This is a genomic window from Myroides odoratimimus, from assembly GCF_038039805.1.
GTDB lineage: Bacteria > Bacteroidota > Bacteroidia > Flavobacteriales > Flavobacteriaceae > Flavobacterium > Flavobacterium odoratimimum_B.
In genome coordinates this window covers 230,687-346,029 of sequence record NZ_JBBPHK010000001.1, presented here as the reverse complement: position 1 = coordinate 346,029, position 115,343 = coordinate 230,687, and the positions used below count along the sequence as shown (strand labels likewise).

Annotated in this window: 105 protein-coding genes and 1 tRNA gene (2 of these 106 running past the window's edge); 69 read left to right on the top strand and 37 right to left on the bottom strand. The window is 34.8% G+C overall.

What is annotated here, in order from left to right; all coding sequences use genetic code 11:
- A protein-coding gene (locus AABL85_RS01560; RefSeq protein ID WP_341308898.1) for a Tex family protein crosses the window boundary here: on the bottom strand, positions 1-1,347 show its 5' portion. Its footprint begins 780 nt before the window's first position; 1,347 of the gene's 2,127 nt are visible here — the first part of the coding sequence; its start codon is at positions 1,345-1,347; its stop codon lies beyond the left edge, outside the window.
- A 56-nt stretch (positions 1,348-1,403) separates the two neighbouring features.
- On the opposite strand from AABL85_RS01560, the gene AABL85_RS01555 reads away from it, so the two are divergent.
- On the top strand, positions 1,404-1,667 hold the full coding sequence (locus AABL85_RS01555) for a DUF1294 domain-containing protein (protein WP_006257968.1): 264 nt from the start codon (positions 1,404-1,406) through the stop codon (positions 1,665-1,667).
- Between the two features lie 59 nt (positions 1,668-1,726).
- Here AABL85_RS01555 and AABL85_RS01550 read toward each other — a convergent pair whose 3' ends face one another.
- The 3 genes from AABL85_RS01550 to AABL85_RS01540 all read right to left on the bottom strand — a co-directional run bounded on the left by AABL85_RS01550 (position 1,727) and on the right by AABL85_RS01540 (position 4,592).
- Positions 1,727-2,749: a hypothetical protein gene (locus tag AABL85_RS01550; protein WP_341308897.1), complete on the bottom strand. Its 1,023-nt coding sequence runs from the start codon at positions 2,747-2,749 to the stop codon at positions 1,727-1,729.
- Between the two features lie 339 nt (positions 2,750-3,088).
- The gene (locus tag AABL85_RS01545) at positions 3,089-3,718 is read right to left on the bottom strand and encodes a hypothetical protein (protein ID WP_341308896.1); all 630 of its coding nucleotides are present in this window, start codon (positions 3,716-3,718) and stop codon (positions 3,089-3,091) included.
- Positions 3,719-3,791: 73 nt separating this feature from the next.
- Positions 3,792-4,592, bottom strand: coding sequence for an AraC family transcriptional regulator (locus AABL85_RS01540; protein WP_341308895.1), 801 nt, complete (start codon positions 4,590-4,592; stop codon positions 3,792-3,794).
- 66 nt (positions 4,593-4,658) lie between these two features.
- Between AABL85_RS01540 and AABL85_RS01535 the strand changes: the two genes are divergently transcribed.
- The 4 genes from AABL85_RS01535 to AABL85_RS01520 all read left to right on the top strand — a co-directional run bounded on the left by AABL85_RS01535 (position 4,659) and on the right by AABL85_RS01520 (position 6,955).
- Complete coding sequence (locus AABL85_RS01535; protein WP_341308894.1) at positions 4,659-5,804, top strand: Atu1372/SO_1960 family protein; 1,146 nt, start codon at positions 4,659-4,661, stop codon at positions 5,802-5,804.
- A gap of 82 nt (positions 5,805-5,886) precedes the next feature.
- Positions 5,887-6,357 carry a DUF6934 family protein gene (locus AABL85_RS01530; protein WP_131540362.1) on the top strand — a complete coding sequence of 157 codons (471 nt, stop codon included), beginning with the start codon at positions 5,887-5,889 and terminating at the stop codon, positions 6,355-6,357.
- A gap of 6 nt (positions 6,358-6,363) precedes the next feature.
- Positions 6,364-6,579 carry a hypothetical protein gene (locus AABL85_RS01525; RefSeq protein WP_341308893.1) on the top strand — a complete coding sequence of 72 codons (216 nt, stop codon included), beginning with the start codon at positions 6,364-6,366 and terminating at the stop codon, positions 6,577-6,579.
- Positions 6,580-6,781: 202 nt separating this feature from the next.
- Complete coding sequence (locus tag AABL85_RS01520) at positions 6,782-6,955, top strand: hypothetical protein (protein WP_341308892.1); 174 nt, start codon at positions 6,782-6,784, stop codon at positions 6,953-6,955.
- A 112-nt stretch (positions 6,956-7,067) separates the two neighbouring features.
- Here the strand turns inward: AABL85_RS01520 and rpiB are convergent, their stop codons facing one another.
- Entirely contained in the window at positions 7,068-7,499 is a 432-nt protein-coding gene (rpiB, locus tag AABL85_RS01515) for a ribose 5-phosphate isomerase B (RefSeq protein WP_006257955.1), read from the bottom strand.
- 48 nt (positions 7,500-7,547) lie between these two features.
- Positions 7,548-9,161, bottom strand: coding sequence for an AMP-binding protein (locus tag AABL85_RS01510; protein ID WP_341308891.1), 1,614 nt, complete (start codon positions 9,159-9,161; stop codon positions 7,548-7,550).
- 760 nt (positions 9,162-9,921) lie between these two features.
- Between AABL85_RS01510 and rnr the strand changes: the two genes are divergently transcribed.
- The 3 genes from rnr to AABL85_RS01495 all read left to right on the top strand — a co-directional run bounded on the left by rnr (position 9,922) and on the right by AABL85_RS01495 (position 13,543).
- Complete coding sequence (gene rnr / locus AABL85_RS01505) at positions 9,922-12,099, top strand: ribonuclease R (protein ID WP_341308890.1); 2,178 nt, start codon at positions 9,922-9,924, stop codon at positions 12,097-12,099.
- Position 12,100: 1 nt separating this feature from the next.
- Entirely contained in the window at positions 12,101-12,769 is a 669-nt protein-coding gene (locus AABL85_RS01500; RefSeq protein ID WP_131540366.1) for a head GIN domain-containing protein, read from the top strand.
- A 90-nt stretch (positions 12,770-12,859) separates the two neighbouring features.
- The gene (locus AABL85_RS01495; protein ID WP_006265999.1) at positions 12,860-13,543 is read left to right on the top strand and encodes a LysE family translocator; all 684 of its coding nucleotides are present in this window, start codon (positions 12,860-12,862) and stop codon (positions 13,541-13,543) included.
- Positions 13,544-13,647: 104 nt separating this feature from the next.
- Here the strand turns inward: AABL85_RS01495 and AABL85_RS01490 are convergent.
- Both AABL85_RS01490 and folB read right to left on the bottom strand, forming a co-directional pair.
- Positions 13,648-13,718, bottom strand: a tRNA-Cys gene (locus AABL85_RS01490).
- Positions 13,719-13,806: 88 nt separating this feature from the next.
- The gene (gene folB / locus AABL85_RS01485; protein ID WP_006257948.1) at positions 13,807-14,163 is read right to left on the bottom strand and encodes a dihydroneopterin aldolase; all 357 of its coding nucleotides are present in this window, start codon (positions 14,161-14,163) and stop codon (positions 13,807-13,809) included.
- A 128-nt stretch (positions 14,164-14,291) separates the two neighbouring features.
- Here folB and AABL85_RS01480 point away from each other — a divergent pair, with 128 nt between their 5' ends.
- From AABL85_RS01480 to AABL85_RS01465, 4 genes are all read left to right on the top strand, one after another.
- Positions 14,292-15,974, top strand: a complete 1,683-nt coding sequence (locus AABL85_RS01480) for a glutamine--tRNA ligase/YqeY domain fusion protein (RefSeq protein ID WP_341308889.1) — start codon at positions 14,292-14,294, stop codon at positions 15,972-15,974.
- A 107-nt stretch (positions 15,975-16,081) separates the two neighbouring features.
- Positions 16,082-16,423 (top strand): YtxH domain-containing protein, encoded by a 342-nt coding sequence (locus AABL85_RS01475; protein WP_341308888.1) that lies wholly within the window; start codon positions 16,082-16,084, stop codon positions 16,421-16,423.
- Positions 16,424-16,441: 18 nt separating this feature from the next.
- Positions 16,442-16,792 carry a phage holin family protein gene (locus AABL85_RS01470; RefSeq protein WP_025125990.1) on the top strand — a complete coding sequence of 117 codons (351 nt, stop codon included), beginning with the start codon at positions 16,442-16,444 and terminating at the stop codon, positions 16,790-16,792.
- Positions 16,793-16,802: 10 nt separating this feature from the next.
- A complete protein-coding gene (locus AABL85_RS01465) occupies positions 16,803-17,054 on the top strand; it encodes a DUF6327 family protein (RefSeq protein ID WP_131540370.1) in 252 nt (83 codons plus the stop codon).
- Between the two features lie 46 nt (positions 17,055-17,100).
- On the opposite strand, the gene AABL85_RS01460 is transcribed toward AABL85_RS01465, so the two are convergent.
- From AABL85_RS01460 to gltX, 3 genes are all read right to left on the bottom strand, one after another.
- Positions 17,101-18,087 (bottom strand): SPFH domain-containing protein, encoded by a 987-nt coding sequence (locus tag AABL85_RS01460; protein ID WP_341308887.1) that lies wholly within the window; start codon positions 18,085-18,087, stop codon positions 17,101-17,103.
- A gap of 73 nt (positions 18,088-18,160) precedes the next feature.
- Positions 18,161-18,676, bottom strand: coding sequence for a hypothetical protein (locus AABL85_RS01455; protein WP_341308886.1), 516 nt, complete (start codon positions 18,674-18,676; stop codon positions 18,161-18,163).
- Between the two features lie 109 nt (positions 18,677-18,785).
- Positions 18,786-20,300, bottom strand: coding sequence for a glutamate--tRNA ligase (gene gltX, locus AABL85_RS01450; protein ID WP_131540373.1), 1,515 nt, complete (start codon positions 20,298-20,300; stop codon positions 18,786-18,788).
- Between the two features lie 2,835 nt (positions 20,301-23,135).
- On the opposite strand from gltX, the gene ybeY reads away from it, so the two are divergent.
- The 5 genes from ybeY (at position 23,136) to AABL85_RS01425 (ending at position 30,445) form a co-directional block, all read left to right on the top strand.
- Positions 23,136-23,555 carry an rRNA maturation RNase YbeY gene (ybeY, locus tag AABL85_RS01445; protein ID WP_341308885.1) on the top strand — a complete coding sequence of 140 codons (420 nt, stop codon included), beginning with the start codon at positions 23,136-23,138 and terminating at the stop codon, positions 23,553-23,555.
- 42 nt (positions 23,556-23,597) lie between these two features.
- Positions 23,598-25,475, top strand: a complete 1,878-nt coding sequence (mnmG, locus tag AABL85_RS01440) for a tRNA uridine-5-carboxymethylaminomethyl(34) synthesis enzyme MnmG (protein WP_286436633.1) — start codon at positions 23,598-23,600, stop codon at positions 25,473-25,475.
- A gap of 889 nt (positions 25,476-26,364) precedes the next feature.
- Positions 26,365-27,213 (top strand): class I SAM-dependent methyltransferase, encoded by an 849-nt coding sequence (locus AABL85_RS01435; RefSeq protein ID WP_341308884.1) that lies wholly within the window; start codon positions 26,365-26,367, stop codon positions 27,211-27,213.
- Positions 27,214-27,481: 268 nt separating this feature from the next.
- Positions 27,482-28,072 carry an OmpH family outer membrane protein gene (locus tag AABL85_RS01430; RefSeq protein ID WP_006262473.1) on the top strand — a complete coding sequence of 197 codons (591 nt, stop codon included), beginning with the start codon at positions 27,482-27,484 and terminating at the stop codon, positions 28,070-28,072.
- Positions 28,073-28,165: 93 nt separating this feature from the next.
- Positions 28,166-30,445 carry a helix-turn-helix domain-containing protein gene (locus AABL85_RS01425; RefSeq protein ID WP_341308883.1) on the top strand — a complete coding sequence of 760 codons (2,280 nt, stop codon included), beginning with the start codon at positions 28,166-28,168 and terminating at the stop codon, positions 30,443-30,445.
- A 243-nt stretch (positions 30,446-30,688) separates the two neighbouring features.
- Here the strand turns inward: AABL85_RS01425 and AABL85_RS01420 are convergent, their stop codons facing one another.
- Positions 30,689-31,837, bottom strand: a complete 1,149-nt coding sequence (locus AABL85_RS01420; protein WP_131540377.1) for an ATP-binding protein — start codon at positions 31,835-31,837, stop codon at positions 30,689-30,691.
- Positions 31,838-32,359: 522 nt separating this feature from the next.
- Between AABL85_RS01420 and AABL85_RS01415 the strand changes: the two genes are divergently transcribed.
- The 3 genes from AABL85_RS01415 to AABL85_RS01405 are packed head-to-tail and all read left to right on the top strand — an operon-like array spanning position 32,360 to position 36,133.
- Complete coding sequence (locus AABL85_RS01415) at positions 32,360-33,550, top strand: phosphoglycerate kinase (RefSeq protein WP_341308882.1); 1,191 nt, start codon at positions 32,360-32,362, stop codon at positions 33,548-33,550.
- Between the two features lie 55 nt (positions 33,551-33,605).
- Entirely contained in the window at positions 33,606-35,114 is a 1,509-nt protein-coding gene (locus AABL85_RS01410; protein WP_286436628.1) for a lytic transglycosylase domain-containing protein, read from the top strand.
- A gap of 23 nt (positions 35,115-35,137) precedes the next feature.
- Positions 35,138-36,133, top strand: a complete 996-nt coding sequence (locus AABL85_RS01405) for a DUF4837 family protein (RefSeq protein ID WP_341308881.1) — start codon at positions 35,138-35,140, stop codon at positions 36,131-36,133.
- Between the two features lie 42 nt (positions 36,134-36,175).
- On the opposite strand, the gene AABL85_RS01400 is transcribed toward AABL85_RS01405, so the two are convergent.
- The 6 genes from AABL85_RS01400 to AABL85_RS01375 all read right to left on the bottom strand — a co-directional run bounded on the left by AABL85_RS01400 (position 36,176) and on the right by AABL85_RS01375 (position 44,377).
- The gene (locus tag AABL85_RS01400) at positions 36,176-38,158 is read right to left on the bottom strand and encodes a KUP/HAK/KT family potassium transporter (protein ID WP_286436627.1); all 1,983 of its coding nucleotides are present in this window, start codon (positions 38,156-38,158) and stop codon (positions 36,176-36,178) included.
- A gap of 98 nt (positions 38,159-38,256) precedes the next feature.
- Positions 38,257-39,126 (bottom strand): tyrosine-protein phosphatase, encoded by an 870-nt coding sequence (locus tag AABL85_RS01395; protein WP_341308880.1) that lies wholly within the window; start codon positions 39,124-39,126, stop codon positions 38,257-38,259.
- A gap of 251 nt (positions 39,127-39,377) precedes the next feature.
- Positions 39,378-39,779: a ribonuclease P protein component gene (gene rnpA / locus AABL85_RS01390; RefSeq protein WP_131540382.1), complete on the bottom strand. Its 402-nt coding sequence runs from the start codon at positions 39,777-39,779 to the stop codon at positions 39,378-39,380.
- A 70-nt stretch (positions 39,780-39,849) separates the two neighbouring features.
- Entirely contained in the window at positions 39,850-41,772 is a 1,923-nt protein-coding gene (locus AABL85_RS01385) for a M1 family metallopeptidase (RefSeq protein WP_341308879.1), read from the bottom strand.
- A 54-nt stretch (positions 41,773-41,826) separates the two neighbouring features.
- Positions 41,827-43,440 (bottom strand): S8 family peptidase, encoded by a 1,614-nt coding sequence (locus AABL85_RS01380; protein WP_286415121.1) that lies wholly within the window; start codon positions 43,438-43,440, stop codon positions 41,827-41,829.
- Positions 43,441-43,516: 76 nt separating this feature from the next.
- The gene (locus tag AABL85_RS01375) at positions 43,517-44,377 is read right to left on the bottom strand and encodes an MBL fold metallo-hydrolase (RefSeq protein WP_286415119.1); all 861 of its coding nucleotides are present in this window, start codon (positions 44,375-44,377) and stop codon (positions 43,517-43,519) included.
- Between the two features lie 912 nt (positions 44,378-45,289).
- Between AABL85_RS01375 and AABL85_RS01370 the strand changes: the two genes are divergently transcribed.
- From AABL85_RS01370 to sufD, 5 genes are all read left to right on the top strand, one after another.
- Positions 45,290-45,814: a hypothetical protein gene (locus AABL85_RS01370; protein ID WP_341308878.1), complete on the top strand. Its 525-nt coding sequence runs from the start codon at positions 45,290-45,292 to the stop codon at positions 45,812-45,814.
- 612 nt (positions 45,815-46,426) lie between these two features.
- Positions 46,427-46,756 (top strand): HesB/IscA family protein, encoded by a 330-nt coding sequence (locus AABL85_RS01365; RefSeq protein ID WP_131540386.1) that lies wholly within the window; start codon positions 46,427-46,429, stop codon positions 46,754-46,756.
- A 105-nt stretch (positions 46,757-46,861) separates the two neighbouring features.
- Complete coding sequence (sufB, locus tag AABL85_RS01360; RefSeq protein WP_286436623.1) at positions 46,862-48,310, top strand: Fe-S cluster assembly protein SufB; 1,449 nt, start codon at positions 46,862-46,864, stop codon at positions 48,308-48,310.
- A gap of 64 nt (positions 48,311-48,374) precedes the next feature.
- Positions 48,375-49,127, top strand: coding sequence for a Fe-S cluster assembly ATPase SufC (sufC, locus tag AABL85_RS01355; protein ID WP_041888229.1), 753 nt, complete (start codon positions 48,375-48,377; stop codon positions 49,125-49,127).
- Positions 49,128-49,180: 53 nt separating this feature from the next.
- Complete coding sequence (sufD, locus tag AABL85_RS01350) at positions 49,181-50,500, top strand: Fe-S cluster assembly protein SufD (RefSeq protein ID WP_131540387.1); 1,320 nt, start codon at positions 49,181-49,183, stop codon at positions 50,498-50,500.
- A 725-nt stretch (positions 50,501-51,225) separates the two neighbouring features.
- Here the strand turns inward: sufD and AABL85_RS01345 are convergent.
- From AABL85_RS01345 to AABL85_RS01320, 6 genes are all read right to left on the bottom strand, one after another.
- Positions 51,226-52,920, bottom strand: a complete 1,695-nt coding sequence (locus AABL85_RS01345; protein WP_006257886.1) for a ribonucleoside-diphosphate reductase subunit alpha — start codon at positions 52,918-52,920, stop codon at positions 51,226-51,228.
- Positions 52,921-52,959: 39 nt separating this feature from the next.
- Complete coding sequence (locus AABL85_RS01340; protein ID WP_006257885.1) at positions 52,960-53,937, bottom strand: ribonucleotide-diphosphate reductase subunit beta; 978 nt, start codon at positions 53,935-53,937, stop codon at positions 52,960-52,962.
- Between the two features lie 436 nt (positions 53,938-54,373).
- Positions 54,374-55,414, bottom strand: a complete 1,041-nt coding sequence (locus tag AABL85_RS01335; protein WP_131540388.1) for a hemin-degrading factor — start codon at positions 55,412-55,414, stop codon at positions 54,374-54,376.
- 11 nt (positions 55,415-55,425) lie between these two features.
- Positions 55,426-56,202 (bottom strand): heme ABC transporter ATP-binding protein, encoded by a 777-nt coding sequence (locus tag AABL85_RS01330; RefSeq protein WP_131540389.1) that lies wholly within the window; start codon positions 56,200-56,202, stop codon positions 55,426-55,428.
- Between the two features lie 2 nt (positions 56,203-56,204).
- Positions 56,205-57,236, bottom strand: coding sequence for a FecCD family ABC transporter permease (locus AABL85_RS01325; RefSeq protein ID WP_131540390.1), 1,032 nt, complete (start codon positions 57,234-57,236; stop codon positions 56,205-56,207).
- A 6-nt stretch (positions 57,237-57,242) separates the two neighbouring features.
- Positions 57,243-58,100: a heme/hemin ABC transporter substrate-binding protein gene (locus AABL85_RS01320; RefSeq protein ID WP_341308877.1), complete on the bottom strand. Its 858-nt coding sequence runs from the start codon at positions 58,098-58,100 to the stop codon at positions 57,243-57,245.
- Between the two features lie 188 nt (positions 58,101-58,288).
- Between AABL85_RS01320 and AABL85_RS01315 the strand changes: the two genes are divergently transcribed.
- From AABL85_RS01315 to AABL85_RS01295, 5 genes are read left to right on the top strand one after another with little or no spacing between them, the layout of a single operon-like run.
- Positions 58,289-59,503 (top strand): aminotransferase class V-fold PLP-dependent enzyme, encoded by a 1,215-nt coding sequence (locus AABL85_RS01315; protein ID WP_131540392.1) that lies wholly within the window; start codon positions 58,289-58,291, stop codon positions 59,501-59,503.
- Between the two features lie 26 nt (positions 59,504-59,529).
- Positions 59,530-59,949: a SufE family protein gene (locus tag AABL85_RS01310; protein ID WP_286415103.1), complete on the top strand. Its 420-nt coding sequence runs from the start codon at positions 59,530-59,532 to the stop codon at positions 59,947-59,949.
- A gap of 11 nt (positions 59,950-59,960) precedes the next feature.
- Positions 59,961-60,281: an iron-sulfur cluster assembly protein gene (locus tag AABL85_RS01305; RefSeq protein ID WP_006257878.1), complete on the top strand. Its 321-nt coding sequence runs from the start codon at positions 59,961-59,963 to the stop codon at positions 60,279-60,281.
- Between the two features lie 2 nt (positions 60,282-60,283).
- On the top strand, positions 60,284-60,799 hold the full coding sequence (locus AABL85_RS01300) for a DUF2480 family protein (RefSeq protein ID WP_131540394.1): 516 nt from the start codon (positions 60,284-60,286) through the stop codon (positions 60,797-60,799).
- Positions 60,800-60,855: 56 nt separating this feature from the next.
- Positions 60,856-61,710, top strand: coding sequence for a DUF3078 domain-containing protein (locus tag AABL85_RS01295; RefSeq protein ID WP_286436620.1), 855 nt, complete (start codon positions 60,856-60,858; stop codon positions 61,708-61,710).
- Positions 61,711-61,760: 50 nt separating this feature from the next.
- Here AABL85_RS01295 and asnA read toward each other — a convergent pair whose 3' ends face one another.
- A complete protein-coding gene (gene asnA, locus AABL85_RS01290) occupies positions 61,761-62,765 on the bottom strand; it encodes an aspartate--ammonia ligase (RefSeq protein WP_131540396.1) in 1,005 nt (334 codons plus the stop codon).
- A 262-nt stretch (positions 62,766-63,027) separates the two neighbouring features.
- Complete coding sequence (gene hflX / locus AABL85_RS01285) at positions 63,028-64,260, bottom strand: GTPase HflX (protein WP_006257874.1); 1,233 nt, start codon at positions 64,258-64,260, stop codon at positions 63,028-63,030.
- Positions 64,261-64,498: 238 nt separating this feature from the next.
- On the opposite strand from hflX, the gene AABL85_RS01280 reads away from it, so the two are divergent.
- Positions 64,499-65,836, top strand: coding sequence for a hypothetical protein (locus tag AABL85_RS01280; RefSeq protein WP_341308876.1), 1,338 nt, complete (start codon positions 64,499-64,501; stop codon positions 65,834-65,836).
- Between the two features lie 87 nt (positions 65,837-65,923).
- On the opposite strand, the gene AABL85_RS01275 is transcribed toward AABL85_RS01280, so the two are convergent.
- The 3 genes from AABL85_RS01275 to AABL85_RS01265 all read right to left on the bottom strand — a co-directional run bounded on the left by AABL85_RS01275 (position 65,924) and on the right by AABL85_RS01265 (position 68,251).
- Entirely contained in the window at positions 65,924-66,712 is a 789-nt protein-coding gene (locus AABL85_RS01275) for a S1/P1 nuclease (protein ID WP_006257872.1), read from the bottom strand.
- A gap of 4 nt (positions 66,713-66,716) precedes the next feature.
- Positions 66,717-67,229 carry an acyl-CoA thioesterase gene (locus AABL85_RS01270; RefSeq protein ID WP_006257871.1) on the bottom strand — a complete coding sequence of 171 codons (513 nt, stop codon included), beginning with the start codon at positions 67,227-67,229 and terminating at the stop codon, positions 66,717-66,719.
- 80 nt (positions 67,230-67,309) lie between these two features.
- Positions 67,310-68,251: an SPOR domain-containing protein gene (locus tag AABL85_RS01265; protein WP_341308875.1), complete on the bottom strand. Its 942-nt coding sequence runs from the start codon at positions 68,249-68,251 to the stop codon at positions 67,310-67,312.
- A 221-nt stretch (positions 68,252-68,472) separates the two neighbouring features.
- Here AABL85_RS01265 and dprA point away from each other — a divergent pair, with 221 nt between their 5' ends.
- Complete coding sequence (gene dprA / locus AABL85_RS01260; RefSeq protein ID WP_341308940.1) at positions 68,473-69,558, top strand: DNA-processing protein DprA; 1,086 nt, start codon at positions 68,473-68,475, stop codon at positions 69,556-69,558.
- A 69-nt stretch (positions 69,559-69,627) separates the two neighbouring features.
- Here the strand turns inward: dprA and trpS are convergent, their stop codons facing one another.
- Positions 69,628-70,608 (bottom strand): tryptophan--tRNA ligase, encoded by a 981-nt coding sequence (gene trpS / locus AABL85_RS01255; RefSeq protein WP_286415094.1) that lies wholly within the window; start codon positions 70,606-70,608, stop codon positions 69,628-69,630.
- Positions 70,609-70,745: 137 nt separating this feature from the next.
- Between trpS and AABL85_RS01250 the strand changes: the two genes are divergently transcribed.
- Positions 70,746-71,507 carry a lysophospholipid acyltransferase family protein gene (locus AABL85_RS01250; protein ID WP_131540400.1) on the top strand — a complete coding sequence of 254 codons (762 nt, stop codon included), beginning with the start codon at positions 70,746-70,748 and terminating at the stop codon, positions 71,505-71,507.
- Between the two features lie 63 nt (positions 71,508-71,570).
- Here the strand turns inward: AABL85_RS01250 and AABL85_RS01245 are convergent, their stop codons facing one another.
- Positions 71,571-72,452 carry a hypothetical protein gene (locus tag AABL85_RS01245; RefSeq protein ID WP_131540401.1) on the bottom strand — a complete coding sequence of 294 codons (882 nt, stop codon included), beginning with the start codon at positions 72,450-72,452 and terminating at the stop codon, positions 71,571-71,573.
- Positions 72,453-72,600: 148 nt separating this feature from the next.
- On the opposite strand from AABL85_RS01245, the gene AABL85_RS01240 reads away from it, so the two are divergent.
- On the top strand, positions 72,601-72,741 hold the full coding sequence (locus AABL85_RS01240; protein WP_341308874.1) for a hypothetical protein: 141 nt from the start codon (positions 72,601-72,603) through the stop codon (positions 72,739-72,741).
- 124 nt (positions 72,742-72,865) lie between these two features.
- Here AABL85_RS01240 and recA read toward each other — a convergent pair whose 3' ends face one another.
- A complete protein-coding gene (gene recA, locus AABL85_RS01235) occupies positions 72,866-73,870 on the bottom strand; it encodes a recombinase RecA (protein WP_006257865.1) in 1,005 nt (334 codons plus the stop codon).
- A 593-nt stretch (positions 73,871-74,463) separates the two neighbouring features.
- On the opposite strand from recA, the gene def reads away from it, so the two are divergent.
- The 4 genes from def (at position 74,464) to AABL85_RS01215 (ending at position 76,661) form a co-directional block, all read left to right on the top strand.
- Entirely contained in the window at positions 74,464-75,042 is a 579-nt protein-coding gene (gene def, locus AABL85_RS01230; protein WP_286415090.1) for a peptide deformylase, read from the top strand.
- Between the two features lie 291 nt (positions 75,043-75,333).
- Positions 75,334-75,759, top strand: a complete 426-nt coding sequence (locus AABL85_RS01225; RefSeq protein ID WP_041888261.1) for a lipocalin family protein — start codon at positions 75,334-75,336, stop codon at positions 75,757-75,759.
- A gap of 25 nt (positions 75,760-75,784) precedes the next feature.
- Positions 75,785-76,201 carry a lipocalin family protein gene (locus AABL85_RS01220; protein ID WP_286415088.1) on the top strand — a complete coding sequence of 139 codons (417 nt, stop codon included), beginning with the start codon at positions 75,785-75,787 and terminating at the stop codon, positions 76,199-76,201.
- 82 nt (positions 76,202-76,283) lie between these two features.
- Positions 76,284-76,661, top strand: a complete 378-nt coding sequence (locus AABL85_RS01215) for a VOC family protein (RefSeq protein WP_341308873.1) — start codon at positions 76,284-76,286, stop codon at positions 76,659-76,661.
- A gap of 70 nt (positions 76,662-76,731) precedes the next feature.
- Here AABL85_RS01215 and AABL85_RS01210 read toward each other — a convergent pair whose 3' ends face one another.
- On the bottom strand, positions 76,732-77,061 hold the full coding sequence (locus AABL85_RS01210; RefSeq protein WP_131540405.1) for a DUF4870 domain-containing protein: 330 nt from the start codon (positions 77,059-77,061) through the stop codon (positions 76,732-76,734).
- A gap of 347 nt (positions 77,062-77,408) precedes the next feature.
- Here AABL85_RS01210 and AABL85_RS01205 point away from each other — a divergent pair, with 347 nt between their 5' ends.
- From AABL85_RS01205 to AABL85_RS01155, 11 genes are all read left to right on the top strand, one after another.
- Positions 77,409-78,767 carry a rhodanese-related sulfurtransferase gene (locus tag AABL85_RS01205; protein ID WP_286415084.1) on the top strand — a complete coding sequence of 453 codons (1,359 nt, stop codon included), beginning with the start codon at positions 77,409-77,411 and terminating at the stop codon, positions 78,765-78,767.
- Between the two features lie 11 nt (positions 78,768-78,778).
- Positions 78,779-80,020: a peptidase U32 family protein gene (locus tag AABL85_RS01200; protein WP_155091947.1), complete on the top strand. Its 1,242-nt coding sequence runs from the start codon at positions 78,779-78,781 to the stop codon at positions 80,018-80,020.
- Complete coding sequence (locus AABL85_RS01195) at positions 80,020-80,250, top strand: ferredoxin (protein ID WP_006257855.1); 231 nt, start codon at positions 80,020-80,022, stop codon at positions 80,248-80,250. The genes AABL85_RS01200 and AABL85_RS01195 overlap by 1 nt, the downstream gene beginning before the upstream one ends.
- 1 nt (position 80,251) lies before the next feature.
- Positions 80,252-80,608: an arsenate reductase family protein gene (locus AABL85_RS01190; RefSeq protein ID WP_006262499.1), complete on the top strand. Its 357-nt coding sequence runs from the start codon at positions 80,252-80,254 to the stop codon at positions 80,606-80,608.
- 155 nt (positions 80,609-80,763) lie between these two features.
- Complete coding sequence (locus tag AABL85_RS01185; RefSeq protein WP_341308872.1) at positions 80,764-81,291, top strand: dihydrofolate reductase family protein; 528 nt, start codon at positions 80,764-80,766, stop codon at positions 81,289-81,291.
- A gap of 695 nt (positions 81,292-81,986) precedes the next feature.
- Positions 81,987-82,835, top strand: a complete 849-nt coding sequence (locus tag AABL85_RS01180) for a YicC/YloC family endoribonuclease (RefSeq protein ID WP_341308939.1) — start codon at positions 81,987-81,989, stop codon at positions 82,833-82,835.
- A gap of 30 nt (positions 82,836-82,865) precedes the next feature.
- Positions 82,866-83,435: a guanylate kinase gene (gmk, locus tag AABL85_RS01175; protein ID WP_006257851.1), complete on the top strand. Its 570-nt coding sequence runs from the start codon at positions 82,866-82,868 to the stop codon at positions 83,433-83,435.
- Between the two features lie 10 nt (positions 83,436-83,445).
- Positions 83,446-84,033, top strand: a complete 588-nt coding sequence (gene nadD, locus AABL85_RS01170; RefSeq protein ID WP_025124282.1) for a nicotinate (nicotinamide) nucleotide adenylyltransferase — start codon at positions 83,446-83,448, stop codon at positions 84,031-84,033.
- 78 nt (positions 84,034-84,111) lie between these two features.
- Positions 84,112-85,269 (top strand): iron-containing alcohol dehydrogenase, encoded by a 1,158-nt coding sequence (locus AABL85_RS01165; protein WP_341308871.1) that lies wholly within the window; start codon positions 84,112-84,114, stop codon positions 85,267-85,269.
- Positions 85,270-85,597: 328 nt separating this feature from the next.
- Positions 85,598-86,593 (top strand): NAD(P)H-dependent glycerol-3-phosphate dehydrogenase, encoded by a 996-nt coding sequence (locus AABL85_RS01160; RefSeq protein ID WP_006257848.1) that lies wholly within the window; start codon positions 85,598-85,600, stop codon positions 86,591-86,593.
- Between the two features lie 198 nt (positions 86,594-86,791).
- Positions 86,792-87,781, top strand: a complete 990-nt coding sequence (locus tag AABL85_RS01155; protein WP_131540410.1) for a TerC family protein — start codon at positions 86,792-86,794, stop codon at positions 87,779-87,781.
- A 73-nt stretch (positions 87,782-87,854) separates the two neighbouring features.
- Here the strand turns inward: AABL85_RS01155 and AABL85_RS01150 are convergent, their stop codons facing one another.
- Together AABL85_RS01150 and AABL85_RS01145 are read right to left on the bottom strand one after the other, a co-directional pair.
- Positions 87,855-88,280 carry a c-type cytochrome gene (locus AABL85_RS01150; protein ID WP_286436608.1) on the bottom strand — a complete coding sequence of 142 codons (426 nt, stop codon included), beginning with the start codon at positions 88,278-88,280 and terminating at the stop codon, positions 87,855-87,857.
- Positions 88,281-88,370: 90 nt separating this feature from the next.
- Positions 88,371-88,778, bottom strand: a complete 408-nt coding sequence (locus AABL85_RS01145; RefSeq protein WP_131540412.1) for a hypothetical protein — start codon at positions 88,776-88,778, stop codon at positions 88,371-88,373.
- 252 nt (positions 88,779-89,030) lie between these two features.
- On the opposite strand from AABL85_RS01145, the gene AABL85_RS01140 reads away from it, so the two are divergent.
- The 12 genes from AABL85_RS01140 to atpG all read left to right on the top strand — a co-directional run bounded on the left by AABL85_RS01140 (position 89,031) and on the right by atpG (position 100,889).
- Complete coding sequence (locus AABL85_RS01140) at positions 89,031-90,506, top strand: DUF5687 family protein (RefSeq protein WP_341308870.1); 1,476 nt, start codon at positions 89,031-89,033, stop codon at positions 90,504-90,506.
- Position 90,507: 1 nt separating this feature from the next.
- The gene (locus AABL85_RS01135) at positions 90,508-91,203 is read left to right on the top strand and encodes an ABC transporter ATP-binding protein (RefSeq protein ID WP_131540414.1); all 696 of its coding nucleotides are present in this window, start codon (positions 90,508-90,510) and stop codon (positions 91,201-91,203) included.
- Positions 91,204-91,978: 775 nt separating this feature from the next.
- A complete protein-coding gene (locus AABL85_RS01130; RefSeq protein WP_341308869.1) occupies positions 91,979-94,630 on the top strand; it encodes a tetratricopeptide repeat protein in 2,652 nt (883 codons plus the stop codon).
- 24 nt (positions 94,631-94,654) lie between these two features.
- A complete protein-coding gene (locus AABL85_RS01125) occupies positions 94,655-95,050 on the top strand; it encodes a bactofilin family protein (RefSeq protein WP_131540416.1) in 396 nt (131 codons plus the stop codon).
- A gap of 6 nt (positions 95,051-95,056) precedes the next feature.
- Positions 95,057-95,272 carry an AtpZ/AtpI family protein gene (locus tag AABL85_RS01120; RefSeq protein ID WP_006257840.1) on the top strand — a complete coding sequence of 72 codons (216 nt, stop codon included), beginning with the start codon at positions 95,057-95,059 and terminating at the stop codon, positions 95,270-95,272.
- Complete coding sequence (locus AABL85_RS01115; protein WP_341308868.1) at positions 95,272-95,670, top strand: hypothetical protein; 399 nt, start codon at positions 95,272-95,274, stop codon at positions 95,668-95,670. Before AABL85_RS01120 ends, AABL85_RS01115 begins: the two co-directional genes overlap by 1 nt.
- Positions 95,671-95,775: 105 nt before the next feature.
- The gene (gene atpB, locus AABL85_RS01110; protein WP_006262511.1) at positions 95,776-96,954 is read left to right on the top strand and encodes a F0F1 ATP synthase subunit A; all 1,179 of its coding nucleotides are present in this window, start codon (positions 95,776-95,778) and stop codon (positions 96,952-96,954) included.
- A gap of 55 nt (positions 96,955-97,009) precedes the next feature.
- Complete coding sequence (atpE, locus tag AABL85_RS01105; protein WP_006257837.1) at positions 97,010-97,204, top strand: ATP synthase F0 subunit C; 195 nt, start codon at positions 97,010-97,012, stop codon at positions 97,202-97,204.
- A 94-nt stretch (positions 97,205-97,298) separates the two neighbouring features.
- Positions 97,299-97,799: a F0F1 ATP synthase subunit B gene (locus tag AABL85_RS01100; RefSeq protein WP_131540418.1), complete on the top strand. Its 501-nt coding sequence runs from the start codon at positions 97,299-97,301 to the stop codon at positions 97,797-97,799.
- 13 nt (positions 97,800-97,812) lie between these two features.
- Positions 97,813-98,349, top strand: coding sequence for an ATP synthase F1 subunit delta (gene atpH / locus AABL85_RS01095; protein ID WP_131540419.1), 537 nt, complete (start codon positions 97,813-97,815; stop codon positions 98,347-98,349).
- Between the two features lie 41 nt (positions 98,350-98,390).
- Positions 98,391-99,965 (top strand): F0F1 ATP synthase subunit alpha, encoded by a 1,575-nt coding sequence (atpA, locus tag AABL85_RS01090; RefSeq protein WP_131540420.1) that lies wholly within the window; start codon positions 98,391-98,393, stop codon positions 99,963-99,965.
- 63 nt (positions 99,966-100,028) lie between these two features.
- The gene (gene atpG, locus AABL85_RS01085) at positions 100,029-100,889 is read left to right on the top strand and encodes an ATP synthase F1 subunit gamma (RefSeq protein ID WP_131540421.1); all 861 of its coding nucleotides are present in this window, start codon (positions 100,029-100,031) and stop codon (positions 100,887-100,889) included.
- Between the two features lie 219 nt (positions 100,890-101,108).
- On the opposite strand, the gene AABL85_RS01080 is transcribed toward atpG, so the two are convergent.
- Complete coding sequence (locus AABL85_RS01080) at positions 101,109-102,173, bottom strand: endonuclease/exonuclease/phosphatase family protein (protein WP_131540422.1); 1,065 nt, start codon at positions 102,171-102,173, stop codon at positions 101,109-101,111.
- Between the two features lie 134 nt (positions 102,174-102,307).
- Between AABL85_RS01080 and AABL85_RS01075 the strand changes: the two genes are divergently transcribed.
- The gene (locus AABL85_RS01075) at positions 102,308-105,142 is read left to right on the top strand and encodes a TonB-dependent receptor (RefSeq protein WP_341308867.1); all 2,835 of its coding nucleotides are present in this window, start codon (positions 102,308-102,310) and stop codon (positions 105,140-105,142) included.
- Positions 105,143-105,155: 13 nt separating this feature from the next.
- Positions 105,156-107,309, top strand: coding sequence for a DUF5689 domain-containing protein (locus AABL85_RS01070; protein ID WP_341308866.1), 2,154 nt, complete (start codon positions 105,156-105,158; stop codon positions 107,307-107,309).
- 98 nt (positions 107,310-107,407) lie between these two features.
- Here the strand turns inward: AABL85_RS01070 and AABL85_RS01065 are convergent, their stop codons facing one another.
- Complete coding sequence (locus AABL85_RS01065; protein ID WP_341308865.1) at positions 107,408-108,166, bottom strand: 5'-methylthioadenosine/adenosylhomocysteine nucleosidase; 759 nt, start codon at positions 108,164-108,166, stop codon at positions 107,408-107,410.
- A gap of 503 nt (positions 108,167-108,669) precedes the next feature.
- Here AABL85_RS01065 and ricT point away from each other — a divergent pair.
- From ricT to AABL85_RS01035, 6 genes are all read left to right on the top strand, one after another.
- Complete coding sequence (ricT, locus tag AABL85_RS01060) at positions 108,670-110,271, top strand: regulatory iron-sulfur-containing complex subunit RicT (RefSeq protein WP_341308864.1); 1,602 nt, start codon at positions 108,670-108,672, stop codon at positions 110,269-110,271.
- Positions 110,258-110,752: a gliding motility lipoprotein GldH gene (locus tag AABL85_RS01055; RefSeq protein WP_341308863.1), complete on the top strand. Its 495-nt coding sequence runs from the start codon at positions 110,258-110,260 to the stop codon at positions 110,750-110,752. Before ricT ends, AABL85_RS01055 begins: the two co-directional genes overlap by 14 nt.
- A gap of 33 nt (positions 110,753-110,785) precedes the next feature.
- A complete protein-coding gene (locus AABL85_RS01050) occupies positions 110,786-113,101 on the top strand; it encodes a transglycosylase domain-containing protein (RefSeq protein WP_131540428.1) in 2,316 nt (771 codons plus the stop codon).
- A 69-nt stretch (positions 113,102-113,170) separates the two neighbouring features.
- Complete coding sequence (locus tag AABL85_RS01045; protein WP_006257824.1) at positions 113,171-113,872, top strand: CoA transferase subunit A; 702 nt, start codon at positions 113,171-113,173, stop codon at positions 113,870-113,872.
- 20 nt (positions 113,873-113,892) lie between these two features.
- Positions 113,893-114,546 (top strand): CoA transferase subunit B, encoded by a 654-nt coding sequence (locus AABL85_RS01040; RefSeq protein WP_131540429.1) that lies wholly within the window; start codon positions 113,893-113,895, stop codon positions 114,544-114,546.
- A 111-nt stretch (positions 114,547-114,657) separates the two neighbouring features.
- Positions 114,658-115,343 carry the 5' portion of an AI-2E family transporter gene (locus tag AABL85_RS01035; protein ID WP_341308862.1) on the top strand. It continues 406 nt past the right edge of the window, so only the first 686 of its 1,092 coding nucleotides appear in the window; its start codon is at positions 114,658-114,660; the stop codon falls past the right edge of the window.

Here is a 115,343-nt window from a genome sequence, read left to right as displayed (position 1 = left end):
CTTAGGATCTATCTTCACTAGCTCTGCTAATGGATCAGACAGACGACGCCCGATAGACACAGCACCTCTCACTGTCACATCATAAGTAGGAAACTCTTCTCTCGCTATCTTAGACGCAGAGTACACAGATGCTCCCGCCTCATTCACTACGAATACTTGTACTGTTTTATCAAAAGCTATTTTCTTAATAAAGAACTCCGTCTCTCTAGAGGCTGTCCCATTACCAATAGCGATAGCTTCTACATTGTATGCATTGACCATAGAGCGAATCTTCTTCATCGCCATAGTAGTATCCTTCTGAGGAGCATGAGGAAATATAGTCTCATTGTATAATAAATCTCCCTGCTCGTCTAAACAAACTACCTTACACCCCGTCTTAAACCCAGGGTCGATAGCTAGTATGCGTTTCTCTCCTAATGGCGAACCTAATAATAACTGAGTAAGGTTATCAGCAAATACCTGTATAGAGTTTAAATCTGCCTTCTCCTTCGCTTCTACCAAGGCTTCATTAGACAATGCTGGTTCTAACAGACGCTTATAGCTATCCGCTACCGCCTTCTCTACTATCTTACCACACTCATTCTTACCTTTCACTACATTATCTTCTATGAAGCTAATAGCCTCTTCTTTATCAATACCTACATTAAACTTGATAAAACCTTCTTTCTCTGCTCTTAGAATAGCTAATAATCGATGTGCAGGTATCTTATACACAGGCTCTGCCCAATCAAAATATTGCTCAAACTTCTGCGCATTCTCTTCTTCCTTTTTTGCTTTTACCACCTTAGTACTGATCACTCCACTGCGTTGGAACTTTCTTCTCAGTGATTTTCGCACATACATATTTTCATTAATCCATTCTGCAATGATATCAGATGCCCCTTGTATAGCCTCTTCTTCACTTCCTACCTTATCATTAAGATATTTCGCAGCGATAGACTCTATATCATGAGCATTCTGAGCCATAATCACTTTAGCCAATGGCTCTAGACCGTTCTCTCTAGCTGTATCAGCCTTCGTCTTACGCGTCTTCTTATATGGCAAGTATAAATCTTCTATCTCTGTTAGATCAAAGCTATTTGTAATCTTATTGCGCAATTCATCTGTTAGCTTGCCCTGTTCTTCTATTGAGCCTAATATAGACTCCTTTCTCTTCACTATCCCTTCATACAGCTCGCTATACTTTGCTATCTTTTCGATAATCACCTCATCTAGATTACCAGTTCTATCTTTTCTATATCTAGCGATAAACGGTATAGTACATCCCTCTCCTAACAGAGACAGCGTATTCTCTATACTTTTTGCACTAGCACTCACAGCCTGTTGAATAAACTCTATCAACGTCATATTTTATTATTTTAAGAATAGCTAAAATACTACCTTTGTCACAATAAATAAATCTCATGAAGTTTTTATTCCTATATCTACTTATAATAAACTATTTAGCTTTCTCCATGTTTGCCTTTGACAAAGAACAAGCGATTAAAAACAAAAGACGTGTTTCTGAGAAGAACCTCTTGTCTCTTTGCTTTTTTGGTGGAACACTAGGTGCATGGATTGCGATGAAGAAACTTAGACATAAGATTTCTAAAGACTCTTTTAAACTAAAGTTTTATGCCATCCTAGCCATACAGGTAGCCTTATTCTTTATCGTCTTTAAACGATAATATCCATAAAAAAAGACTTAGTAACCGCAGTCATAAGTCTTCTTTAAATATTTTATTGTTTAGTATCTTTTATCTGTATCTACAGATCTAATCTCTAAGTAAATAGGTTGTCCTATATAATTCGCAGATAAATTATTCTTAAGTACTGAGAACATATCGTCTTTAGAAGTACTCCACTTACCTAAGCTGTTTATCTTATCTTCAGTGCTTAGTATTGTAAAACTTGCATTACTCAAGATTTTACCATTCTTATCATTTAAATTTAAATTACCTTCTTTTCGATAATGTACTAATGCTGATCTTACAGCATCTTTTAAGTCTGCATAATCGGCCTTACTCTCTATTGCCACATAAGTAACGGGAGTTCCTCTCATAATTCTCTTCACATAATACAAATCCTTTTCATTCATAGGCTCTTTAAAGAAATTTTCATAATCTCCCTCAAACCACTCTCCATAGAATACCTTACCTACTCTCATGAGTAAAATAGACTTATATCTACTATCACCTGCATTCATTTTCATATTTTTCGCAAAAACTTCTCCTAACTTCAGATTACCACTAAAAGCTTGAACAACATCTTTATAAGTATAACACTCTGTAATATATAAATCCTCAATACCATAAGCTCTGGTTTTTACCTCTGATCGAAAAGCTTCACTGCCTAGAGCTTGATTAACAGCATTTAAATATGTTACCTTCTCTTTCTTTGTACTAATATCACTTAAAACAAAAGATTTATAGAACATAAACATTAAATCATAAGGATTCTTTTCTGCTTTTACCATAGCATCAAATGTCAATCTATCTATGCTATTCTTCGGAAACACAGCTCCAGGATATAAATCATTACTAGTAGAATAATGTTCTCCTGATGTATTTATAGAATAATTAGTGTCATCTATAAACAATAGATCATTCACTTCAGCACTTCCCTTCACATCCCAACTAAAAGGGCTTCTGTCAAAACGTCCCTTTCTCTCTTCTACAGGTTTACTATCATTTATATTATCATCATTGCTACATGAAGTTATAAATACTCCAAACATAGCTATTGCGATGCTACATATATACTTTTTCATATTTTTTTTTCAAAAATACATATATTAAAAGTAATTATGGTGTCCAAAAAAGTCACTTTTGATCTCATTTGGTAATAATGATCTAATTATCCCTTTTTGATCAATTATAATCATTCAAAAAACAAACAAAACACTAATAATCAATATATAACAAATAATCGCTTTTATTTTGTTTTGATAGTGTTCGGTAATTCCCAGTGTTTACTTGAGATGAGAGCCTGTTTTCAAAACAATACCAAACTCGTACCCAAACAATCTACTAACTAAATAAATAAAAAACAGCTCAAATAGGGCTTAAGTACCCAATAAAAATAGTTAGACCTTCAACTAATCTTATAATTATCCTACCACATACCAAAAACCTAAATGCATACTACTCTCGTCGATTAGCTCCAGAAGAGAAAGGCAAGCTTCATTCCCAAAATAACCGTAGCAAATCTCCTTCGTATTGCCAAAGGTATGACCTAATACGATTTCGGCATATTGGTTATCGCCACGAGTGGAGATAAAGTGTCCTTTTGTGTTCTCGAAAGCATTGAGATAAGCTTGTTCTACAGCATACGAAGCAGATAATAGAGTAGAGGCTTGGGTAGTATCTTTAAGAGAAAACTTACCATTCTCTATACAACCAAAGTAGGAAGGCACTGTGAAGTTAGACTTGTTTATCTGGTGATACTCTACCTGCACTGTACTCATGTCTACCATACTGAAGAAGTCTTGGGTTTCTTTGGTGTTTCCTATCACTGTTTCTAAGGCCTTAATCACCTCCATAGAAGTAGCGAACAGCACATTAGCATACTCGTTATCATAGTTGCGAACCAAGGTATGATAGACAATACCTTCTACCTGTGCCAATTGACGCTCAAATCGGGCTACTACAACTAATAATTCGTCATCATTTACTGTTGATTTCTTTCTAAAACTGATGAACTCCATCGCACACACTGGTGCATTACTTACTCGTATCATTCTGTATATTGTTAAGATTATGGAGCAAAGGTAGAGTAGGGTAGTGACAACCTTTTGTCAGGGGTGTATACCCTTATTTTTTAATTTTAGGATATACTTTCACTATGTCAAAATAGGAGTTTCTAAAAGCCACTAAGCTCTTATAACCTACTTTAAAAGCGACTTCACTCAAGGTAAATTCTCTTGTATCTATTAGCTCTATACTCTTCAAGATGCGAATGATCTGAAGGTATTTCTGTAGAGTGATACCCGTCTCCAGTTTGAACAGGCGCTGTAGATTGCGCACAGACATGGTAGAGATACTGGCTAGTTCATCTAAGTCTAGCGTTGAGGTAAGATGCTCATTGATATACGTGCATACAGGTATTAACCTATGATCGGTAGGAATAGGTAATTGGAGCGATTGATTCTCTTCACAGAACGACTTTAAACTCATAAGAATAGCCTGTAAGAACTGTTCTTTCTCTAATTCTGTCTCGATTACTCTATTCCATTTCGTCGCATACTGTAGCATCTCCCTCAGCACAGTAGGAGCAGGGAAGATGTGTACTTGATCATAGAATGAGTCAGCTGGCACCTCTTTATACAACAGTACTTTTAGGTTGATATCCTTTGCTGTAGAGGTAGTAGCGTGCTGCTGTCCTGAAGGTATCCATGCTATGTGATACTGAGGGACTAGATAGATACAGTTATCTACATGAAGGTACTGATAGCCCTGTTCTACGTAGGTGAGCTGATATCGCTGATGAGCGTGCTGATACTCATCGTGAACGAAGTTGTCTTCATACCATACATACGCCTGTACCTCATTAGTATCATCATATACTCCTAAGAGCTTCTCGGTCAATCCACATTTGATATTGGCGTTTTGCATATATTTTTTGACAAATATAATATAAACTGCAGGCATACCTTTGTGATTATACTTTAAATAATTAATATGAAAGCATTATATACTGCACTAATCACTTGTACACTACTCTTCACAACGACACAGATCATGGCAAAAGATACCCTAACCAAAATATTAGTACTTATCCACTCTGATACAGGTGGTACGTATAGAATGGCACAAGAAATCGCTAAGGGAATAGAAAGCAACCCTCACGCAGAGGCGACTATAAAACTAGTACAACCTTCAGCAAATGCACTATTAAGTGATCTACAGATAGCTACTCCTGAGGAGCTACCTACTTATGATGGCATCGTATGGGGATCTCCTGTATATTTTGGCAATATCAGTACTCCGATGAGTGCCTTTCTTGCGAAGACAGTAGATCTATGGACAGCTCATGCTCTAGAGGGAATGCCTACAGCTGTATTTATGTCTGCTGGTAGCGGAGCAGGGAAGGACCTAGCCTTACAGTCGTTCTGGAATAGCCTAGCAGTACATGGGATGATACTCGTACCGAATGGCATCAGAGCTACGGAGAAGCTAGATAATAGCATCCCTCAAGGTAATAGTGTACTAGGAGCAAGTAGCCTTGCTTCAAACAAAACGGTGCAACGTCCCAGCGAAAGCGAACTGCTAATCGCTTATACGCAAGGTCTAAACTTCGCCAAAGTTGCCAAAGCCTTAAAAGGAACTTTTCAGAAGAAAGAGGAAATGACGCCTAAACAAATAGTCACTGATGTAGAAACCACGCTTAAACAAAAAAACATCATACTACCTGTAGCGCCTAATCCTGTGGGAAACTACACGCCTTACTCACGCAGTGGAAATCTAATATTCATCAATCAGGTAGCCTTAAAGGACGGCCAAATATTATATCCTGGTAAGGTAGGTGTAGATGTCACAGAAGAACAAGCAAAGCAAGCGACTGAACAGACGATGCTAAATGTAATCGCGGTGCTTAAATTAGCTGTAGATGGTGACCTCAACAGAGTAAAGAAAACCGTACAGCTAACAGGTATATTCAACACCACTCCTGACTACGCTCAGCACGCTAATCTAATGAATGTGGCATCAGACTTATCCGTAGCTATATTCGGAGAGAAGGGCAAACATGCTAGAGGTACTCTAGGTGCTACTTCTGTACCTGTCAACTCTGCGGTAGAGATACAAGCTATCTTCGAAATAGAGTAATCAAAAAAGGTGTTTGAATACTGTTATTTCGTCTTATAGATAATCCCTAACTTGCCAATTCTAACACGCTAATAGGTTAGATATGCAGTATCCATCTTATTCATTTACAACAGATAGAGAAAACTCAATCTATGAATTTACAAGCATAGGTAAAAACCAAGCAATCAAAAAATTAATTATCTTTGCTATAATTAAAAGTGAAGCTAATTTGTATAATCTTAGCTTTGGTGATAAACCAAAAAAGACACTTAATAACAGTATTATTGATGATAGAATTGTCAGTAATAATGGTGATATGAATAGAGTTTTGGCTACTGTATTTAGGGCTGTACTTGATTTCACAAAAGACAAAGGATTTTATAAGATAGTCTTTAGAGGAAGTACTCCTTCACGCACGCGGTTATACAGAATGGTTTTGTCCACTAACTATGAGGAACTGTCTAAATTTTTTAATATCTATGGAGTACACTCTAATGGTACAGTAGTGTTCTTTGAAAAGAATACAAACTATCAAGGTTTCTTAATCACACCGAATACGAACAGTATAAAATAAGGCATTATGAAAAAAAAGATTGATTCAAACGAAGTAAAGACTGATACTAATCCTAAAATCATCACTATTAATAATAACCTAAGAGTCATTGACGAATCAGGTAAAATAGAATATGCATTTAAGTTGTTTGAACAGCTTGAAGCTTCAGGGGAGTTATATATTTTCGAAGAGAGAGAAATAAAAAGAAAAGAAGAATACGAAAAGGCACAAAAGGAATCTTAGTATTCCTTCAACTATAATCAATAACTTTTAATTCTTACTATTTCGCCTAAAAACACTTCTGATCACTAACGAATCTACTATCCATCTTCTCTGGATATACACAGTCTTTGAATACTGTTATTTCGTCTTTCTAATTACTCCAATTCATAAAAACTTAAACTTTTAAATCATAAAAAAAGATACTGTTGTACAAAGTTTAAATATGGACAATACTCCTAAAATCACTTATACAAATAAACAGATTAAAGTTGATCTTACTAAAGGGAAAGTAGCAAAAGATATTCCTTTTGTAAAAGAGTTAATAGCATTAGGAACTTTTAAACGTTTAGATAAACTTATAGAACAGACAAGAGCAGAAAAAAAAGCTCAAGTGTAGTTATTCGATAACTTACTACTGATAATAAAAAACAAGACTGTTATAAAATAAAAAAGCACGTAGTCTCTAGATTACGTGCTTTTGTTCTTTATACATTATAGTATTTACTTGTTTAGGCACAAGTAATCTTGTTTACTCTATTCTGGTGTCTTCCACCTTCGAAAGCTGTGTTTAAGAAAGTCTCTACCATCGCTACAGCTTGCTCTATAGAAGTATAACGAGCAGGGATACTGATCACATTAGCATCATTGTGCAATCTTGCTAACTCAGCAATCTCTTTTGTCCAACAAAGGGCACAGCGCACACCTTGATGTTTATTAGCAGTCATCGCTATACCGTTTCCGCTTCCACAGATTACGATACCGAAATCAACTTTACCTTCTTCTACATCTGTAGCTACTTTATGTCCAAAATCTGGATAGTCCACAGACGAAAAATCATCTGTCCCATAATTAGTTACTGTAAATCCTTTTTCTTCTAGATACTTAACGATAGCCTTTTTGTATTCAGGTCCCGCGTGATCATTTCCGATTGCTATTTTCATTGTGTGTTGTGTTGAATAATTTTGTACAAAGTTAAGAATAAATCTTTTCTACAGCCCTAATTCTTCCACTGCTATTTGTCTCATCTCTACTTTTCTTACCTTACCTGATATGGTCATTGGAAATTCTGATACGAACTTCCAATACTTCGGTATTCTGAAGTGGGCTATCTTCTCCGTACAGAAGCCTTTTAATTCTTCACCTGTCAAGGTTATGCCTGGTTTTAAGATTACCCACGCCATAATCTCTTCTCCATATTTCTCATCTGGAACCCCGATAACCTGCACATCTGCAATAGAGGGATGAGTGTATAAGAAGTCTTCTATCCACTTCGGAGATATATTCTCCCCTCCGCGAATAATAAGGTCTTTAATACGCCCTGTAATCGAAATATACCCTTGATCATCCATAGTAGCCAAGTCTCCTGTATGCATCCATCTATTCTCATCTAATACTTCAGAAGTGAGTGTACGATTATTCCAATATTTCAGCATCACTGAATACCCACGTGTACACAGTTCGCCTGCTTCTCCTCTAGGAACTATTCTACCTGTTTCTGGGTCTATAATTTTGATTTCTAGATGGTCTTGTACAGTTCCTACCGTAGTTGTCTGTTTGACAATATCAATACCGATATGCGTTTGGGTAGATACAGGTGAAGTCTCAGTCATACCGTAGCAGATACTTACTTCCTCCATATTCATCTCTGTCTTCACGCGACGCATTACTTGCTCAGGACACAGTGAGCCAGCCATCACTCCCGTTCTCAAAGAGGTAAGGTCATACTCTTTAAAGTCTGGCAACTGTAGCTCAGCGATAAACATAGTAGGCACTCCATATAATGAAGTACACTTCTCGTCTTGTACTACCTGAAGAGTCTTAGCTGGGTCAAATCCGTCATTTGGAATCACGATCGTAGCTCCATGAGAGGTACAACACAGATTGCCTATAACCATCCCAAAACAGTGATAAAAAGGCACAGGAATACAGACTCTATCTACTGTAGTGTACTTTAAACGCTTGCCGATAAAATAACCGTTGTTTAGGATATTATGATGTGTAAGGGTTACTCCTTTAGGGAAACCTGTAGTCCCTGAAGTATATTGTATATTAACAGCTTCTCCGAACTGTACAGAGTCTTCTATAATAGCTAGTTCTCCATCTGTTATCTGATCGCTATCTGATAAGAAAGTATCCCATTCTTCTCCTAAGAAAACAACTTCTTTTAACGAAGGACAATCTTCAAAAATCAAGGAAATAATCTTTCGGTAATCACTACTTTTAAAACTTGGAGCAGATACGATAAGGGATATTTCAGATTGATTAACCGCAAACTCGATCTCATGTGCTCGATAAGCAGGGTTAATATTAACTAATATCACACCTATACGAGCAGTAGCATACTGCATAAGCACCCATTCATAACAGTTGGGTGCCCATATCCCTACGCGATCTCCTTTCTGTATATTGTGCGCTAATAATGCTTTTGCAACTTGAGTAGTAAGGTTATAGAACTCTTGATACGTTGCTCTGAATCCCTGATGAACGCTGACTAATGCCTCATTATTGGGGTATCGATCTGTTATCTTTTTTAGATTCTGTCCTATGGTTTCTCCTAACAATGGTGTATCAGAGGCACCATGCACATAAGAAATAGTATTCATAAATATAGTTTTTTGTTGGTTTTTCTAAAGTACGAAATTTTATATACAATTCACTTTATATAATTAATTGCTATAAAGAATCTTAGCAGTAGTACATAAAAGGCATCATTATTCTCAAAAAATTATTCTATTCTCTAACTGCCTTCTCTTAGTAAAACAAATAAGTAATTAATACCATAAATACGGAGAAGACAATAATATATAACATATTATAAATCAGCAACTTTACAGTACCTCTCCATGTATAATTAAAAAAGATGAAGATGAAGCAACTATAATCAATGGTAGAAAAAAACGATATTAATAAAAGCTAGTACTATAATGGTAATTTCCTGCATCGATTAGACCTTACCTACCTCACTGTCAAACTACGTTAAAGAAATGTATTGTAAAGCAAGAATAGGATATCGAAGTACCTTATTCTTGGTTTTTATATTATTCTATTTCTCTTTTTAGGGAGTTTTTGGAAAATAAACTAGAACATTATAAATTTGCAGAATCAAACGTACTTAAAGCAATGAGAGTACAGTGTACTGATCAACGATAAAATATAAGTATTAAATAACTCTACCTTCCTTTCTCTAAAAGAGTTATTTCTCGACCTATTTCTTCAAAAACTTAGCTACAAAAGAGGAAATATTATCGCTGATTAAAACAATCAAATTAAAATATTACTAAAAAATAGGATAAAACAGTTAGTAATTCGTACATTTAAGGATAATTACCAACCCTATTTTAGGTAAACATAATGAATTAGAAAATGACAAAAAAAATTAAACATAAAAAGAGTAAAGCATTTGACTTTGCTCCAAAAATATTAAAATTCTTATCTAAGAATACGACTAAAACGTATAACTATAAACAGATCGCTGCTCAATTAGAAATAAACGATACTCAAGGTAGAAATGAGATTATCAAAGAGCTTAAACACCTTATAGCTAAAGGTAAAATAGAAGAGATCGAAACTGGTAAATACAGATTCATCCCTAAAGCAAATTATGTAGAAGGTTATATCGATATGACTTCTCGTAAGACTGCTTATCTAGTAGTAGAAGGAGTAGAGGATGATGTATTTATCCCAACAAATAACCTAAACAAGGCTTTAGATGGTGACTTCGTTAAAGCCTATATCTACAACAAACGAAAAGGTAAAAAACCTGAAGGAGAAGTAGTAGAAATCTTAGAAAGACACAAAAAACAATTTGTGGGAGTTATCGAGATTCAGAAGAACTTTGCTTTCGTATCTACTGCAGATGCTAAGATGTACACAGATATATTCGTTCCTAAAGAAAAAGTAGGAGAGGCACGAGATGGAGATGTAGTCGTAGTAGAAATAGAAGATTGGCCAGAGAAAGCAGATAGTCCATTCGGTAAAGTGATGAAAGTACTTGGTAAACAAGGAGAGCACAATACTGAAATACACGCTATTTTAGCTGAATATGGATTAACAGCTGAATTCCCTAAAGAAGTAGATGACTATGCTAATCACTTAGATACTTCTATCACTGAAGAGGAAATAGCGAAGCGTAGAGATATGCGTGATATTCTTACGTTCACGATTGACCCTAAAGATGCAAAAGACTTCGATGACGCTTTATCATTCAGACAATTAGAAAATGGATTCTACGAAATAGGTATTCACATCGCTGACGTATCTCACTATGTAAAAGAAGGTACTATCCTAGATGAAGAGGCTTATAACAGAGCTACTTCTGTGTATCTAGTAGATAGAACTGTACCTATGTTACCTGAGGTGTTATCTAACTTTGCTTGTTCGTTAAGACCAAATGAAGATAAATATACCTTCTCTGCTGTATTTGAATTAGACGATAAAGCAGAAATCAGAAACAAATGGTTTGGTCGTACTGTAACGCATTCTGATCAACGTATGGCTTACGAAGAAGCTCAGTATATCATTGATTCTAAAGACAGAGTTATTCCTGCTGATATCTCTCTTACAGGAGAAGATCAAGAAATAAGTGAAGAAGTAGCTGATGCAGTATTAAAGCTAAATGAATTAGCGATGATCATGCGTAAGAACCGTATGTCAGATGGTGCTATTTCTTTTGATAAAGTAGAGGTTAAGTTTAACCTAAACGAAGCTGCTGAGCCAGTAGGTGTATTCTTTAAGCAATCAAAAGAAGCTAATCATTTGATTGAGGAATTCATGTTGTTAGCAAATAGAAAAGTATCTGAGTTTATTGGTAAACAAAAGAAAACATTCGTATATCGTATTCACGACGAGCCTGATCAAGAGAAGTTATTTGGTCTTCAGACTGTGATTGCACGCTTTGGACATAATATTAACTTTAAGTCTAAGTCTAGCATCTCTAAGTCTATAAACAAACTTCTAAAAGATGTAGAAGGTAAAAAAGAACAAAACTTAGTAGATACTCTAGCGATTAGATGTATGAGTAAAGCGAGTTATTCTACTAATAATATTGGGCACTATGGATTAGCGTTTGATTACTACTCACACTTTACATCACCTATTCGTCGTTATCCTGACGTAATGGCTCATAGATTATTACAACATTATTTAGACCATGGTGACAACGTAAATCCAGAGTTATATGAAGTAAAATGTTCACATTGTTCTTCTAGAGAGAACCTAGCTGCTAATGCAGAAAGAGATAGTATCAAATACATGCAAGTGAAGTATATGCAAGATCAACAAGGTACAGAATTCTTGGGTGTTATATCAGGTGTTACAGAATGGGGTATCTATGTAGAGATAGTAGATAACAAATGTGAAGGTATGGTACGTATTAGAGAAATAAAAGAAGACTATTACGTATTCGAAGAGAAACAATATGCATTAGTAGGACAAGCAACGAAAAAGATGCTTCAACTAGGTGATGAGGTTATCGTTACTGTTAAGAATGCAGATCTTGTAAAAAAACAATTAGATTTCAACTATATTAAAAAGGTAAACTAAGATGAAAAAAATCGTTTTATTCATTGCTGTAATGGCAAGTACAATTTCTTTTGCACAAAAAACGAAATCAATAGGAGACTTTTCAAAAGTTAATGTTTTTGATCAAATTTCAGTAACTTTAGTTCCTGGAGAAGAGGGCAAAATAGAAATTGAAGGAGATAAAGAAGACTATGTAAACGTAGTAAACAAGAACGGAGCATTAAAAATAAAGATGAACTTCGTAAATAGTTTTCAAGGAGATGACATCAAAGTAAAACTATATTACAACAAGCTATCTGAAGTAGTAGCAGGTGAAGGAGCTACTATAAAAGGAGAAACTCCTATCAAAGCAACTACGCTAACTATAAATGCGAAGACTGGCGGAATGATTAATCTAAATATAGATGTAGACAAAGCAATTGTTAAATCAAGTGCGGGTTCAGTTATTACACTAGAAGGAAAAGCAAATGTACAAGATGTACTGAATAGTTCTGGTGCTAAAGTAAAGAGTCAAAACCTAGAAACAAATCAAACTATTGTTACCGTGAATGCTGGTGGTGTTGCAGAAGTAAGAGCTACTGAATTAGTAGAGGCAAAGGTTAGAGCAGGTGGAGAAATCAGAGTTCATGGAAACCCTAAAACCATTAATGAAAAGAATGTTCTAGGTGGAGTAATTAAAAAAGTAGATTAGTAATAATACGTTTTTATACAAAAAAATGTATCTTGCAAAAGATTATGAATAAATGCCAATTCTAGAATTGGCATTTTTTAATTATATAAGATGTTTGATGATTTATTAACAGGTGTCACTCTTGGATTCTTTCTGAGTTTTATGATAGGACCTGTTTTTTTTATTCTTATTGAGACAAGTATTACAAGAGGGTTTAAGGCAGCTATAGCCTTCGATATAGGTGTTATATTAGCTGATGCGGTATTCTTCGCTATAGCGTTCTTTAGTAGCTTTAAATTAATCAATGCGATAAAGGATGACCCTGCACTATTCCTTTTTGGAGGAATGATTATGCTTACTTATGGTATTATCTCTTTTATCAAACTAAAAAAGGTACAAGTACAAACCTTACAAATAGCCCCTCCTAATCTAAGACGTGAATACTTAAACTTATTTGCAAAAGGGTTCTTACTCAATTTTATCAATGTAGGAGTACTCGGTTTTTGGTTGGGGATTATTATAACATTAGGCCCGCAGATGGATATGAATCCTAATAAGATGTTTACCTTCTTTGGGTTCACTATTCTAGCGTACTTCGTTACAGATCTTTTCAAGATATTCTTAGCAAAGAAACTACGCGAGAAGCTTACAGCAACCAATATCTTAAAGATAAAAAAAATAAGCAGTATCGTTATTATGGTATTCGGACTAGTCATTATGATTAAAGGAATACTTCCAAAATCTGCAGATAATCATATCAATCTCCCTCTACCTAATCTAGAGAGTAAAAAATAAAAAGAAAGGACTTAGTAAATTACTAAGTCCTTTCTTTTTATAATACGAATAACGTTAACTATAATGCATAAAAAAAGGATAGTGAAATCACTATCCTTTAGTTGAGGCTTCGAGCGGATTCGAACCGCTGTAGACGGTTTTGCAGACCGCTTCCTAGCCACTCGGACACGAAGCCTTGTCCTTGAATTGGATTGCAAACTTACTAAATATTTTGATATTTCAAAACCAATTAATGTACTTTTTTACAACAATTCAAGACGATATTATCTAACTCCTTGCATTTCAACAGTTACATATTCTACATCACCACCTACAGGAGGGTTTATTTTAGAGACTAATACTGTTATTTCTTCTACCATTCTTATTTCTAGGATTACTCTATCGATGATTCGTTGTGCTACATGCTCTAATAACTTAGATCGAATAGCCATCTCTTCCTTCACGATTGTATTTAAGTGAACGTAATCTATAGAATGTTTCAAATCATCTGTAGAAGCAGCCATCGTAAAATCTCCTTTCGCAATTAAATCTACTCGGTAATCCGAACCTATTTTTGCCTCTTCATCCATACATCCATGAAAAGAAAACGTTCTAATATTGTTTAATCTAATTATTCCCATAACACATTTGTTTGTTTAATAATGGCTAAAAGTACAAATTATTTGCCTCCTATAATTCATAATATGCTAAAAGACTATCAGCTTTTGATTAGTTTTTTGATACCTTTGTAGTTATAATAATTATTTCCATGTCAACAAAAGAGAAATCATTAAACTTTATTGAGCAAATCATTGAAGAAGATATCAAGAATGGTTTGCCAACAGAAAAACTTCATTTCCGTTTTCCGCCTGAGCCTAATGGTTATTTGCATTTAGGTCACGCGAGTTCTATTTGTTTAAACTTTGGATTAGGTCTTAAATACAATGCGCCTGTGAACTTGCGCTTTGATGATACCAATCCTTCTAAAGAAGAACAGGAGTTTGTTGACGCAATCAAGCAAGACGTAGAGTGGCTAGGGTACAAATGGGCAAATGAAGTTTATGCATCTGACTATTTCCAACAGCTATACGACTGGGCTGTCCAAATGATTAAGGACGGTAAAGCTTATGTTGATAGCCAAACTTCAGAAGAAATGGCTCAGCAAAAAGGTACTCCATCTACAGTAGGTGTAGATAGTCCATATAGAAATAGATCTGTAGAAGAGAACCTTGATTTATTCGAGAGAATGAAGAATGGCGAATTTGAAGAAGGAACTCATATTTTACGTGCTAAGATAGACATGGCACATACAAATATGCTTATGCGTGATCCTATCATGTATAGAATCATGAAAAAAGCACACCACAGAACGAATAATGACTGGTGTATATACCCTATGTATGACTGGGCTCACGGAGAGAGTGACTACCTAGAGAGCATCTCACATTCATTCTGTACATTAGAGTTCTTACCTCACAGAGAATTATATGATTGGTTTTTAGATCAAGTGGTAGAGGAGAATAAGATAAGACCTAAACAACGCGAATTCGCTAGAAGAAACTTATCACATACAGTAGTAAGTAAGCGTAAGCTAGCTCGTCTAGTAAGCGAAGGACACGTGACAGGATGGGATGACCCACGTATGTCTACGATATCAGGACTGAGAAGAAGAGGATACACAGCAGCTTCTATTAGAAACTATGCTGATACGATAGGTATCGCTAAGCGTGATAATCTTATCGATGTATCTCTATTAGAATTCTGCATTAGAGAAGACCTTAATAAGATAGCTCCTCGTGTGATGGCAGTATTAGATCCTGTAAAACTAGTAATCACTAACTATCCAGAAGGACAAGAAGAGTGGCTAGATGCAGAGAATAACCCTGAAGAAGAAGTAATGACTTTCCGTAAAGTGCCTTTCTCTAAAGAACTTTATATCGAAAGAGAAGACTTCAAAGAAGAAGCGAATAGCAAATTCTTTAGATTGACTTTAGGAAAAGAAGTACGTCTTAAAAATGCTTATATCATCAAAGGTGAAAGCGTAGTAAAAGATGAGAATGGCAACATCACTGAGATACATGCTACTTATGATGCTGACAGTAGAAGTGGTAGTGGATCTGAAGCGAGCAAACGAAAAGTAAAAGGAACTATACACTGGGTATCTGTACCTCATGCAGTAGAAGCAGAAGTGCGTATCTATGACCGTCTATTCGTAGATGAGAACCCTGATGGTAATAAAGAGGTAGACTTCTTAGATTTTATCAATCCTAACTCATTAGAGGTAGTGAAAGGATATCTAGAACCAAGTCTAAGTACGGCAGTAGAAGGAGATAAATTCCAATTCCAACGTTTAGGCTATTTCTGTGTAGATAAAAACAGTACTCCAGAAGCACTAGTATTCAATAAAACCGTAGGTTTAAGAGATACTTGGGCAAAAGTAGAACAAAAGTAATACTTCGATAAAAATTACACAAAAGCAGTGTTTTAACTAAAAATTAACGGTTAAAACACTGCTTTTTTTATATCTTAGAGTATTAATCATTTTAAAAATTAAAAGCTATGTCAAATCAATTAGGAAATACAGCTATCGCAGTATTAGCTGGAGTAGTAGTAGGAGCAGGTTTAGGAATATTATTTGCACCTGACGAAGGAAAAAAAACACGTAAAAAAATCAAAAAAACATTTAATGAGTCAAAAGATGATTTAAGTGATAAAATTGATGAATTAAAAAAACAAGTACGTCAAACTGTAGCAAAAAAGAAACAAGATTTCGAAGCTGGATTTGATGAATTTTTAGCTCATACAGAAGACAAAAAAGACGACGTAATCGCTGCTTTAGAAAAAAAATTAGCAGAGTTAAAGTCTAAAGGAAACAGTATAGCTGAAAGCGCTAAGAAGTAATCAAGTAGTATATAAGAAATGGCATTTAAAGATATAAAAGAGAATCTAGACGACATTAAGACTAACTCTGAAGAGTTTATTAATACTAGTTTAGATTACTATCGCTTATGGGGGTTTAAGATTACAGCCAAAGCTGGAAGCAAGTTTATGACTTTACTTCTAGTATGTCTGTTTGTTATGATGTCTCTACTTTTCTTATCTTTATTTGCAGCTTATGCTTTAGCAGCTTGTCTTGAGAGTACAGCTCTAGGTTTTTTACTAGTAGCAGCATTCTATATGCTCATCGCTGTATTAGCTTATCTATTTAGAAAACCTCTAGTAGAGAAACCATTTCTTAGAAAGTTATCTGAGATAATATTTAACGATTAAAACTGGTACGATGAGAAAGTCTTATTCTTCTTTTGAAGAAATCAAATATGATCTAGAAGTTCTAAAACTGAAAAAAGATATACACTATCACAAAGTCTTTAGAGCAGTAGATAATATAAAAACAGAATTATCACCTGATAGAGTCGTTAGAAATACATTAGGCTCAGTTACATCTTATGTAAAAGGTTCGAGTAATATCCAAGCGTTTTTAATAACAACTGCTTTAAAATACTTCTTTAAGAATAGATCTAAAAACAAATAGTTTTTTAATAAGAAAGGGCTCCATGTACATGGAGCCCTTTTTGTATTTATTCATCTTCTAAGCCATCTTCATAGCTTGATGAGTAATCATTATATTCTTTAGAAGATAAGTCCTCAGAACGCTTAGAAACACCTTCCACTGTACTCATTTCTTTTATCTTGCTACTAGCTGCAAATGAAGCTACCATATTCGTAAGCATATCGCTCGCTGCTGATGGTGCATTTGGTAATAGGATTAAGTTAGAACGGCTATCAGCTCCTACAGACTGTAACGTATCATAGTGTTGTGTCACCACGATTAGCGCAGAAGCTTCTTGTGAGTTAATACCTACTTTATTTAATACATCCACACTCTCTACCAGTCCTTGTGCAATCTCTCTACGTTGATCAGCGATACCCTGTCCTTGTAAGCGCTTAGATTCAGCCTCAGCCTTTGCTTTCGCTACGATACGGATTCTACTTGCCTCTGCTTCATACTCTGCAGCTACTTTCTCTCTATCCGCTGCATTAATACGGTTCATCGCATTTTTTACCTGGATATCAGGGTCGATATCCGTGATAAGTGTATTGATGATATCATATCCATATGTTGTCATCGCCTCATTTAATTCTCGTTTCACCGCGATAGCAATATTATCTTTTCGCTCGAACACATCATCTAAGATCAGCTTAGGTACTTCTGCACGCACTACGTCGAATACATACGAAGTAATCTGGTCATGAGGATATTCTAGCTTGTAGAACGCATCTTCTACTCTATCTTGGATAACCTTAAACTGAATAGAAACTTTCAGTTTAACGAATACGTTATCTTTCGTTTTAGTCTCGATTAATACATCTAATTGTTGGATACGAAGATTTACCACTCCTGCCTTTCTATCCACAAAAGGTATTTTGATTTGTAATCCAGAATGTCTAATACTATTAAATCTTCCGAATCGTTCAATGATCACAGCTGACTGCTGCTTCACTGTAAAAAAGCCAAGAAGTAACAATATAATTACCGCTCCGACTATAAAGTACATTGGTGTCATAGTGCAATTTTTATGAATTATTCTGTTAAAATAAATATTTATATCCTTATTTAAAAGAATAATTCATTTTTTATTACTTTGTCAGTATAATATTAGCAAAAAGCAGGTTCAATTGACTATCTTCTATATACTCTATTTCTGGAAATAAAGGAATCAGATATTCTTTTACAGCCTTAGCAGGTATCGCTAGTACAAGTACCTTCTCTGACTTTTTTAATAAGATCATAGGTATCTCAGTACCATTCTCTAGCGTAAAACTAAGTTCACCTAGTCTATGATTCCATTTGAAGTTAGTTTTGCCCATTTGACAGCCTTGTACATAGTGATTGAAGTGACCTGTAAAGTCTTTTTGGAGTACTAATATATCTTTATTACAGCTAGGAGTATGAGGATAAGGAGAGCTAAATACTGCCTGTCCTATAAGAGGTTTTACGTCTATCTGCTGAGGTGTCCATTCTCCAATCAAGTGCTTTTGAACAAATTTTATCCACTCACTCTCAGCGTTAGATCCTCCATTGTCATCACTAGAACAACTATTAAATACTAAACCCGCGAATAAAAATAAAATAATATAACTGACCTTTTTCATAGCATTACGTTTTAATACACACCTAAATTTAGGCATTTATATCCAAAATATCACAGAATATTTAATAATAAAAAAGAGGTCTAAACGATGTTCAGACCTCTTCTATATCTTATTTATTCGCTTCTACAGCGATAGCTAATCTTTCTAAAGTTTCCTCTTTACCGATCATCTCAATGATGTCAAATAAGTCTGGCCCCTTCACAGCACCTACTAGACTAAGGCGAAGTGGTTGCATCACTTTGCCCATTCCGATACCTTGCTCATTGATCCAATCCTTCACGATAGACTCTATATTCTTCGCTTCGAATGCCTCAATACCTTTTATTACATCAGACACTTGCGTCATAATATCAGAGGTATCTTCTTTCCAATTCTTTAATGCCTTAGCATCGTATTCTGTTGGCTTTATGAAGAAGAAATCACTCAACTCATAGAAATCAGCTACGAATGTTGCTCTCTCTTTGATTAATCCTACTACTTTCTCTACATAAGCATCTGTCGCCTCGATACCATTCTCTTTTAAGATTACTTGGTATGCCTTAGCTAAGTCAGCATCGCTTTGTAGTTTCAGATAGTGCTGATTAAACCATTTGTTCTTCTCTGGATCAAACTTAGCACCTGCCTTGTGTACACGTGTTAAATCGAACTTCTCTACTAGCTCTTCTAATGAGAAAATCTCTTGATCTGTACCGTCATTCCATCCTAGTAAAGCTAGGAAGTTCACCACAGTCTCAGGGTAGAATCCTCTCTCTCTATATCCAGAAGATTTCTCACCAGATGTAGGATCTTGCCAATCTAATGGGAACACAGGGAATCCTAGTTTATCTCCATCGCGCTTAGATAACTTACCGTTACCTACTGGCTTAAGGATTAGAGGAAGGTGAGCGAACTCAGGAGCTTCCCATCCGAACGCCTTGTATAACAACTCGTGTAGTGGAAGAGAAGGTAACCACTCTTCACCTCTAATCACGTGTGATGTCTCCATTAGATGGTCATCCACGATATTAGCTAAGTGATATGTCGGCATTCCGTCACTTTTATACAACACTTTATCATCTAATAAGCTCGTTTCGAACTTGATATCGCCTCTGATAATATCTTTTAGATGTAAAGTCTCTCCTACAGGAGTCTTAAAGCGGATAACATAAGCCTCACCATTAGCTATCTTAGCATCCACTTCTTCTTTACTTAATTTAAGAGAAGTGCTCAGCTGCTCTCTATTCGTATGATTATATATAAATGTCTTTCCTTCAGCTTCAGCTACTTTTCTTAATTCGTCTAATTCTTCAGCAGTATCAAAAGCGTAGTATGCCCATCCACTTTCGATCAGTTGATCAGCATATTGTTTGTACAATTCCTTGCGTTCACTCTGTCTATAAGGTCCGAACTTTTCATTCTTACCGATAGTCTCATCAGGTGAAATCCCTAACCATTCTAAAGCTTCTAATATATAAGCCTCAGCTCCTGGTACAAAACGATTTTGGTCAGTATCCTCTATTCTGATATAGAATACCCCGTTGTGCTTTTTAGCGAATAAATAATTGAATAATGCGGTTCTTACGCCACCAATGTGTAATGGTCCTGTTGGACTTGGTGCAAAACGCACGCGAACTTGCTTAGCCATTTTGTTTTAAATTTTTTACAAAGATAAATACTAAGGTCATTTATCTACTGATATTTAGTATAATATTTTATACAAAGCCGAAATCTATCACATCTCACACCTTATATATAGGAGTACATTATCATCAAGATACACCTATATTATATATATACAAACCAAACTGACCAAGAATGACCTTCTTTGATCATAATGACCTACTATGATTATTTTGATCTTAATTGCTTATATTTAAAACTCCTAACTAACACTAAATAAACCTGTTATCTGAATTCAAAATAAATCTGTTCGGATAGTGTTCGGTAATACCCAGTATTTACTTGGGATAGAAGGTTTTTTACCGAACCGTACCAAATTTCTACCCGAACAATCTACTAACTAAATACACTACATTTTCATCTAGTAGAAACTAACAATTCAGGAATATTGTTAATCCAAAATAGACAAAATAACATCCTTTTTAAAAGTGAAAAAAACGCGTTTTTAACCCTCAAAAAACACATCAAAAACTAGGTCAAAATACATTATCAAAATCTCTAAAATAAGGGCAAAAATAACAGTAAAAAAAGCTTATCTAAAAGTGAAAATAGAGAGAACATTTTCCTAAAAAATTTATCTATTCGGTAAAAAAATAAGAAGTAAAAACAATGTAAAAATATTAAAAAAGTACTTCATTATATCGTCCATCATGGATAAAAAAACTCCTCTCCATACCTCAAAAATGAGTATGTAATCTACCCAATCTTACCCCAAATTTCACTAAGTGACTAACCCCAATAATTGCCTCGGGACACTTAATTTTGAACTCAAAAATACAATCGAAACTCTGTTTATAACCTCTATTAGGAGTACAAAAGGTGCTAAAACAGAGATAGTAACTAAGTTTACTATATTTTATAATGTATTATAATACAGCTATTTATCTCCATACACTCCATTGTTAATAAGAAACAGTATAACACTGATATTAAACAAACTAAGAACTAACAATTTGTGTTGATAACTGTAAAAAGTTTAAAAAAAGTATTTTTTGTTTATTTCAAAAAAATTACAATACAGCTCAAGCACACATATTTGCAAATTTATTTTCTAAAACATATTGTGTGGATATTAAGATCAAAAGTATAGGTTGTGAACAGTTTTACACACCCTCATTTATCTAAAAATAACTGTTGATAACGAAAAAGTCTCTTGTTAATAACCAGTCTAAACTATTTATTTTAAATGATTTGTGAATTAACAACCTGTTGATAAGTATTAATAATTGATTTTATAGAATTTATAGAGAAAAGTTATTGTACATATTAACAGACAATACTATACTATTAGTTTATTTTAAAATTTTAAAAAATCTATTTATATATATTATAGTTGTTAATAACGTTGATAAGTGTTTTTGTTTTTCATATTTGGTATTATGTATTGTTGAGTGTGAAATATTGAAATTATAAGGCGTTGTTTTTTAGAGAAGGAATAAGTAAGATGACGGTCAATATTTTTTAAGCCTCTGAGGTTTGCTTATATTTTTTTGATAGAGTAGTTGGTTGTTATATGAAAAATATAGGAAGTTGTTTTTTTAAAAGAGAGGGATTGTTCCTCGTGGAACATTCCGAAATATCGCCTTGTATTTTGCGTATATTTTCGGACAGCGGAAGTAGGGTAAAATATCTAAATTATAAGAGGTTGTTTTTAGTAAAATTTGACTCTGTTTTTGTAACCTTTTTTGTGTAGTTTTTTGGACGTATTATCGCGCGTTTTTTCAATGTGTTTTTTAGGTTAGATTAGAGGAGTTATTTTAGAACTTTTATTCTCTTGTTTTTATTTCGGTGATCATTTTTTTAGACTGAGAAATTTATGAGGTAAGTTGTTTTCTTGTTAATCAAAATCTCTGAAGGTATAATGTGATTTAGTGATCCAGGTGATATTTATGTTTTTCTTCAAAAGTATAAATCTTTGTGTTTTTCGATTTTGTGTTTTTGTTTCTTGAATCTTTATTGATGAGGAGCTAATTGTTCCTCGTGGAACATTTTTAGAGGTTTTTATATTTTTCTTTTTTCAGTGGATTGATTTTAGACAGTACTTATTTTTTCGGTTTAGTGGAGAAAATTTTATTAAGTTGCTTTTTTCTGTTTTTTACTGGATGGGATATATGTTACCAGATTTGAATATTTGAGTTTCGGATTTATTTTCTTGAAAATATAAGTTTGTAGGAAGGATAAATTTTAAGAGAATTAAATTTCTTTGTTTTTAGTCTATTTTTTCAACGCGCTGAGAATCGCGTATATTTTTTTTTCTGACCATTGGTACGTTTTATTGAAAATATGAGAAGAGCAGATTTTCAACTTTTTTTGTTATTTTTATTTTCCGATGGCTCATATTTTTATTTTAATGCTGAATCATAAAAAGTGACGCGTTGAGATTGTCATATTTTCTTTTTTGTTTCACGTGAAAAAAAATAGAGTAGTGGTAGTGCGTTGTTTTTGTATCACTAGATTTTTTTCTAATTGTTATCGATCTAAGTAGGAGTTTGGTTTTCTATTTGCGTAACTTTGGAACTTGCTTAGACAGTATATTATTTATTTGCTTTTGTTTTATATAAAACATCGCTTTATAATTTCAATATATTATTCTCATCAAGTGTTGGTATTAAATATCAAAAGCTAAGCGCGTTGTTTTCGATTAGCTGAGGCTTTTTGAGTCCGGTTTTAGCTATAAGAGGCTAACGAATTAACTATCTGTGTATTTAGTTTGTAAATTTGATATTTTAAGGGCTTTTTAAGTCTATTTTTTATTTTTCCGTGTACCTTTGCAACAATTATTTTTTAATAGAGAAAAAGAATGATATTTTTTAACTATGAAACTGATTTTCAATTAGTTGATGAGACTAAATATGAAGATTGGATAGAGGATATAGTGACTTCAGAAGGATTGATCCCTGGAGATATCAGTTATATATTTTGTGATGATGCTTACTTACATGAGATTAATGTTAAGTATTTAGATCATGATACATTGACAGATATTATCAGTTTTGATTATTGTGAAGGAAAGATTGTCTCTGGTGACATCTTTTTGTCTATAGAAAGAGTACGCGATAATGCTAAGGACTTTAATGTTGATTTTGACGTTGAGTTACTGAGAGTTATGTCTCATGGTGTCTTACATTATTGTGGTTATAAGGATAAATCTCCAGAGGATGAACGCTTAATGCGTAGTAAAGAAGAAGAGAAAATGGCTATGTTCCACGTGGAACAATAGTATTTTTTCGAGTATTTTAATTTTAATGTTTCACGTGGAACAATGAGTATATTCGCTGATAAATATGATGTAATAGTAGTAGGTGGTGGGCACGCTGGTTCTGAAGCTGCTGCTGCTGCTGCAAATATGGGTTCTAAAACTTTATTGATTACAATGAGTTTGCAGAACATCGCTCAAATGTCTTGTAATCCTGCAATGGGAGGTATCGCAAAAGGGCAAATCGTAAGAGAGATAGATGCATTAGGAGGGTATTCTGGTATCGTGTCAGATAAGACTGCGATCCAGTTTAAGATGCTTAATAAATCCAAAGGACCAGCTATGTGGTCTCCTAGAGTACAGTCTGACCGTATGCGTTTTTCTGAGACTTGGAGGCTTATGTTAGAGGGTACGCCTAACCTTGATTTTTATCAGGATATGGTAAAATCTTTGATTATTAAGAATCATAAGATCGAAGGTGTAGTAACTAATCTTGGGTTAGAAATAAAAGCTAAGACGGTTATTTTAACGAATGGTACATTCTTAAATGGGCTTATCCACATCGGAGAAAAACAGTTCGGTGGTGGTAGAGCAGGTGAGGGTGCTGCTTACGGTATAACAGAAGATCTTGTGAAAGCTGGTTTTACTTCTGGAAGAATGAAGACAGGTACACCTCCTAGGGTAGATGGTCGATCATTAGATTATAGTAAGATGGAAGTGCAAGGGGGAGATATTAACCCTTCTAAGTTCTCGTACTTAGATGTGACACAACCATTAGTTCAACAAAGAGACTGTTACATGACGTATACTTCTCCTGAAGTACACGATTTATTAAGAGAAGGATTTGATCGTTCTCCGATGTTCACAGGTAGAATTAAGAGTATAGGACCACGTTATTGTCCGTCGATAGAAGATAAGATTAACCGCTTTGCAGATAAAGATAGACACCAAATATTCGTAGAGCCTGAGGGGTGGAATACTTGTGAGATCTATGTAAATGGATTCTCTACTTCACTACCAGAGGAGGTACAGTTTAAGGCTCTTCGTTCGGTAGCTGGGTTTGAGAATGCTAAGATATTTAGACCTGGATATGCTATCGAATACGATTATTTTCCACCTACACAGTTAAAGCATACGCTTGAAACTAAGCTTGTAGAAGGACTATATTTCGCTGGGCAAATCAACGGTACTACAGGTTATGAAGAGGCAGCTGCGCAAGGGCTAATGGCTGGTATGAATGCTGCTTTAAAAGTAAGAGAAGAAGGGGAGTTAATCCTTAGAAGAGACGAAGCATATATAGGTGTATTAATAGATGATCTAATCACGAAGGGGACAGAAGAGCCTTATAGAATGTTTACATCTCGTGCTGAATACCGTACCTTATTACGTCAAGATAATGCTGACTTTAGATTAACACCGAAGTCTTATGAGCTAGGTTTAGCGTCTGAAGAACGTATGAGAAGAATGGAGCATAAGCAGACTGAAGCAGAAAACTTCGTTCAATTCTTTAAAGAAACAAGTGTAAAAACAGAGGAGGCTAATCCTATTTTAGAAGAGAAAGGATCTTCTCTAATGAGTCAACCTGATAAGATGTTTAAGGTATTCTCTCGTCCACAAATCGAGCTAGAAGATATCCTTAAATTCGAAAAGGTAAAGACGTATATAGAGGAGCATGATCTTGATCAGGAGATCATAGAGCAAGCAGAAATCCAAGTAAAATACTCTGGGTATATAGAGAAAGAAAAGAATAATGCTGACAAACTTAATAGGCTAGAGGATGTGAGAATCCCTGCTAATTTTGATTATGATAAGATAGTATCTCTATCATTTGAGTCACGTGAGAAGCTTAAAAATATTAAGCCTATTACGATATCTCAAGCTTCTCGTATCAGTGGTGTAACACCTACAGATATCTCTATCTTGTTAATCCATATGGGAAGATAAGTAGCTTTAAAAGCTTTGAATAAATATAAAAGGTTGGTATGTTCCACGTGGAACATACCAACCTTTTTTTATGGATGTAGCTGTATAGAATAATATAGAAGTAGTGTAGCAGGTACATACATTAAGGCATAGAGTAGGTAGAGATATAGTGTATGATCTGTAAAGTTCAGAGTACTTATTTTTGGGTTATTATTAGCAGTTATAGATGTAGTATGCGCTCTATAATTATTTGTGTTTTGTATTGTAAGGGATCGTCTAATACTCTTGTGATTTAACTTTAATAGTGGTGTTGAGTAGATGGTATTTGATGCTTTAGTTTTTTCTTTCTTTTAAATAAGAGGATTAGTTTAGACCTTAATACTATATTAGAAAGTAGTCTTATGTAAATGCTTTTTTCACTTTAGTGAGGACTTATAATTTTACTACACAGAACTAATTGGAGTAGATAAAATAAAGTAGATTATTCGTAAGAGTTTATATTTATGTATAATCATCTTGGTTGTCTTATATCATTTTTTATATTGAGAGTAGGGGATAATATTATGCAATAATTTTATGTGTTATTAGTCTATCTAACTTGACTATTTTTAAGAATCAAAATGAAGTTTAACGAAACTTAGGAAAGAAGCTATCTAGTTCTTTATTTTATATTTTTAGTTAGAGTAATTGTTTAGGATGATTGATTTAGTTTATTGCTTTTTGTTTTTTAAGTGAATTGCTTAGGGTAGTTATTTGAAGTTAAATAATAACTTGAAGTATTCTTTTTGGGCTTTGGTTCTATCTTTTTTTATTTTAAGATTCCATTTAATTAGGTCATTATTTTTTTGTGGTTTTAGAATCAAAGCTGATGTATGTTGTTTATATTTGTGTGGCTTTTAAAACTTCATTGATGGAAATTAATGCAACTATTAAATATTTAGAGGTAGAAGATCATTCTGTTTCTAAAGAGAAATTTGAACTTTATTTAGATGACAAGTTTCAGTTATTAAAAACTGAACCAGTTCCTGATTTGGATAAATTAGATAGTTATTACGAAAGCCCTGAATACATTTCTCATACAGATAGTAAAAAGACTTTCTTCGATAAAGTATATCAAACTATCAAATCAAAAGCAATCCAGAATAAGTACAAAATACTTGAGGATATTAAAAGTGATCAAGGTCTACTTTTAGACATAGGATGTGGGACAGGGGAGTTTCTATTAGAAGGTAAAAATAGAGGTTGGTCTGTTTTAGGTTTTGAACCAAATAGTGGAGCGAGACAATTAAGCTTAAGTAAAGGAATCAACCTAGTGGATTCTCTAGATGATATAGATGATCATTCTGTAGATGTTATTACGATGTGGCATGTGTTAGAACATGTACCTGATCTAGACACACAGATAAAAACTCTTCAACGTATATTAAAAAAAGAAGGCACACTGATCATAGCTGTACCTAATTATAATTCTTACGATGCTAAGTATTATGGTCAATATTGGGCAGCTTATGATGTACCTCGTCACCTTTGGCATTTTTCTCAGAAGTCAATACCATTACTTTTTAAGCCTTACCAATTCGAATTAGTAGAAACGTACCCAATGTTGTTTGATAGTTTTTATGTTTCACTTTTATCAGAACAATATAAAACTGGAAAGAAGAATTGGTTTAAAGCTTTTCGTGTCGGATTAAAATCAAATATTGAAGCAAGAACAAATTTAGAGTACTCTTCCCTAATTTATTATTTAAAAAAGAACTAAGCTACTTTTTAATAGGTTAAGAGGTGTTTTTAGCTCTTTTGAACTGCTATTTCTTATTTTAAAGCGTTTTAAGCGACTTTCTATATAGTGTCTATGTCTTTGTATTCATTTTTTGAGATAATAGTTATTTTTATTGTTTAAATAAGATGTTATATATTAGTATTATCTATATTATAATGTGTGTGTGATAGATTTTTATTATATATTAATTATTTTTATTTAACTGTAAAAAGTTTATTACATTTACAACAGGTTTAAAAAAGCGAAAATGAAAAAAACTATTTTAATGCTAGGTATAGCTGGATTATTATTTTCATGTAATAATAATGCAACTCCTGCTACTGAATTCAAAACTGCTTATGTAGATTCTGCTAAGTTGATGAAGGAGTATGAAGAGATGAAGGATATGGAATCAAAATATAAGATCCAATCTGAAGAAAAAGGAAAAAGCTTAGAAGCTGAAGTTGCTAAGTTCCAACAAGAGGTTCAAAACTTCCAAGCTAATGCTCGTCAAAAAGGTCAAGCATGGGCTGAGCAAACTGCTGCTAACCTTCAAAGAAAAGAGCAAGAATTACAGTTTAAACAACAAACTTTAATGCAAGCTTTACAAAAAGAAAGCGGTGAAGAGATGGAAGCTGTAGTGAAAAAAGTAAAAGAACATATCGCTGAATATGCTAAAAAGAATAACTTAGACTATGTATTCAATACTGAGGATGCGTCTACTGTTATCTATAGCAAAGACGGTAATGATGTTACTGATATCATGATCAAAGAATTAAATGCTAAATATAAAGGTAGTGCTACTCCTGCTAAATTAGAGGAGACAAAACCTGCAGAAAGCAAAGAAGATAAAAAGTAATATCTTTGAATTACTTTAGAGAAAGCTCCTGTTTTAACAGGGGCTTTTTTCGTTTAGTACAGTTTTATTATCGTATTTTGTAAAAAAAAAGGAATGACTAATTTTTCAGAAGAAGCAGAATACGTTTTAAAGTTTATCAATGAGACGAATAGATCTCTTTTTTTGACAGGAAAGGCTGGTACTGGTAAAACTACCTTGTTAAAAGAAATTATTAATACTACCCACAAGAATGCGGTAATAGTGGCTCCTACTGGGATAGCGGCTTTAAATGCTGGTGGAGTGACCATACATTCCTTTTTTCATTTGCCTTTTGCTGCTTTCGTTCCTGATACTAAGAATCCTCCTATTTTTACTGATACAATCAAGTTTGAAAATCGCGTATCGCTAAGACGTCATATGCTGATGAGTAATTCTCGCAGAGCGTTGTTCTTGAACATGGATTTATTGATTATAGACGAGGTCAGTATGTTGCGTGCAGATGTATTAGATGCAATGAACTTTATGCTGCAAACTGTGCGTAAGAGTCAACAGCCTTTTGGTGGTGTACAGGTTCTTTTCATAGGAGATTTACTACAGTTACCTCCTGTTGTGAAGAACCAAGAGTGGGATGTGCTAAAGCGCTATTATGACGGGGTATATTTTTTCCATTCAGAAGTCGTTAGACAGTATCCACCTTTGTACATAGAGTTAGAGAAAGTCTATAGACAGTCAGACCAAGTGTTTATTAACTTGCTTAATAATCTTCGCAATAATCGCGTATCTAGAGAAGATGTGGCACTCTTAAATCAATATACTAAACCTAACTTTAATATAAAAGATAACCCTGGTTATATCACTCTAAGTACGCATAATGCTAAGGCGGATAAGATAAATGAGGACGCACTTAGAGGATTGTTTACCAAGGAGTTTAGCTTTATGCCTGAGGTAGTCGGGGATTTCCCAGAAAAGATATATCCTATCGAGGCTAAAATGACGCTTAAAGAAGGTGCTCAGGTTATTTTTATTAAGAATGATATCTCTCCTGAGAAGCGATTCTACAACGGTAAGATGGGTATAGTGAAGACCTTGACGAAGCATGAGATATTCGTAGAGTTTGAAAATAAAGAAGTCATTGAAGTAGAACGATACGAGTGGCAGAATATAAAATATACGGTAGACCCTAATACTAAGGAGATCGTAGAGGAGGTCTTAGGTACCTTTAGTCATTATCCGCTTAAGCTAGCATGGGCTATTACGGTACATAAGAGTCAAGGGCTTACCTTCGATAAAGCTGTTTTAGACGTATCTAAGGTGTTTTTGCCTGGACAGGCTTATGTAGCCTTATCTAGACTTCGTTCGTTAGATGGATTAGTGTTATTATCACCTATACAGATGAATGGGTTAGTCAATGACGAGGATGTAATGAGCTATGCTGAGAATAAGGCTGGTGCAGAAGAATTAAATCTGCAATTAAAGATAGAAACAAAGAATTTTCTACGAAACTATTTGATACAGACCTATTCTTGGTTTAATCTTAGTACACAGTGGCATACACATCTTTATAGTTATAATGCCGAGGCGGAGAGAAGTAAAAAAAGTGCCTTTATGGGCTGGGCTCAGCGTATGACTAATCACTTAGATGAAATGGTTGTTCACTCAGAGAAATTTGTCAATCAGTTGAGAGCGTTGTTTGAGGAAGAGCCCTTCAGATTTGAGTTTACTAAAGAGCGTGTACTTAAGGCGTATGATTACTTTTTTCCTCGTTTAGACCACATGGTGTTTGAACTATTGTTCACTATAGCACAGGTAAAAACTGCGAAGAAATCAAAGGCGTTCTACGAAGAATTAGTACCGTTAGAAGAGTCATTGCTGAAGACCGTTATTCAGATGAAGAAGGCTTCTATTATGTTACAGTTAATAGAAGAGAATAAGAAGATATGCAAGGAGAATCTGCGCTCACTAGAGATCAGTGAATATAAGATTAACCATTTAGTCAATATCGCTAATCTGATTAGAAGTACTAAACTAGGAGTAGAAGAGGAGGAAGATATAGAAGTATATTCTTCTAGCCCAAAAACGAAGACAAAAGAGAAGAAGAAATCTACCTTCGTTATTACCTTAGAGATGTGGAAAGAGAAGATGAGCATAGAAGATATTGCACTAACTAGAAAGTTGACTACGACTACGATTTATTCTCATATCGGTAAGTTGATTATGGATGGGCATATCACCTTAGAGGAAGTATTGCCAAAAGAACGAATAGAGGAATTAACTGCTTTATTTGAGAAGAGTAAGGGAATGACGTTATCTGAGATTAAAGCGAATGCGGAAGAGGAGTTCTCATGGGAAGAATTAAAACTGTATCAACGCGCAATGGCTCAGAACGAGGAGTAAGGCCTATACTGAGGTGAGTATACTATCATTAGAGAATGAATCTAGTGTGGGGCTTATTTGCTTTTGCTTTGCTAGAGGATTGCTCGCAGTATTTTAGCACATTCCTTCGACAAAACACCTGTTTTGACTAGGATTCTCCTAGAAAAGCCCTAGAAATCTGCAAGAAAGTGCAAGCCAAAGCAATGCCTTTGTAAATAGAAATAATATAAAAACGGTCGTATTCATAGAATGCGACCGTTTTTATTACTTCTTATGGATTAACCTTGTTAGCTTTATAGATAGATCTGTAAAGATCATTTTAGCATTACCATTACGTTCTATATGGTAGATAGCATCTCCTAGCTCTTGGTATATTTCATTTATATTTTCTCCGTTGACGAAGGGAGCAAAGTTTTCTAGTTTAAACTTATCTACTGTCGTTTTATAATACACTAGCTCTGGAGTCTGATAGTTTAACAACAGTGCCTGTCTGAATAGTTCTATGCAGAACTCTATAAACTGTTTTTGCTGTTCACGTCCTAGCGCAGCTAGTTCTTCACTCCATTCTATTAACTCTTGAATTACAGCAGCGTTTCCCTTCGCTCTAAAGGCCGCTCGTACCCATTGTACAAACCATTTCTCATAAGGTAAGGCATTGGCTTTATTATGCAGTAAGCTCAGAGCTTTATTATAACTTCCTTGAGATTGATTAGCGATCATGATAGCTTCTTGTGGATCGCATTGTTCGCGTTGTACTAAGGCTTCTTGTATTTCGATGGCGTTAAGCGGAGGAAACTTTAGTACTTGACATCTCGAGAGGATAGTCTGTAGGATATTCTTCTCGTTCTCTGCGATTAGGATAAACACCGTTTTAGCAGGTGGTTCTTCTAATAGCTTTAGCAGTTTATTAGATGCCTCAGTATTTAGTTTATCTGCCATCCAGATAATCATAATCTTATAACCACCTTCGAAGGATTTTAAGGCAAGTTTTTTCAATACTTCACTTGCTTCATCTACACCTATCTGTCCCTGTTTATTCTGAATATCAATGTGGGTGTACCAATCGAAAAGGTTTCCGTAACTATTTGTTTTTAAAAAACCGCGCCATTGTTCTGCAAATAGATCGCTAGTAGCATTCTTTTTTACTGCTTCTGTCGTAGCTACAGGATAGACAAAGTGCAAATCTGGGTGAGCAAGATTGTTAAATTTGATATTACAGGCATCATTTCCTCCTGTGTTTTCATTACCCGTATTTTTGCATAGTAAATACTGTGCATAGGCGATAGCCATCGGTAAAGTACCTGTACCTTCTCCACCAATAAATAACTGTGCATGAGGTACACGACCTGATGCAGCTGACTGTATCAAATGATTTTTTAAAAAGGATTGTCCTATAATATCTGAAAATTGCATAAGGCAAAGATAAATTAATTATCAAGTGTTTAAAATAATCAGATTCATAATTGTACAACTATTTTATTTCTGTTTAGAAATTATTTACCTTCACAAAATAAGGTTAGTAGTAGAACAATATGATGTGATAATATGGCTTATTATCAGGCACTAAATCTGTGAAGTGATAATCTAGCGAATGTGTTTTGCGTTTAGTTTTGTGTTAGTAATGTCTATTTTGTTTGATATTTAGAGTTTTTTAGACAAGTTCTAATTCATAACTGTTCTAAAATTAAAAATAGTTTAAATATTTATTTCGGCTTATTATTTTGTATTTCTGTTGATAAATACTATAATATTGAATAATAAATATATGTAAAGTGAAATATATTTATTAATAACTCTGTTTATTAGTGTATTTATAAAAGAGTAATGAGTGTAATATGTTAAAATTTTAGTTTAACAATATAATAATCAGGTAGTCTGATATCGAAAAAGATTTATATTTGTGTAACTTATCGTAAAATATATAAAAAAGTAAAGATGAAATCTATTGATAGTTTTGATTTTAAAGGTCAAAAGGTGTTAGTTAGAGTTGACTTTAATGTTCCCCTAGATGAGAATTTTAATGTTACAGATACAAATAGAATAGAGGCTGCAAAACCTACTATTGAAAAAATAATAAAAGACGGTGGTGTAGCTATCTTAATGTCTCACTTAGGAAGACCTAAAGGGGAGCGTAATGAGAAGTATTCACTACGTCATATCGTTGCAAAAACAGAAGAGATTTTAGGACATAAAGTTACTTTTGTGAGTGACTGTATAGGCAGTACAGTTAAAGAAGCTATCGCAGCTAGTAAGGCTGGAGATATCATCTTATTAGAGAATCTACGTTTCTACGCTGAGGAAGAAAAAGGGGATGAAGGGTTCTCAAAGCAGTTAGCGGAGTTAGCTGATTTTTATGTGAATGATGCTTTTGGTACTGCACATAGAGCGCATGCTTCTACTACTATCGTAGCGAAGTACTTTGCTGATAAAAAATGCTTTGGTTATTTATTAGCTAAAGAGATAGAGAGTTTAAACAAGGTATTGAATAGTACTGATAAGCCTGTTACAGCTGTATTAGGAGGTTCTAAAGTATCTTCTAAAATTACGATTATCGAGAATATCTTAGATAAGATAGATCACATGATTATCGGTGGAGGGATGACCTTTACGTTTATTAAAGCTCTAGGAGGTAAGATCGGTAATTCTATCTGTGAAGATGATAAGCTAGAATTAGCTTTAGATATCTTGAAAAAAGCAAAAGAGAAGAATGTACAAGTACATTTACCTGTTGATATTTTAGCTGCTGATGCATTCGCTGCTGATGCAAATGTACAAGTGGTGGCTGCTAATGAAATTCCTGATGGATGGCAAGGTTTAGACGTAGGTCCTAAGACATTAGAAAGCTTAAAGCCTGTGGTAGCTGAGTCAAAAATCATCTTGTGGAATGGTCCTTTAGGAGTATTCGAGATGGAGAAATTTGCGAATGGTACGATCGAATTAGGTAACTTCATTGCTGAAGCGACTAAGAATGGTACTTTTTCATTAGTAGGAGGTGGAGACTCTGTAGCTGCTGTAAAACAGTTCGGTCTAGCGCCTAAGATGAGTTATGTTTCTACTGGAGGTGGAGCAATGTTAGAAATGTTAGAAGGACAAGTATTACCTGGAATAAAAGCAATACAAGAATAATAGTAGATCCCTGTGCTTATGTACTAAGCATAGGGATTTTATAATAGATAGCGCGATGAATTACAAAGTATTAACTTTATTAGCATGCGGTCTTTTTTCGTACTCAGTCATGGGACAGAATGAGCCTAGTACGCTTACAGAAGTAACAAAGAAAGAAATGAGCCCAGAGGTGTATCTGGACTCTATTAAAAAGACATTCGTTAATCATGCTAGTAGTGCCTCGATCGAGAAGCGCTGGCTGAGTGAGTTAATGAACCAAGATTTATTTAATGAGCTAGAGAATGAGTTAGCAGATGCAAACTTTGACGAAGGAGATATTCGTTTTGATGAATTACCTACTGAGCTTTTAAAAGAACGTTTAAAACGATTAAATGAGAAAACACCTTTTAATGTGGAATACAATGAAACATTAGAACGCGTGATCAAGTCATTTTTAAAGAATAGAAAACGTTCTTTTGAGAGGTTATTAGGCTTGTCAGAATACTATTTCCCTATGTTTGAGGAGCAATTAGCAAAACAAAATGTTCCTTTAGAGGTTAAGTATTTATCTATAGTAGAATCTGCACTTAACCCTGTGGCTCGCTCTAGAGTGGGAGCAACTGGTTTATGGCAATTCATGTATCCTACAGGGAAACAATATAATCTAGAGGTAACTTCTTATATAGATGATCGTATCGATCCATTGAAGTCATCTGAGGCAGCTGCTAAGTTTCTTTCAGACTTGTATGGGATGTTCGGTGATTGGGACTTAGTGTTAGCATCTTATAATGCTGGTCCAGGTAACGTGAGTAAGGCTATTCGTCGCTCTAATGGATATACGAATTACTGGAATATTAGACCTAATCTTCCACGTGAAACACAAAACTATTTGCCAGCGTTCTATGCTACTATGTATATTTTTGAATATGCAAAAGAGCATGGTATTACGTCTAAAAAAGCACCTATAAAGGTAGTAGAGACTGATACAATAGCGATAAAGAAGACAATGTCTTTTGATCAAATAGCTAGTCTATTAGATGTGTCTAAAGAAGAAATAGAGTTCTTAAATCCTACTTACAAGTTACAAGTAATTCCTTATGATAGTGGTAAGTTGAATTTCTTAAGACTACCAGTTAAGAAAATTGGTTTAATGGCATCTAATGAGGAGAAGATGTATGCTTATGTAGACTTCTTAGATTCTAAAAAAGAACAACCTAATTATGCTGTGGTTGCAGAATCTATAGTTGAAAGTTCATCTATTAATCCGCGTTATCACACTATACGCAAAGGGGAGAGTGTGGGTACTATCGCTAGTAAATACGGTATTTCGGTTGCACAATTAAAGAAATTGAATAATCTAAAAGGAAATCTAATCTACCCAGGCAAGAAATTAGTAGTAGGTAAAAAAGCTGTAGCTCAAGCTTCAGGTGGTACTAAAAATAATTTTTATACTGTACAGAGAGGAGATTCTTTATCATCAATAAGTAAGAAATTTGCTGGAGTGACTGTGTCTAAGTTAAAGTCTTTAAATAATATGAAGGACTCAGATGACATTCGTCCAGGTATGAAGTTAAGACTTAATTAGAGTAGAAAATAGGAGAGTATAGTGTGAGGTATGTAGGTTGTTTATTGTTAGTATTATTTGCCCTAGTTGGGTGTAGAGATAGGTCTGCTAAGAATAGATCAGATGATCCTATGGATGTACCTCATCAAATACTTATTGTCATTAACGATAGATTGTGGTACGGTAGTGTAGGAGATAGTATAAGAGAACAGTTAGCTGTACCTATAGAAGGTATTACACCGCCAGAGTCTACTTTTTCTTTGGAGCAGATTTCACCTAATCTATTTTCTTCACGTACAAAGAACAGACGAAATATTATAGTTTTTTCGGATAATTATAATAGCAATAGCTTTTTATTCGAGAAGGATAAACATATTGCAGGGCAGATGTACTTTACGGTGAGTGGAGATTCTAGGAAGGGGTTAATAAGTGAGTTTAAGAAGAATGCGGACTCTATCGTAAATTCTATCTTGCGTTCTGAGTTTGATGTCGTTGCAAAGCGAATTCTTGAAGGAAAAATTGTTGATATCGACTACTTTCAAGATAAGTTTCAAGTAAGTTTAAATTTGCCAACTACCTATAAGCTGGTTGGAAGTAATTATCACTTTGTATGGTTTAAAAAGAATATTGCTTCAGGTAATAGTAATATTCTGATTTATGATGTACCGATAGATAGAATTGAGAATACAGAGGGAACTATTCTAAGTAACTTATTATCTGTAAAAGATTCGGTAAATGGGAAGTATATACACTCTATAGAAGATAATTCTTATCTAAGACTCAACGAAGGATTTACTCCTAATAATAGAGAGTTTATAAGACAAGGACGAAAGGTCTATGAGTTCACTGGAGAGTGGGATATGCATAATAGCTTTATGAGTGGTCCTTATATGAGTTATGTATTTAGAGATGTATCAGCTAATAGATACTTGTTTATAGAAGGGTTAGTATATAATCCTGCAATGGGAAAGAGAGGTATCTTAATGGAAGTAGAATCAATTGTTAACTCTTTAAAATTTAATGAGAGTGAAACAAATTAAATAAATTAAAAAGGCGTTCAGTAATGAACGCCTTTTTATGTATTAATACCTTCTATGTAAAGGTAATTCGTCTATTGGATTAATCACCATTGGAAATCGCTCAACGGTTACAGCACTACTGTCTAGACCAAAGGCCTTTTCTTCTGACAGGGCTAGTTTTTTAAGCCATTCGTATAATGTCAAAATAATTGTTTCATGAGCTGGTAACTCATTGTCATAAGACAATTCTTTTTCTATCAATACATACTCAAAGTCTGTATAGATATTATTTTTCTGTAGAGAGGTGTATTTACTAATAACATCTACTTCACCTGTTTCAGTCAGTTCTTTGAGTACTTGTTTCATTAATACACTGATTTTTTGATCATTTCTAAAACCTAGATAAAAGTCAACACGGATAATATTATCAGCACCCATCTTCTGAATTTTATATTCTAAGTTATAAGGTTGATCACTCACATTTACATGTATAAACCAATAGTTATCTGCTCTTTTAGGTCTTCGTTGTGTGATAGAGTAGAGCACTTTATACTCTATTTTAGAACATGTATTGGAGTTGGTTAAATAGATTAAATTAGAAGCAAATTTAGGAATGCTTGTATCTCCACTGATATCTAGTAGGATGTCTTTGTATTGTTCTATATTGACAAACTCTGTGTAGTTCTTTCTTATCTTTTTAGCTAGGTAATTTATAATCATCGTACCAGCTAGTAAAGATGCTATGATAACCGTAACATAACCACCGTGAGTAAACTTCTGAACGTTAGCAATAAAGAATGAAACTTCTAAGCTCAGGTATATTAGTTCAACTAAGACAATCACAATGATATGTACACGTTTTAGGTACATATAATAACCTAGTAAGATCGTAGTCATGATCATACACAACGTAATCGCTAGTCCATACGCAGCCTCCATATTTCCTGACTCTTCAAAGTGCAAGACTACGAATACACAGCCTAAGAATAGTAACCAGTTGATAGAAGGTATATATAGTTGACCTTTCACATTGGTCGGGAACTTTACTTTTACTTTTGGCCATAAGTTAAGTCTTATCGCTTCATTGATGAGTGTAAATGATCCACTTATTAAGGCTTGTGATGCAATTACTGCCGCTAATGTAGCAATAGCGATACCAAAAGGTAGGAACCATTCTGGCATAACTAAAAAGAAGGGATTAGCAGGGTTTTGATTGTCTGTTGATAGTTCTAGTAGTGTCTGGTTAGAAAAGTTGATTAAATAAGCTCCTTGTCCAAAATAACACAATACTAGCATCGCTTTTACAAATGCCCAAGTGATGCGTATATTCTTTATCCCACAATGTCCTAGATCACTATACAGTGCTTCTGCTCCTGTAGTACATAGAAAGACAAACCCCAGTACAAAATACCCTTCTGAGTGTATAGAAAGTAAATGAACTGCATAGTAAGGATTTAAAGCCTTAAGTACTGTAAGGTTATCCACTAAGTGAAATAGACCAATCATTCCTATCATTAAAAACCACAAGGTCATCATAGGGCCAAAGAATTTACCAATAGCTTTGGTACCAAATTGTTGGATGACAAAGAGAATAAAGATAATTCCTATGACTATCGGAATAGTCTGTAGTTTAGGTTCATATATTCTAAGTCCTTCTATAGCAGAGGATATAGAAATAGGAGGGGTGATGATACCATCGGCTAATAACGCGCTACCTCCAATAATAGCAGGAATGATTAACCAACGTTTCTTCAACCTCTTAACTAAAGTATAGAGTGAGAATATACCTCCTTCACCATTATTATCTGCTTTTAGAGTTAGAAAAACATATTTAATGGTCGTCTGTAAGGTTAAAGTCCAAAAAACGCATGAAATAGCTCCTAAGACAATATCCTCTCGGATAACCTCTTTTCCTATGATGGCTTTCATTACATAAAGTGGGGATGTACCAATGTCTCCATAGATAATACCTAAGGTCACTAGTAGTGTCCCTAAGGTTATTTTATTCAATTGAGAACTGTGGCCATGTGATGACTGTGCTTGCATAAAAGTGTCGGATTTAAACTTGTAATTTGTAACGATATGGTTACTAATAAGCTAATAGTCAGAATAGGAATATATACCACTCCATGGCTAGTCTTAGTTTAGTAAAGATATTTTGCTTTTAACAAAGCGATATCCACTTCTAATATTTCTGTCAAGTACTGTTCTACAGAAGTATAATATTTTTCTATAGTATTCAATGCCTTATCTAAGAATTGTTCTTGTACTGTGAATAGGGTTAGAAGTGTTTCTGCTTGTTGTATTTCTAGATTAAATTGTTGTTGTATTTTTTGTATATTGAGATTGACATATTGATTAGTCAATAGATAATCTTCTATCACTGTATGCTGATTCACGCCTAGAGCAGATAGGAGTAGAGCAGCAGCTAAGCCTGTTCTATCTTTACCCGCTGTACAGTTAAACATTAATGGAGCCTCTGAACACTCTACCTCTCTAAAGAAAGCTTTGTATTGACTTTGATTGTCGAGTACTAGTTGTTCATTGATATCCACTAAAAACTTAGTCGCTAGGTTTACATCACCTTCTTGCACGATCTGCATTACCTGATTCTTACTAAGATTACCAGGTGTGATGGGCAGAAGTACTTCATTAACTACTGTTTTAGGCAAGAGTGTTTTTTGCTCTTCACTTTCTTCTTTACTTCTAAAGTCTACTATTGTAGTCAATGGAAGTGAGCTAAGGTAGTCTAGGTCTAAGTTAGTTAAGTTACTCAATTGTCCTGAGCGGAATAAGCATCCCCATCTAACCATTTTATTGTCCTGTGTTTGATATCCGCCTAGATCTCTGAAGTTAGACTGACCTTGTAAAGGAATGTGGCGCAATCTGTTATTAGCTACTTCAAGACCTTTGTGTGTAGTATTAAGGTCTAGAGTGCTTTTGTTTGGAGTAGAATTGCGTTCTACATCACTATCTGTTTTAATTAAACAATTTCCTTTTTCTAAATTTTGCATAGAGCTATCACTATTTTAAATCCTGAATAATCTCAGGAATATTTATAACAATGCTTTTCTGAACTCTTACACGTAAGTAGCATTAGATGCTATGTATTGTAAAAATGATCAACTCAATCAAGAATAAATAATACTTTTCGACAATAAAAAGATACTTATTTATTAGTATTTAATGATTAATAATCAGAAAACTATTAAGTTAAATGTATTTTTAATATAGTGCAAATATAAGGGGTAAAAAAGATAAATTATTAAGGAGTATCTTCTTTTTTTTCTGTTGTAGCGTCTATGAATTTTTCGAAAAGCTTAATCATCTTCTCGTTTACATCTTTGAATGTTAATCTATCTTTAGATTGATAGAATAGCATCATAGCATAAGGCTTATCTATATTTTCTAGAAGTAAGTGTTTATTTAGCCTATATGCTTCACGTAATAATCTTTTAAAATAGTTTCTATCTACCGCCTTTTTAAAATGGCGTTTAGATACAGACACCCCTACTTTTAGAGGGAGGTCTTCTTGATTAGCTATCTGCACATATACCATTCTCAAAGGGTATTTACTCACAGTTTTACCTGTTGTAAATAACTCTTCGATTACAGTTTTGCTTTTTAGCTTTTCCTTTTTAGGATAATTGTATTTTTTTTGTTCCATATAGATTGCAAAGGTAGCAAAGGAATATGAAATATTTATAAATAAAATAGGCCGCTACTGCGGCCTATTTCTATTTTGTATAGATACTATTTTCTTGATTTACATCAGCCATAAACTGGCTTGGGTCGATCACTATTTTCTTAATAGTACCTTTTGGCTTGTTGATTGTGAACTTATACTCTGGTTGAGCCCATCCCCATCCATCTAATACTGTTCTTTCGTATTGTACAAATTGGTTAGGTTTTATCCAGTGCATTGAAGTATAAGGGATATAGAACGTCTCTATAGAACCATCTTCGTATTCTACTAAGATATCTAGTGGCATCCCCATTCTTCCCATTCTACCTAAAGTAACTAAAGTTTGGTTTTTCTGTACCTCTTCTACGAATAGGATAGAGTAGTCTATCGTGTTGTTCGTCTGTGTCCAGTCGATTAAATATTGGTCTAATACAGCACCAGATACTTTCTCTGCTACACGCTTGAAGTCATTAGGAGTAGGGTGAGTGAACTTGTATTCATTATAGTACGTTCTCAGTGTAGTCATCATATTATCCCACCCGATTAAGTAAGCTAATTGAGTTAAGAAGATAGACCCTCTGCTGTATGCAGATGTAGAATATGCTCTATTCGTAAGATAATGATCTGCATGTGTACTTAATGGCTCTTGCATCCCCTTAGACACTAAGCTGTAGTAGCTCTTATAAGTAGATCCGAACGGATTCACATCTTCTTGTTGGTCTTTAGGTAAGATCTTTAGCATCGCTAGGTCAGAGATAAATGAAGTAAACCCTTCATCCATCCATTCGTGTTTTGTCTCATTAGTAGCTAATGCATGTTGGAACCAACTGTGTGCTAACTCATGAGCAGTCACACCTGCTAAGCTAGGGAATGATCTCTCTCCTGTGATTAAGGTACACATAGAGTATTCCATACCTCCATCACCACCTTGTATTACAGAGTATTGGTTATAAGGGTAAGGACCTACATTCTCATTGAAGAATTTCATTAAGTCTGCTGTTACAGGCTGTAGTTTTTTCCAGTTATCTATAATAGCAGGATTGTTTTTATATAAGAAGTGAAGTTTCACTCCATCAGGACCATCATACGTATCGTGTATGAAGTTAGGGTCTGCTCCCCATGTAAAGTCTAGTACATTCTCAGCCTTAAAGTGCCATGTAAGCTCTTTACCTTTCTTGATAGAGTTATCATCGATACCAGCATCTTGGTATCCATATCCCACCTCATTATTATTTACGATATTACCTGTACCACCTAAGATATAGTTTTTATCTAATGTAATTTTTACGTCGAAGTCACCCCATACACTGTGGAACTCTCTACCTAGATACTGCTCAGCATGCCATCCTTCGAAGTCATATTCAGCGATCTTAGGGAACCATTGAGACATAGACAGTGCTACACCCTCTTTAGAGTTTCTACCAGCTCTACGGATCATCACAGGAGCTTGTCCATCGAAATTCATTGTGAATACAGTAGATGACTTAGGAGCGATAGGTTTTTTTAGAGTCACCTCTAGTACAGTACCTACTTCTTTCGTCTCTAAAGCCTCGCCATCTTGCATCATTTTAGATACCTTTAGGTATCCTATTTCATTGTCTTTTAGCTTTGTGATTCTACTTTCATATACTTTTCTACCTCTCACTGTTTTAGTATCTACCATACGAGCGTCAGGATCAGCGATATTCGATAGTAGCGCATCCATATCACTATTCGGTTGGAATGCGTTGTAGTAAAGGTGGAAGTATACTGCCTTTAAAGTATCAGGTGAATTGTTCGTATAAGTTAACTTTTGAGTACCTGTATATTGGTACTTTTTCACGTCCATCTTCACGTCCATTTTATAGTCAACATGTTGTTGCCAATAACCTGGATTAGGGTTGTTTTGAGCGATTACATCTATTAAGGCAATAGAGCAAATAGCTAGAGTTAGTAATATTTTTTTCATAATGTGTTTGAAATCAAAACTCCACATATATTATGCATAAATGTGGAGCTTTTTATATTAAGGGTTACTTAGTTAAAAGTTTTATTTTTTAGCTTTTGACAATTTCTCAGCTAATAGTAATGCATTGTAAGCATTTACAAACTTACCAGAAGTAGAGATAGATTGGAAATTTCTGATTTCTTTTTTCTCACCTACTACTACGTCGAAGTTTACTGCTACACCTGAGTCCATGATGATTTTCTTCACTTCTCCAGCTGTAAACTCTGGGTAATAAGCTCTCACTAATGCTGCAACACCTGCTACGTTAGGAGAAGCCATAGAAGTACCTTGTAAGTACTCATAAGTATTTGTTGGTACAGTAGCATAGATCTTCACTCCAGGAGCGAATACGTCTACGTCATAATCTCCATAGTTAGAGAAACGAGCCACCATATTTTTACCAAACTCTGGGTTAAGAGCTCCTACTACTAAGAAGTTGTTAGAGATCTCTGGTCCCATCTTTACATTATCATTAGGATAGCGCTCTACACCTCCAGGGATGTTTAAGTCCATAGCATCATTACCAGCTGCTACTACGATAAGTACATCTTTCTCTTCTGCATATTTAATAGCGTCACGTACCCACTGACTGTTTTCTTCATAGTATTTACCGAAGCTTCCGTTGATTACTTTAGCACCGTTATCTACAGCATATCTGATCCCTAATGCGATATCCTTATCATACTCATCTCCATCAGGTACAGCTCTTACAGCCATGATCTCTGCTACCTCAGATGCTACACCGTCTCCACCTAAGTTATTACCACGAGTCTGAGCGATAATACCAGCTACGTGAGTACCGTGTTTAGCCTCTTCTCTTACAGGTCCGATCACGTTGTTATCACCATAGATTCTATCATTGATATCTGTATGATCATCACCTACTATCTTTCTACCATCGAACTCTAAGTTTAAGTGGTGTTTAGCTTTACTTTCTACACTGTTTTTGTAAGCTTCTAACCAAGATAACTCTCTTCCACCTGCTAAGATATTATACATAACATTCTTAGAGTGAAGAATCTCTTCATTTGCGTCTAATGGAATACTGTTTAAGTCATCCATTGTGTAGTCCTTCTTATCTAAGTATTTTGCGATACGCTCATTCGCGCGCAATAACATGTCTACGCGTAGTTTGCTCTCTTGGTTGCTTTTTATCTCTTCGTCGTATTCCTTCACAGCTCTTTTATACTGCTCAGAACCATCATCTCCTCTACGGATCACACGTACTAATTCCATGTTTTCGTGTACAGACTGTCCTAAGAAGTTCCATCCGTGGATATCATCGATATATCCATTATTATCATCATCGATACCATTACCCGCTATTTCATTCGGGTTTGTCCAAACTTGAGTCTTTAAATCATCATGATCAATCTCAATACCTGAATCTACAACTCCTACAATTACTTTCTTAGGTAATTTCTTTCCTTTAAGAATTTCTTCATACGCTCTGTCCACAGACATTCCAGGAACAGTGTCATTGATGATGTCTAAATGACTCCATCTGCGTAATTGTTCTTCTGTAAGTTTTGTTGTTCTCTTCGGTAGATTATCTACACCCGAGATCGGTGTATTGGTAATCGTACTTGTTGTACCACAGCTAGTTAGAGCTAATGCTAAAGCAGCTGATAGGTATAAAGGTTTAATCAATCGCATTATAGTTAAATTTAAATTATCAATGTTATTCGTGCTAAAAATATAAATAAGTTACATCTTGAAAGTGTACTTAACACTAAATTAAGATTTCATTAGCTTTTAAATTCTCATTTAGTCTTACTCCTTTTTCGGTATGTTGTACAGTGATGATTTCATTATGAGCATCGTGTTCTAAGAACAAATACCAGTTATCATCAGCTGCCATCTTTAAGAATTTCTCTTTTTCGTCTAGTGTTAGCAGAGGCCTTGTATCGTATCCCATTACATAAGGAAGAGGGATGTGTCCTACTGTAGGCAGTAGATCGGCTACATAAGCTATCTTTTTTCCTTTATAGTTCAGTATAGGGATCATTTGTTTCTCAGTATGTCCATCTGCGAAGAAGATATCAAAGCCTAATTCGGAGTTGTGCAGTATGTTTCCTTCAGCCTTTGGGATAAAGTGAAGTGCACCGCTCTCCTGTATAGGAAGTATATTTTCTGATAAGAAAGAAGCCTTCTCTCTAGCATTCGGTTTAGTTGCCCATTGCCAGTGATTCTCATTCGTCCAGTATTTCGCGTTTTTAAACGCGTTTACATATCCTGTTCTATCGCTATTCCAGTTTACAGCACCTCCTACGTGGTCGAAGTGTAAGTGTGTCAAAAATACATCTGTAATATCATCTCTGTGAAAGCCATGCTTAGCTAGAGACTTGTCTATGCTATGGTCACCCCATAGATTATAATATCCAAAGAATTTATCAGATTGTTTATTTCCCATACCTGTATCGATAAGGATCAGTCTGTTGCCCTCTTCGATAAGGAGTAGTCTAGCCCCTAAGTCGATGAGGTTATTGGCATCCGCAGGGTTGGTTTTGTTCCAAATCACTTTAGGAACAACGCCAAACATAGCACCACCATCTAGTTTAAAGTTGCCACTTTCTATAGCGTATAGTTTCATAATTGTTTTAGTTTATTTGAGTTAGGTGCAAATTACTAAAATTATTTCTCCTAGTCTCTCTTTTTTGCAAAAGTCTGTCACTGGCCTTGGTATAGCAGAGATTCTAATCGGTTATCTAAGGAAGTGATACTAGTAAGTAGATGGTTCGGGTAGAGATTTAGTACGGTTCGGTAAAAGTGTGCTTATCCCAAGTAAACACTGGGTATTACCGAACAGCTTCCGAACACTTTTTGATTAAAAAGTGATAAGGTGTTGATTAATAATTTTTTATGGTGAAATGAAGTAACCAAAGGAAGGCAATCTCTCCAATAATAATCAAAAAGGGCAAAAGAGGGCGATAGTTAATGAAGAATTAGAAATTGTATTGTGATTATAGTAGAGACGGATTATTATCCGTGTCAAATAAAATAATCCAATCAATGTAGAGACAGATTATCTGTATCCAGAAAGTAGGTTAGTTAATTGTATCGTCAATAAAGTAGAGACAGATTATCATCCCCGTGTCAAACAAAATAACCCAATCAATGTACACACAGATTATCTGTGTCCAGAAAGTAGGTCAGTTAATTGTAATGTGATTATAGTAGAGACGGATTATCATCCGTGTTAAATAAAATAATCCAATCAATGTAGAGACAGATTATCTGTATCCAGAAAGTTGGTCAGTTAATTGTATGGTCAATAAAGTAGAGACGGATTATCATCCGTGTCATATAAAATGATCCAATCAATGTAGAGACAGATTATCCGTGTCCAGGAAGTAGGTCAGTTAATTATATTGTGATTATAGTAGAGACGGATTATCATCCGTGTCAAATAAAATAACCCAATCAATATTATTAAATTGTAAATATTTAATATACACATAAGTAAGGATTACTTTTTGCTGTGTTTATTCATAAAAAAAGAATTATGAATAAGAAGTTTAAAGGTGTGTATAATCGATCTTCTAATAGAGCTAAATGGTGGGATTATACAAATGATGGAACGTATTTTATTACTATTTGTACAAGAGATATGAAACATAATTTTGGGTATATATTTCAAGATAAGATGTACTTAAATGATTTAGGGAGATGTGTTTTAAATTGTTGGTTTAGTATCCCTCATTATTATCCATTTGTTGTATTAGATGCATTTATTGTAATGCCAAATCATGTGCATGGTATCTTACATATTAATAGAGGGAATGATAAAACTAAGAATGTTGATAATAACAAGGAGTTTAAAAACGTATCCGGAAGTTTAGGAAGTATAATAAAGGGGTTTAAAGTGGGAGTAAAGAAAGATGCTAATAGTCTTGGTATAGCGTTCTTTTGGCAAGATGGGTATCATGATCATATCATCAGAACAGTTTCTGCGTATCAGAATATTGCTAATTATATTTATACTAATCCTTCACGTTGGAATAAGGATAGGTTTTATAATGAGTTTTGAATGGGGTGTTTTGTTCGTGCTTTGAATGTGTAACTTTGTTTGTCTGACACGTATAATAATCCGTCTCTACATTGATATTGATTGGGTATGTTTGATATGGATGATGATTTGTTTGTGTATTTAATGGGTTATTTTGTTTGTTTGACACGGATAATAATCCGTCTCTACTTTGATGTTGATTGGGTTTGTTTGATGTGGGAAAGGGGACTTCTTTTAAGGTAGAATTAGTATCTGTTTTAGTGTTCAAAATATTATCGATTCTTGCTTTTATATTTTATTGATAAAGGATAACTTTGTCTTTTTAAAAAAATATTCCCTTGATTTGTTCAATACATTCTTTTAAATGTCCTTGAATAGTATAATTAAAGGTACAATATTTGCAATAAAGTATTTTAGTAGAGCTAAATAATCGAATTAAGTGATTAGTTTTCAGTAGTTTTTTTACTAAAGTAGTTAGGAAAGAATATCAAAAAAGGAGTTCTAACGATAGTTTTTATTGATATTAGTATTAAAACTTCTAATCGTTATAAATATGTTAGTTAGTACAAGAAACCATTTTTTTATAATACCTTTGTAAATCAAATTTTAGAACTAATCTATTTTAAAAAAGGTATGATAAAAGTTTCAGATATAGCGAGTAAACGCGTAGCCCTTTTGATGGATGATGAAGGGTTTAACCATACTACAGATTATGTACGTGTAGGAGTGACTAGTGGAGGATGTTCCGGACTTTCGTATCAATTAAAATTTGATCACGAGATAGGAGAAGACGATAAGGTTTTCGAAGACAATGGGGTGAGAATCGCAGTGGATAAGAAAAGCTTTTTGTACCTAGTAGGAACGACTTTAGAGTATTCTGGAGGATTGAACGGTAAAGGTTTTTATTTCAACAATCCAAATGCAAGTAGAACTTGCGGATGTGGAGAAAGCTTTTCATTATAAGACCTCAAGGTAGAAAGACGGATGTACGTCTGTCTTTCTTTCCTTTTGATAATTAGTTTAATAAAAGAAGCGTACGAGAAAGTAGTGGCTTTTAAGTATAAATATATGAGTAAGTATACAGAAGAAGATTTAAAGAAAGAATTAGAAACCAAGGAGTATGAGTATGGATTCTATACAGATATAGAGTCAGAGACATTTCCTGTTGGGTTAAATGAAGATATTGTTAGAGCGATCTCTGCTAAGAAAGGTGAGCCTGAGTGGATGACTGAGTGGAGGTTAGAAGCATTCCGTATCTGGGAATCTATGATAGAGCCAGAATGGGCTAATGTGAACTATACTAAACCTGATTTTCAAGCTATATCTTACTACTCTGCACCTAAGAAGAAGGATGAGTATAAGAGCTTAGATGAGGTGGATCCAGAACTGATAGAGACTTTTAATAAACTAGGTATTTCGCTTAATGAACAGAAGCGTCTTACTGGTGTAGCGATGGATATCGTGATGGACTCTGTGTCTGTAGCGACTACATTTAAAGAGACTCTAGCTGAGAAAGGTATTATATTCTGCTCTATCTCTGAGGCGATCAAGACGCACCCAGAGCTAGTGAAGAAATATTTAGGTACTGTGGTACCACAGACAGATAACTTCTATGCAGCGCTGAACTCTGCGGTATTCTCAGACGGTTCATTCTGTTATATTCCTAAGGGTGTTCGTTGTCCTATGGAGTTGTCTACATACTTCCGTATTAACCAGGCTGGTACAGGTCAGTTTGAGCGTACATTAGTGATCGCTGATGAGGGTAGTTATGTTTCTTACTTAGAGGGATGTACTGCACCATCACGTGATGAGAACCAATTACACGCTGCCGTAGTAGAGCTTATCGCTATGGATGATGCTGAGATTAAATATTCTACTGTTCAGAACTGGTTCCCTGGAGACAGTGAAGGAAAAGGAGGAGTATTTAACTTCGTGACTAAACGTGGTCTATGTGAGAAGAATGCTAAGATCTCTTGGACACAAGTAGAGACTGGATCTGCTGTGACATGGAAGTACCCATCATGTATATTAAAAGGGGATAACTCTATCGGTGAGTTTTACTCTATCGCTGTGACGAATAACTTCCAACAGGCGGATACTGGTACTAAGATGGTACACTTAGGTAAGAATACGAAGTCTACTATTATTTCGAAAGGTATATCTGCTGGTAAATCTCAAAATAGTTATAGAGGATTGGTTCAGATGGGACCTAGAGCTGAGAATGCTCGTAACTTCTCTCAATGTGACTCTTTATTAATGGGTAATGAGTGTGGAGCTCATACATTCCCTTATATCGAGGCTAAGAATACTACTGCTCAGATCGAGCATGAGGCGACAACTAGTAAGATCGGTGAAGACCAAATCTTCTATTGTAACCAACGTGGTATTCCTACAGAAAAAGCGATTGCACTTATCGTTAACGGATTCTCTAAGGATGTGTTGAATAAGTTGCCAATGGAGTTCGCTGTAGAAGCACAAAAATTATTAGAGATTTCTTTAGAAGGAAGTGTAGGTTAATCTACGCCTAAACTAAAGAGTTCAAAAAATCAGATTACCTCAACAAAATTAAATAAGACAATTTATGTTACAGATAAAAAATTTACACGCAAGTGTTGAAGATAAAGAAATATTAAAAGGAATTAACTTAGAAGTAAAAGCTGGTGAAGTACACGCTATCATGGGACCTAACGGTGCTGGTAAGAGTACACTATCATCTGTGATCACTGGTAATGAAGCATTCGAAGTTACTGAAGGAGAGATTCTTTTAGATGGAGAAGAGTTAGGAGAATTAGGACCAGAAGAAAGAGCTCATAAAGGAGTGTTCTTATCGTTCCAATATCCTGTGGAGATTCCTGGTGTTTCTGTAACTAACTTTATGAAAACAGCAATCAACGAATCACGTAAAGCACAAGGATTAGAAGAAATGCCTGCGAACGAGATGTTGAAAAAAATCAAAGAGAAAGCAGAGTTATTAGAGATCGATAGAAAGTTCTTATCTCGTTCTCTTAACGAAGGATTCTCTGGTGGTGAGAAAAAACGTAATGAGATCTTCCAGATGGCTATGTTAGAGCCTAAGTTAGCTATCCTAGATGAGACTGACTCAGGATTAGATATCGATGCTCTACGTATCGTAGCTAATGGAGTGAACAAACTAAAAAGTGAAGATAACGCAGTAGTGTTAATTACGCACTACCAACGTTTATTAGACTATATCGTGCCAGATTTCGTACACGTATTATACGATGGAAAAATCGTTAAGACAGGAGGTAAAGAATTGGCATTGGAATTAGAAGAAAAAGGATACGATTGGATCAAAGCTTCTTTAGAGAAGTAAGAATACTAGATCTCAAGAATCAATCATTTTAATCTAATTGCAAAGAAAGAATTATGGAGCTTAAAGATAAATTAATTACGTCTTTTGTGGCTTTTGAACAAGGTTTAAAAGGTGAACATGAAGGTTTACACGATATCCGTTTAGAAGCATTAAAGACATTCGAAGATAAAGGATTTCCTACTAAGAAAGTAGAAGCGTGGAAGTATACTTCATTAAACTCAATTTTAAAGAATGAATTCCGCGTATTACAGAAAGAGGAGACAGCGATAGAGTATAAAGATGTAAAGAAATACTTCTTAAGTGATTCTGATACTTATAAATTGGTGTTTATCAATGGGGTGTTCAGTTCTCACTTATCATCTACTACTCATGATGGGTTAGACGTATGCTTAATGTCATCAGCAATGACTAAGCCTAAATATAAAATGGTGATCGATGCCTTTTATAACAATACGGCTGATAAGACCGATAGTATGACAGCGCTAAACACAGCTTTCGCTACTGAGGGAGCTTTTATTAATATCCCTAAAAGTAAAGTAGTAGCTAAGCCGATAGAGATTATATACTTCTCTACGGTAGCAGATAAAGCCCTGTTAGTACAACCTCGTAACTTAGTAGTAGTAGGAGAGAATGCTCATGTACAGATCGTAGAAAGACATCAAAACTTGACTAACTCTACTGTACTTACTAATGCTGTAACTGAGATCGTAGCGCATAAACGTGCTATCGTAGATTTCTATAAGTTACAGAATGATAACGAAGAAGCTACACTAGTAGACAATACATATATTACTCAGAAGCAAGAGAGTAGAGTTTCTGTTCATACTTTCTCATTCGGAGGTAAGTTGACTAGAAATAACTTAAACTTCTATCAAGACGGAGAACGCATTGATAGTACGTTAAAAGGAGTGACACTAATCAGTGAAAAACAACACGTGGATCACTACACATTAGTATCTCATAACCAGCCTAACTGTGAGAGCCACCAGAACTATAAAGGTATCTATGATGGTAACTCTACTGGGGTATTCAATGGTAAGATCTATGTGGATAAAATAGCACAAAAAACAGATGGTTTCCAACAGAGTAATAATATATTATTAAGTGAGAAAGCTACTATCTACGCTAAACCACAGTTAGAAATCTTCGCTGATGATGTGAAGTGTTCGCATGGATGTACTATAGGACAGTTAGACGATGAGGCTATGTTCTATATGCGTCAAAGAGGAATTCCTAAGAAAGAAGCAAAAGCATTACTAATGTATGCTTTTACAGATGAAGTAATGGAGTCTGTAAAAATACCTGAGTTAAAATCTAAGGTAGCGAAAGTAATTGCTGGAAAATTAGGAGTATCTATGGGATTTGAAATTTAATTTCACGTTTTTTATACTTGGTCAAATATAAAAGAGACTGCCTCAGGCAGTCTCTTTTTGCATTTAATAAATGCTATGGTCATATTGGTTAGGTATGCTAATTATAATAATAAAAACGACCTAGCTATTGGGGGAGCTAGGTCGCTTAAGAAAAAGAAAGTTTGTTGTTTTTGTTGTACAATGAATATTTCATATATCGTGCCAAAAAATGTAATGCGTTGTGTCTTAGAATGTGAGGGTATAAAATAACTTGTTTTTAACATTGTTTTAAGAGATTGATGTTTTATTGATGATGATTTCTTTTTTGTGTTATTATTAAATGTTGGTGTGTTCTGATTATTATAAGGTTTTTGGTATTGATGGCTAGTAAGTAGCTTGTATTGCACTGTAGTTGTTTTTAGGCGTTTTTACGCTATTTTAAGATAACTATCACATAGAGTTGCTTTAGTCAATAATATGTGCTTAAAAAGGCTATATACATAATATTATACCTGTCCCACTTTATGCGACCATAATAAACTAGAAGTGTGCATATACAGTCATAAAAGGCAATGTAGAGGATAAAGAAAGTATGAAGTAATAGTTTTGTCCATAGAATTATAGTTCATACGTTCTTTGACATACTGTATAATACGATGAGGTAGAAGAGGAGGGATAAAAAAAGAGAGAACCCTCTGTATGAAGATTCTCTCTGTATAGATTATAAGATAATATAGATTGAGTTCTTAAGATTCACAACTGCTACATGTCACTAGGTTCGTTACCATCTCTTTAGATACACTCTGACTACGCTGGTAGTATAGTGTTTTAACTCCTAGTTTCCATGCTTCGATCATTAGGTTGTTTACTTCCTTGATCGGTAGGGCAGAAGGGATGTTTAGGTTTAAGCTTTGTGCTTGGTCTACGTACTTCTGTCTCACAGCAGCTTGTTGTATGATTTCAAGTTGACTGATTTCTTTGAATGTCTTGAATACTGCTTTTTCTTCTTCAGTAAGACCTTCTATCTGCTGTACACTACCACCGTTAAGCATGATAGTTCTCCATGTCTCTTCGTTGTCTAGGCCTTTTTCTTCAAGTAACTTCGTTAGGTATTTATTCTTACGCATGAAGTTTCCTTTAGATAATCCAGCTTTGTAATAGTTACTACTAAAAGGTTCTATCCCTGGAGAAGTCTGTCCTAAGATAGCAGATGATGAGGTAGTAGGCGCGATAGCCATAGTAGTCGTGTTACGTCTACCATATCCTTTCATGATCTCTGGTTCACCATAGATACGCGCTAATTCTTGAGACGCTTTGTCTGCTTTAGCACTAATGTTATCAAATATTTGATTTGTTAGCATTTTAGCTTGTAGTCCTTCGAATGGGATCATATTCTTCTGTAAGTATGAGTGCCATCCTAGTACTCCTAATCCTAGCGCTCTATGACGTTTAGCAAAACGATTAGCAGCAGCTAAATAGTAGTTTCCTTCTGTTTTTTCTATAAACTCTTGAAGTACTGCGTCTAGGAAGTAGATCGCTAGTTTAACAGCTTCTGTGTCTTTCCACTCGTCATATAACTCTAGGTTCATAGAAGATAAACAACAGATGAACGATTCGTCATCAGAAGAAGGAAGCATAATCTCAGAACAAAGGTTACTTGCGTTCACACGCATATTAAGATCTTTGTATACTTGTGGTTTATGCCCATTCACATTATCAGAGAAGAATAAGTATGGCATACCTTTTTGTTGGCGACTCTCTAGTACTTTAGCCCATAATTGTCTCTTCTCTCTATCCCCATCTATCATCTCTTGCATCCAGTAGTCTGGTATACATACTCCATAGAATAGGTTCTGGATAGGGTTACCGATATTTTTTATATTTAAGAATTCTTCACAGTCAGGATGGTCTATGTCTAGGTATGCTGCAAAAGCACCTCTACGCACACCTCCTTGTGATATGGTGTCCATAGCTGTATCGAACAACTTCATAAAGCTTACAGCGCCACTACTCTTACCATTATCTGTTACTGCACTACCTCTCTCGCGAAGTGCTCCAAAGTAACCTGACGTACCACCACCAATTTTGGTTTGCATAATCACTTCACCAAGTTTGTGTGTGATTCCTTCTATACCATCTGGAATATGTACGTTAAAACAAGAAATAGGTAGACCTCTCTCTGTACCCATATTAGCCCAGATAGGTGAGCTTAGACTCATCCATCCACGTTCTATCATCTCTTGGAATGATTCTTTTAATTCAGGTTTATACAGTCTTCTGGCAGCAGCTGATGCGATACGGTCGATAGCACCTTCTACCGTCTCTCCTTTAAGCAAGTATCCTCTATTAAGAATTTGTTCACTTTCGGAGTTTTTCCACCAAAGTTTTTCTGTTAGGTTATCGTTGTCTTCTGTCAATAATGGTAATGAGAAATTGTTCATAGAATTCTTTTAGGTTTTTTTGATAGTGAATTTTTTGGTTTAGAATAGGTCGTCTGCAGAGAAACTCTTATCGTGCTTCGTATAGTCAACAGGTCTCTTAGCGAAGAAATCATCTAAACTGTTTGCGAACACTTCTTCTTCGAACCAAGCCATTGGTTTGTATTGTTCGTGGGTGATATTAAATACTTTTTTAAGGCCAATCTTTTGCATACTTTCGTCTACTCTGAACTTCATGAAGTTTAATAGATCAGCTTTGTTTACCGTTTCTATTTCTCCTGTGCTGAAGATCCAGTCTAAGATTCTACTTTCGATCTCGATAGATTTATGGATTACTTCATTGACATGATTGATTAACTCGTCATCAAAGAAGTCTGGAAACTCGTCTCTAATCACATTAACGATATAAATACCTGCATTAGCATGTACTTGCTCGTCTACTGATGTCCATGCGATGATGTTGCTCACATTCTTCATCAGTCCTTTAAAACGAGTAAAAGATAAGATGATGGCAAACTGGCTGAACAGAGATACATTCTCTATCAATAAAGAGAATAGGATAAGAGATACTACATATTTTTTGCGGTCAGTATAGTTACCAGAGTTCTCTAATACTTCTGATAAGTATTCTACTCTTTCTTTAATAACAGGTACTGTCAGTAAGTTCTCGAACTCGTCATTATATCCTAATACATCTAATAATCTAGAATATGCTTCTGAGTGTCTAAACTCACATTCTGCAAATGTACTTCCTAGCCCATTAAATTCTGGTTTAGGGAAGTGTAAGTATAAGTTTCCCCAAAAGGTCTTAACTGCAACTTCTATCTGTGCAATAGCTAATAAACTATGCTTAATAGCTAGTTGTTCTTCTTTCGTTAAGTGCGAATGGAAATCTTGTGTATCTGCTGTGAAGTCAACTTCACTATGTACCCAAAATGATTTATTAATTGCATCTGTGAATTGGTAAATTCCAGGATACTCAAACGGTTTGTAGTTTACTCTTTTATCAAAAATCGACATAGCTTAATTTTATTAGATTACATAATTAGGACAATCTTATTCTAGTCAAAACGTCAAGTGAGTGTACTTTTTAAAAGTGATAAACACTTGTAAACACTGCGATAGCCTTGTGTGTAAGTAGATAAGATTGACGAAGTTATCTTAGCTAATTTACTCTTTACTAAGGACTAAATCAATAGAAAATGTTTGAAAATCATAATTAGTTATTAAACATCTGTTGATAACTATTATTTGTTGAAATGTTGTGATTGTCGATTTAATGGTGATATCATTTGAGAGTAGGTGTATTAAGACGATATTGTCTTAAGGCAATTTTGTTATTCCTAATTTTTGTTGTGTTGTCTTAAAAAATATGTAATTTTTTATTTTTGATGAATAGAAGGGGACCTACTGAAAATAAAAAAAGTGGAAGGTATGCCTTCCACTTTTTAGTATATTAAGCTAGTTTAGCAACTAGTTCTCTCCATTGTTCTAATTCTGGTATTCCTGGTTTTCTCTTACCAAAGAATTGGACGATGATTTCGCCAATCTCGTTGAATACTTCTACAGAAGTTACAATACCATCTTCTGTAGGTTTGCGCACTATCCATGTCTGTGCTATTTTATCCATATCTAGGTGCATATTGAAGTCTGGGTCTAGTACATTGTACCAGTTCTGATGCCACATCGTTCTTTTTACTTCGCCTGTGTGAATCTGGATATTACCTCTATTCCCGACAAAGACCATAATAGGTGTCTGTGCCTCTGAAGCACCTTCTAACAAGGTTACGATAGCATCTTTAGTAATCTGCTTAGCGTAGTACTCATCTGGAGCTAATCTTAATGCTTGCGTACGCGTTAGGTTGTATTTCTTTAATAATGAAAAGAAGTTATGTGTATCTTTTAGTTCTTTCCACTCTGTTCTGAATCCTTCTACATCTATCTCTTCATCTAATCTTTCGTCTAGATTATGTATATAAGGCTCTGTTGTTTCTTCAGTTGACTGATTCTCTGAAGTATATTTTTTTACTAATGCGTGGAATGCTTCTTCGTTGCTCTGAGGTACTAAATAGATCTTGTGAATAGCTTCACCATCTTTACCAAAGAACTGTAAACTCATTCTGTCTTTATCTCCTGCTTTTTCTACTACTGCAAAAGCTTTTTTCCAATGACTTAAGAAGATTCTTAAATCAATGTCTGGATTAACAAATAGACCAGCGTGAGGGCTACTAAAATCTGGGTTAGCATACACCCCTTTTCTCTCGTGTACACATTCATCATTACGCGTAAGCGCCATTACTTTTCCTAAAGTTTCTACTTCAGATAGTATTGCTTCAAATTCAGGTTTTAATCGCGTAACAGATTCTCCTATTTGTGTAGCAAGCAATTCCATTTCACTAGCGTTAAGTTCTTTGGCTGCGTTGCGTATTCTAATATGTGGATTGGTCACCTTTAGAGCGTCCCAACGTTCTTTTAATGTTTGTGTGCTTGTACTCATAATTATTGTTTTTAGATACCAAATATTATTAAAGGGTTATTGCTAACAGGGTTTTTAGTCACCACACATGGAAAGTTATATACCTCAGAGATGATCTCTTGAGTTAATACTGCTGCAGGTGTATCATAGATTACTTTTTTTCCCTTCTGTAGCAAGAGTATTTTATCAGCATACTGTGCTGCTAAATTTAGATCATGTATTACTACGATAGCTGTATTTCCTTTTGCTGTAAATTCTTTAATGATGTCCATGATACGGTGCTGATGTAGTACATCTAGATTGTTCAAAGGTTCGTCTAAAAATAACAGCTTATTTTCAACATTATTGTTTAACTGTGATAATACTCTAGCTAAGTGGACGCGTTGTTTCTCTCCTCCTGATAGATGATTGTACTCTCTGTGCTGTAGTGGACAGATGTCTATACAGTCCATACTCTGCTGTACTGCAGTTTTGTCGTCTTCTGTAGGGATGTGGTCAAAATAAGGATATCTACCCATCATTACTACATCTTCTACGTTTAGCGGTATATCTCCATTGTGATGTTGTGAAAACTTAGCTTTGTGCTTAGGTAGTTCTTTACTACACCATTTAGGGTATTCACATGATTTCAATAGAACTTTGTTTCCCTTTTCGTGTAATTCGTCAGCAAGTATACTTAAGAACGTAGACTTACCCGCTCCATTAGGACCTAATATTGCAATAAACTCACCTTCTTTACATTCGAAGTCTATATCGTTAATGATATAATTTCCTTTTGCTAAATAGTTTATTTTAAAAGCTTCAATCATAACTAGAGTGATTTTTTAAACTTGATTAATATAGCAATAAATACTGGTGCTCCCATAATCGAAGTAAGAATACCTATCGGAATCTCTGAAGGAGGCACTAGTGTTCTGCTTATCGTATCTGCAACTAATAATAGTATACTACCACATAGTGTAGATAGGGGTAGAATGAAGTAATAGTTAGATTTAAAAACAAGTCTAAGTATATATGGAACTATTAATCCTACGAATCCTATAGTTCCAGTGAATGCTACTATGGTACCTACCATAAGGGCGGATAATAATACTATTTTTTTCTTTGTTTTTTCTACTGGTATTCCTAAGTGTGTAGCATCTCGTTCTCCTAGCATCATCGCATTTAAGGCCTTTCCCTTGTTGATTAGCAAGATTATAGAAACTAATACAACTACTGCAAGGATACTAACTTTAGTCCAAGTCGCTCCTGCTAAGCTACCTAAGGTCCAAAAGGTCAAATTTCTCAATTCTTCATCACTTGATAAGTAAGTCAGCAAGCCTGTCGCAGCACCCGTCAGTGAAGTAATAGCTACTCCTGATAGTAGTAATACACTGATATTAGTCTTACCCGCTGTAGTAGACATTTTATATACAAAGGACATCGTGATGATAGCTCCTACAAAGCTCATTATACTCAATAATGAGTAGTGTACAGCTTCTGGGATCAAGGATTTAATATGAGATCCTAAAACAATAGTCACTGCTGCAAATAATACAGATCCAGCTGTAATGCCTATAAGATCTGGCGAAGCAAGGGGATTCTTAAACATCCCTTGAAGTGTTGTTCCGGCAAGAGATAGTCCAGCGCCAGTTAAGATTGCCATTAGAACTCTGGGAAGTCGGACATCAAAAAATACATAATAGTCGCTTGGATTTACCTCTTGCTTAGTGAACAATATTTGATATAAAGTCTGGAATGATCCAGACTCAAATTGATAAACTCCTATGAATATAGACGCAATGGCTATCACAATTAAGATAACAGATAATACTATTGCGTAAAAAGAGAGTTTGGTTTTCATTATAATTTATTCAGATAGTAGTTGATTTAATTCTTTTGCTGCTTGGCCTACTCTTGGACCGAATCCACTTAATAATAAGCCATCCATCGCAATTACTTTTTTGTTTTTACCAGCATTAGTTTTGTTGATACCATCGATTTTTAATACTCCATCGATACCTCCCATACTTTGTAATCCTGTTGTGAACATTAGGATATAGTCTGGGTTACTGTTTAGTAATGATTCTGGTGTAAGAGGTTTGAAATCCTCAAATTCTGTTACTGCGTTTTGTCCTCCTGCTAGATCTACAATATTGTTTACAGGTGTTTTATCTCCTGCAACTAGAAGGGTAGCAGCACCACGAGCATAGATAAACAATACTTTAGGTTTGTTTTCAAAAGAAGGAAGACCTTGTAAGTCTTGATCTATTTTGTCTAGAAGCGATTGGTAGTTTTCATTGTTTAATGACTGAGCTACAGTTTTTATTAATGTCTTAGTTCCTTCTAAAGTGAACTCTTGTTTAATAACTTCTAAGCGGATTTTTGTCTTTTCTAATTGACTTTTGAAATCGTCGTTAAGGTCTTTTTCTGTTGCATATATAACCGTTGGTTTTAACGCCATAATGCTTTCAATTGATATTTTAGAAGTATGTCCTAGATCTTGAGCTGTTGTTTTAATGTCTTCAGGATAAGTGCTAGTTACGTCTACTGCTATTATATTTTCTTTTTCTCCAAGTGCAACAAGCGTTTCTGTAATTGCTCCATTTAGAGAAATAATTCTTTCTTTTACTTGAGTCGTTTCAACTGGTGTAGACTCTTGTTTTTTTTTAGAGTTACAGCTCATCATTGCTGTAACGATTAGGAATAAAGCTGTTAGTTTTTTCATTTGAGTTGTTTATTTGAAATAGTTCTAAATTATGGCAAAAATAGAATCTTTTTTACGCGTTACAAAACATATTTAGATTAATTTTAAATTAATATTTAGTAGGCTAAAGTATAGTTATCCTTATCTTTGCTTTTACATTTGCATACTAAAGAAGTATGACGAGTATTTTTAATTAAATGAAAAGTAATATGTTAGATATAAAGGAGGTACGTAAGAATTTTCCAATTCTTACTCAATCAGTAAATGGCAAGCCTTTAGTTTATTTTGACAACGCAGCTACTGCACAAAAGCCAAAAGTGGTAGAGGATGCAATTGTTAAATATTACGAAACTATCAATGCAAATATTCATAGAGGTGTGCATACACTTAGTCAATTGGCTACGGATGCGTATGAAGAAGCTCGTAAAAAAGTACAAGCTCATGTGAATGCTAAGCATGATTATGAAGTACTGTTTACAGCAGGGACTACGTTTGGAATAAACTTGGTAGCAAGTGGTTTTGGTAGTCTGCTTAAGGAAGGTGATGAGGTACTTATCTCCGCTATGGAGCACCATTCTAATATTGTGCCATGGCAGTTCGCTTGTGAACGTTCAGGTGCTACATTGAAAGTTATTCCAATGAATCAGGATGGTGATTTAATTATGGAAGAATTCGACAAGCTATTAAGTTCTAATACAAAAATAGTAGCTGTAACCCATATTTCTAATGCGCTTGGAACTATTAACCCAATTAAGGAAATTATAGCTAAAGCGCATCAAGTAGGAGCTGCTGTTTTAATCGATGGTGCTCAAGCAACACCGCATATTAAACCTGATGTACAAGACCTAGATTGTGATTTCTATGTGTTCTCAGGTCATAAGGTGTGTGGACCAACAGGAACTGGTGTTCTTTATGGAAAAGAAGCATGGTTAAATAAATTACCACCTTATCAAGGAGGAGGAGAGATGATCAAGACTGTGACTTTTGAGAAAACAACGTATGCATGTTTACCACACAAATTTGAGGCAGGTACGCCGAATATTGCTGGAGGAATTGTATTAGGAGTTGCTTTAGATTATCTAAACGGAATAGGGTTTGATAAAATAGCTGCTTATGAACATGAGCTTTTAGAGTATGGAACGAAGCGTTTATCTGAAATAGAAGGACTTAAAATATATGGGACTGCTAAAGAGAAGACTTCAGTGATTTCTTTTAATCTAGAAGGTATTCATCCTTATGATGTTGGAGTTATTGTAGATAAACTTGGTGTAGCGGTACGTACAGGACATCATTGTACGCAACCTATTATGGACTTTTTTGGCATTCCAGGTACAATTAGAGCTTCATTTGCTTTCTATAATACGAAAGAGGAAATCGATGTGTTAGTAGAAGCAGTGAAGAAAGCACAAATGATGTTATCATAATAAGTAAATAAAGAAAATATAACGATATGACAATTAAAGAAATTCAAGAAGAGATAATTGACGATTTTTCAATGTTCGACGATTGGATGCAACGTTATGAATATATTATTGAATTAGGAAAAAGTCTTCCGTTAATCGATCCTCAATATCAAGTAGAAGAGAACTTGATTAAGGGATGTCAATCACAAGTGTGGTTACATGCTGAGTTACAAGACGACAAGGTCGTTTTTACAGCAAATAGTGATGCTATTCTAACGAAAGGAATTATTGCTATTCTGATTCGAGTTTTTTCAGGACAGAGAACAGAAGATATCCTAAATGCGGATATGTCTTTTATTGACGAGATAGGTCTAAAAGAACATTTGTCTCCAACTAGAGCAAATGGATTAGTTTCAATGATAAAACAAATTAAAATGTATGCTTTAGCTTATCAAGCTAAACAATAAATTTATAGAGTATGGAAGAAGTAGATGTACAACAATTAGGGGAGAATATAGTTAAGGTTCTTAAAACTATTTATGACCCAGAGATTCCTGTAGATATATATGAGCTAGGATTAATTTATGATGTTTTTGTTAATGAGAATTATGATGTTAAGATTCTTATGACATTAACTTCACCTAACTGTCCTGTAGCAGAGACTCTACCAATGGAAGTAGAGGAAAAGGTACGATCAATAGACAATGTAAAAAGTGTTGAGATTGAATTAACTTTTGAGCCTTCTTGGACAAAAGATTTAATGAGTGAAGAGGCTAAGCTAGAATTGGGAATGCTTTAATTATGGAAGGGGAAATTGTAAATAAAGTTGCTAATAGCGCTCTAAGAGTTTTTGACCTAGAAGAGCTATATCCTACGAATCCTCGTATGGATATCGATATAGCACAGTGGTTATATGAGGGTTTTGTACTTAGAGAGAAAGAATTCAGAGCTGCATTAAAAGAAGTAGATTGGTCTCTTTATGAGAATGCTTACGTAGGATTGTTCTGTTCTACAGATGCTATTCTTCCAGGATGGGCATATATGCTTTTGACAAGTCATCTTCAACCTGTTGCCAAACGTATATTTTTAGGTGATAGAGCACATTTAGAAAAGTCTATTTATCAAGAATTGTTATTTTCTTTAGATTATTCTCAATATGCGGATTTACCAGTGATAATTAAAGGTTGTTCAAAGAAGGAAATTCCTGAGGAGGCGTATGTTTTAGCAACCCAATTAATGATGAATCACGCACGTTCAGTGATGTTTGGAGAAGCATGTTCTGCTGTACCTGTGTATAAACGTACAATTAAAAAGTAGTCCATTCTTTGCTATTTTAACTTATTGTTATTATTTTTGATTAAAATTTTAACAATATGAAGAGACTTTTATTAGGAGTGTGCGCTTTCTTAGCAGTGTATTCGGCTCAGGCTCAGGAAACTGAGGCTAATGCGGCAACAGAAGCTGTTAGCCCATGGACAAGAACAGGTAATTTTACTTTTTTACTTAACCAATCTAGCTTCTCAAATTGGCAAGCTGGTGGAGATAATAACGTATCTGGAAGTTTAAAAGTAAATTATGATTTCAATTACAAACAAGGTGATTGGAACTGGGATAATAAAATAATTGCTAGTTACGGTCTTACTAAGTTAAAAGGGCAAGATCAGAAGAAAACTGATGATAAACTAGAGTTTAACTCATTGCTAGGTAAAAAGGCTGAAGGTAACTGGTTCTATTCTGCATTCTTGAATTTCAAGACTCAGATGGATAGAGGGATAGATAAAGATGGAGTATACAACTCACACTTTATGTCTCCAGCTTATTTACAAGTAGGACCTGGTATGTTGTGGAAAAAGAGTGATAATTTGAAAGTGAATATTGCACCTGCTACTTCACGTTTCATTTTAGTTCATGACCACTTTACAGAGTTTGGTGATGCTTTTGGTGTCGAAAAAGGTAAATCAATGAAATACCAACTGGGGATGTCAGTTAATGGATACTACAAATTCGACATTATGGAGAATGTATCTGTTGAGAATATCTTAAACTTATATTCTAACTATTTGAAAAAACCAGAGAATGTGGTAATTGATTATCAGTTGAATGTAGTGATGAAGATTAATAAATATCTTTCTACAAACTTTACATTCCAAACAATCTACGATGACTTAGCTTATAAAGGCTTCCAAGTTAGAGAGATGGTAGGTGTAGGAGTAAACTACAACTTCTAATAGAATAAATACAAAGTAAAAAGGTTGGCATTCGCCAACCTTTTCTTTTTTTATAATAGGTTTATTCCTTTTTGTTCTGCATCTTTTCTTACTTCTTCTGGCCAAATACTTGCTTGTACTTCTCCAATATGTTTTTTACGTAATAAAAACATACAAATTCTTGATTGACCTAGACCTCCACCTATACAAAGAGGTAACTTGTCCTCAAGAAGTAAACTGTGATATAGCAACGATTTTTTATCTAAAGCTCCTGCTAACTCTAATTGATGCTCTAAAGCTTCTTTATCTACTCTAATTCCCATAGAAGATAGTTCTAGTGATTTACCATGAACGGGGTTCCATACTAGTAAATCTCCATTCAACCCTTTATAACCATCTTCTGTAGGAGTAGTCCAATCGTCATAGTCGGCTGATCGACTATCATGTGGGTGTCCATTAGATAGCTTTCCTCCAATTCCTATAATAAAAACAGCTCCATATTCTTTCGCTATTGCATGTTCTCTTTCTTTTGAAGTAAGAGTAGGGTATAGTTGTAAAAGTTGCTCAGAATGGATAAAAGATAGTTTTTTAGGCAGGATAGGTTCTATTCCTAGTTCTTCATATATTCTGTGTTCTGTGTCTAGCAATGTTTGATAGATTGAACGTACTATATTTTTCAAATAACTTAGAGTTCTATCAGATTTTTCAATGCGTAATTCCCAGTCCCATTGATCGACATAGATAGAGTGTATAGGACTGCTATCCTCATCTGGACGAAGGGCTTTCATATCTGTTAGAATTCCTTCATGAGCATCTAATTCTAGTTCTTGTAGTCTAATTCTTTTCCATTTTGCTAATGAATGTACTACTACGCCGCGATTGTTGTTTAGAAATTTTACAGGGAATGATACTGGACGTTCTATACCATTTAGATCATCATTAATTCCTGTGCCTTCATTTACAATCATAGGTGATGATATAGGATATAGATTAAGTGCATCACATAGTCCTTTAGAGAATTGTTCTTTGACTAATGCAATGGATTTTTCTGTTTGTAAAATTTCTTTTTTGCTCATGATTTTTTGTTTTTGAATTTGTTTTAAAATAAAAAAGGCTCCTCAGAGAGGAGCCTTTAAACGGATAATGAAATAATATATAATTAACTTAAATCAATGCCAATAGGATTCCTCTTTGAGTCGTAGAAACGATTCAAATTATTATTAGAGAAATTATTGTTCATTGATAAATACATATAATCAGCTTTTTAGCAATAGTGTAAAAATAGAAAAAATATTATTATCTAATCTTCTTTTACTAATTAATTTATAAACAAATATTTTATTCTTCTTCTGAAGATTCAATTAAATGGTCATAATCCGGGAATAAAAAGTTGTTATAAGGGAAACGTGTAATGTGGATTTCACGTACTGCTTCATACACTTTCTTTCTAAACTCTTCAAAGTTTTCTTTGTTTGTTGCAGAGATAAAAATAGCATTGTTTTCACCTACTTTATTCATCCAAGTCTTCTTCCACTCTTCTATCGAATAGTGTTTTGAAGTGCGTTCTGTCATTAGATCATCCTCTTCTATTCTCTCTGGTTGATAAGCATCTATTTTGTTAAATATCATAATAGTAGGCTTGTCATTACTCTTGATATCCTTAAGAATCTCATTTACAGATTCGATGTGATCTACGAAGTCATGGTGAGAAATATCTACTACGTGTAATAATAGATCTGCTTCTCTTACTTCATCTAAGGTACTTTTGAATGACTCAACCAACTGAGTAGGTAGTTTACGAATAAAACCTACAGTATCTGACAATAAGAATGGCAAGTTGCCAATTACGATTTTACGTACAGTTGTATCTAATGTTGCAAACAACTTATTCTCTACGAATACTTCACTTTTACCTACAGCATTCATCAGTGTAGACTTCCCTACGTTAGTATATCCTACCAATGCTACACGTACCATCGCTCCACGGTTTCCTCTTTGAGAAGCCATTTGCTTATCGATTACCTTTAGTTTATCTCTTAAAAGGGTAATACGGTCACGTACGATACGTCTATCTGTTTCTATCTCTGTCTCTCCAGGACCTCTCATCCCAATACCTCCACGTTGTCTCTCTAAGTGAGTCCACATACCAGATAGCCTTGGTAATAAATACTGGAATTGTGCTAGTTCTACTTGAGTTCTTGCATAAGAAGTTTGTGCTCTTTGAGCAAAGATATCTAGGATTAAGTTAGTACGATCTAGTACTTTACAGTCTAATTCCCTAGAAATATTCTTTTGTTGAGCAGGCGATAGTTCATCATCGAATATCACGGTATGAATATCGTTCTCTACAATATAATTATGAATTTCTTGCATCTTCCCAGTACCAACAAAGGTCTTAGGATTCGGCTTGTCCATTTTCTGTGTAAAACGCTTATATACTTGTCCTCCTGCTGTAAATGTCAAAAACTCTAATTCGTCTAAATACTCATTTAGCTTTGATTCATCTTGATCTTGTGTAATGATTCCAACGATTACAGAACGTTCAAAATTTATTTCTTCTCTATCAATCATATAAACTATATTATAGTGCAAAATTACTAAAATTGTAAGACTAAATAAGAAGATACTTTAAAATACTGTCTTTTAATTTGTTATCACTACCCTTGAAATGTGGAATATTATGAAAACATTTACTCTTTTTATGAAATCAAATAAGTTTTACTCTTTGTTTTTCAGTATCTTGCTATAGATTGTTATGGTACATTTTTTGCCATTATAGAAGAAGTGATAACATTTTATACTTTTTGAAATGAAAATAATACAATATATATTTCTAGTTATTTTTTCTCTTACTGGAGCTTTAAGTTTTGGACAGAGAGCTGTCGTAACAGCTAATAACTATGACATTAGTGATAATTTAGACCTTCAAGCTGTAGCTTCTATATTTGGAGAGTCTAAAGATTTATCTGATTTTGAATTTAGACTGAATGACCCTAATTTGAGAATTAATAACCTTGACTTAAATAGAGATGGTTATGTAGATTATCTACGAGTTGTGGAATTAGTGGAAGGAAGAACACACCTTATTGTGATTCAAGCTGTATTAGGTAAGGATCTTTTTCAAGATGTAGCAACTATTGAAGTAGAAAAAGATACAAGAGAAAATGTTGTATTAATGCAGGTAGTTGGAAACTCTTATCTCTATGGACCTAATTATATTTATGAGCCTGTTTATTTAAGTAGACCACCTATGTTTACTTTATTCTGGACTAGTAATTACAGAGCATATCACTCATCTTGGGGGTGGGGGTATTACCCTGATTATTATTATCATTATTCGCCATACAGCACTGATCGATACATGAGCCATGTTAATATTCAGATTAATCATTATAATAATTACTATTATTCAAGTAACCGATACAGCACACAGGCTCAGAATATGTATCAAGGGGTGGCTCAATCTTCTTATGAAAGGCAAAATCCTAATCAATCTTTTAGAACCAGATATAGTGAGGATAGTTTTTATAATAGAAAAGATTTAACCAATACTAGAGGTAGCTCTAACTCACGAAGTGAATATTCAGTAGACAGTAACCAGAACCCAAATTACAGAAGATCTGCTTATACGGATAATAGTAGTACATCTAGTAATGGAAACAGTAACTCTCGTTCTAGTTACAGTAGAGGTAGTAGTTCTACAGATAATACTGGTTCTAGTTCTTATAATAGAGGAGAGGCGATATCGAATACAGGAAGCAACAATTCTCGTTCTAGCTACAGTAGAGGTAACTCTTCTAGTAATGCGAGCTCATCGTCTAATAATTCCTCTTATTCTAGATCTAGTTATAGTAGAGGAAGTTCATCTTATCCTAGTAGCTCTAGCAATAGTAGTTATAGTCGTTCGTCTAGTAGTTCATCTTATCCTAGTAACTCATCATCTAGATCTAGTTATAGTAGAGGTAGCTCATCTTATCCGAGTAGTTCTAGCAATAGTAGCTACAGTCGTTCGTCTAGTAGTTCTTACCCTAGTAGCTCATCAAGTAGTAACTATAGCCGCTCATCTTCTGGAAGTAGCTCATCAGGCTACAGTAGAGGAGGAAGCAGTAGTTCATCTTCATCGTCTAGATCTAGTTATAGTCGATAATTTAAATGTAAATAAGCTAGTTTTAGCACTAAATAAGAAAAGGCGAAGTATCATTACTTCGCCTTTTCTGTATGCTTTAGATATGTGTTATTTAAAGATGTCATTTAAGATTTTAGCTAATCTTAATCCTCCTTTTAGTAATTGACTTTCTACGTTGTCTTTGTGATCAAAGTGGTATCTGTAGCTTAGAGACTCTTCAGGCTCTACACTAGCATATAGTTTATTCGCCATCGTGTACGAATCATAGATCCAATCTTCTAATGTACCAGAAGTGATTTTTTGATTGTAGTTAGCACCGTGTACATCTAGTACAGTAGCATATTCTGTATAGCTGTATTTATCGAAATCAACTAGAGCAGAGTCCCATAGACTGTGTAAGTTAGTTGCTTTTCTAAACCATTCTATCTTTACTCTATTTCCACCAAGATCTTCTGGTCTACCGATGTGTAGTGGTTGATGAGCATCACCGATGATATGGATTAAGAAGTACAGATTCTCTTGTTTTTTTGCTAACGGAAGATTCTTGTCTTTTAACTCTTCGATAAGGATAAGAGCTCTTTTATATAAGTTTTCATCTGTAGAGTTCGCTAGTTCTTTATCGAATGCTTGTCTATCTAGATCACCAGGCATATTGATATAGTGCCAGCTATCTGCGAACTTCCAAGAAGGATCTGACTTTAAAAAGTCTGGCCAGTTAGCCCAATACGCTAATTGTTGGTTGCCAATGATTTCTTTTAATTGTTTTTTAGCTTTTTTGCTTAGGTTTCTTTCTGCTAATTCAGCTACTACTCTGTGACCAGTAGTACCCCAAGCAAATACATTAGCTGTCTGTAATGCAAAGAATGCAACTACAAATAGGGATAATAATTTCTTCATAATATTATTCGTTAAATAGAGCTATAAGTTCTGTAGCATCACTTGGTTTCATCTTTCCTGCGATAACTAAACTCAACTGTTTACGTCTTAAGGCTCCGATGTATCTTTCTTTCTCTAAATCTGTTTCAGGTATTAGCTCAGGGATAGCTACAGGATGACCTGTATCATCTACAGCTACGAATGTATAGATAGCTTCATTTGCTTTTTTCTTTATTCCTGATTCTCTGTCTTCGATCCATACATCTAAGTACACTTCCATAGATGAGTTAAATGAGCGAGATATTTTAGCCTCCACAGTTACTACACTTCCTAGAGGAATGGGTCTGTTAAAAGCGACGTGGTTCACTGATGCCGTAACACATACTCTGCGCGAGTGTCTTCTAGCAGCGATACCAGCAGCTCTATCCATACGAGCTAATAATTCTCCACCGAACATATTATTAAGTGGGTTAGTCTCTCCTGGTAGAACTAAGTCTGTCATTAAAGTAGCTGATTCAGATACTAATTTTGCTTCCATTGTTATTATTTTCGACAAATATAGGCACATTAAATAAAAATCCCGAACCTTTTCAGATTCGGGATATATGTTTTAACTATTTATTGTACTAAAATCCAAGCATCAATATTGACAGTATTATGTATTTTTCTCATTTCTCGCTGAGCCTCTTGTTGAGTCGTATAGCTACCATAAGAGACAGGGTAGACTCCATATTTTGTACGAGATAGTGCTTTTGCACCTTCATACCCTTTTTTCTGTAGTTTCTTAGCCTCAGATAGAGATGTTTGTTCTGATCTAAAAGCACATGCGATAACGTGGTAAGGGGTACTTACTGTCTCTTCTATAAGCTCCTCTTCTTCTTTTACTGGAATAGAGATAGTAGTGGCTGTAGGTTCTATGATAAAGGTCGCTTGTTGTATTTTATTTTCTACTTTACTCTGAACATTTTTACTTACAGTATATGCCTCATCATTTAAGTAGGCTTCATATCCTTTGTTTACAAATACTCCAGCTGTACTGATAAATAAAGCTACTACAGCAGCATATTTAAAGAAAGTATACTTTTTATTTGTTTTAACAGTAGGTACAGTAACAGTTTCAGCAAGTGGTATGATAGGAGATCGCTCTATCGTCTTTGCCATTACTGTAGACAGACCAAAAGAGGTCATTAAGTAATTGCTATTAGAAGCAGGTTCGAATACTAGATTACCTTCAGAGTTTGTTTGGAATACACCTACATTCAGTAATTCTAGACTACCGATATTGCTCAACTCTACTTCCCATCCTTTAATATTCTGATTGATTAATAAAACAGCTTCATCATAAGAGATATTCTCTTCTACAGCGATATGATTAGCTAATAACCCATCGTTATGCTTAATATTCGCATTAAAAGAAAGACTCTTCTGTGGAGGGAAGAAACATTGTTTCTCCTCACTGTAATATGATGACTTGATTTCTGTCAATAGAGCTCCAAAACCAGGAATGATTACACACTGGTATCTATAAAGCAAAGCTGATATGTATTTTTCGATCTTCATAAAGACAAAATTACATTAAACAATAACTAATCAAAAAAATATTCACTATTATTTTTAACAACCTATAACTTTTTTATCTATAGTAAGTTATATTTCTAAAACAAATGAAAGAATATCGTGGCTTGACGTGATATTGGATAGGTTTTTGAGGCTGTGAAGTGAAGATACAAATACTATAATTGATTACCAATTTACCTATGGAAGAAGAAACGTTATTTTATATGTTGGCATTACAATCGACTGTGGGAGTTGGTCCAATAACAGCTAAGCGATTATTAGAGTACTTCGGTTCTCCTAAAGCAGTCTTTTTAGCCAAAGAAAAGGATGTCATTGCTGTACATCGGATTGGTAGTATGTTATGGAGAAGTCTTCAAGATAACAATGTCTTAAAAAGAGCCGAACAAGAATTAAAAAACATTGAGAAGTATCACTTGTCTTGTTTTGATTATACAGATAGTTGTTACCCCACTTTATTGAAAGAGTGTGAGGATAGCCCTTTATTGTTATTTAGCACAGTACCTAGTATCAGTTTAGACAATAGAAAGGTTATTAGCTTTATAGGGACACGTAATCCAAGCAAAAGAGGTGTGGAAATCTGTATGGAATTAATAAGTGATCTAAAGTCGTATAACCCCATTATTGTGAGCGGTCTAGCCTACGGAGTAGATATTACCGCACATATAGCAGCTTTAGATAATGGTTTAGATACTTATGCTGTTCTTGGACATGGGTTGAATAGAATTTATCCTGATGTTCACACGGCGGTAGCTAGGCGTATTGAAGAACAGGGTGGGGCTTGTCTATCCGAGTTTTGGGTGAGCAGTAAGGTAGATAGAGAGAACTTTATTCAACGCAATCGCATTGTCGCAGGGATGTCTCAGGCTACTATTGTTATTGAAAGTGCTATTAAGGGAGGCTCTATGTCTACAGTGACCTTTGCTAATGATTATAACAGAGACGTTTTTGCTGTTCCTGGGAGAGTGGGTGATATTATGAGTGCAGGTTGCAATCATCTTATTCAAAAGAATAAAGCTCAATTATTAACTTCTGCTAAAGAGATTGTTGAAACCCTAAACTGGGATGCTCAAGCTAAAGCGCCTAAAGTTATTCAACCCCAACTGTTTCTAGATCTCAATCCTGATGAACAGTTGATAGTTAATTATTTGAGTAAGCATGATCGTGAGTTATTAGATATTATAGCACTCAGCTGTTCTCTACCGATTTATAAGGTAAGTAGTATCCTGCTTAATTTAGAAATGCTGGGTGTAGTAAGGCCATTGCCAGGTAAGTATTTTGAGCTTGTATAATAGCGATAAATACATAAGCCTTACACAGAGGTAAGGCTTATAAGATATCTTAAGAAAGGGTATAGAAGACTATTTAGCACTTCCGTAACCTAATTTCTCTCTTACTTTATTTAGAGTTCCTGTAGCGATCACAGACGCTTTCTCTGCACCGATCCCTAATAGACGATCTACTTCTTCTAAGTTGTTGATATAGTACTCGTATTTCTCACGAATATCTTTAAACTTCTCAACGATAAGTTCGAAAAGTTCTTGTTTTGCATGTCCATAACCATAGTTACCTCCTAAGTATTTAGCTCTCATCGCTTCTATTTGTTCTGGAGTAGCTAATAGTTTATAGATCGTGAATACATTACAAGTATCAGGGTTCTTTGGATCCTCTAGAGGAGTACTATCTGTCTCGATGCTCATAACCTCTTTTCTCAATACTTTATCAGTTTGGAAGATATTGATGGTATTGTGCCTAGACTTAGACATTTTGTTTCCATCTGTACCGGGTACTACCATTACTTCCTCTTGGATTTTTACCTCTGGTAATACAAAAGTTTCTCCCATTTGGTGATTAAAACGAGATGCTACATCACGTGTAATCTCTAAATGTTGCATTTGGTCTTTTCCTACTGGTACGAATTCTGCATCGTATAGTAAGATATCCGCTGCCATCAACATTGGGTAAGTAAATAACCCTGCATTAACATCAGATAAAACATCTGCCTTATCTTTAAACGAATGAGCTAATGTTAGACGTTGGTATGGAAAGAAGCAACTTAAGTACCAAGTAAGCTCAGTTGTTTGCGGTACATCTGACTGGCGGTAAAAAGTTACATGATTAACGTCTACACCACAAGCAAGCCAAGTAGCCGCAACACTATAGGTATTTTCTTGTAAAGTTTTAGCGTCCTTAATTTGCGTTGCAGAGTGCAAGTTCGCAATAAAAATAAAAGACTCATTCTCTTTTTTGTTTGCCATTTCTACTGCTGGTAGAATAGCTCCTAAAAGATTCCCTAAGTGTGGAGTTCCTGTACTTTGAACTCCTGTTAGAATTTTAGCCATTGCGTGATATTAATTATTTAAAAAGCAAAGATAAGCGAATTGAAGTTTATTTGCCTTGTTTTTACTAGTCAATGTAGTTATATGGTGTTAGAATTGTTTATTTTTGAAGTTAGTAAAAGATAGAATTTGTAATACAAATGGTGAAAAGTATAAGTGTGTTTTTCAGTTCACTTTGGCGACTGTGGTTTTATATCTGGATGGTAATCGTTATTTTAATATTATCTCCTTTTTTATTGATAACGATTGGATCAGAGAAGACATATCCTCAGTTTTTTAAAGTAGCTCGTATCTGGGCTATTCTCGTATTTTACGGCATAGGGATGAGGTATAAGATAGAAGAAGAAACTCCGCTAGAGAGAGGGAAGAGTTATATGTTTATTGCTAATCATACTTCGATGTTAGACATTATGATGATGCTTATTCTTGTAAAGGACAATCCTTTTGTCTTTGTAGGGAAGAAAGAATTATCGAGTATTCCAGTGTTTGGGTTCTTTTATAAACGTGCCTGTATTCTAGTAGATAGAAAGGATGCAAGAAGTAAGAAGCAAGTATTCGACAGTGCACAAGAGCGTCTAAGTAGAGGGCTGAGCATCTGCATTTTTCCTGAAGGCGGAGTGACAGATGATAGAACGATCATACTAGACAGTTTTAAGGATGGTGCTTTTCGGCTAGCTATAGATCATCAGATACCGATAGCTCCTTTAGCATTTGGTAGATTGAGACATTATTTTCCTTTTGTATGGGGGATAGGCCACCCAGGAGTGGTACCAGTTAAGATATTTCCTTGTATAGAAACGAAAGGGCTGACCCTAGAGAACAAAAAAGAAGTAAGAGATACAGCTTTTAATCTATTATATGATCCTGTGCTAGAATGGGAGAAGGAGTATAAAGCGAAATAATGCAAAAAGCGGTGAGACAACGAAGATCTCACCGCTTTTTTAGTTATAGTGTGGTTTATGGATTCACAGTTGTATGATACCTGCTCCTGAAATTCTACCACTAGCATGAACGAAGTCATTCATAGATTGGTTTTGTTCAGGTGATAATTTACTGTAATTAATATCAAGTTTAGAACGGCTCATAGATAAATCAAACAGTGCTTTTTGAATTTCTTTTTGACGACCTGCATCTGTTGAAGCTTTAAATTCTTCTACTAATGCTATCTCTTGCTGATAAGAAGCAATTACATCTTGTTGTGGTACGTCAGGTAATGTTAGTTCTAATGCGTTTGGTTCTGTAATGGTACATTCGCCTCCAGCAACCATGTTCTGTTGGTGAAAACCTTTGCTCTCTGCAGGTAAATCTTCATCGTAGAAAGCGATAAACTCAGCTTTAGTAAAGAATTTATTGTAGAAGTTACCTACTGCATTCTTATTATGTGTAATCTGTTCTGCAGGATATTCTTCACCTAAGAAATAGGTACATCTGTATAGGTTATTATCTATAAAAAGCGCATTAGTCGATTTAATATTATCTTCATAGAGTACATTATCAATAAGTACTTCTCTTGTAATAGAACCAAATTTGTCAAAGTTGCCTTCTGTAGCATATACCATCGAGAAGATATAGTGCGGTTCTAAAGTTGGGTTGATGATACCACCAGAGTTTTGTTTGAATACGTTGAACTTGTTTTTTTGTCCATTGTAGTCTAATTCGTGTATACCATTATCTAGCTTTAGTACCTCAAAGGTATTTGGTGCTAAGGTATATTTCTTTTCATCTAGTGATACTGTAATCTCTTTATCAGTCGGATTAGACAGGTAAAAATCATGTCTTTTAAACGGATCGTCACAGCTAATAAAGGTTGTAATTGTTAGCAAGAGTGCTAATAATCGTAATTTCATACTATTTTTTATGTTTTATTGAACAACAAAATTAAGTGATTCTTCTTTTAGTGCCTAGTGTTAATGGATTATTATTTAAAAGGCGTTGGTGTTGTTGAAATACTTTTTTTGTACTATTTAACGTTATTATGTATTGATTAATAGATATATGGCTTTAGATAGACATGATAAGAAAATTGTATTGAGAGGAATATTTAGTAGCTTACCTATTCTAATAGGGCTATTTGTGTTGTTTATCATTGCAGAAGGTAAAGGAGTTTTTCTAATTCCTTGTAATACTCTATGTTAGTGGTTTTATGTATATAGCAGTATTGACGTTACGATATACTGCACTAGCAGGATTTATAGGTTGATATATAAAAAAATCCCTCACAATAACATTGTAAGGGATTCGTATTTAAGGATAGAAACAATTAAGCTTCTTTATTTTTGATTTCGTCCTTGATTAATTGTTCAAGTTCTTCCATTAGTTCAGGGTTGTCTTTAATCACTGATTTTACAGCATCACGACCTTGTCCTAATTTAGTATCACCGTAGCTAAACCAAGATCCGCTTTTCTTCACGATTTCATAGTCAACAGCCATATCCAGTACTTCACCTACTTTAGAGATACCTTCACCATACATGATGTCAAACTCAGCAGTACGGAAAGGAGGTGCTACTTTATTCTTAACGATTTTTACCTTCGTTCTGTTACCGATCACATTCTCACCATCTTTGATCTGAGTAGATTTACGGATATCTAGACGTACAGAAGCGTAGAATTTCAATGCGTTACCTCCTGTAGTAGTCTCAGGGTTACCGAACATTACACCGATTTTATCACGTAACTGGTTAATGAAGAATACAGTACAGTTAGTCTTGCTAATAGTAGAAGTTAACTTTCTCAAAGCTTGAGACATTAAACGAGCGTGTAATCCCATTTTAGAATCTCCCATCTCTCCTTCGATTTCACTCTTAGGAGTTAAGGCAGCAACAGAGTCAATTACTACTAAGTCAATAGCTCCAGAACGGATTAGGTTTTCCGCAATCTCTAATGCTTGTTCCCCATTGTCTGGTTGAGATATAATTAAGTTGTCGATGTCTACACCTAGTTTTTGTGCATAGAAACGGTCAAAAGCGTGCTCCGCATCAATGAATGCTGCTATACCACCTGCTTTTTGTGCTTCTGCGATAGCGTGTAAAGTTAAAGTCGTCTTACCTGATGATTCTGGACCGTATATCTCTATAATTCTTCCTCTAGGAAATCCTCCTACACCTAATGCAAGGTCAATACCTAGTGATCCAGAAGAAATAACTTCTACCTCTTCTACAGCAGTATCTCCCAACTTCATTACTGTTCCTTTACCATAAGTTTTGTCTAACTTATCAAGTGTAAGTTGTAACGCTTTTAATTTTGCTTCTTTATCTGCACTCATTTTTTATAAAAATTAGATTCTTACTGATGTAAAAGTAATATAAATTAATTACAGTCCAAGAGAGTTATATCATTATGCTATGAATTATAGCAGGGAGGTGTGTTCTCTTTGCTATGATATAATTTATAGCAATGCGTTGTTTTTTATCTCTTTATCATTAACGCCAATTCGACTCGAGCTAGCTGTCTCTTGGTTCTGCGTATTTATGGGTCACATACCTATAGCTTTATACCGAGATGCTAGGGGATTTCTTGAGGTTTGCTTGCACCTTTCTTCGAGAAAAGCGCTCTTTAGGCTAGTAAACTCCTAGAAAAGTGCAGGCAATCTCCACGAAAGTGCAAGCTAAGGACCTTATTAGAAGAGAACTATTTGCTTTTTAAAACTCGTCAACTTTATCTTTAATCTCTATGATTTCGCTAATATATAGGATAGAAATTTTTTTTGAGGTGAGGGTAAGTTTGTTTGAATTAATGTCTTAATGGGAAGATTGGTCTTTCGTTTTTAAGTTTCTTATACCATACTCATGTTATTTAAGGTTAGTTTTTTTGTGTAGGAAGTTACTTATCCCGACTTTTGTAACAAATAGAAACACAATGAAATTACCAATATTAGCATACGGAAATAAAATATTAAAAGTAGACTGTGATATGATAGATAGCAGTTCTGAAGATCTAAATAAGCTTATCGATAATATGTGGGAGACTATGGAGCATGCTTATGGATGTGGGCTAGCAGCTCCTCAGATAGGTGAGACTAAACAGCTATTCGTAGTAGATAGTGTAGTGATGTATGAGAATGCAGAAGACGATGAGCGCAAAGCTAATTTCGCTGAGGGAGATACAGGGATGCGCGAGACGTTTATCAACGCACGTATTATCGGTAAGTCTGATGAGACATGGGATGAGATAGAGGGATGTCTAAGTATTCCCGATATTTTTAAGCGTGTTACACGTCCATGGTCTATCACGATAGAGTATCTAGATAGAGATTTTAAACCTCATACTAAGACGTTCCACGGTACTACAGCGCGTATTATACAACATGAGTATGACCATACTAGAGGGGTCTTATTTACTGATCGATTAAGCTCATTGACTAAAAAGTTGATAGGTACAAAGCTTAATAAGATTATGAATGGTAAGGTATTTACTGATTATAAAATGAAATTGTAAGGAATACAGAAGTCGCCTTTATAGCGACTTTTTTGTTTTCTGCATACAAGGTATTATTAGGTGAGAATAAAGTGATTTAGAAAGTGTATATATGATTATGTACTCCTCTGAGAATATGAATAGAAGAGGTCTGTTCTTTTTTTAACTAAAAAACGATTTTTATAAGAAAAGTTTATTTGTAATTTACTGTTTTACTTATCATTACGAGGTTGGTTAAATTATTCTTAATTTTATTTTTTCACACTTCTCTATCCTACATTTGATCCAACAAAAACAAAGATTTATATCGCTATGAAATTAACAAAAATGACTTTAGCTATTGCATTAGTAGCTATCACTTTCGCTTCTTGTAAACAACAAACTGAAGCTCCTGTATCTGAAGAAACAACAACTACTGAAGTAGTAGAAGAGACTACAGCGCCTGAGGCTGTGGACACTACAGTATTAGTTGCGTCTTGGACACAACCAAACCCTATTAATGATAAAGAAGTACAAGGATTCGAACTAAAAGAGGACGGAACAGCTACTTCTATTAATATGGCTACGCTTAAAACAAATAAGTGGTGGGTAGAAGGAGATAAATTGTTCTTAGAACAAGAGAGTATCGGTAATGGTACATCTAGTGTAGATACTGTGTCATACCAATTTGAGGTGGTTGATGGTAAAACATTAAACCTAGTGAATGGTGAATCAAAAGATTCATTCACTAAAAAGTAATCTAATTTAGATTTTTTAAGTACAAATGAAACAAACAGTTCTTGCTTTAGCTTTTGTAGCTATCGCTTTCGCTTCTTGTAAACAACAGACAGAAGCACCAGTAGTGGAAGAAACTACACCAACAGAAACAGTAGCTGAGTCTACTCCTGTAATTCTTGATATGAAACACTTGGTAGGTGCATGGACGCAGCCAAATGGAGCAGATGCAAGCTTGCTACAAGGTTTCGAACTAAAAGAGGACGGGACAATGTCTGCTATCAAGGACAAGGCTAACGAATTTACTAAATGGAAGATGATAGACAATACTGTTATCTTCGAAACAGCGATGGTAGGTACTGATTCTACTTCTGTGAAGTCTGCTACGTTTACGTATGAGGTGACAGATCAGAATACATTAAAGCTTACTGCTAATGGTGTGACGGAAGTGTTCACTAAACAATAAGAACTACTATTATTTATATAAACGAAAGCTACCTCAAAAGGGTAGCTTTCGTTATTTTTGTAAGTATAATATAGATGTGATTATGGAACATAAAGAGCTTAATTTGTCAGTAGTAGAGCTAAAGTCGTTTATCCCATGTAAAGACTTTGAGGTGTCTAAAGCGTTCTATACAGCTATTGGGTTTAAGATAGTATGGCAGAGTGAAGAACTGTGTCTGCTGGACTGTGGAACCGAGAAGTTCTTTTTACAGAATTTTTATAATCAAGAGGCAGCGGAGAATCTAATGTTTCACTTGCAGGTAGAGAGTGCAGATGATTGGTACACGTATTTGCAAAACCTAGATCTTCAGTCAAAATATGCTATCCGACTGACAGCTGTGGAAGACAGAGTGTGGAAGATGAGAGACTTCGTATTAATAGATCCTTCTGGAGTACTGTGGCGTATAGCACATAATATCTGATCATAAGGTTATATAAGAAAGAGGATTGATTCATCAAATCAATCCTCTTTCTTATTGTAGAGTAATGTATCTACTTAATAAAACTAAGTGTCTTATCAGACCATTCACCGATAAGGGGTAATGGTTTTTTCTTTTCTCCTGCTGCATTAAGTATTCCCATAATCATATACAGAAGGATGATTAAGTATATTACTATTGCTATCATACCTGCAATGACCGGGAATATACCTGCTATTACTCGTATGACAAGTGATAAAACGAAGCTTAAGATTAATACACCAAATGATTGTCTTAAGTGGTATTTTAGTAAGTCATTTGCTTTTTCTTTTCCTACAAAGAATGCTACTAACCATCCAATTAATGTGATGTATGATACGATTGATAAAGTTTTATTATCCATTTCTATTAAGTTTATATGAAACAAATATCTGTATAATTGTCTCATATATTATTGATTAGGCTCGTCTATTTAAGAAAAATGGCTGTTTATAGGGATATTTAAGAAGTGCATTATCGTGTTTTATTTATATGATAGATCAATTCATAAATGTGGTGACTATTTGTAAAGGTTATGTTTGTATTAGAAGCTGGGGTTCTGAAAAAAGGATTGAATAATTTGATAGTTAACTATTTATGTAAATTTTATAAGGTTCAATTCTCATTTTTAAATCTAAATAGTATCTTTGCACCGAAATTCTTCCATTTAGGATTTCAAACATATATAATCTACACTTAAAAGTATATAGCATGCAACTGTATAACACATTAAGCGCAGAGGAAAGAGCAGAACTTATCGAGCAGGCGGGAGAGAACCGTTTGACTTTATCTTTCTATGCGTACGCCAAAATAGAAAACCCACAACAATTTAGAGACGATTTATTCCTAGCTTGGGATGCATTAGACGCTTTAGGACGTACTTATGTAGCTCACGAGGGGATCAATGCTCAGATGTCTGTGCCTGCATCTAAGTTTGATGCATTCAGAGAGACGTTAGAGCAATATGACTTCATGAAAGGTATTCGCCTAAATGTAGCTGTAGAGCAAGATGACTTATCATTCTTAAAGCTAACAGTAAAGGTTAGACACAAGATCGTAGCAGACGGATTGAACGATGATACATTCGATGTGACGAATAAGGGAATTCACTTAAAGGCAAAAGAATTCAACGAATTATTAGAAGACCCAAATACGGTAGTAGTGGACTTTAGAAACCACTATGAGAGTGAAGTAGGGCACTTCGTAGGAGCGATCACTCCAGACGTGGACACATTCCGTGAATCACTGCCAATCATCAAAGACCAGTTAGAAGACATCAAAGAGGAGAAAAACCTACTGATGTACTGTACAGGAGGTATCCGCTGTGAGAAAGCATCCGCTTACTTTAAACACAACGGGTTTAAGAATGTTTACCAATTAGAAGGTGGTATTATAGAATACACTCGTCAGGTAAAGGCAGAAGGATTAGAGAGTAAGTTCATCGGAAAGAACTTCGTGTTTGACCACCGTCTTGGAGAGCGTATCACAGACGATATTATCTCTAACTGCCACCAGTGTGGTAAACCATGTGATACTCACGTAAACTGTGCAAATGAAGGATGTCATTTGTTATTCATTCAGTGTGACGAATGTGCTGAGCAGATGCACGGATGTTGTTCTGATGAGTGTTTGGACATTATCCAAATGCCTATAGAAGAGCAAAAGCGCCTGCGCCAAGGAGTACAAAAAGGAAACTTAGTATTCAAGAAAGGGCGTTCAGAGGCATTAAAGTTCCAGAAAGAACGCAAAGCTACGGATGAAGTGAAGGCAGTGAAAGTAAGTGCAGTAACACAAATCCGCAAGAAACAAGCAGAGCGAAAAGTACTTATTGGTACAGCTCAACACTACTTTACTAAAGCAAGTGTAGGGCAGTTTATTGTTGACAAGGAGTTAAATGTTGGAGATAAAGTAGCTATCGTAGGGCCTACTACAGGTGATGAGAGACTAACTATAGAGAAGATGATGGTAAATGGAGCGGAAGTTAGTACAGCTAATAATGGAGATAAGATGACTATGGAATTAGGTTTCCGTATTCGTAAAAACGACCAATTGTATAAAATAATAGATTAAGCATAAAGAATATGACAGTTTCAGGAAGAGTAGAGCTTATGGCTCCTGCAGGTAACTTCGAGTCTTTACAGGCCGCATTAGATAACGGTGCAGACTCAGTATATTTCGGAGTAGACCAGTTAAATATGCGTGCACGTTCTACGGTGAACTTTTCTATTGATGATTTAGAAGAGATTGCGAGAAGATGTAAAGAGAAGAATGTACGTACTTATTTGACATTAAACACTATTGTTTATGACCACGACTTATCAGTGGTTAAGACCTTATTGAATAAAGCAAAAGAGGCAGGGCTTACAGCTGTTATTGCATCTGACCAGGCAGTTATCGCATCTGCGAGAGCGATCGGGTTAGAAGTACATATCTCTACTCAACTAAATGTGACCAACATTGAGACTGTTAAGTTCTATAGCTTATTCGCTGATACGATCGTATTATCTCGTGAGCTGAGTTTGCGACAAGTAAAGAAGATCACTGAAGCTATCGAAAGAGAACAGGTGAAAGGGCCTTCTGGTAATTTGGTAGAGATAGAGATCTTCGGTCATGGAGCTTTGTGTATGGCTGTATCAGGGAAGTGCTATTTAAGCCTTCACTCACATAACTCTTCTGCAAACAGAGGAGCGTGTAAACAAAACTGTCGTAAGAAATACACGGTAATAGACCAAGAGAGTGGTTTTGAGATCGAGATAGACAATGAGTATATGATGTCACCTAAGGACTTATGTACCTTAGATTTCTTAGATCAAGTAATCGATGCAGGTACTAAGGTGCTAAAGATAGAGGGTAGAGGTAGAGCTCCTGAGTATGTAGCAACTGTGATTCGTACCTATCGAGAGGCTATCGATGCTATCGCTGATGGTACTTACTCTCAAGAGAAAGTAGCAGAGTGGATGAAAGCTTTAGAAACGGTATATAACCGTGGATTCTGGAGTGGATATTACTTAGGACAGAAATTAGGAGAGTGGAGTGACAACCCTGGTAGTAATGCCACTCAGAAAAAAGTGTATGTAGGTAAAGCGGCTCACTATTTCCAAAAAGCGTCTATCGGAGAGTTTAAAATAGAAGCTTATGATATCAAGATTGGTGATAAGATTTTGATTACTGGACCGAGTACAGGAGCACAAGAGTTGATCGTAGAAGAACTATTCGTCAATGAGCAGAAGGTAGAGAAAGCGACTAAAGGAGATGACTGTACTATCAAGATTCCGTTTAGAATTCGCTTATCTGATAAGCTGTATAAAATAGTAGAGGCATAATGGTCATAGTTACGCTACAACGCGATAAGTGTATCGGATGTAATTATTGTGTTGAGGTTGCTCCTCAGCAGTTTCAGATGTCTAAGAAAGACGGAAAGACTGTCTTATTGAAATCTGTGAATAATAAGGGATTTCATACACTTAAGTCGCCAGATTATACTATTTTAGAGGCATGTGAGCAAGCAGAGAAAGTTTGTCCAGTACATATCATTACCGTAAAAGATGTATAAGATGAGAAAGATATATTATTTAAGTACTTGTACGACATGTAAGCGTATCATGGCTGAGATGCCTGAATTAGATACGTTTGAACTACAAGAGATCAAGAAGAATCCTGTGACAGAGCCACAGTTAGAAGAGATGTATAAGCAAGTGGGTAGTTATGAAAAACTATTCAATAAGCGTGCTCAACTGTACAAAAGCGAAGGATTAAAAGACAAGAATCTTCAGGAAGATGATTTTAAAAAACTTATTCTGGAGCAATACACTTTTCTAAATCGCCCAGTAATGTTTATCGATGGTAACATTTATGTCGGGAATAGTAAGAAAGTAGTAGAGGCTGCTATCGAACAAGTAAAGAATAAATAGTAAGGAAAAGAGTCAGCAAGTGCTGGCTCTTTTTTTTGTAACTGAAGTTTAATAAATTATATAAACGTTTCAGGTAAGTTTTTTACCTGCTGAGGTAATTTTTTGTTTAGGAAAGGATAAAAGTTTGCAATTTTTTGTTTTAAGATCAAAGATATATGAGACAGGTAGTATTATACATTTCGAGTAGTTTGGATGGTTATATCGCAAAAACAGGGGATGATTTGAGTTTCTTGGATGCTGTACAGCGAGAAGGAGAAGATTATGGTTATACCGCTTTTGTAGAAACTATAGATACAGTCTTGATCGGTAAGCGTACGTATGACTGGGTAGTAAGTCAAGGACATGGGTTTCATCATGCGGATAAAGAGACGTATGTAATGACTAGACAAAATTTACCTACAGAAGGTAATGTGACTTTCTATAATGGTGATCTGAAGGAATTAGTATCTAAACTGAAATCACAAGAGGGCAAGGATATATTCTGCGATGGAGGAGCAGTGTTAGTTAACAGATTACTGAAGGATGGACTCATAGATAAGATCGTAATCTCTGTGATCCCAGTATTGTTAGGTGGAGGTACTAGATTATTTGATATTGGTATACCAGAGTCTAAGTTACAGTTAGAGGATACAAGGTCTTTTGAATCAGGATTAGTACAATTATGTTATAGCTTAATCAAGTAGTTTAAGAACTGTTTTATTCCTGATTGACTTCTATATAAATAGGTTTTTTAGTGTTTTATGTATATTTTTAACACATGTAACTACCTGTTTATGTGTTGTTTGTGTTCTTTTTTAAAAAAATATTCTTTTTTTGATGTGACCAAATGTGATGCCTGTTGTCTTAATATCGAAGACGAAAGGGAAGAATTGCTATTAATTCCTTTATAAAAAAGAAAAGAAAAAGTTTTAAGTGTTTGGGGGTTAAATTAAAACAGAAGAGTTAAGGTTAGGTTGTTTTAGTAAAAAATTTAATTCACATAGTTTCATCGCGACTTTTACTATTGCTGACTTTGTAGATTGTGGTGGTCTAAATAAGGACTTAGAAGGCATAGTTCATAGTTATGGTTGTTTTGGTTATCTCCTATTCTAGGTGATGGAACGAACAAATAATAGGAGTATAAAACACAAAAGAGAGCTATATGGCTCTCTTTTTTTATGTATATATAACTTGTTTTTATTGTTTTGGGTATGAATGTGTTTACTACTATAATACCTTTTATTTGAAGTTATAGATGATAAACAGGTGTATTATCACCAATATATTGACTTAGCGATAATCTGTAATCTTATAGACAGTATTTTGTGCTATTTATAAGTCAGTTAGTAATGATTTTGTTACCTTTGTAGCTATTATTTTTTAATATATGATACAATCGATGACAGGATTTGGTAAGGCATGTTTGCAATTACCAACAAAGAAAATCACAGTAGAAGTAAAATCGCTTAATAGCAAAAGCTTAGATCTAAATGTTAGATTGCCTTTGATGTATAGAGAGAAAGAACTACCTCTTCGTAACCTTATAGCACAAGAATTAGAGCGTGGTAAAGTAGACTTCTCATTATATAGTGAGATTACAGCAGAGGAAACTTCTAATAAGATTAATGGCCCTATCGTGATGGCATATATTGATCAAATGAAGGATATTATCCCTGATGCAGATGCTACAGAGCTTATGAAAATGGCTGTGCGTATGCCTGATGCATTAAAAGTAGAGCGTGCTGAGTTAGACGAGAATGAGTGGAAAGAGATAGAAAAGGTTATCACTGAGGCTATCGCTAATATGAAGGAGTTCCGCGCTAGTGAAGGAGCTTCATTAGAGCAAGACTTCAGACTGCGTATCAGTAACATCCGCAAGTATATGGATGAGGTAGCTGTATTAGACAAAGAGCGTATCGTGACTGTAAAAGAAAGGTTGCGTACGAACTTAGTAGAACTTCAGTTAAACATCGATGAGAACAGATATGAGCAAGAGGTGATTTACTATCTAGAGAAGATGGATATCACTGAAGAAAAAGTACGTCTGAGCAAACACTTAGATTACTTCATCGAAACACTAGAAGGAGCTGAGGCTAATGGTCGTAAACTTGGGTTTATCGGTCAGGAGATGGGACGTGAGATTAATACTATGGGATCTAAATCTAACCACGCTGAGATGCAGAAAATAGTGGTAAAGATGAAAGATGAATTAGAGAAGATAAAAGAGCAAGTACTAAACGTACTTTAGGTTATATATACAACACGACAGAATATTATTATGCAAAGAGGTAAATTAATCGTTTTCTCTGCTCCATCTGGTTCAGGTAAAACTACAATAGTAAGACATTTATTAGAACAAGAAGATTTGAACCTAGCGTTCTCTATCTCTTGTACATCTCGTGAACCAAGAGGTGAAGAGGTGAATGGTAAAGATTACTATTTTATTTCTCTTGAAGAGTTTAAACAAAACATAAAAGGGGAGAAGTTCTTAGAATGGGAAGAGGTATATAGAGATAACTTCTATGGTACACTTAGTAGTGAAGTAGAGCGTCTGTGGGCAGAAGGTAAGAATGTAATATTCGATATCGATGTAGCAGGAGGTCTTCGTATTAAGCGTAAGTTCCCTGATGAGACTTTAGCAGTATTTGTGAAGCCACCTAGTATCGATGAATTAAAGATTCGTCTTAAGAAACGTTCTACAGAGAGTGAAGATAAGATCAATATGCGTATTGCAAAAGCTTCAGTAGAATTAGCTACAGCTCCTCAGTTTGATATGATTATTAAGAATTACGACTTAGATACAGCTAAGAATGAGGCTGTAGAGTTAGTAAAGAACTTTATAAAGTAAGAAGATAAGTATGAAGGTAGGATTGTATTTTGGAACATTTAATCCTATTCATATAGGTCATTTAGTTATTGCTAACCATATGGTGCAGTACACTGACCTAGATGAAGTATGGATGGTGGTAACTCCTCATAGTCCTTTAAAGAAAAAGAAAGGTCTATTAGAAGATTTTCACAGGATACATATGGTTAACTTGGCTACGGCTGATTATGATTATATCAAGCCTTCTGACGTAGAGTTTAATTTGCCACAACCTAATTATACTGTGAATACGATGGCGCATCTACATGAGCGTTATCCTAAACATGAGTTTAGTTTATTAATGGGACAAGACAATCTAGACAGCCTGCCTAAGTGGAAGAACTATGAGGTACTATTAGAGCGTTATCCTATCTATGTATATCCTCGTATATTCAGTGGTAAAGAGGAGGCTAATCCTCTTCTAGATCACCCTAATATACACCTAGTAGAGAATGCTCCAATCATGGAAATATCTGCTACGTTTATTAGAGATTCCATTAAAGAGGGTAAGAATATTATGCCTCTGCTCGATAAAGAAGTGTGGAAGTATATAGACCACAACTTGTTTTATAAGAAATAATTAAATAGAATTTAATACTATAAAAGGAATGCAATTGCATTCCTTTTTTTAATTTTATAAGATAAAAAGAAAGTAGTTATGTTGAATTTTGAATTATATAACCCTACTCGTTTATTGTACGGGAAAGGACAGATAGAAGAGATTGCTAATCTAATCGATAAAAAAAATAAAGTACTGGTAGTATACGGTGGAGGAAGTATTAAGAAGAATGGTGTTTATGACCAAGTGATAAAAGCTTTAGTAGGGTATGAAATAGTTGAGTTTTCGGGAGTAGAACCTAATCCTCGATATGAGACATTAGTGAAAGCTGTTGATTTGATTAAGAAAGAAAAGGTTGACTTTATCTTAGGTGTAGGAGGAGGAAGTGTGATAGATGGAGTTAAGTTTATCTCTGCAGCTGTGCATTTTGAAGGAGAGGCTATAGATATTATTCAGAAAAAACTAAATGTAAACTGGAAGGCTATGCCTTATGGTGCAATACTGACATTGCCTGCTACAGGTAGTGAGATGAACTGTGGCGCGGTGGTAACGATAGAGGCTACACAAGAGAAGTTATCATTCTCAGGAGAGGTATTATACCCTGTGTTCTCTGTATGTGATCCTACTGTGATTGCTTCTTTGCCTGAGAAGCAGATTGCTAATGGTATAACAGATGCTTTCGTCCATGTATTAGAGCAGTACCTTACGTTCCCTCAAGGAGCACCTTTACAAGATAGGTTTGCGGAGAGTATCCTACAGACCTTAATAGAAGTAGCACCTAAGATATTAAAGGATCCTACTGATTATGATGCAGCGATGAACTATATGTGGTGCTGTACGATGGCTCTAAATGGGTTAATATCGAAAGGAGTAAAAGAAGATTGGGTGACACATGCCATTGGTCATGAGTTGACTGTATTATATGGTATAGATCACGGTCGTACATTAGCTATTATAGGCCCTAATCTATATAGTGTGATGTTCGAAACGAAGAAAGAGAAATTAGCTCAATTAGGTAAGCGAGTATTTACTCTAGAGGGTAGTGATGATGAGGTAGCTAGACTGGCTATAGAGCGTATGGTAATGTTCTTTCATTCTCTAGGAGTTGCTACTAAATTGAGTGATTATACTGAAGATGGAGAGAAGGCGGTAGAGTGGATTGCTGAACGATTTAATGAAAGGGGATGGTTAGCTATGGGAGAAAAGAAAAATATAACAATTGACAAAGTAAGAGAAATAGTCAAACTGAGTTTATAATTCTATAGAGAAGCATATTTACTGCAATGGTGAATGTGCTTTTCTTTTTTATGTTTAATGGGAAGCATATTTAGCAGTATATCTTATATATTGTTAATTTAATCTAAAATTGGTCACGGAATGAGAAGGTATATGCTTTGTTTTTAATTAAACTAAAATGAGAATATGCAAATAAAAGTGTTTTTTATCAGCTTGTTTCTGAGTTAAAGTTAGATTTATTTCAATATTTATTGAATAAATGATGTGTTTTTTCAGCTTAAGCTATTGTTGTTCTAATTGTTTGCAATGTGTTTTTTACTTACTTTTGACCAACTAATAAATTTAGTGTATGAATGAATATCCGAAAATTGCAGTTATAGGTGGTGGGAGCTGGGCTACTGCTATAGTAAAAATGTTGAGCGAAAACCTAACTGAGATTGCTTGGTATATGCGTAACGAATCTGCATTAGAAGAGATAAAAGTTAATTATCACAATCCTAATTATCTTAGTTCTGTAGAATTTGATGTAGAGCAATTAAGATTGACGAATGATATAAACAAGGCAATATCTTATGCGGATTATGTAATCTTTGCTATTCCGTCTGCGTTCTTGTCACAGGAGATGAGTAGACTACATGTTAGTTTAGAAGGGAAAGTTATCGTCTCTGCGATTAAAGGGATTATCCCTGAGACGAGTCTTATCGTAGGAGAGCACTTCCATCAAACTTATAATGTACCATACGAGAACATTGCAGTAATCACTGGACCATGTCATGCTGAAGAGGTGGCATTAGAACGACTATCTTATTTAACGATTGCTTGTCAGACTGAAGAGTACGCTAAGACAATATCTAACTGTGTAAGCAGTCATTATATTAAAGCGAAAACAACAGATGATATTATCGGTACAGAATATGCAGCAGTATTAAAGAATATTTATGCTGTAGCATGTGGTATCGCTCACGGTCTTGGCTATGGAGATAACTTTCAAGCTCTACTGATGAGTAATGCTATCCGTGAGATGAAAAAATTCATTAAGAAAGTGCATAGGATGAAACGTAATATTAATAACTCTGCCTATTTAGGAGATTTATTAGTAACAGGGTATTCTCTGTTTTCTCGTAACCGTATGTTTGGTAATATGATAGGTAAGGGATATACTGTAAAGTCAGCTCAAATGGAGATGAATATGATCGCAGAAGGGTACTATGCCTCTAAAAGTGCTTATGAACTAAATAAGCAATATGGTGCTAAGACTCCGATAATCAATGCGGTATATGATATCTTATACAATGGAAAAGATCCTAAAAAGGTATTCAGAAAACTTACTGAGAAATTAGATTAAAAAAAATATAGATTTAGCCGTGTTTAGGTTTTATTCTAAAAAATTAAAATAACTTATTGAAAAACAATAAGTTATTTTTTTTAGTTGTATTTTTGATATTCGAAAGTTTATTTGTAATTTGTTGATTTACTATTAGTTATGGTGTATTCTCTTGGGGGAGATTATTCCATTTAGTTTTGTCGAGTAAAAAATTAAAAGATGGATCATTTAATCAATCACCCTGTATTATTAGGGGTATTTGGAGTAGTCGTTATTATTATGCTACTTTTAGACTTAGGAGTATTCAATAAACACAGTCACACTGTATCAACAAAAGAAGCGCTTATTTGGACGGCCGTTTGGGTAGGTCTGGCGATGTGCTTTAGTGGAGTAATTTATTATTACCTAGACTTTGAAAACTTTGCAAGGTTTCAATCAGCTTATTGGATAGAGAAAGCATTATCAGTAGATAATTTATTTGTATTTATATTGGTATTTACCTTCTTTAAGGTTCCAAAAGAATTACACCACAGAGTGTTATTCTGGGGTATTTTAGGAGCATTAGTCTTTAGAGCTATCTTTATTTTTGCTGGTGTAGAGATTATTAATCATACTTATCTACCTGCAATGGAATTATTCGGTAGAACTGTGGAGATTAATGTAGTATTGACCATATTTGGTGTTTTCTTATTGATTTCGGGTATTAAGTCTTGGTTTGCAAAAGAGGAACACGATGAGAATGAAGACTTGTCTAAGAATTTCGCTGTACGTATGGTGCATAAGTTCTTTAAGGTAAGTGATGAGTATGATGGAGAGAAGTTCTTTACGGTAAAAAATGGAGTACGTATGGTAACACCATTATTCGTAGCATTAATGGTGATAGAGTTCACAGACGTGATTTTTGCAGTAGATAGTATACCAGCTATTTTTGCTATCGCACCAGATGATCCATTTATCTTATATACCTCTAATATCTTTGCAATTTTAGGATTGAGATCACTGTACTTCTTGTTAGCTAACTTCATGGATAGATTCTCTAAGTTAAAGTATGGTTTAGCAATTATCTTATCTTTTATTGGAATCAAGATGATAGTATCACCATTCTACCACGTAGAATCATTAGTGTCATTAAGCATTATTGGAGGGGTATTAGTCCTGTCAGTTGTAGCTTCATTTATGTTTCCTCCTAAAAAAGAATCAATAAATTAATAATAATATATTATGAAAAAGCCCTTCTAGTACACTAGAAGGGCTTTTTCTATATTGTAATCTATTGAATAGTCTATAGCTTAAGAGATTCTGAAGGTTTAGCAGTACCTCTATGACACATAGCACATGATACTACATCTATTGTTTCAGGCTTCGGGTGATTTTGCCAATTAAAGTTCTCTGCATTGATCTTTTGAGTCATTGTGATCATGTGTCTTGCGAACTCTTTTTCTTTTTTTGAATCTGCAGCGAAGTCTAGTTTATCTGTTCCTTCTACTGTAGTGTGACAGTATCCACATTTCACTCCTAAAGCATCATTATAACCTCTCATTAGTCCTTTCAGGCTGTCATTAGAAATATCTTTAGGCAATACCTTTAAGTTTTTCCATTCTGTATCTCCTGCTTTACTTTCTGTTATAAGAGTCGATGAGCTAAATGCAAATAATGTTACTAATACACCTAAACAGCTTAATATGCTCAATACATTTTTTATTTTCATAATTATCTATTTTAAGTTCTGCTTACCAAATTAAGCAAACTAACATTTGGATTGATTATAAATTAAGGTATTGAGAGATAAGGGATTAAATTATTTTACTAATATTCCCTTTTTAGTAGTAAATGGCAATGTCTGTAGGTGTGCGTCTCCTAGAGAGTCCTGAATGAAGGTATATGTCTTATCATATAATTTACCTCCTTGGAAGAAAGTAAGCATAAATGAATTACTTAGTTTAAAAACCGACTCATCTAACAATTCTATTTTTACATTTTCTTTTGGAGCAAGTGATTTGAAGGCATGTCTAAATACTCCAGTACCTCTTACTTCACCATCTATCTCACCTATCGCTTGTGATACTACAAGTATAGCTTCCATTTCTTGATCTGAATTGTTGAATAGATATGCATACCATGAGTCTGCTAAGAACTCTTCATTGTATTCTTTTATAATCGCAATCTCGATATCTTTTACTACTGGAATCTCTATGTCTTTTTTCATTGTATTAATATTTTGGGCAAAGATAAATGATTTTGTCCTAAATATCGTAGGGATTGAAGTGAGGTAGAGTTGGTTTAATATTGTAGTATAAATAAGAGGCTGATTGTTAATTTTTAGGTTAATTATATGTTTTGTGTAGGTGTTTGTCTGTTTTGATTTTAGTGATAAAGTAATTAATTTAAAATAATGCTGTTTTAGTTGTAACAAATAACTTAAATAAAGTACTAATTGTTATAATAAATATTTATAGCAATGCGTAAGTTGTTTGTTTTTCTAGAAAAGAAAAGATTGTCTCGAAGCAATGATAAGACCATGAATACAATATTGGTTGTCTTTAAATGGATAGCGATAGTGTATTTTGGTTTACTGTTTTTGGTAATGGGGATGAGTGGATTCTTTATTATTGAAGATATGAATCTAGGTATGGGATCACCTATACAGGTAGTTAGTAGATTTTGGATGTATTATATGGTGATGGAGATGTTTATGAGGTTTACACTTCAGAAGTTGCCGACAGCCAGTATAAAGCCGTTGTTAGTACTGCCCTTCCCAAAGATTAAGATCGTGAACTTCTATATAGGGAGCTCATTCATCAGTGCGTTTAACTTTATTCAGTTATTATTTATTCTTCCATTTGCGATAGTTAGTATTGTACAGGGATATTCTGTTCTAGGAGTAATCGCTTGGATGATAGCAGTCTATTTATGTGTGTGTACGATGCATTTTGTCAATATACTGATAGAATCTTATAAATCTGTTTTTATAGCTGTTATAGTAGTATTCGGTTTATTAGCCGCGATTCAGTATTACCAATTATTTGACAGTACTTTATACACGCAGCACTTGCTGTATAGTGTGTATGAATATCCTGCATTAGTATTAGTTTACGGTGGAGTATTATGGATCGCTGTTAAGATGACTATGTGTTACTACGTTAAGAATATGTATATGGATGATCTGTTAAAGGTCAAAGTAGAAGTAGCTACTACACGTGAGATGAAATGGTTAGATGGATTTGGGACATATGCTTCTTTTCTTAAGAATGATTTACGACTAATCACCAGAAATAAACGAGCACGTACTACAGTGTTAATGAGTGTATTATTTATGTTCTACGGATTCCTTATACTTCGCCCAACAGAAATGGGAGGGTATCCGACCTTTATGCTAATCTTCGTTGCCTTCTTTGTTTCAGGTGGATTCTTGATGATGTTTGGACAGTATGTGCCTAGTTGGGATTCTTCATATTACTCTTTTATGATGACTCAGAATATCACGTATAAGAATTATTTAAAGTCAAAATGGTTAATTATTGCATTGGGAACTGGCGTGTCTATGTTGGCGGCGGTATTGTATATCTGGACGAGTATGGATCTAGTGTATTTGATCATTGCGAATGGAGTGTTTAATATTGGTATCAATGGTTATATCGTATTATGGGGAGGTGCTTATCTAAAAAGCCCTGTAGATCTAACTGCGAATAAGAATGTGTTTGCAGATAAGAATGCATTTAATCTAAGGGTGATGCTGATCTCACTACCGAAGCTCTTTTTGCCTATTCTAATTTATTATATCGGGTTTTGGGTATATGGTTTTTGGGGAGGATTTACCTTGCTAACCTCAGTAGGAATCATAGGAATGTTCTTCCAAAATTTGGCGTTTAAGTACATAGAGAAAATTTATAAACAAGAAAAATATAGCACAATAGAGGCTTTTAAATCTAAGTAATATGATAGTAGTAAATAATTTAGTAAAGTCTTATGGTCAACAGACTGTTTTAAATATACCTAGTTTAGAAATAGCGAAAGGACAAAGTGTTGGATTGGTGGGGAATAATGGAGCTGGTAAAACAACTTTTTTTAGCCTTCTGTTAGATTTAATCAAACCAACTCAAGGGAGCATTTCTAATAAAGGAAATGTAGTTAGTGAAAATGAGGAATGGAAAAAGTATACAGGATCATTCTTTGATGATTCTTTCTTAATCGGGTATTTGACACCTGAAGAATATTTTTATTTCGTTGGAGAATTGAGAGGGATGTCTCGTACAGATATAGAGAGTTATTTAAATGAATATGTAAGTTTCTTCAATGGAGAAGTGTTGAATCAACGTAAATATTTGCGTGATTTCTCTAAGGGAAATCAGAAAAAGGTGGGTATTATAGCGGCTTTTATGGGAAAACCAGAGTTAGTTATCTTAGACGAACCTTTTGCTAACTTAGATCCGACTACACAGTTGAGATTAAAAGAATTGGTAAAACAGAAAATGAAAGATAGAGAGATCACGATTATTATATCTAGTCATGACCTTCAACATACTTATGAGGTATCTGACAGAGTAATCGCCTTAGAAAAAGGACAAATCATGAAAGATGTCCTGACACAGGATATCACATTTGATGCATTAGAAGAGTTTTTTCAGGTATAATAGAGTGGACTTCTTCTTTGTTTCAGTATAAGTAAATAGACTTAATACATTATGGTATAATTACCTTGCTTTAGATTGTGATTATTAGGTTAAAATAAAAATAGGAGAGTCAGTAGACAAGCTTTGATTTCGGTATTGATAAATGAGAAGAAAGCGTTTTGCTTGCACTTCTTAGGGGATTGCTAGGAGTTTTCTCGGGGTTTTCTTGCCTAGAAGGTGCTTTTCTCGAAGAACTGTGCCAGAAACCCTCAAGCAATCTCCTAGTAGGTCAAAACAAAACTGTCTTTAGTCTAGTAACAAGAGCGGATAAGAAATAGAATTCAGGTGTATTTATTTCTAAAGATGCTGTCTAGATATTTTTTTGTTCAGTTGTTTATAGTTGTGTTTGTTGTACTTCTGATGTTATTGTAGCAAGCCCACTATTAATCGAACATAAAGAGAGAATATTGCTTAGTTGGTTAGTTAGCAGAACTCTAGTGAATATATTTTGCTAGAGTTTTTTGTTTGTAGTTATTGCTTAATATTTCATAGAAGTAGGACAATAGAAAAAATTCTATCTTGTGAATGTTTTAGTGATATGAGGATAGATTTCTATAGGATGTTATAAATTGACTGAGATATTGCGATAAGTAGTGTAAATTACTTTTATAGGTTTTGTTTCTGTAGAACTTTAAAAACTTTTAAAATACTGTAGAAGTATTACTAAAAGTAATGTATTTTTACGTTTTGTTATATACTAAAATAGTGAATTTGTAGTTTTTAAGTAAAGCTCATTGTGTTGAATACTCGTTTTAAATATCTGATTTTTTTAGTTTTACTTCTTTTAGGAGCGGCTTGTTCTGTAAAGAAAGATAAGTTATTGAATAGGGGGTATCACGCGATGACTACTCGGTATAATATTCTGTATAACGGAGAATTAGCGTATGATGAGGCTTTAGTCTCTTTAAAAAAGGATTACTATGATGACTTTTGGGAGATACTACCTGTAGAGCGTATAGACATTAAGATAGATTCTACACGTGAGTTTGATAGAGGTAGATCTCTAGAATCTAAGAAAGGGTCTATTCTGGAAAACGTGCAATTAGATGGAGCTAATGTTACAGGTGAAGAAGAGCAAGGAGAGGTAGGATTTAGACGAGCAGAGGACAAGGCTGCTAAGGCTATACAGAAGCACTCTATGTACATAAAAGGGCGTGAGCGCAACTTCCAGATCGATGATGCTTATCTGATGTTAGGACAGGCTAGATACTATGATGGCCGTTTTGTACCTGCATTAGAAGCGTTTAATTATATCTTGTATAAGTATCCGGACGGGAGCTTAATAAATGATGCTATCATCTGGCGTGAGAAATCTAATGTGCGTCTTACTTATGATGATATTGCGATTAAAAATTTAAATGAATTTATTCGAGATAAAAAAGATAAACTAAAGAAGCAGCAAGTAGCAGATGCGAATGCTACGCTTACTCAGGCTTATATTAATATAGAGGAATATGCCTCTGCAATACCCCCTTTAAAGATAGCTATAGAACACACTAAGGATAAGGAAGAGTATGCAAGATATACTTTTATCTTAGGACAGCTATATGCTAGGTTAGGTAAAGAGATGGAAGCGAATGAGGCTTTCGGTATTGTAATCGATATGAATCGAAAGAGTCCTCGATCTTATGTGATACAGTCTCATGCGCAGCAGTTTGGGCTGAAGCCTACTCAGGCTAAAGATTCGGTAGCATTCTTAAAGAAGTATAAAAAACTAATTAGAGATAGAGAGAACAGAGAGTATCTAGATGTATTACATCGTCAGGTAGGGCTGTTCTATGAAGGAAGTGGTAACACTAAAGAAGCATTAAAATCGCTAAAAAGAGCTGTTAAGCTAAGTAAAGGTGATAAGCAATTAAAGTCTAAAAACTACTTGAGTATAGCTGAGATTTACTTTAATGAGGCTGGGTATGCGTTGGCAGGTCAGTACTATGACAGTGTCTTATCTATCATGCCTGCTAAGGCTAAGGAGCGCTTTAGAATCACTAAGAGACGTGATGCATTAAGAGATGTTGTAAAATACGAGAGAGTCGCTCATGTGAATGATAGTGTACTTCGATTAGTAGCGATGAGTGAAGATCAGCGTATTGCTTATTTTCAGAAATATGTTGATGATCTTAGAAAAGAAGATTTTAGAAAGCTACAGGCAACACTTAAAAAGCAAAAAGGTGGCAATCAGAATTATTTTAATATGGCGACTTTTGGAGAGGCTATCGATGCTGCTTTAGGTACAAATAATCAGCAGACAGGAGGTAGTTCTACTTTTTATTTCTATTCAACACAAGCAGCTGCTTTTGGGAAGACTGAGTTTAGAAGAAAATGGGGGAATAGGCCTTCTGTAGATAATTGGAGATGGGCTAGTGATATACAAGAGGCACAGAATAATGCTGTGGCAGAAGAACAAGCGGCTCAGAATGCAGGTCAAAATAATAGTGCTGAAAAGTTTAACGATGCTAGGTATGATATTAATAGCTATATTTCTAAGATTCCAACTGATGAAAAAGAAATAGCTACTATCAAGAAGGATAGAGACTTTGCTTATTTCCAACTGGGATCTATGTATGCAGATAGATTTAAGAAATATGATTTGGCTAGTCAGAGATTAGAATCGTTATTGACCTTTGAGCCTACAGAGAGATTGATTCTACCGAGTATGTATAAGCTCTATAAGATATACTTAGAGATAGATATGGCAAGGGCATTAGCCATGAAGGATAGGATCATCGGTCAGTATCCTAATTCTAGATACGCTAAGCTATTACAGAATATGTCTAGGGATAAAATAGATGACTTATCACCAGAGCAGATTTATGCTCAGGCGTATAAGGTATATGCGGAAGGGACGGATTATAACAATGCGTTGCGAACTATAGATCGCGCTTTAGAGCGATTCGATGATGATGGATATGTAAGTAAGTTAGAATTGCTAAAAGCGCATGTAATAGGTCGATTGAAGGGAATAGAGGCTTATAAAGAGGCCTTGAACTTTGTAGCATTAACATATAGTTCTTCACGTGAAGGGCGAGAAGCAGAGGAATTGTTGAAAACCACTATCCCAATGTTAGAAAGTAGAGAGTTCTCAGTAGGAGACTCTAATAATTGGAAAGTAGTATTATTGATTCAAGATAAGGAATCAAGTAGTAACCAGTTGATTAGTCGTAGATTTATACAGTTTGCAACTGCTAATAGCAGTAAGGGAATAAAGTATTCTGAAGATCCGTATATTGGTGTAGGAGAGTTCTTTGTGTTACATGGATTTAAGACTAGAGAGGATGCTGAGTATGCAGCAAGAAGTGTGGATAGTAACGCTGTCACTATTAGTACTGATAACTACGTTATCGTCCAGATAAAGAAAAATTGGGAGAAATATATAACTCCATCAGAATAAGGTTGAAAAAAAAAGTAAAAAATTATGTTCCAAAAAACAAAGAATGGTGGGCCTATAGATCACTTAGGTAAAACGAATAGAATTATTGAGGCTACAATAATTAAAGGAGATATTGAAGCAGTGACAGATTTGCGTTTAGATGGTGTCTTACATGGTAATCTAAAAGTAAAAGGTAGAGTAGTAGTAGGACCTCAAGCTCAGGTTATAGGAAATGTAGAGTGTGAGAATGCGGATATAGAAGGCTTAGTAGAAGGAGTCTTAAAAGTAAAGGATCTATTGCATATCAAAGAAACTGCTGATGTAAAAGGAGACCTTATTGTGGGTAGACTTTCTGTAGTACCAGGGGCTAAGATTCAAGTGAAATGCGATATGGCTATAGCAGGAAACGGAGAGCAAAGTTCTGGTAAGAAAGGAAAATAAATAGAAGTGAAAAAAAATTCAGGGCCAAACCGTTGGTTAAGTTTAATTAATATCCCTATTCAGATGGGGGTAACTATTTACTTGTTTCACTTGTTAGGTACTTGGTTAGACGATAAGTATAATTTAGTTGATGGATTAGCAAATAAAATTTGTACGTTAATTGGAGTAGGATTAGCTTTGTACCAAGTTATAAAACAAGTAAATCAATTAAATAAAGATTAATGGATAAAGAAACAGTAAGTTTAAGTTTAAAGCTTTTTGGAGTTTTAGCAGTTATATTTGCAATTCATTTTGCACTTTTTACATATACTGATTTTGGTCAGTCATTTGTAGAATTAGGGTATTCATTAGCGGGTTTTTATGGCTTTGAATTTGTTTTTTCTATAGGAATATTATTTGCTATGCAAGGTATAAAAACGAGTATGCCTAACAGTTTAGGATATGTGTTTTTAGGCTTTATTACAGTTCGGTTATTGGCTAGTTACCTATTTGTGAGAGAAGGATTAGATAGCGATAATGTAGATGAACTATTTAAGTATAATTTTCTGTTAGTAGTCTTGATTTATCTTGGCGGAGATGCTTTTATTGCATATCGTATTTTAAATAAGAAGGTTAGTTAACAAAAAGATAATAAAAAAAAGTTTCGCAAGAAAGTATGAAAGTCTAAGATTTATTGTACTTTTGCACAAAATTTTAAGAACCATAAATATTCAAGAAGTTAAGGTATGGTGACTCTGAAGAAATCACTGAATTTATTAGCAGCTGTAATTTTTACAGCATCGTCGGTATTTTCGTACGCACAAAGTAATGCTCAGAAGCTTGAAGAATCTATTCAAGAAACAGAGCAGTCAATTGAAGAAACAATCGCTGCTGTAGAAGGTACAGAGCATGTAGAAGGTGAAAAAACACAAGCTGAAAAAGTGCAAGATCACATCACGCACCACTTAGCAGATGATTACTCTTTTATATTCTTCTCTGACGAGGCTACTGGTAAACACTATGGATTTCCATTACCAGTTATTTTAATAGACAATGGTCTTAAGGTATTTATGTCATCAGAATTTGACTACGGGAATAAAGTAGTTGAAAAAGATGGGCAACACTACAAGTTATATCACAGTAAGATATACAAAACTGATGCAGCTGGTACTATCGAGTACGATGCTGAGCATCATCCTACTAATGAGAAGCCATTAGATTTTTCTATCACTAAAAACGTGGCATCATTATTATTTACTACAGTATTAATCTTCCTTATGTTCTTAAGCTTAGCTAAGACATACAAAAAAGGACCGAACAACTTGCCAAAAGGTTTTGCAAGAGCTTTAGAACCAATGGTACTTTATGTTCGTGATGAAATGGCTATTCCAAATATCGGAAAAGATAAATATAAGAAGTTCATGCCATACTTACTGTCAGTATTCTTTTTAATTTTCTTATTGAACTTATTAGGATTGACACCACTAGGATTCAACGTTACAGGAAGTATTTCGGTAACTGCGTGTTTGGCAATCTTTACATTCATAATTACACAGTTCTCTGCTAACAAGGATTATTGGAAGCACATGTTCTGGATGCCAGGTGTACCAGCACCAATGAAATTAATGTTGGCACCTATCGAAGTATTAGGAGCATTAATTAAACCATTCTCATTGATGGTTCGTTTATTCGCTAACATTACAGCAGGTCACTCAGTAGTATTTGGTCTTATCGCTATTATTTTCGTGATGAAAGAAGCTTTAGGTACTGCAGGAGCTGTTGGGATAGGATTCTTCTTATCAACGTTCTTAGTTGTGTTAGAGATCTTAGTTGCGTTCTTACAAGCGTTCATCTTTACAATGTTATCTTCATTGTTTATCGGAATGGCTGTAGCGGAGCACGAACATGATGAGGCTCATCATTAATAGAATTAAATTAGAATAAAAATAAAATTTGTTTAATTAATATAAATCAATCACTATGACATTACCAAACATTATTGGTGCAGGTTTAATCGTAATCGGAGCTGGTTACGGATTAGGAAAAATCGGATCTTCTGCAATGGACGCTATCGCTCGTCAACCAGAAGCTGCTGGAAAAATCCAAACTGCAATGATCATTATTGGAGCTTTATTGGAAGGTTTAGCATTCGGTGCTTTAATCTTAGGTAAATAATCCAAGACAAGTAAAAGAGTTTATCTGTAACGGTTGGTTGCAGATAAACTTCTTAATTAAACAACATAGGTATTAAAAAGTATAATTTTAGATAATGGATAAATTAATTAACGATTTCGGTTTTGGATTATTTTTCTGGCAGTTCATCATTTTATTGGTGATTGTATTCATCCTAGGAAAATTTGCATGGAAACCAATTGTAAATGCTTTAGAGGCTCGTGAAGAGGGTATCGCTGATGCATTAGCAGCTGCTGAAAATGCTAAAAGAGAAATGGCTAATTTAAAAGCTGATAACGAGAAATTATTAGCAGAAGCTCGTGCTGAGCGTGATGCTTTAATTAAAGAAGCTCGTGAGATTAAAGAAAAAATGTTAGCTGACGCTAAAACTGAAGGTGAAGCTGTAGGAGCAAAAATGATTGCTCAAGCAAAAGCTGCTATCGAAAGTGAAAGAGCGAGTGCTATCGTTGAGTTAAAAACTCAAGTTTCTTCTATTTCTATTGAAATTGCTGAGAAATTATTAAAAGAACAATTAGCTAACACTGAAGCTCAATCTAAATTGGTTGAGAAGATGTTAGACGAAGTTAAATTAAACTAATAAAAGGATCATTATGGTAAGCACTAGAGCAGCTGCAAGATATGCAAAAGCAATGCTAGAAGTTTCTGGTCAAAAAGGAAATGCTGAGGCTATTAATAGCGATATGATCTTGATCTCTGAATCAGTATCTCAAAGTGAAGACTTAAAAGTGTTTTTAACTAATCCTATCGTGAGTGGTGAGATTAAATTAAATGCTTTGTTAGAAGTATTCGCTAATGTTGATCAAAGTACTAAAGAATTGTTTAAAGTGCTTAAAGCGAACAATAGATTTGAAATCTTAGGTGTAATCGCTTTACAGTTTCAAGAGCAATACGAAGCTTTGAAAGGTATAGAGAGAGTTGTAGTTACTACGGCTGTTCCGATGGATGCCGCTTTAGAGAGTAAAGTTTTATCTAAAGTTCAAAGTTTAGCTCCTGGAAAACAAATTGTTATTTCAAATCTAGTAGATGCTTCTATCTTAGGAGGATTTATCTTGAAAATGGGAGATAAACAGTACAATGCTTCAATAGCGAATCAATTACAAGTTTTAAAAAGAGAATTAACTAATTAAAAAATCACCGCACGAATGTTCGTGTATAAACATAGATAAAAATGGCGGAAATTAAACCAGCTGAAATATCAGCGATTTTAAAGAAACAATTATCTGGATTTAGCTCAGAGGCTTCTTTAGAAGAAGTAGGAACAGTACTTGAAGTAGGAGATGGTGTTGCTCGTGTATACGGGTTGACAAATGCTGAATACGGAGAGCTAGTTGTATTCGAGAATGGACTAGAGGCAATGGTGCAGAACCTTGAAGAGGATAATGTAGGTATTGTATTGTTAGGAGCTCCTACTGGTGTTAAAGAAGGATCTACAGTAAAAAGAACAGGTCGTATCGCTTCACTTAAAGTAGGTGAGAAAATGGTAGGACGTGTTGTTAATACATTAGGTCTTCCAATCGATGGTAAAGGTGCTATCGAAGGTGATTTATATGAGATGCCATTAGAGCGTAAAGCTCCTGGGGTAATCTACCGTCAACCAGTAACTGAGCCGTTACAAACAGGTATTAAATCTGTTGATGCCATGATTCCAATCGGACGTGGACAACGTGAGTTAGTAATTGGTGACCGTCAAACAGGAAAAACAACTGTTTGTATCGATACTATCTTAAATCAAAAAGAATTTTACGATGCTGGGCAACCAGTATATTGTATATATGTAGCTATTGGACAAAAAGCTTCTACTGTAGCAGGTATTGCTAAAACTTTAGAAGATAAAGGTGCAATGGACTATACTATTATCGTAGCTGCTAATGCTTCGGATCCTGCTCCAATGCAAGTTTATGCTGCAATGGCAGGTGCTGCTATCGGAGAGTACTTCCGTGATACAGGACGTCCTGCATTAATTATCTATGATGATTTATCTAAACAAGCGGTAGCTTACCGTGAGATGTCATTAATCTTACGTCGTCCACCAGGTCGTGAAGCTTACCCTGGAGACGTGTTCTACCTTCACTCAAGATTATTAGAGCGTGCTGCTCGTATTATCGGTGATGATGAAATCGCTAAGAACATGAATGATTTACCAGAGTCTATCAGACCATTCGTTAAAGGTGGTGGTTCATTAACTGCTTTACCTATTATCGAAACTCAAGCTGGTGACGTTTCTGCTTATATCCCAACTAACGTAATTTCGATTACTGATGGACAGATATTCTTAGAATCTGATTTATTTAACTCAGGTGTTCGTCCAGCTATTAACGTAGGTATTTCTGTATCTCGTGTTGGAGGTTCTGCTCAGATTAAATCAATGAAGAAAGTAGCTGGTACTTTAAAACTTGATCAAGCTCAATACCGTGAGTTAGAGGCTTTCGCTAAGTTTGGTTCTGATTTAGATGCTGCTACAATGAACGTTATCTCTAAAGGACAACGTAACGTTGAGATCTTAAAGCAAGCTGTTAACGATCCATATACTGTAGAAGATCAGGTAGCTATTATCTATGCAGGTTCTAAAAACCTTCTTAGAAGCGTACCAGTTTCTAAAGTAAAAGAGTTCGAAAAGGATTATTTAGATGCTTTAAACTCTCGTCATAGAGATGTATTAGATCAATTAAAAGCTGGTAAATTCACTGATGAAATTACTGGTGTACTTGAGAAAGTAGCTAAAGAAATTTCTGCAAAATATTAAGAAATAATGTTTGTCTACAAGTGATATCATGTCACTTGTAGATAAATTTATATACAATTTACAATGGCAAACCTTAAAGAAATACGTAATAGGATTTCATCAATCGGATCGACAATGCAGATTACTTCTGCTATGAAGATGGTATCTGCAGCTAAGCTTAAAAAAGCTACTGATACTATTATGGCTATGCGTCCATATTCAGAAAAGTTGACTGAGTTGATTCAAAATGTTAGCGCAACTTTAGAAGGTGATAATTCAGGAGTATATTCTCAAACTAGAGAGATTAAAAATGTTCTTCTTGTGGTTATTACTTCAAACAGAGGTTTGTGTGGTGGTTTTAACGCGAATATTATCAAACAGATTAATACGCTTAAAGCTACTCAATATAAAGACGTTAATGTTGATTTATTGACAATTGGTAAAAAAGGTCACGATATATTACGTAAATCTTTTACTGTAATTGAGAACAAAAGTGATTTGTTTGATCATGTAGATTTTGCAAATTGTGCTGTTATAGCTGAACAAATGATGGAAGCTTTCGTTGAAGAGAAGTATGATTCAATTCAGATCGTTTACAATCAGTTCAAAAATGCTGCTACACAAGATGTAGTAACAGAGCAGTTTTTACCATTGTTACCTGTTGAAACTAGTGAGAATGCTAGTTCTGACTATATTTATGAGCCTTCTAAAGAAGAGATTATTAATACATTAATTCCTCTTTCTTTAAAAACTCAATTATTAAAAGCTGTTGCAGACTCTGTAGCTTCTGAACATGGAGCTCGTATGACTGCGATGCACAAAGCAACTGATAATGCTAAGGACTTACGTGATGAATTAACGTTAAGTTACAACAAAGCTCGTCAAGCTGCTATTACAAATGAAATTCTAGAAATTGTTGGTGGTGCTGAGGCATTAAACAACTAATCTGAATATTATACTTTTAAAAAAGGGATACTCGTCTGAGTATCCCTTTTTTTGTGCTATTAATTGATTTAAGGAGCTTTTTGCTATAAGATGTCTGTTTGTTTGTCGATGGATGTAAAGTTGCTTAAAAAGCTTTTAATGTAGTTAGTTAGTTAGTTAGCTGTAATAAAAAAGCCGCTTAAGATGTCTTAAACGGCTTTATACTTATATCAAGTAATCTTATTTTAATTCTCTAATTAGATAGATGTATACAGGGAAGTGGTCACTAAAACCAGGTTCTCCATTTGTATTTCTAAGAGGATAACCTTTGTACTGTCCTGTTGGTTGAACCATAAATGGTTTTTTATAGATTCTTGCTTTCCAGTACGCCCATGATGAATAATCATCTCTAACGTAAGGTTCACTAATTATCATTTGGTCAAAAACGTCCCATGCATCACGGTAAGCCAATGTCCCTAATCCATCTTTTGACATTTTTTCCATAGGATTAAAAAGACCTTGTGGAGTAAGTTCAGATTTTTTACCAGCTGTTTTAAGTACCTTTTTCATACTGTTATTGTATGGACCGTCGTTCATATCTCCCATAGTGATTACTTTCGCATTTGGGTTGATAGTGTATAATGAATCGATGATCTTTTTGTTTAATGCAGCAGCAGCTTCACGTAATGGGCTACTTCTTTTTTCTCCACCTACTCTAGAAGGCCAGTGATTTACGATAAAATGTACTTCTTCTCCATCTAATAACCCTGTTACCAACAGTTGATCACGAGTATAAATACGAGTACCTTTTTCTCCTGTATGTCTGTCTACTTTATTCATATCGTAGATATAAAGAGGATGTGGAGTCGCATTAGTTACAGAAAAGTGCTTTTTCTGATATAGTAATCCTACATCGATACCACGTTTGTCAGGAGAATCAAAATGAGCTATACCATAATCTCCAGCAGCAAGTTGTGGGTCGCGTACTAAGTCTTCTAGAACAGCTCTATTTTCAACTTCGGCTACACCAATTATTGCAGGCATTTTTGGGTTTTCATCAGTACCAATCTGAGACATCACTTTCGCAAGATTGTGGATTTTCTTTTGGTACTTTTTAGATGTCCAAGCTTGTGCTCCAGTAGGAGTCCACTCTTCATCGTAGATCTTTGGATCTCTAATTGTATCAAACAAGTTTTCGCAGTTGTAGAACGCAATTGTTTGAATCTCATACTTTTTCTCTTGTGCTTGAGCTCCCATTGTGATAAGAGCAAACAACAAAAAGATTCTTTGAAGTTTGATGTGCATGACTAGGTTAATTTAAGTAAAGAATTGTCTTATTTCTTTGACAAAAATAGCTAATATTATTATAATAACATACCTTTGTATTAGAAATAACCTTACGGTATTTCTTAACATAGCACTTTAATCATTTTTAATTTATGAAGAAACTTTTATTTAGTTTATTCTTTGTGTTACAGGTAGTTATATCTTATGCACAAGGAGTTCAGGAAATTAAAGGGAAAGTAGTGGATGGTACCACTCAGATGCCAATGAATGCGGTATCTGTAAAAGTACAGGCTACTAATGTTTCCTCTTTAACAGACAATGAAGGGAGATTCACTTTAGAAAATGTTAAAACGGGTAACCATGATGTTGTAATCTCTTATGTGGGATATGTAACAAAGCGTTTACCTGTAGAGGTAGGTGATGGTATCATCGATCTTGGTACAATTTCTTTAGACGAGGATTTCGCTTCTATTGCAAATTTAGGGCTTATTACACTTACGGAGAATGACCTAAGTGATGATGACTCTAGTAATGACACTTCATCGGGTTTATTACAAGCTACAAAAGATCCTTTCCAACAAGCAGCTGCTTATAACTGGGGATCGGCATTCTTTAGAGTGAGAGGGCTTGATAATGAGTACGGTAAAACCATGATCAATGGAGTGGTGATGAACAAAGTACAAGATGGTCGTCCACAATGGGGGAACTGGGGAGGTCTAAATGACGCTACTCGTAATCAAGTTTTTTCTTCAGGATCTACACCATCTGATTTTAACTTTGGAGGGATTTTAGGTACTCAAAACATTTCTACGAGAGCATCTCAAATCAGAAAAGGCGCTAAAGCAGGTTTCTCAGGTTCTAATACGAACTATACTTGGAGACCTTATGCGATCTATTCTTCAGGACTAAATAAGAATGGATGGGCATTTGCTTTATCGGCTTCTTATAGAGGAGCTAAAGAAGGATATTTTGATGGTACTAATTATGACGCTTTATCTTTATTTGCTGCTGTTGAAAAGAAATTCAATGATAATCATAGTTTGAACTTTACAGCTATTTATGCACAGAATAAGAGAGGAAAAAACTCTCCTATTACTGAAGAACAAGCAAGTTTAAAGGATTTTAAATATAACTCTTATTGGGGATGGCAAAATGGAGATAAGAGAAACTCTCGTTATAAAGATGTTTCTGAACCAATCTTCCAGTTAACACACTATTGGAAGATTGATGAGTCTAATACTTTGACAAGTACTGCCTCTTATCAATTTGGACATATTGCTAATAGTCGTTTAGGTTATGTAGATGGTATAAATCCAGATCCAACGTACTACAAAAAAATGCCTAGTTACTTCTTGAATAAAATAGACCCTTATTATTGGTCTATGTCTCAAGAAGATTTTAATAATCTACCAGATAGTGAGTTCAAAAGTGATACTCAAGCATTGTTAGATCAAGCTAAATATGTGAGAGAAGATTTTCAGAATAATGGACAAATTAATTGGGATGATATCTACACTATTAATAAAGCTAATGGTGGAGCTAGTAAGATTATGCAATATGAAGATAGACAAGATGATAAAACATTTTCTTTTAATACTAATTTAAAATCTGTTTTATCTGATAAAGTAACTTTAGACGCTGGATTTAATTACAGAAGAGTTCACTCTTTATATTATAAAAAAGCTGTTGATTTATTAGGAGGAGATTACTATATGGATCTTGATACATATCAAGATGCTGGTAAACAAGATAGTGATTTAAATAATCCTAATCGCAAAATTACGACAGGTGATAAATTTGGGTATAATTACGCAATTGACTCTAATGTTATTGACGTGTTTACACAGTTTAACTTTGATTATGATAAGTTTGATTTTTATGTAGCACAAAAAATAGGATATACTTCTTATGAGAGAGATGGAAAGTATAAAAATGCTGTGTATGAAAATAATTCTTATGGAAAAAGTGGCTTAGTTGATTTTAATAACTTTGGATTTAAAGGAGGAGCTGTTTATCATTTAACAGGTCGTCATGCGTTCAGTGTAAATGCTGCATATTATAATCAAGCACCTTCAGTAAGAAATACTTTTGCTAATGCAAGATTAAATAATTTGGTAACTAAAGATTTAACGAATGAAGATGTGTTTAGTATCGATGGTAGTTATATCGTTAGAACACCAAAATTAAAAGCTAGAGTTTCGGGATATTTATCTGAAATCAAAAATAGTACACAGATTAACTTCTATTATGCAGATGGTGTTGGTATCGTGGACGACAATGGAGACTTCTTGTCTAGTACAGGAGGTGCATTTGTATCAGAGATCTTAACTGGTGTAAATAAGCGTAATATCGGAGTAGAAGTAGGTGCAGAGTATCAGTTAACACAAACATTAAAAGCTACTGCAGCTGCAACTATTGGTCAGTCTATCTATACTAACAATCCTAACTTACGTCTAAACTCTGATAATGTAGCTAAAACGTTTGATTACGGAACAGCTTATATGAAAGATTATAGAACTGGTAATGGGCCTCAGACAGCATTATCTTTAGGTTTAGAATATAGAGACCCAGCTTACTGGTGGGTAGGAGCGAACATAAACTACATGGATCATGCTTACACTAATATTTCTGGACTAAGAAGGACTGAGAACTTCGTAAAAGACCCTGCTACGGGACAACCTTTTAGTAATTTAACAGAAGATAAACTTAGATCTGTTTTAAAACAAGAACAATTAGCTGATTTTACTGTTGTAAATCTTACAGGAGGAAAATCTTGGAGATTGCCAAATAGAAATATTATTGGTTTTTTCGCTAGCGTAAATAACTTGTTTAACAAACAATATAAAACAGGAGGATTCGAACAAGCAAGAAATGCTAACTACGAACGTGAGATGTTAAACACTCAAAGTGGGACAAACACTTTTGCCAATAAATATTGGTATGCATATGGACGTAATTTCTTTGTAAATGTTTATTACAACTTCTAAAAAACTTTTCAAGATGAAGACAATTTTTAAATCATTATTATACTTTTCATTCGCAGGACTTATCCTTACAGGGTGTGCGAAGAATGATGACTTCTCAGTTCCACCAGTGAACTGTAATGAACCTAATATTGCAGCTAATCAAACGATAGATGGGTTATACTCTACTGTTAAAGAAGATAGTAAAGTGGTTGCTCAATATACTAAAGACGAAACTATCTCTGGTATCGTTGTCTCTAGTGACCAAGGTGGTAACTTTCACCAACAACTTTATATTGTTGATGAAAATACACAAACTCCTGTTACTTTAAAGGTGGATATTAAAGGAGCATTTGCCCTTTATCCTGTTGGATCTAAAGTGTTTGTTAAGCTTAATGGAACTTATATTCATAATAGCTACGGAATGATCACTATTGGAGGAGGGATTTATACTTCTGGTAGTGGTAATAAATATGCTGATGTTATTACAGGTTCTAAATTAAGAAATACATTATACAGATCTTGCAATGTTATTACAGGTGATGAGTTTGATAAATACATCAATGTTGTAACGTTAGAGCAACTTCAAAGTGATAAAACTTTAATAGGAAAATTAATCCGAGTTAATGAAGTTCAGTTTGATAGATCAGTAGTGGGTAAGACTTATTATGATAAAGATGATAAAGAAAGTAATGATGCACAAGGTCAGACATTGAGAAAAATGGTTGACAAGAAAGGGAACTCATTAGTTGTTAGAACGGGACAGTATTCTAATGCGATTAAAGATCAAATTATTCCTGAAGAAAGTGGTTCTATTACGGGTATCGTTAGTGAATTCCAAGGGACACTTCAATTCTATCCTAGAACTATGGAAGATATGAAATTGGATCAAGATCCTTTTGAAGAAGGTACTAGTGAACCAGGGGTGCAAGAAGAGATTAAGTTCTTTGGTAACCATGTGTTTAAAGGAGCAGATTTCGAAAACTGGGATCTATTTAAAGCAATAACAAGTGCTTTTCCACTGCCTGATTATGTTGTTCCTGTAAGTGATAATTATTCAGGAGTATCTGGTAAACAGTCTTTACATATTAATGGGTCAGTTGATAAGAATAGCCCAATTTTCACAATGTCTAATGTACCAAGTCACAAAGGGGCAACAAAGTTATCATTCATTATGAAAGGTAGCTCTAAAAAGACTATTTCTATTGAAATTATTAAAAAGGATGGGAAAACAGAAGCTTATAATGTTATAAACTTTACTGATCCTACAGATAATAAGTATGGTGCCCCAGCTACTACATTAAGCAAAAGCTTAACTATTGAAAAAGCTGTTGAGAAAATGAATAATGGTAATGGAAGTAATGCTTATATGATAAAAGGTGGAACTCATGCCATCGATACAAAAGGTACTTGGGTAAAAGTAACTTTAAATATTGCAGGTGTTGAGTATAATGATACAGGAAAAGGAGACTTTATGCGTGTACGTATTGGTAATACTGATGCATATGATTTGAAGATAGATGAAATGCGCTTTGAGGATGGTACACCTGGTGAAGGTGGTGGAGAAACGCCAAAACCTGATGAAGAAGAAGGAATTGATAGAAATGAGCCTAATACTGTAGCTAATTTTAGTAAATGGGATGGATTTATTGGTTCCCTAAACAAGTACAAGTTATTACCTGCGTTAGGATCAGAAAGTAAAACAGGAAAAGACGGTAAAGCAGCTTTACAGATAAAAGGAACTCATTCTAAAAATGATTATCTATTTACGATAGAGAATCAGACTGTAAAAAAAGATGCTAAGAAAATAGTTATGTATGTTAAAGGTACAACAGCTAAATCATTGTCTTTTAATGTTTTCCGAGAGGACGATGATGATAAAGGAAATAAGAGATATGATGCATTTAATATTAGAACTGATGCTCAGATTGATTCTAAACCTACAACAGTTGTTGCTTTAACTAGTAGTATTGTTCTTAAGAAAACCACTAGAATGCAAACTAATGATAAATTGAACGGAAATAATGATTATACGAATACAACAATCGATACAAAAGGAGATTGGATTAAAATAACATTAGATATATCTGATGTTAATTATAATAAAACAGGTAAAGGAAGTTTATTCGCTATAAAAGTTGGTTCTAAAGCTGATTATAATATTTTAGTTTCAGATATCGTTTTCGAATAATCTTTATTCAATATAATAACTTAAAAAGCTCGGCATAGCCGAGCTTTTTTTATGTTCTTTACTTAGGTATGCCCTAGAATTATTGTTTTAGAATAGGTCTAAAACATCTTATTGATGATCTCTTGTCCATAGACTAAAGATACTTCTTCTACGAAAGATTGGAAGCTAAAACTAGCCTCTTCATTTGCGTTATCAGAGATTGTACGTATCACAATAAACGGTACTCCAAACTCAAAACAAACCTGTGCTACTGCGGCCCCTTCCATTTCTACACATAATACTTCTGGCAATTGTGACTGAAGATTGTTTTTTTGTTCAGACGTAGAGAAGAACTGATCTCCACTAGCTATTGTCCCATAATGAACAGTAGGTTTAGTAATATTAAATTTGGCTAATTCTGAAGGTGTGATTAGTTGGTGTAGATTCTCTAGTCCAAACATATTCTCTATATGGTTACAAGTCTCTTTTGACCAATCTGTATCAGTATCAAAATAGGATTTGCTTAATAGAGGTATTTCAAATTTTGGTCTTAGAGGAGAAGCATCCATATCATACTGTACTAAATTCTTTGCTACGACTACATCACCTACTTTTACATTAGGATGAATGCCTCCAGCAACACCAATAAAAGCAATTCGATCTACTTTAAACTCTAATAAAAGTGTCGCCACAGTAGCAGCTGCAGCTACTTTACCTATTCGAGAGTAGACTACTACTACTTTTTGGTCATGGATATAACCTTCATAGTAAGTTCGATTACCTATTTTTCTTTCAGATCTATCTCTTAGTTGAGTGATAATTCCATTTACTTCTTGTGGAATGGCTCCTAATATACCTATTGTATTTGTTGAGTGCATAAGTTTCGTGCTATTTTGAGTAACCAAAAATACAAAAATTATATCCAACCTATTTTTGATAGTTATTGTAGCGGTGTACTTACTTGCCGTATAAATGTAGAATCCGTGTAACATTCTTGCTAACGGCAGGTTTTTTAGTAAGAATTCGAATATAATTGTTCTCGAATTATGTCTTGATATAAGTATATTAACTTTTATAAAGAGTTATTAAAAGAATGTTTTAATGATAATATAATCATGCTTAGTTGTATTTCTTTTTATATCTTGTCAATTCGCATATGTAAAAACACCTATTTTTATAACAAAATAGTATAAAAATATAAGATGAAATAAGGGGTTATAGTAGGCTGTAGTCTATTTTAAATAAGATAATTAACGGAATGGGGATGTGAAAAAGTTGTAGAATAAAAAAATATTTAAGAGAGATGTAAAAATAGTATCTTTACAGCGAGTAAATAAATGCAATAATTCCCGTAAGGGATTCAATATATAAAAATTATTAGATGGCTTGTACAAATTGTTCAACAGAAAAAGATAGTAGTGGACTCCCGAAGGGATGCCAGAATAAGGGAACGTGCGGAACAGACGGCTGTAATAAATTAGCAGTTTTTGATTGGTTGTCAAATATGGTTTATCCTAATGGCACCGAGATATATGATATAGTAGAGGTTCGTTTTAAGAATGGTAGAAAAGATTTTTATCGCTACCCAAAAGAGATTGCAATTTCTATGGGAGATATTGTAGCTACAGAATCTTCACCAGGGCATGATATTGGTATTGTGTCATTGGTAGGGGAGTTAGTAAAGGTACAGATGAAAAAGAAAAAAGCTGATCCAAATGGAGAGGTTTTAAAAATCTATCGCAAGGCAACTCAAAAAGATATTGATATATGGCAAGAGGCACGTAATAGAGAAGAAACTGTAAAAGTTAGAGCTCGTGAGATAGCTATAGCTTTAAAATTAGAGATGAAAATCTCTGATGTAGAGTTTCAAGGTGATGCTTCTAAGGCGACTTTTTATTACACAGCTAGTGAGCGTGTGGATTTCCGACAATTAATTAAGGATTTTGCACGAGAGTTTAGTATCCGTATTGAAATGAAGCAGGTAGGATTTAGACAAGAGGCTGCTCGATTAGGTGGAGTTGGTTCTTGTGGACGTGAATTATGTTGCTCTACTTGGCTAACAGACTTTAGAAGTGTAAATACATCTGCAGCACGTTATCAACAGTTATCACTTAATCCGCAGAAGTTAGCAGGGCAGTGTGGTAAGCTAAAGTGTTGTTTGAACTTTGAATTAGATACTTATTTAGAAGCATTGAAAGATATGCCTGATTCTGATACAAAGCTAATGACGGTAAAAGGATTAGCAATATGTCAGAAGATAGATATATTTAAAGGGCAAATGTGGTTTGCTTATATTAATAATTCTGCGAACTGGTATGTATTATCTACCGAGATGGTGAAAGAGATTCTTGCTTTGAATAGAAAAGATCAAAAAGGACAAGAACTAGAGAGCTATATGCTAGAAGTAGAATGTGAGGAGATAGACTTTAACAATGCGTCTGAACAAGATAGTGTTACTCGTTTTGACCAGCCAAAACGTAAGAAAAAACCTTCTAGAAATAACAAGAAGAAGGATGGACAGGCTAGAGAGGGACAAGAAGCACAGGCTCCGAATACATCTCGTGAGAAAACACTTAGTGGGGAAGCTCGTAATAATAAGCAACCTAAACAAGGTGAAAGAGAGCCTAGAGATAAGCAACAACCTCGTAATAGAAACAAGAATAGAGCAGAGGGGAATAAGGAGAGAGAAGGTGCAAATCTAGAGAAACAGAATACAGGAGAGCAAAAAAATATTCGTAAAGAGGCAAAAGGAGGAACTAGAGAGCAGAAAAGTCCTAGAGAACCTAGAAATGAAAATAAGGGGCCACGAGAAGGTAAACCTCATTTTAAGGAAAAGAAGAAACCTGTAGAAGGAACTAATGAAGGAGGTACTGATGGTGAAGGTACTGCTAAGGCAAAACAACATCATAAAGGAAACCGCCCGAATAGAAATAAACGATTTAAAAAAGATAATAATAGTGACAATTCTAATGCAGAGAATTAGTAGTTATTTATTGGTATTGAGCACTGTGTTGTTTTCAGTTGTGTCTTGTCAAAGAGATACGAATATGGTCTTTGACCAATATCAGAAGACTTCAGGTGTCTGGGATAGAACAGATGCAAAAACATTTGTGTATGACGTATATGATACTGTACAGCGTCATAATCTTTATTTGAATATAAGAGTAAATAAAAGTTATCCTTACAGTAATTTATTTGTAATCTTTAAAATGCATCAACCTAATTTAGATGTAGTAATTGACACTTTACAGTTTCAAATGGCCAATCCTGATGGGACATTATTAGGGAATGGTTTTTCTGATGTAAAAGAGAGTAAATTAGAATTGAAGGAAGGATTTGCTTTTCCTGCTAAGGGAAGCTATAAGTTTACCATAGAGCAGGTTGTTCGCGAATTAGGAGAGGTAGAAGGGGTTAATTCTTTAGAAGGAGTATCAGAGGTAGGCTTTCGTATAGAAAAACAATAATAGAGTATTAGATTTATAAGTATTATAGACTTTATGAGTTCAAGTAAAAACAAAAAAGGAGATAAGAAACAACCAAAGAGTTTGGGTGGATATTTAAAAATGTTTTGGATTCTGTTCTTAGGAATGGTTGCTGCGGTTATTTTCTTTTTCTTATGTGCATCTTGGGGAGTTTTTGGACAGATGCCAACCTTCGATGAATTAGAGAACCCAGCTAGTAATGTAGCGACAGAGATTATCTCATCAGATGGTAAAACGATAGGTAAGTTTTATTTAGAAAACCGTGTACCTGTTAAGTATGAAGATTTACCAGAGTATTTAGTTAATGCTCTAATAGCGACAGAAGATGAACGTTTTAAGGATCATTCTGGTATAGATGCCCGTGGGACACTTAGAGCTATTACTTCTGTAGGAAGTAGTGGTGGGGCTAGTACTATTACACAGCAGTTAGCTAAATTATTGTTTCATGGAGAGGGCTCTAGAAGTTTACCTAAGCGTATTACTCAGAAGGCAAAAGAATGGGTTATCGCTGTAAAACTAGAGAGACAGTATACAAAAGAAGAGATTCTTACGATGTATCTAAATAAAGCTGATTTTGTAAATAATGCTGTAGGTATCCGCTCTGCTACTCGTATTTATATGGGTAAAGAACCTAAAGATCTTACTATAGATGAGGCAGCTATGTTTGTGGGGATGTTACAGAATCCTGCTTATTTTAACCCTGTTCGTAGACCAGAGTTAGTACATAAGAGACGTAATGTAGTATTGCATCAAATGGCTCGTAATGGCTTTATTTCTAAAGAAGAAAGTATAAGATTACAAGAGTTGCCATTGGCATTAAACTTCACTCCCGAAAGTCATAGAGAAGGTATCGCTACTTATTTCCGTGAGTATTTACGTGATTATATGCGTCGTTGGGTAAAAGAGAATCCTAAAAAAGATGGTACTACCTATGATATATATCGAGATGGATTAAAGATATATGTATCTATAGACTCTCGTATGCAGAAGTATGGTGAAGAAGCTGTAGAAGCACATATTGCTAACTTACAAGAAGAGTTCTTTATAGATCAGAAGAATAATAAAATGGCTCCATTTTATAAAATTAATCAACAAGAGGTTGATAATATTATGATGAGAGCAATGAAGACTTCAGAGCGTTGGAGACAGATGAAGGAACAAGGGAAATCTGAAAGTGATATCATCAAATCATTTGATGTGAAAACAGAGATGAGAATCTTCTCTTGGAAAGGAGAGAGAGATACTGTGATGACTCCTAAGGACTCTATCCGTTACTATAAGCATTTCTTACAAGCGGGTATGATGGCAATGGAGCCTCAGACAGGACATATTAAAGCATGGGTAGGTGGTATAAATTATAAACACTTCCAGTATGACCACGTAGGGCAAGGAGCGAGACAAGTAGGTTCTACATTTAAACCATTTGTATATGCTACTGCTATAGAGCAATTGCATTATTCTCCATGTGACTCTATAATAGATTCACCATTTACTATGCCTAAAGGTAGATATGGCATCTCTAGAGACTGGAGTCCTCAGAACTCGAATCGTTCTTATAGAGGTATTATGACATTAAAACAAGCTTTAGCAGGATCTGTAAATACTATAACTGCTAAGCTAATGGATAAAGTAGGGCCTAAGGCTGTTGTGAATATGTGTAGAGATTTAGGTATCTCAGGAGATATTCCACAAAGTCCTGCGATTGCATTAGGGGCTGTTGATATTACTGTTAGTGATATGGTTGCTGCTTATAGTACATTTGCGAATCAAGGTATTTATGTGAAGCCTATCTTTATTACACGTATAGCTGATAAGAATGGAGTTATTTTATTCAATGCTATACCTGAGACGAAGGATGTAGTGAGTAAGGATGTAGCTTATGCTATTATTAAGTTGTTAGAAGGAGTTACTGAGTCAGGATCAGGGGTAAGACTACGTACTACTTGGCAAGGTGCAGGTTATAAACGAGTAACAGGTCACCCTTATAAGTTTACTAATCCTATTGCAGGTAAAACAGGAACGAGTCAGAACAATAGTGACGGTTGGTTTATCGGTATGGTACCGAATTTAGCAACGGGAGTATGGGTTGGTAATGATGATAGAGCAGCTCACTTTAGAACGATGACTTATGGACAAGGAGCAACATTAGCATTGCCTATTTGGGGTATATTCATGAATAAGTGTTATGCTGATAAGAATTTAGAGGTAGCTAAGTCAGGTTTCCCTGTACCAGAACACCTTTCTATACGAGTAGATTGTACGAAAATTGTTCAACCAGAAACAGATGATGTTTCTGAAGGGGCTTTAGACACAGAAGAATTTGATTTTTAATAATAGAAACGCCTTTTTTTAAAGGCGTTTTTTTTTGTATTTTAGGAACATATTACTAAACCAAATATTATGATCAATAAAAAGGTAGCTAATGTTCAAGAAGCTTTAGCAGATATACAGAATGACATGACTATCATGTTAGGAGGATTTGGCCTTTGTGGTATTCCAGAGAATAGCATAGCCGAATTGGTAAAGAAGAACGTAAGTGGTCTAACGTGTATTTCTAATAATGCAGGTGTAGATAATTTCGGCTTAGGATTGTTATTGCAGAAGCGTCAGATAAAAAAGATGATCTCTTCTTATGTAGGAGAGAATGCAGAGTTTGAGCGTCAGATGCTATCTGGAGAGTTAGAAGTAGAGCTTACTCCACAAGGTACCTTAGCAGAGAAGTGTAGAGCTGCTCAGATGGGTATTCCTGGTTTTTATACTCCAGCAGGTTATGGCACTGAGGTAGCAGAGGGTAAAGAGGTAAGAGAGTTTAAAGGTAAGCCACATATATTAGAATTAGCTTTCGACGCTGATTTTGCCATTGTAAAAGCATGGAAAGGTGATGAAGCAGGTAATCTAGTTTTTAAAGGAACAGCACGTAATTTTAATGCTTGTATGGCAGGAGCAGCTAAGATAACTGTAGCAGAAGTAGAAGAATTAGTTCCAGCAGGACAATTAGATCCGAATGAAATACATGTACCAGGGATATTCGTTAAGCGTATTTTCCAAGGAGAACAGTATGAGAAGAGAATTGAGCAACGCACAGTTCGTTCAAAGAATTAATCACCTTTTAAACTTAAGTTATGTTAGATAAAGTAGGAATTGCAAAACGTATAGCAAAAGAAGTTAAGGATGGCTTCTATGTAAATTTAGGAATAGGTATACCGACATTAGTAGCAAACTATGTACCTGAAGGTATGAATGTAGAGTTTCAGAGTGAGAACGGTATATTAGGTATGGGGCCTTTTCCGTATGAGGGAGAAGAGGATCCAGATTTAATCAATGCGGGTAAGCAAACAATTACAAGTTTGCCAGGGGCATCTTTTTTTGATTCAGCTACTAGCTTTGGGATGATACGTGGACAACATGTAGACTTGACTATTCTAGGTGCTATGGAAGTATCAGAGCAAGGAGACATTGCGAACTGGAAGATTCCTGGTAAGATGGTAAAAGGTATGGGGGGAGCTATGGATCTAGTAGCTTCTGCCGAGAATATAATTGTGGCAATGATGCACGTGAATAAGGCTGGAGAGTCTAAGATATTAAAAGAATGTACATTACCCTTAACAGGAGTGAAGTGTGTGAAAAAGATAGTAACAGAATTAGCTGTTATGGAAGTAACAGATCAAGGTATTAAACTGTTAGAGAGAGCACCAGGAGTGTCTGTAGAAGACATTATAAAGGCTACTGAGGTTACTTTAATCATTGAGGGAGATATTCCTGAAATGACATTATAAAAATTCAATAGAAGAGCTCTTAGAGCTCTTTTTTTATTTTAGCTTCTTTATTTCTGAATGTTTATATGCTGATTAAGTCTGTAATTGTTTATTTTTATATAAAAAATGCACATGAATAAGTTTGTCCAATTCCCTTTGTATCTAAAGATAACCTGTGTTTTACTTAGCTTGGTTGTATTTAGTTATATCGCTATTTTGCTTGAGAACATATTTGTACCAATGTTTTTAGGTGTATTGGTAGCTTCTTTATTAGTTCCTTTTAGTGAGTTTTTAGAGAGGAAATTTAGGTCTTCTCGTGCTATTGCATCTATAGTAGTTGTAGTCTTAGCTTTGCTTGTTTTGAGTGGTGTTCTATTGTTGATAGGAATGCAATTAACACATTTACAAGATGATTGGCCAGCATTCCAACAGCAGTTGCTAGCTGGAGTCTCTAGTATTCAAGAATGGATATATACTAAATTTGGTATCGCTAAGGAGAATCAAATGAATTACTTAGAATCAGCTGCATCTAATTCCCTAAAGACAGGTACAGATATATTAGGAGCTGCTATGAGTTCTTTGTCTACTTTATTGATGTTTCTTGTATTTACGTTCTTATATTCTGTGTTCCTATTGATCTATAGGGGGCATTTGGTACGCTTTGTATTAATGTTATTTCATAGTGACCATAAGGATAAAGTGTTAGATACGATACATGCTATTCAGAATATGGTGAAGAAGTATTTAGTAGGGCTGATGTTACAGATGATGATTGTTACCACATTAGCATTTATCGCGTTTTTAGTACTAGATATTAA

Bases quoted from the DNA above. Each gene is read 5' to 3' on its own strand.
- AABL85_RS01340 (WP_006257885.1), bottom strand. From the start codon at position 53,937: ATGTCGATTTTTGATAAAAGAGTAAACTACAAACCGTTTGAGTATCCT.
- AABL85_RS01345 (WP_006257886.1), bottom strand. From the start codon at position 52,920: ATGAACAATTTCTCATTACCATTATTGACAGAAGACAACGATAACCTA.
- AABL85_RS01055 (WP_341308863.1), top strand. From the start codon at position 110,258: ATGCAGAGAATTAGTAGTTATTTATTGGTATTGAGCACTGTGTTGTTT.
- AABL85_RS01200 (WP_155091947.1), top strand. From the start codon at position 78,779: ATGACAGTTTCAGGAAGAGTAGAGCTTATGGCTCCTGCAGGTAACTTC.
- folB (WP_006257948.1), bottom strand. From the start codon at position 14,163: ATGGGAATAATTAGATTAAACAATATTAGAACGTTTTCTTTTCATGGA.
- AABL85_RS01395 (WP_341308880.1), bottom strand. From the start codon at position 39,126: ATGCAAAATTTAGAAAAAGGAAATTGTTTAATTAAAACAGATAGTGAT.
- AABL85_RS01045 (WP_006257824.1), top strand. From the start codon at position 113,171: ATGATCAATAAAAAGGTAGCTAATGTTCAAGAAGCTTTAGCAGATATA.
- AABL85_RS01460 (WP_341308887.1), bottom strand. From the start codon at position 18,087: ATGACACCAATGTACTTTATAGTCGGAGCGGTAATTATATTGTTACTT.
- dprA (WP_341308940.1), top strand. From the start codon at position 68,473: ATGTTGGCATTACAATCGACTGTGGGAGTTGGTCCAATAACAGCTAAG.
- AABL85_RS01280 (WP_341308876.1), top strand. From the start codon at position 64,499: ATGAAAATAATACAATATATATTTCTAGTTATTTTTTCTCTTACTGGA.
- atpH (WP_131540419.1), top strand. From the start codon at position 97,813: ATGGTAAGCACTAGAGCAGCTGCAAGATATGCAAAAGCAATGCTAGAA.
- AABL85_RS01270 (WP_006257871.1), bottom strand. From the start codon at position 67,229: ATGGAAGCAAAATTAGTATCTGAATCAGCTACTTTAATGACAGACTTA.
- AABL85_RS01205 (WP_286415084.1), top strand. From the start codon at position 77,409: ATGCAACTGTATAACACATTAAGCGCAGAGGAAAGAGCAGAACTTATC.
- AABL85_RS01100 (WP_131540418.1), top strand. From the start codon at position 97,299: ATGGATAAATTAATTAACGATTTCGGTTTTGGATTATTTTTCTGGCAG.
- AABL85_RS01295 (WP_286436620.1), top strand. From the start codon at position 60,856: ATGAAGAGACTTTTATTAGGAGTGTGCGCTTTCTTAGCAGTGTATTCG.
- gmk (WP_006257851.1), top strand. From the start codon at position 82,866: ATGCAAAGAGGTAAATTAATCGTTTTCTCTGCTCCATCTGGTTCAGGT.
- atpB (WP_006262511.1), top strand. From the start codon at position 95,776: ATGGTGACTCTGAAGAAATCACTGAATTTATTAGCAGCTGTAATTTTT.
- AABL85_RS01245 (WP_131540401.1), bottom strand. From the start codon at position 72,452: ATGAAATTACGATTATTAGCACTCTTGCTAACAATTACAACCTTTATT.
- AABL85_RS01275 (WP_006257872.1), bottom strand. From the start codon at position 66,712: ATGAAGAAATTATTATCCCTATTTGTAGTTGCATTCTTTGCATTACAG.
- AABL85_RS01210 (WP_131540405.1), bottom strand. From the start codon at position 77,061: ATGGATAATAAAACTTTATCAATCGTATCATACATCACATTAATTGGA.
- mnmG (WP_286436633.1), top strand. From the start codon at position 23,598: ATGAGTATATTCGCTGATAAATATGATGTAATAGTAGTAGGTGGTGGG.
- atpG (WP_131540421.1), top strand. From the start codon at position 100,029: ATGGCAAACCTTAAAGAAATACGTAATAGGATTTCATCAATCGGATCG.
- sufC (WP_041888229.1), top strand. From the start codon at position 48,375: ATGTTACAGATAAAAAATTTACACGCAAGTGTTGAAGATAAAGAAATA.
- AABL85_RS01375 (WP_286415119.1), bottom strand. From the start codon at position 44,377: ATGAAACTATACGCTATAGAAAGTGGCAACTTTAAACTAGATGGTGGT.
- AABL85_RS01380 (WP_286415121.1), bottom strand. From the start codon at position 43,440: ATGCGATTGATTAAACCTTTATACCTATCAGCTGCTTTAGCATTAGCT.
- def (WP_286415090.1), top strand. From the start codon at position 74,464: ATGAAATTACCAATATTAGCATACGGAAATAAAATATTAAAAGTAGAC.
- asnA (WP_131540396.1), bottom strand. From the start codon at position 62,765: ATGAGCAAAAAAGAAATTTTACAAACAGAAAAATCCATTGCATTAGTC.
- AABL85_RS01160 (WP_006257848.1), top strand. From the start codon at position 85,598: ATGAATGAATATCCGAAAATTGCAGTTATAGGTGGTGGGAGCTGGGCT.
- AABL85_RS01315 (WP_131540392.1), top strand. From the start codon at position 58,289: ATGTTAGATATAAAGGAGGTACGTAAGAATTTTCCAATTCTTACTCAA.
- AABL85_RS01155 (WP_131540410.1), top strand. From the start codon at position 86,792: ATGGATCATTTAATCAATCACCCTGTATTATTAGGGGTATTTGGAGTA.
- AABL85_RS01145 (WP_131540412.1), bottom strand. From the start codon at position 88,778: ATGAAAAAAGACATAGAGATTCCAGTAGTAAAAGATATCGAGATTGCG.
- trpS (WP_286415094.1), bottom strand. From the start codon at position 70,608: ATGGCTAAAATTCTAACAGGAGTTCAAAGTACAGGAACTCCACACTTA.
- AABL85_RS01185 (WP_341308872.1), top strand. From the start codon at position 80,764: ATGAGACAGGTAGTATTATACATTTCGAGTAGTTTGGATGGTTATATC.
- rnr (WP_341308890.1), top strand. From the start codon at position 9,922: ATGACAAAAAAAATTAAACATAAAAAGAGTAAAGCATTTGACTTTGCT.
- AABL85_RS01400 (WP_286436627.1), bottom strand. From the start codon at position 38,158: ATGCAAGCACAGTCATCACATGGCCACAGTTCTCAATTGAATAAAATA.
- AABL85_RS01455 (WP_341308886.1), bottom strand. From the start codon at position 18,676: ATGAAAAAGGTCAGTTATATTATTTTATTTTTATTCGCGGGTTTAGTA.
- AABL85_RS01300 (WP_131540394.1), top strand. From the start codon at position 60,284: ATGGAAGGGGAAATTGTAAATAAAGTTGCTAATAGCGCTCTAAGAGTT.
- AABL85_RS01500 (WP_131540366.1), top strand. From the start codon at position 12,101: ATGAAAAAAATCGTTTTATTCATTGCTGTAATGGCAAGTACAATTTCT.
- AABL85_RS01070 (WP_341308866.1), top strand. From the start codon at position 105,156: ATGAAGACAATTTTTAAATCATTATTATACTTTTCATTCGCAGGACTT.
- AABL85_RS01535 (WP_341308894.1), top strand. From the start codon at position 4,659: ATGAAAGCATTATATACTGCACTAATCACTTGTACACTACTCTTCACA.
- AABL85_RS01320 (WP_341308877.1), bottom strand. From the start codon at position 58,100: ATGAAAAAACTAACAGCTTTATTCCTAATCGTTACAGCAATGATGAGC.
- AABL85_RS01080 (WP_131540422.1), bottom strand. From the start codon at position 102,173: ATGCACATCAAACTTCAAAGAATCTTTTTGTTGTTTGCTCTTATCACA.
- AABL85_RS01075 (WP_341308867.1), top strand. From the start codon at position 102,308: ATGAAGAAACTTTTATTTAGTTTATTCTTTGTGTTACAGGTAGTTATA.
- AABL85_RS01475 (WP_341308888.1), top strand. From the start codon at position 16,082: ATGTCAAATCAATTAGGAAATACAGCTATCGCAGTATTAGCTGGAGTA.
- AABL85_RS01480 (WP_341308889.1), top strand. From the start codon at position 14,292: ATGTCAACAAAAGAGAAATCATTAAACTTTATTGAGCAAATCATTGAA.
- AABL85_RS01125 (WP_131540416.1), top strand. From the start codon at position 94,655: ATGTTCCAAAAAACAAAGAATGGTGGGCCTATAGATCACTTAGGTAAA.
- atpE (WP_006257837.1), top strand. From the start codon at position 97,010: ATGACATTACCAAACATTATTGGTGCAGGTTTAATCGTAATCGGAGCT.
- AABL85_RS01135 (WP_131540414.1), top strand. From the start codon at position 90,508: ATGATAGTAGTAAATAATTTAGTAAAGTCTTATGGTCAACAGACTGTT.
- AABL85_RS01425 (WP_341308883.1), top strand. From the start codon at position 28,166: ATGACTAATTTTTCAGAAGAAGCAGAATACGTTTTAAAGTTTATCAAT.
- AABL85_RS01150 (WP_286436608.1), bottom strand. From the start codon at position 88,280: ATGAAAATAAAAAATGTATTGAGCATATTAAGCTGTTTAGGTGTATTA.
- AABL85_RS01520 (WP_341308892.1), top strand. From the start codon at position 6,782: ATGGACAATACTCCTAAAATCACTTATACAAATAAACAGATTAAAGTT.
- AABL85_RS01430 (WP_006262473.1), top strand. From the start codon at position 27,482: ATGAAAAAAACTATTTTAATGCTAGGTATAGCTGGATTATTATTTTCA.
- sufD (WP_131540387.1), top strand. From the start codon at position 49,181: ATGGAGCTTAAAGATAAATTAATTACGTCTTTTGTGGCTTTTGAACAA.
- AABL85_RS01470 (WP_025125990.1), top strand. From the start codon at position 16,442: ATGGCATTTAAAGATATAAAAGAGAATCTAGACGACATTAAGACTAAC.
- AABL85_RS01545 (WP_341308896.1), bottom strand. From the start codon at position 3,718: ATGATACGAGTAAGTAATGCACCAGTGTGTGCGATGGAGTTCATCAGT.
- AABL85_RS01305 (WP_006257878.1), top strand. From the start codon at position 59,961: ATGGAAGAAGTAGATGTACAACAATTAGGGGAGAATATAGTTAAGGTT.
- AABL85_RS01530 (WP_131540362.1), top strand. From the start codon at position 5,887: ATGCAGTATCCATCTTATTCATTTACAACAGATAGAGAAAACTCAATC.
- AABL85_RS01040 (WP_131540429.1), top strand. From the start codon at position 113,893: ATGTTAGATAAAGTAGGAATTGCAAAACGTATAGCAAAAGAAGTTAAG.
- AABL85_RS01555 (WP_006257968.1), top strand. From the start codon at position 1,404: ATGAAGTTTTTATTCCTATATCTACTTATAATAAACTATTTAGCTTTC.
- nadD (WP_025124282.1), top strand. From the start codon at position 83,446: ATGAAGGTAGGATTGTATTTTGGAACATTTAATCCTATTCATATAGGT.
- AABL85_RS01065 (WP_341308865.1), bottom strand. From the start codon at position 108,166: ATGCACTCAACAAATACAATAGGTATATTAGGAGCCATTCCACAAGAA.
- AABL85_RS01330 (WP_131540389.1), bottom strand. From the start codon at position 56,202: ATGATTGAAGCTTTTAAAATAAACTATTTAGCAAAAGGAAATTATATC.
- AABL85_RS01180 (WP_341308939.1), top strand. From the start codon at position 81,987: ATGACAGGATTTGGTAAGGCATGTTTGCAATTACCAACAAAGAAAATC.
- AABL85_RS01310 (WP_286415103.1), top strand. From the start codon at position 59,530: ATGACAATTAAAGAAATTCAAGAAGAGATAATTGACGATTTTTCAATG.
- AABL85_RS01415 (WP_341308882.1), top strand. From the start codon at position 32,360: ATGAAATCTATTGATAGTTTTGATTTTAAAGGTCAAAAGGTGTTAGTT.
- recA (WP_006257865.1), bottom strand. From the start codon at position 73,870: ATGAGTGCAGATAAAGAAGCAAAATTAAAAGCGTTACAACTTACACTT.
- AABL85_RS01050 (WP_131540428.1), top strand. From the start codon at position 110,786: ATGAGTTCAAGTAAAAACAAAAAAGGAGATAAGAAACAACCAAAGAGT.
- ricT (WP_341308864.1), top strand. From the start codon at position 108,670: ATGGCTTGTACAAATTGTTCAACAGAAAAAGATAGTAGTGGACTCCCG.
- sufB (WP_286436623.1), top strand. From the start codon at position 46,862: ATGAGTAAGTATACAGAAGAAGATTTAAAGAAAGAATTAGAAACCAAG.
- AABL85_RS01510 (WP_341308891.1), bottom strand. From the start codon at position 9,161: ATGAATACTATTTCTTATGTGCATGGTGCCTCTGATACACCATTGTTA.
- AABL85_RS01365 (WP_131540386.1), top strand. From the start codon at position 46,427: ATGATAAAAGTTTCAGATATAGCGAGTAAACGCGTAGCCCTTTTGATG.
- AABL85_RS01190 (WP_006262499.1), top strand. From the start codon at position 80,252: ATGAGAAAGATATATTATTTAAGTACTTGTACGACATGTAAGCGTATC.
- AABL85_RS01525 (WP_341308893.1), top strand. From the start codon at position 6,364: ATGAAAAAAAAGATTGATTCAAACGAAGTAAAGACTGATACTAATCCT.
- AABL85_RS01220 (WP_286415088.1), top strand. From the start codon at position 75,785: ATGAAACAAACAGTTCTTGCTTTAGCTTTTGTAGCTATCGCTTTCGCT.
- AABL85_RS01140 (WP_341308870.1), top strand. From the start codon at position 89,031: ATGCGTAAGTTGTTTGTTTTTCTAGAAAAGAAAAGATTGTCTCGAAGC.
- gltX (WP_131540373.1), bottom strand. From the start codon at position 20,300: ATGGCTAAGCAAGTTCGCGTGCGTTTTGCACCAAGTCCAACAGGACCA.
- AABL85_RS01195 (WP_006257855.1), top strand. From the start codon at position 80,020: ATGGTCATAGTTACGCTACAACGCGATAAGTGTATCGGATGTAATTAT.
- AABL85_RS01225 (WP_041888261.1), top strand. From the start codon at position 75,334: ATGAAATTAACAAAAATGACTTTAGCTATTGCATTAGTAGCTATCACT.
- AABL85_RS01465 (WP_131540370.1), top strand. From the start codon at position 16,803: ATGAGAAAGTCTTATTCTTCTTTTGAAGAAATCAAATATGATCTAGAA.
- ybeY (WP_341308885.1), top strand. From the start codon at position 23,136: ATGATATTTTTTAACTATGAAACTGATTTTCAATTAGTTGATGAGACT.
- rnpA (WP_131540382.1), bottom strand. From the start codon at position 39,779: ATGGAACAAAAAAAATACAATTATCCTAAAAAGGAAAAGCTAAAAAGC.
- AABL85_RS01240 (WP_341308874.1), top strand. From the start codon at position 72,601: ATGGCTTTAGATAGACATGATAAGAAAATTGTATTGAGAGGAATATTT.
- atpA (WP_131540420.1), top strand. From the start codon at position 98,391: ATGGCGGAAATTAAACCAGCTGAAATATCAGCGATTTTAAAGAAACAA.
- AABL85_RS01550 (WP_341308897.1), bottom strand. From the start codon at position 2,749: ATGAAAAAGTATATATGTAGCATCGCAATAGCTATGTTTGGAGTATTT.
- AABL85_RS01215 (WP_341308873.1), top strand. From the start codon at position 76,284: ATGGAACATAAAGAGCTTAATTTGTCAGTAGTAGAGCTAAAGTCGTTT.
- AABL85_RS01540 (WP_341308895.1), bottom strand. From the start codon at position 4,592: ATGCAAAACGCCAATATCAAATGTGGATTGACCGAGAAGCTCTTAGGA.
- AABL85_RS01370 (WP_341308878.1), top strand. From the start codon at position 45,290: ATGAATAAGAAGTTTAAAGGTGTGTATAATCGATCTTCTAATAGAGCT.
- AABL85_RS01335 (WP_131540388.1), bottom strand. From the start codon at position 55,414: ATGAGTACAAGCACACAAACATTAAAAGAACGTTGGGACGCTCTAAAG.
- AABL85_RS01325 (WP_131540390.1), bottom strand. From the start codon at position 57,236: ATGAAAACCAAACTCTCTTTTTACGCAATAGTATTATCTGTTATCTTA.
- AABL85_RS01410 (WP_286436628.1), top strand. From the start codon at position 33,606: ATGAATTACAAAGTATTAACTTTATTAGCATGCGGTCTTTTTTCGTAC.
- rpiB (WP_006257955.1), bottom strand. From the start codon at position 7,499: ATGAAAATAGCAATCGGAAATGATCACGCGGGACCTGAATACAAAAAG.
- AABL85_RS01435 (WP_341308884.1), top strand. From the start codon at position 26,365: ATGGAAATTAATGCAACTATTAAATATTTAGAGGTAGAAGATCATTCT.
- hflX (WP_006257874.1), bottom strand. From the start codon at position 64,260: ATGATTGATAGAGAAGAAATAAATTTTGAACGTTCTGTAATCGTTGGA.
- AABL85_RS01420 (WP_131540377.1), bottom strand. From the start codon at position 31,837: ATGCAATTTTCAGATATTATAGGACAATCCTTTTTAAAAAATCATTTG.
- AABL85_RS01495 (WP_006265999.1), top strand. From the start codon at position 12,860: ATGTTTGATGATTTATTAACAGGTGTCACTCTTGGATTCTTTCTGAGT.
- AABL85_RS01165 (WP_341308871.1), top strand. From the start codon at position 84,112: ATGTTGAATTTTGAATTATATAACCCTACTCGTTTATTGTACGGGAAA.
- AABL85_RS01385 (WP_341308879.1), bottom strand. From the start codon at position 41,772: ATGTGGAGTTTTGATTTCAAACACATTATGAAAAAAATATTACTAACT.
- AABL85_RS01265 (WP_341308875.1), bottom strand. From the start codon at position 68,251: ATGAAGATCGAAAAATACATATCAGCTTTGCTTTATAGATACCAGTGT.
- AABL85_RS01250 (WP_131540400.1), top strand. From the start codon at position 70,746: ATGGTGAAAAGTATAAGTGTGTTTTTCAGTTCACTTTGGCGACTGTGG.
- AABL85_RS01115 (WP_341308868.1), top strand. From the start codon at position 95,272: ATGGATAAAGAAACAGTAAGTTTAAGTTTAAAGCTTTTTGGAGTTTTA.